Source organism: Curtobacterium sp. LFS079 (assembly GCF_047977865.1).
Taxonomy (GTDB): Bacteria; Actinomycetota; Actinomycetes; order Actinomycetales; family Micrococcaceae; genus Arthrobacter.
The window spans coordinates 1-110720 of the sequence record NZ_JBFPFO010000002.1; the positions used below are offsets into that span (position 1 = coordinate 1).

At 67.4% G+C, this 110720-nt stretch carries 112 protein-coding genes and 1 pseudogene (1 of these 113 running past the window's edge); 29 read left to right on the forward strand and 84 right to left on the reverse strand.

Annotated elements, in window-relative coordinates:
* Positions 1 to 520 precede the first annotated feature (520 nt).
* From ACNQPB_RS03315 to dacB, 15 genes are all read right to left on the reverse strand, one after another.
* Entirely contained in the window at positions 521 to 1960 is a 1440-nt protein-coding gene (locus ACNQPB_RS03315; protein WP_498749098.1) for a DHA2 family efflux MFS transporter permease subunit, read from the reverse strand.
* A gap of 150 nt (positions 1961 to 2110) precedes the next feature.
* Complete coding sequence (gene panC / locus ACNQPB_RS03320; protein ID WP_498749100.1) at positions 2111 to 3013, reverse strand: pantoate--beta-alanine ligase; 903 nt, start codon at positions 3011 to 3013, stop codon at positions 2111 to 2113.
* A 2-nt stretch (positions 3014 to 3015) separates the two neighbouring features.
* Positions 3016 to 3948: a Rossmann-like and DUF2520 domain-containing protein gene (locus tag ACNQPB_RS03325; protein WP_498749101.1), complete on the reverse strand. Its 933-nt coding sequence runs from the start codon at positions 3946 to 3948 to the stop codon at positions 3016 to 3018.
* Positions 3941 to 5464 carry a PH domain-containing protein gene (locus ACNQPB_RS03330; protein ID WP_498749103.1) on the reverse strand — a complete coding sequence of 508 codons (1524 nt, stop codon included), beginning with the start codon at positions 5462 to 5464 and terminating at the stop codon, positions 3941 to 3943. Before ACNQPB_RS03330 ends, ACNQPB_RS03325 begins: the two co-directional genes overlap by 8 nt.
* A 16-nt stretch (positions 5465 to 5480) precedes the next feature.
* Positions 5481 to 5993, reverse strand: coding sequence for a PH domain-containing protein (locus ACNQPB_RS03335; RefSeq protein ID WP_498749922.1), 513 nt, complete (start codon positions 5991 to 5993; stop codon positions 5481 to 5483).
* Positions 5974 to 6495 (reverse strand): DUF3180 domain-containing protein, encoded by a 522-nt coding sequence (locus ACNQPB_RS03340; RefSeq protein WP_498749105.1) that lies wholly within the window; start codon positions 6493 to 6495, stop codon positions 5974 to 5976. Before ACNQPB_RS03340 ends, ACNQPB_RS03335 begins: the two co-directional genes overlap by 20 nt.
* On the reverse strand, positions 6492 to 7070 hold the full coding sequence (gene folK, locus ACNQPB_RS03345) for a 2-amino-4-hydroxy-6-hydroxymethyldihydropteridine diphosphokinase (protein ID WP_498749107.1): 579 nt from the start codon (positions 7068 to 7070) through the stop codon (positions 6492 to 6494). The genes ACNQPB_RS03340 and folK overlap by 4 nt, the downstream gene beginning before the upstream one ends.
* On the reverse strand, positions 7067 to 7492 hold the full coding sequence (gene folB, locus ACNQPB_RS03350) for a dihydroneopterin aldolase (protein ID WP_498749109.1): 426 nt from the start codon (positions 7490 to 7492) through the stop codon (positions 7067 to 7069). The genes folK and folB overlap by 4 nt, the downstream gene beginning before the upstream one ends.
* A gap of 61 nt (positions 7493 to 7553) precedes the next feature.
* Complete coding sequence (gene folP / locus ACNQPB_RS03355; protein ID WP_498749111.1) at positions 7554 to 8459, reverse strand: dihydropteroate synthase; 906 nt, start codon at positions 8457 to 8459, stop codon at positions 7554 to 7556.
* 6 nt (positions 8460 to 8465) lie between these two features.
* Positions 8466 to 9125: a GTP cyclohydrolase I FolE gene (gene folE / locus ACNQPB_RS03360; protein WP_426301455.1), complete on the reverse strand. Its 660-nt coding sequence runs from the start codon at positions 9123 to 9125 to the stop codon at positions 8466 to 8468.
* 10 nt (positions 9126 to 9135) lie between these two features.
* The gene (ftsH, locus tag ACNQPB_RS03365; RefSeq protein ID WP_498749112.1) at positions 9136 to 11250 is read right to left on the reverse strand and encodes an ATP-dependent zinc metalloprotease FtsH; all 2115 of its coding nucleotides are present in this window, start codon (positions 11248 to 11250) and stop codon (positions 9136 to 9138) included.
* 243 nt (positions 11251 to 11493) lie between these two features.
* Positions 11494 to 12045, reverse strand: a complete 552-nt coding sequence (hpt, locus tag ACNQPB_RS03370; protein WP_498749114.1) for a hypoxanthine phosphoribosyltransferase — start codon at positions 12043 to 12045, stop codon at positions 11494 to 11496.
* A gap of 31 nt (positions 12046 to 12076) precedes the next feature.
* The gene (gene tilS, locus ACNQPB_RS03375) at positions 12077 to 13126 is read right to left on the reverse strand and encodes a tRNA lysidine(34) synthetase TilS (protein WP_498749924.1); all 1050 of its coding nucleotides are present in this window, start codon (positions 13124 to 13126) and stop codon (positions 12077 to 12079) included.
* Positions 13127 to 13200: 74 nt separating this feature from the next.
* On the reverse strand, positions 13201 to 14334 hold the full coding sequence (locus ACNQPB_RS03380; protein WP_498749116.1) for a zinc-dependent metalloprotease: 1134 nt from the start codon (positions 14332 to 14334) through the stop codon (positions 13201 to 13203).
* 57 nt (positions 14335 to 14391) lie between these two features.
* Positions 14392 to 15747 (reverse strand): D-alanyl-D-alanine carboxypeptidase/D-alanyl-D-alanine endopeptidase, encoded by a 1356-nt coding sequence (gene dacB / locus ACNQPB_RS03385; protein WP_498749925.1) that lies wholly within the window; start codon positions 15745 to 15747, stop codon positions 14392 to 14394.
* A gap of 315 nt (positions 15748 to 16062) precedes the next feature.
* Between dacB and ACNQPB_RS03390 the strand changes: the two genes are divergently transcribed.
* The 6 genes from ACNQPB_RS03390 to ACNQPB_RS03415 all read left to right on the forward strand — a co-directional run bounded on the left by ACNQPB_RS03390 (position 16063) and on the right by ACNQPB_RS03415 (position 20279).
* Positions 16063 to 16551, forward strand: coding sequence for an inorganic diphosphatase (locus tag ACNQPB_RS03390; protein ID WP_070348382.1), 489 nt, complete (start codon positions 16063 to 16065; stop codon positions 16549 to 16551).
* A 212-nt stretch (positions 16552 to 16763) separates the two neighbouring features.
* The gene (locus ACNQPB_RS03395; protein ID WP_498749118.1) at positions 16764 to 17750 is read left to right on the forward strand and encodes a WXG100 family type VII secretion target; all 987 of its coding nucleotides are present in this window, start codon (positions 16764 to 16766) and stop codon (positions 17748 to 17750) included.
* On the forward strand, positions 17747 to 18553 hold the full coding sequence (locus tag ACNQPB_RS03400) for a hypothetical protein (RefSeq protein WP_498749120.1): 807 nt from the start codon (positions 17747 to 17749) through the stop codon (positions 18551 to 18553). Before ACNQPB_RS03395 ends, ACNQPB_RS03400 begins: the two co-directional genes overlap by 4 nt.
* Positions 18554 to 18563: 10 nt before the next feature.
* A complete protein-coding gene (locus ACNQPB_RS03405; RefSeq protein WP_498749121.1) occupies positions 18564 to 19034 on the forward strand; it encodes a hypothetical protein in 471 nt (156 codons plus the stop codon).
* Positions 19027 to 19602, forward strand: a complete 576-nt coding sequence (locus ACNQPB_RS03410; RefSeq protein ID WP_498749123.1) for a hypothetical protein — start codon at positions 19027 to 19029, stop codon at positions 19600 to 19602. Before ACNQPB_RS03405 ends, ACNQPB_RS03410 begins: the two co-directional genes overlap by 8 nt.
* A 77-nt stretch (positions 19603 to 19679) precedes the next feature.
* A complete protein-coding gene (locus tag ACNQPB_RS03415) occupies positions 19680 to 20279 on the forward strand; it encodes a hypothetical protein (protein ID WP_498749125.1) in 600 nt (199 codons plus the stop codon).
* A gap of 90 nt (positions 20280 to 20369) precedes the next feature.
* Here ACNQPB_RS03415 and ACNQPB_RS03420 read toward each other — a convergent pair whose 3' ends face one another.
* Together ACNQPB_RS03420 and ACNQPB_RS03425 are read right to left on the reverse strand one after the other, a co-directional pair.
* Positions 20370 to 21065, reverse strand: a complete 696-nt coding sequence (locus tag ACNQPB_RS03420; RefSeq protein WP_498749126.1) for an SDR family oxidoreductase — start codon at positions 21063 to 21065, stop codon at positions 20370 to 20372.
* Positions 21066 to 21120: 55 nt separating this feature from the next.
* Complete coding sequence (locus ACNQPB_RS03425; protein WP_498749128.1) at positions 21121 to 21927, reverse strand: sigma-70 family RNA polymerase sigma factor; 807 nt, start codon at positions 21925 to 21927, stop codon at positions 21121 to 21123.
* A 143-nt stretch (positions 21928 to 22070) separates the two neighbouring features.
* Here ACNQPB_RS03425 and ACNQPB_RS03430 point away from each other — a divergent pair, with 143 nt between their 5' ends.
* Complete coding sequence (locus tag ACNQPB_RS03430) at positions 22071 to 22811, forward strand: GAF and ANTAR domain-containing protein (protein WP_498749130.1); 741 nt, start codon at positions 22071 to 22073, stop codon at positions 22809 to 22811.
* 45 nt (positions 22812 to 22856) lie between these two features.
* Here ACNQPB_RS03430 and ACNQPB_RS03435 read toward each other — a convergent pair whose 3' ends face one another.
* Complete coding sequence (locus ACNQPB_RS03435) at positions 22857 to 23702, reverse strand: HAD family hydrolase (protein WP_498749132.1); 846 nt, start codon at positions 23700 to 23702, stop codon at positions 22857 to 22859.
* 99 nt (positions 23703 to 23801) lie between these two features.
* Positions 23802 to 25082: a serine--tRNA ligase gene (gene serS, locus ACNQPB_RS03440; RefSeq protein ID WP_498749134.1), complete on the reverse strand. Its 1281-nt coding sequence runs from the start codon at positions 25080 to 25082 to the stop codon at positions 23802 to 23804.
* A 108-nt stretch (positions 25083 to 25190) separates the two neighbouring features.
* On the opposite strand from serS, the gene ACNQPB_RS03445 reads away from it, so the two are divergent.
* Positions 25191 to 26240 carry a diacylglycerol/lipid kinase family protein gene (locus ACNQPB_RS03445; protein WP_498749135.1) on the forward strand — a complete coding sequence of 350 codons (1050 nt, stop codon included), beginning with the start codon at positions 25191 to 25193 and terminating at the stop codon, positions 26238 to 26240.
* Positions 26241 to 26296: 56 nt separating this feature from the next.
* Here the strand turns inward: ACNQPB_RS03445 and ACNQPB_RS03450 are convergent, their stop codons facing one another.
* The 3 genes from ACNQPB_RS03450 to ACNQPB_RS03460 all read right to left on the reverse strand — a co-directional run bounded on the left by ACNQPB_RS03450 (position 26297) and on the right by ACNQPB_RS03460 (position 27955).
* Positions 26297 to 26506 (reverse strand): hypothetical protein, encoded by a 210-nt coding sequence (locus ACNQPB_RS03450; RefSeq protein ID WP_498749137.1) that lies wholly within the window; start codon positions 26504 to 26506, stop codon positions 26297 to 26299.
* A 103-nt stretch (positions 26507 to 26609) separates the two neighbouring features.
* On the reverse strand, positions 26610 to 27587 hold the full coding sequence (gene pheA / locus ACNQPB_RS03455) for a prephenate dehydratase (RefSeq protein WP_498749138.1): 978 nt from the start codon (positions 27585 to 27587) through the stop codon (positions 26610 to 26612).
* Positions 27588 to 27628: 41 nt separating this feature from the next.
* Positions 27629 to 27955, reverse strand: coding sequence for a rhodanese-like domain-containing protein (locus tag ACNQPB_RS03460; protein ID WP_498749139.1), 327 nt, complete (start codon positions 27953 to 27955; stop codon positions 27629 to 27631).
* Positions 27956 to 28080: 125 nt separating this feature from the next.
* Here ACNQPB_RS03460 and ACNQPB_RS03465 point away from each other — a divergent pair, with 125 nt between their 5' ends.
* The 3 genes from ACNQPB_RS03465 to ACNQPB_RS03475 all read left to right on the forward strand — a co-directional run bounded on the left by ACNQPB_RS03465 (position 28081) and on the right by ACNQPB_RS03475 (position 31808).
* The gene (locus ACNQPB_RS03465) at positions 28081 to 28836 is read left to right on the forward strand and encodes a Type 1 glutamine amidotransferase-like domain-containing protein (RefSeq protein WP_498749141.1); all 756 of its coding nucleotides are present in this window, start codon (positions 28081 to 28083) and stop codon (positions 28834 to 28836) included.
* Entirely contained in the window at positions 28829 to 30253 is a 1425-nt protein-coding gene (locus tag ACNQPB_RS03470; protein WP_498749142.1) for an amidase, read from the forward strand. The genes ACNQPB_RS03465 and ACNQPB_RS03470 overlap by 8 nt, the downstream gene beginning before the upstream one ends.
* An 85-nt stretch (positions 30254 to 30338) precedes the next feature.
* Positions 30339 to 31808 (forward strand): peptide MFS transporter, encoded by a 1470-nt coding sequence (locus ACNQPB_RS03475; RefSeq protein ID WP_498749144.1) that lies wholly within the window; start codon positions 30339 to 30341, stop codon positions 31806 to 31808.
* A gap of 76 nt (positions 31809 to 31884) precedes the next feature.
* Here the strand turns inward: ACNQPB_RS03475 and ACNQPB_RS03480 are convergent, their stop codons facing one another.
* Positions 31885 to 32547 (reverse strand): DUF4190 domain-containing protein, encoded by a 663-nt coding sequence (locus ACNQPB_RS03480; protein WP_498749145.1) that lies wholly within the window; start codon positions 32545 to 32547, stop codon positions 31885 to 31887.
* Between the two features lie 159 nt (positions 32548 to 32706).
* On the opposite strand from ACNQPB_RS03480, the gene pgm reads away from it, so the two are divergent.
* A complete protein-coding gene (gene pgm / locus ACNQPB_RS03485) occupies positions 32707 to 34359 on the forward strand; it encodes a phosphoglucomutase (alpha-D-glucose-1,6-bisphosphate-dependent) (RefSeq protein ID WP_498749147.1) in 1653 nt (550 codons plus the stop codon).
* Here the strand turns inward: pgm and ACNQPB_RS03490 are convergent.
* Both ACNQPB_RS03490 and ACNQPB_RS03495 read right to left on the reverse strand, forming a co-directional pair.
* Positions 34356 to 34871, reverse strand: coding sequence for a 2'-5' RNA ligase family protein (locus ACNQPB_RS03490; protein ID WP_498749148.1), 516 nt, complete (start codon positions 34869 to 34871; stop codon positions 34356 to 34358). The two genes, pgm and ACNQPB_RS03490, sit on opposite strands and share 4 nt — an antisense overlap.
* 99 nt (positions 34872 to 34970) lie before the next feature.
* Complete coding sequence (locus ACNQPB_RS03495) at positions 34971 to 35576, reverse strand: malonic semialdehyde reductase (protein WP_498749150.1); 606 nt, start codon at positions 35574 to 35576, stop codon at positions 34971 to 34973.
* A 183-nt stretch (positions 35577 to 35759) separates the two neighbouring features.
* On the opposite strand from ACNQPB_RS03495, the gene ACNQPB_RS03500 reads away from it, so the two are divergent.
* On the forward strand, positions 35760 to 37070 hold the full coding sequence (locus ACNQPB_RS03500) for a hypothetical protein (protein ID WP_498749152.1): 1311 nt from the start codon (positions 35760 to 35762) through the stop codon (positions 37068 to 37070).
* Positions 37071 to 37108: 38 nt separating this feature from the next.
* On the opposite strand, the gene ACNQPB_RS03505 is transcribed toward ACNQPB_RS03500, so the two are convergent.
* Positions 37109 to 37699, reverse strand: coding sequence for a helix-turn-helix domain-containing protein (locus ACNQPB_RS03505; protein ID WP_498749154.1), 591 nt, complete (start codon positions 37697 to 37699; stop codon positions 37109 to 37111).
* Between the two features lie 76 nt (positions 37700 to 37775).
* Between ACNQPB_RS03505 and ACNQPB_RS03510 the strand changes: the two genes are divergently transcribed.
* Positions 37776 to 38735, forward strand: coding sequence for an NAD(P)/FAD-dependent oxidoreductase (locus ACNQPB_RS03510; protein WP_498749155.1), 960 nt, complete (start codon positions 37776 to 37778; stop codon positions 38733 to 38735).
* 123 nt (positions 38736 to 38858) lie between these two features.
* Positions 38859 to 40211, forward strand: a complete 1353-nt coding sequence (locus tag ACNQPB_RS03515; RefSeq protein WP_498749156.1) for a uracil-xanthine permease family protein — start codon at positions 38859 to 38861, stop codon at positions 40209 to 40211.
* Positions 40212 to 40217: 6 nt separating this feature from the next.
* On the opposite strand, the gene ACNQPB_RS03520 is transcribed toward ACNQPB_RS03515, so the two are convergent.
* The 20 genes from ACNQPB_RS03520 to ACNQPB_RS03615 all read right to left on the reverse strand — a co-directional run bounded on the left by ACNQPB_RS03520 (position 40218) and on the right by ACNQPB_RS03615 (position 56503).
* Positions 40218 to 40628 carry a hypothetical protein gene (locus tag ACNQPB_RS03520; protein WP_498749158.1) on the reverse strand — a complete coding sequence of 137 codons (411 nt, stop codon included), beginning with the start codon at positions 40626 to 40628 and terminating at the stop codon, positions 40218 to 40220.
* A gap of 9 nt (positions 40629 to 40637) precedes the next feature.
* Positions 40638 to 40793, reverse strand: a complete 156-nt coding sequence (locus ACNQPB_RS03525; protein WP_498749159.1) for a hypothetical protein — start codon at positions 40791 to 40793, stop codon at positions 40638 to 40640.
* A gap of 194 nt (positions 40794 to 40987) precedes the next feature.
* Positions 40988 to 41299, reverse strand: a complete 312-nt coding sequence (locus ACNQPB_RS03530; RefSeq protein WP_498749161.1) for a hypothetical protein — start codon at positions 41297 to 41299, stop codon at positions 40988 to 40990.
* Positions 41300 to 41335: 36 nt separating this feature from the next.
* Positions 41336 to 42265: an SDR family oxidoreductase gene (locus ACNQPB_RS03535; protein ID WP_498749163.1), complete on the reverse strand. Its 930-nt coding sequence runs from the start codon at positions 42263 to 42265 to the stop codon at positions 41336 to 41338.
* 872 nt (positions 42266 to 43137) lie between these two features.
* The gene (locus tag ACNQPB_RS03540) at positions 43138 to 43602 is read right to left on the reverse strand and encodes a GatB/YqeY domain-containing protein (RefSeq protein ID WP_498749165.1); all 465 of its coding nucleotides are present in this window, start codon (positions 43600 to 43602) and stop codon (positions 43138 to 43140) included.
* A 186-nt stretch (positions 43603 to 43788) separates the two neighbouring features.
* Positions 43789 to 44664, reverse strand: coding sequence for an HAD-IIB family hydrolase (locus ACNQPB_RS03545; protein ID WP_498749167.1), 876 nt, complete (start codon positions 44662 to 44664; stop codon positions 43789 to 43791).
* A 9-nt stretch (positions 44665 to 44673) separates the two neighbouring features.
* Positions 44674 to 45510, reverse strand: a complete 837-nt coding sequence (locus ACNQPB_RS03550; protein ID WP_498749169.1) for an amino acid ABC transporter permease — start codon at positions 45508 to 45510, stop codon at positions 44674 to 44676.
* Positions 45507 to 46154: an amino acid ABC transporter permease gene (locus ACNQPB_RS03555; RefSeq protein ID WP_498749171.1), complete on the reverse strand. Its 648-nt coding sequence runs from the start codon at positions 46152 to 46154 to the stop codon at positions 45507 to 45509. Before ACNQPB_RS03555 ends, ACNQPB_RS03550 begins: the two co-directional genes overlap by 4 nt.
* Before the next feature lie 67 nt (positions 46155 to 46221).
* Complete coding sequence (locus ACNQPB_RS03560) at positions 46222 to 47121, reverse strand: glutamate ABC transporter substrate-binding protein (protein ID WP_498749173.1); 900 nt, start codon at positions 47119 to 47121, stop codon at positions 46222 to 46224.
* Between the two features lie 59 nt (positions 47122 to 47180).
* Positions 47181 to 47951, reverse strand: a complete 771-nt coding sequence (locus ACNQPB_RS03565) for an amino acid ABC transporter ATP-binding protein (protein WP_498749175.1) — start codon at positions 47949 to 47951, stop codon at positions 47181 to 47183.
* A 128-nt stretch (positions 47952 to 48079) separates the two neighbouring features.
* Positions 48080 to 49087: a threonine ammonia-lyase gene (locus ACNQPB_RS03570; protein ID WP_498749177.1), complete on the reverse strand. Its 1008-nt coding sequence runs from the start codon at positions 49085 to 49087 to the stop codon at positions 48080 to 48082.
* A complete protein-coding gene (locus tag ACNQPB_RS03575) occupies positions 49077 to 49550 on the reverse strand; it encodes a RidA family protein (RefSeq protein WP_498749179.1) in 474 nt (157 codons plus the stop codon). The genes ACNQPB_RS03570 and ACNQPB_RS03575 overlap by 11 nt, the downstream gene beginning before the upstream one ends.
* Before the next feature lie 130 nt (positions 49551 to 49680).
* Positions 49681 to 50583, reverse strand: a complete 903-nt coding sequence (locus ACNQPB_RS03580; RefSeq protein ID WP_498749181.1) for a LysR family transcriptional regulator — start codon at positions 50581 to 50583, stop codon at positions 49681 to 49683.
* Positions 50584 to 50653: 70 nt separating this feature from the next.
* Positions 50654 to 52192, reverse strand: coding sequence for an amino acid permease (locus ACNQPB_RS03585; RefSeq protein ID WP_498749182.1), 1539 nt, complete (start codon positions 52190 to 52192; stop codon positions 50654 to 50656).
* Between the two features lie 69 nt (positions 52193 to 52261).
* Entirely contained in the window at positions 52262 to 53074 is an 813-nt protein-coding gene (locus tag ACNQPB_RS03590) for an alpha/beta fold hydrolase (RefSeq protein ID WP_498749184.1), read from the reverse strand.
* A 53-nt stretch (positions 53075 to 53127) separates the two neighbouring features.
* On the reverse strand, positions 53128 to 53394 hold the full coding sequence (locus ACNQPB_RS03595; protein WP_498749186.1) for a hypothetical protein: 267 nt from the start codon (positions 53392 to 53394) through the stop codon (positions 53128 to 53130).
* On the reverse strand, positions 53391 to 54545 hold the full coding sequence (locus tag ACNQPB_RS03600) for a pyridoxal phosphate-dependent aminotransferase (RefSeq protein ID WP_498749188.1): 1155 nt from the start codon (positions 54543 to 54545) through the stop codon (positions 53391 to 53393). Before ACNQPB_RS03600 ends, ACNQPB_RS03595 begins: the two co-directional genes overlap by 4 nt.
* Positions 54542 to 55174 carry an RraA family protein gene (locus ACNQPB_RS03605; protein ID WP_498749190.1) on the reverse strand — a complete coding sequence of 211 codons (633 nt, stop codon included), beginning with the start codon at positions 55172 to 55174 and terminating at the stop codon, positions 54542 to 54544. Before ACNQPB_RS03605 ends, ACNQPB_RS03600 begins: the two co-directional genes overlap by 4 nt.
* A gap of 1 nt (position 55175) precedes the next feature.
* Positions 55176 to 55838 (reverse strand): RraA family protein, encoded by a 663-nt coding sequence (locus ACNQPB_RS03610; protein WP_498749192.1) that lies wholly within the window; start codon positions 55836 to 55838, stop codon positions 55176 to 55178.
* The gene (locus ACNQPB_RS03615; protein WP_498749194.1) at positions 55838 to 56503 is read right to left on the reverse strand and encodes an RraA family protein; all 666 of its coding nucleotides are present in this window, start codon (positions 56501 to 56503) and stop codon (positions 55838 to 55840) included. Before ACNQPB_RS03615 ends, ACNQPB_RS03610 begins: the two co-directional genes overlap by 1 nt.
* A gap of 74 nt (positions 56504 to 56577) precedes the next feature.
* Between ACNQPB_RS03615 and ACNQPB_RS03620 the strand changes: the two genes are divergently transcribed.
* On the forward strand, positions 56578 to 57477 hold the full coding sequence (locus tag ACNQPB_RS03620; protein WP_498749196.1) for a LysR family transcriptional regulator: 900 nt from the start codon (positions 56578 to 56580) through the stop codon (positions 57475 to 57477).
* On the opposite strand, the gene ACNQPB_RS03625 is transcribed toward ACNQPB_RS03620, so the two are convergent.
* On the reverse strand, positions 57449 to 58591 hold the full coding sequence (locus ACNQPB_RS03625) for a glycerate kinase (RefSeq protein WP_498749198.1): 1143 nt from the start codon (positions 58589 to 58591) through the stop codon (positions 57449 to 57451). The two genes, ACNQPB_RS03620 and ACNQPB_RS03625, sit on opposite strands and share 29 nt — an antisense overlap.
* Before the next feature lie 100 nt (positions 58592 to 58691).
* Between ACNQPB_RS03625 and ACNQPB_RS03630 the strand changes: the two genes are divergently transcribed.
* Complete coding sequence (locus ACNQPB_RS03630; RefSeq protein WP_498749199.1) at positions 58692 to 58883, forward strand: hypothetical protein; 192 nt, start codon at positions 58692 to 58694, stop codon at positions 58881 to 58883.
* Here ACNQPB_RS03630 and ACNQPB_RS03635 read toward each other — a convergent pair.
* The 5 genes from ACNQPB_RS03635 to hxlB all read right to left on the reverse strand — a co-directional run bounded on the left by ACNQPB_RS03635 (position 58840) and on the right by hxlB (position 64184).
* On the reverse strand, positions 58840 to 61479 hold the full coding sequence (locus tag ACNQPB_RS03635) for an AMP-binding protein (RefSeq protein ID WP_498749200.1): 2640 nt from the start codon (positions 61477 to 61479) through the stop codon (positions 58840 to 58842). The two genes, ACNQPB_RS03630 and ACNQPB_RS03635, sit on opposite strands and share 44 nt — an antisense overlap.
* An 80-nt stretch (positions 61480 to 61559) precedes the next feature.
* Positions 61560 to 62405, reverse strand: a complete 846-nt coding sequence (locus ACNQPB_RS03640) for a glycerophosphodiester phosphodiesterase family protein (RefSeq protein ID WP_498749202.1) — start codon at positions 62403 to 62405, stop codon at positions 61560 to 61562.
* A gap of 19 nt (positions 62406 to 62424) precedes the next feature.
* A complete protein-coding gene (locus ACNQPB_RS03645) occupies positions 62425 to 62673 on the reverse strand; it encodes a hypothetical protein (protein WP_498749204.1) in 249 nt (82 codons plus the stop codon).
* A gap of 227 nt (positions 62674 to 62900) precedes the next feature.
* Positions 62901 to 63524 carry a 3-hexulose-6-phosphate synthase gene (hxlA, locus tag ACNQPB_RS03650; protein ID WP_498749205.1) on the reverse strand — a complete coding sequence of 208 codons (624 nt, stop codon included), beginning with the start codon at positions 63522 to 63524 and terminating at the stop codon, positions 62901 to 62903.
* A gap of 54 nt (positions 63525 to 63578) precedes the next feature.
* A complete protein-coding gene (gene hxlB, locus ACNQPB_RS03655; protein WP_498749206.1) occupies positions 63579 to 64184 on the reverse strand; it encodes a 6-phospho-3-hexuloisomerase in 606 nt (201 codons plus the stop codon).
* Between the two features lie 140 nt (positions 64185 to 64324).
* Between hxlB and ACNQPB_RS03660 the strand changes: the two genes are divergently transcribed.
* From ACNQPB_RS03660 to ACNQPB_RS03675, 4 genes are all read left to right on the forward strand, one after another.
* Positions 64325 to 65599, forward strand: coding sequence for a LuxR C-terminal-related transcriptional regulator (locus ACNQPB_RS03660; protein ID WP_498749208.1), 1275 nt, complete (start codon positions 64325 to 64327; stop codon positions 65597 to 65599).
* Positions 65600 to 65910: 311 nt separating this feature from the next.
* Complete coding sequence (locus ACNQPB_RS03665; protein ID WP_498749210.1) at positions 65911 to 66519, forward strand: ankyrin repeat domain-containing protein; 609 nt, start codon at positions 65911 to 65913, stop codon at positions 66517 to 66519.
* Positions 66520 to 66540: 21 nt separating this feature from the next.
* Positions 66541 to 68088 carry an acyl-CoA synthetase FdrA gene (gene fdrA / locus ACNQPB_RS03670; protein ID WP_498749211.1) on the forward strand — a complete coding sequence of 516 codons (1548 nt, stop codon included), beginning with the start codon at positions 66541 to 66543 and terminating at the stop codon, positions 68086 to 68088.
* Complete coding sequence (locus ACNQPB_RS03675) at positions 68088 to 69512, forward strand: YlbE family protein (RefSeq protein ID WP_498749213.1); 1425 nt, start codon at positions 68088 to 68090, stop codon at positions 69510 to 69512. The genes fdrA and ACNQPB_RS03675 overlap by 1 nt, the downstream gene beginning before the upstream one ends.
* Positions 69513 to 69534: 22 nt before the next feature.
* Here ACNQPB_RS03675 and ACNQPB_RS03680 read toward each other — a convergent pair whose 3' ends face one another.
* The 3 genes from ACNQPB_RS03680 to ACNQPB_RS03690 form a co-directional block, all read right to left on the reverse strand.
* Positions 69535 to 70335 (reverse strand): HAD family hydrolase, encoded by an 801-nt coding sequence (locus ACNQPB_RS03680; RefSeq protein WP_498749215.1) that lies wholly within the window; start codon positions 70333 to 70335, stop codon positions 69535 to 69537.
* 43 nt (positions 70336 to 70378) lie between these two features.
* Complete coding sequence (locus ACNQPB_RS03685) at positions 70379 to 71335, reverse strand: carbohydrate kinase family protein (RefSeq protein WP_498749216.1); 957 nt, start codon at positions 71333 to 71335, stop codon at positions 70379 to 70381.
* Positions 71336 to 71425: 90 nt separating this feature from the next.
* The gene (locus ACNQPB_RS03690) at positions 71426 to 72247 is read right to left on the reverse strand and encodes an alpha/beta hydrolase (protein WP_498749217.1); all 822 of its coding nucleotides are present in this window, start codon (positions 72245 to 72247) and stop codon (positions 71426 to 71428) included.
* Positions 72248 to 72421: 174 nt separating this feature from the next.
* Here ACNQPB_RS03690 and ACNQPB_RS03695 point away from each other — a divergent pair, with 174 nt between their 5' ends.
* Together ACNQPB_RS03695 and ACNQPB_RS03700 are read left to right on the forward strand one after the other, a co-directional pair.
* On the forward strand, positions 72422 to 73528 hold the full coding sequence (locus ACNQPB_RS03695) for a GTP pyrophosphokinase (RefSeq protein WP_498749218.1): 1107 nt from the start codon (positions 72422 to 72424) through the stop codon (positions 73526 to 73528).
* Between the two features lie 25 nt (positions 73529 to 73553).
* Positions 73554 to 75077 carry a SulP family inorganic anion transporter gene (locus ACNQPB_RS03700; RefSeq protein ID WP_498749219.1) on the forward strand — a complete coding sequence of 508 codons (1524 nt, stop codon included), beginning with the start codon at positions 73554 to 73556 and terminating at the stop codon, positions 75075 to 75077.
* Positions 75078 to 75113: 36 nt separating this feature from the next.
* Here ACNQPB_RS03700 and ACNQPB_RS03705 read toward each other — a convergent pair whose 3' ends face one another.
* From ACNQPB_RS03705 to ACNQPB_RS03730, 6 genes are read right to left on the reverse strand one after another with little or no spacing between them, the layout of a single operon-like run.
* Complete coding sequence (locus ACNQPB_RS03705; protein ID WP_498749220.1) at positions 75114 to 75944, reverse strand: ATP-binding cassette domain-containing protein; 831 nt, start codon at positions 75942 to 75944, stop codon at positions 75114 to 75116.
* Entirely contained in the window at positions 75941 to 76792 is an 852-nt protein-coding gene (locus ACNQPB_RS03710) for an ABC transporter ATP-binding protein (RefSeq protein ID WP_498749222.1), read from the reverse strand. The genes ACNQPB_RS03705 and ACNQPB_RS03710 overlap by 4 nt, the downstream gene beginning before the upstream one ends.
* Positions 76789 to 77673, reverse strand: coding sequence for an ABC transporter permease (locus ACNQPB_RS03715; RefSeq protein ID WP_498749224.1), 885 nt, complete (start codon positions 77671 to 77673; stop codon positions 76789 to 76791). Before ACNQPB_RS03715 ends, ACNQPB_RS03710 begins: the two co-directional genes overlap by 4 nt.
* A complete protein-coding gene (locus tag ACNQPB_RS03720) occupies positions 77670 to 78614 on the reverse strand; it encodes an ABC transporter permease (RefSeq protein WP_498749225.1) in 945 nt (314 codons plus the stop codon). Before ACNQPB_RS03720 ends, ACNQPB_RS03715 begins: the two co-directional genes overlap by 4 nt.
* 9 nt (positions 78615 to 78623) lie before the next feature.
* Entirely contained in the window at positions 78624 to 80255 is a 1632-nt protein-coding gene (locus ACNQPB_RS03725) for an ABC transporter substrate-binding protein (RefSeq protein WP_498749227.1), read from the reverse strand.
* 53 nt (positions 80256 to 80308) lie between these two features.
* Complete coding sequence (locus ACNQPB_RS03730; RefSeq protein ID WP_498749229.1) at positions 80309 to 81406, reverse strand: amidohydrolase family protein; 1098 nt, start codon at positions 81404 to 81406, stop codon at positions 80309 to 80311.
* Between the two features lie 136 nt (positions 81407 to 81542).
* Between ACNQPB_RS03730 and ACNQPB_RS03735 the strand changes: the two genes are divergently transcribed.
* Complete coding sequence (locus ACNQPB_RS03735) at positions 81543 to 82229, forward strand: FadR/GntR family transcriptional regulator (protein ID WP_498749230.1); 687 nt, start codon at positions 81543 to 81545, stop codon at positions 82227 to 82229.
* 103 nt (positions 82230 to 82332) lie between these two features.
* On the opposite strand, the gene ACNQPB_RS03740 is transcribed toward ACNQPB_RS03735, so the two are convergent.
* The 12 genes from ACNQPB_RS03740 to ACNQPB_RS03795 form a co-directional block, all read right to left on the reverse strand.
* Positions 82333 to 83811 carry an aldehyde dehydrogenase (NADP(+)) gene (locus ACNQPB_RS03740; protein WP_498749231.1) on the reverse strand — a complete coding sequence of 493 codons (1479 nt, stop codon included), beginning with the start codon at positions 83809 to 83811 and terminating at the stop codon, positions 82333 to 82335.
* 48 nt (positions 83812 to 83859) lie between these two features.
* On the reverse strand, positions 83860 to 85284 hold the full coding sequence (locus tag ACNQPB_RS03745; RefSeq protein WP_498749233.1) for an FAD/NAD(P)-dependent oxidoreductase: 1425 nt from the start codon (positions 85282 to 85284) through the stop codon (positions 83860 to 83862).
* Entirely contained in the window at positions 85281 to 85532 is a 252-nt protein-coding gene (locus ACNQPB_RS03750) for a (2Fe-2S)-binding protein (RefSeq protein WP_498749235.1), read from the reverse strand. The genes ACNQPB_RS03745 and ACNQPB_RS03750 overlap by 4 nt, the downstream gene beginning before the upstream one ends.
* Entirely contained in the window at positions 85529 to 86755 is a 1227-nt protein-coding gene (locus ACNQPB_RS03755) for an NAD(P)/FAD-dependent oxidoreductase (RefSeq protein ID WP_498749236.1), read from the reverse strand. The genes ACNQPB_RS03750 and ACNQPB_RS03755 overlap by 4 nt, the downstream gene beginning before the upstream one ends.
* Complete coding sequence (locus ACNQPB_RS03760) at positions 86752 to 87480, reverse strand: GntR family transcriptional regulator (protein WP_498749237.1); 729 nt, start codon at positions 87478 to 87480, stop codon at positions 86752 to 86754. The genes ACNQPB_RS03755 and ACNQPB_RS03760 overlap by 4 nt, the downstream gene beginning before the upstream one ends.
* Positions 87477 to 88439: an ornithine cyclodeaminase family protein gene (locus ACNQPB_RS03765; RefSeq protein ID WP_498749239.1), complete on the reverse strand. Its 963-nt coding sequence runs from the start codon at positions 88437 to 88439 to the stop codon at positions 87477 to 87479. The genes ACNQPB_RS03760 and ACNQPB_RS03765 overlap by 4 nt, the downstream gene beginning before the upstream one ends.
* The gene (locus tag ACNQPB_RS03770; RefSeq protein ID WP_498749241.1) at positions 88436 to 89437 is read right to left on the reverse strand and encodes a proline racemase family protein; all 1002 of its coding nucleotides are present in this window, start codon (positions 89435 to 89437) and stop codon (positions 88436 to 88438) included. The genes ACNQPB_RS03765 and ACNQPB_RS03770 overlap by 4 nt, the downstream gene beginning before the upstream one ends.
* A gap of 278 nt (positions 89438 to 89715) precedes the next feature.
* Positions 89716 to 90621: a dihydrodipicolinate synthase family protein gene (locus tag ACNQPB_RS03775; RefSeq protein WP_498749242.1), complete on the reverse strand. Its 906-nt coding sequence runs from the start codon at positions 90619 to 90621 to the stop codon at positions 89716 to 89718.
* 145 nt (positions 90622 to 90766) lie between these two features.
* Positions 90767 to 91642: a substrate-binding periplasmic protein gene (locus ACNQPB_RS03780; RefSeq protein ID WP_498749244.1), complete on the reverse strand. Its 876-nt coding sequence runs from the start codon at positions 91640 to 91642 to the stop codon at positions 90767 to 90769.
* Positions 91643 to 91692: 50 nt separating this feature from the next.
* The gene (locus ACNQPB_RS03785; protein ID WP_498749246.1) at positions 91693 to 92346 is read right to left on the reverse strand and encodes an amino acid ABC transporter permease; all 654 of its coding nucleotides are present in this window, start codon (positions 92344 to 92346) and stop codon (positions 91693 to 91695) included.
* A complete protein-coding gene (locus tag ACNQPB_RS03790) occupies positions 92343 to 92987 on the reverse strand; it encodes an amino acid ABC transporter permease (RefSeq protein ID WP_498749248.1) in 645 nt (214 codons plus the stop codon). Before ACNQPB_RS03790 ends, ACNQPB_RS03785 begins: the two co-directional genes overlap by 4 nt.
* A 1-nt stretch (position 92988) precedes the next feature.
* The gene (locus ACNQPB_RS03795) at positions 92989 to 93780 is read right to left on the reverse strand and encodes an amino acid ABC transporter ATP-binding protein (RefSeq protein WP_498749250.1); all 792 of its coding nucleotides are present in this window, start codon (positions 93778 to 93780) and stop codon (positions 92989 to 92991) included.
* 186 nt (positions 93781 to 93966) lie between these two features.
* Here ACNQPB_RS03795 and ACNQPB_RS03800 point away from each other — a divergent pair, with 186 nt between their 5' ends.
* The 3 genes from ACNQPB_RS03800 to ACNQPB_RS03810 all read left to right on the forward strand — a co-directional run bounded on the left by ACNQPB_RS03800 (position 93967) and on the right by ACNQPB_RS03810 (position 97138).
* Entirely contained in the window at positions 93967 to 94992 is a 1026-nt protein-coding gene (locus ACNQPB_RS03800; RefSeq protein ID WP_498749251.1) for a LacI family DNA-binding transcriptional regulator, read from the forward strand.
* 47 nt (positions 94993 to 95039) lie between these two features.
* On the forward strand, positions 95040 to 96038 hold the full coding sequence (locus ACNQPB_RS03805; protein WP_498749253.1) for an aldo/keto reductase family protein: 999 nt from the start codon (positions 95040 to 95042) through the stop codon (positions 96036 to 96038).
* A gap of 116 nt (positions 96039 to 96154) precedes the next feature.
* Positions 96155 to 97138 carry a bile acid:sodium symporter family protein gene (locus ACNQPB_RS03810; RefSeq protein ID WP_498749254.1) on the forward strand — a complete coding sequence of 328 codons (984 nt, stop codon included), beginning with the start codon at positions 96155 to 96157 and terminating at the stop codon, positions 97136 to 97138.
* Positions 97139 to 97256: 118 nt separating this feature from the next.
* Here the strand turns inward: ACNQPB_RS03810 and ACNQPB_RS03815 are convergent, their stop codons facing one another.
* Both ACNQPB_RS03815 and hisC read right to left on the reverse strand, forming a co-directional pair.
* Positions 97257 to 98729, reverse strand: coding sequence for an amino acid permease (locus ACNQPB_RS03815; protein WP_498749256.1), 1473 nt, complete (start codon positions 98727 to 98729; stop codon positions 97257 to 97259).
* Between the two features lie 56 nt (positions 98730 to 98785).
* Positions 98786 to 99895 carry a histidinol-phosphate transaminase gene (gene hisC, locus ACNQPB_RS03820; protein WP_498749258.1) on the reverse strand — a complete coding sequence of 370 codons (1110 nt, stop codon included), beginning with the start codon at positions 99893 to 99895 and terminating at the stop codon, positions 98786 to 98788.
* Between the two features lie 93 nt (positions 99896 to 99988).
* Here hisC and ACNQPB_RS03825 point away from each other — a divergent pair, with 93 nt between their 5' ends.
* Both ACNQPB_RS03825 and ACNQPB_RS03830 read left to right on the forward strand, forming a co-directional pair.
* Positions 99989 to 100492: an Lrp/AsnC family transcriptional regulator gene (locus ACNQPB_RS03825; RefSeq protein ID WP_498749260.1), complete on the forward strand. Its 504-nt coding sequence runs from the start codon at positions 99989 to 99991 to the stop codon at positions 100490 to 100492.
* Positions 100493 to 100613: 121 nt separating this feature from the next.
* Positions 100614 to 102284 carry a thiamine pyrophosphate-binding protein gene (locus tag ACNQPB_RS03830; RefSeq protein WP_498749262.1) on the forward strand — a complete coding sequence of 557 codons (1671 nt, stop codon included), beginning with the start codon at positions 100614 to 100616 and terminating at the stop codon, positions 102282 to 102284.
* Between the two features lie 17 nt (positions 102285 to 102301).
* On the opposite strand, the gene ACNQPB_RS03835 is transcribed toward ACNQPB_RS03830, so the two are convergent.
* The 9 genes and pseudogenes from ACNQPB_RS03835 to ACNQPB_RS03875 form a co-directional block, all read right to left on the reverse strand.
* Positions 102302 to 102745, reverse strand: a complete 444-nt coding sequence (locus ACNQPB_RS03835) for an SRPBCC family protein (RefSeq protein WP_498749264.1) — start codon at positions 102743 to 102745, stop codon at positions 102302 to 102304.
* A gap of 53 nt (positions 102746 to 102798) precedes the next feature.
* The gene (locus ACNQPB_RS03840; protein ID WP_498749266.1) at positions 102799 to 103809 is read right to left on the reverse strand and encodes a LacI family DNA-binding transcriptional regulator; all 1011 of its coding nucleotides are present in this window, start codon (positions 103807 to 103809) and stop codon (positions 102799 to 102801) included.
* Positions 103810 to 104048: 239 nt separating this feature from the next.
* Positions 104049 to 104521, reverse strand: a pseudogene (locus tag ACNQPB_RS03845) (GNAT family N-acetyltransferase).
* A 20-nt stretch (positions 104522 to 104541) separates the two neighbouring features.
* Positions 104542 to 105924, reverse strand: coding sequence for an FAD-dependent oxidoreductase (locus ACNQPB_RS03850; protein WP_498749267.1), 1383 nt, complete (start codon positions 105922 to 105924; stop codon positions 104542 to 104544).
* Between the two features lie 33 nt (positions 105925 to 105957).
* Positions 105958 to 106368, reverse strand: coding sequence for an arsenate reductase ArsC (locus ACNQPB_RS03855; protein ID WP_498749268.1), 411 nt, complete (start codon positions 106366 to 106368; stop codon positions 105958 to 105960).
* Positions 106365 to 107066, reverse strand: a complete 702-nt coding sequence (locus tag ACNQPB_RS03860) for an aquaporin (RefSeq protein WP_498749270.1) — start codon at positions 107064 to 107066, stop codon at positions 106365 to 106367. Before ACNQPB_RS03860 ends, ACNQPB_RS03855 begins: the two co-directional genes overlap by 4 nt.
* Positions 107063 to 107413, reverse strand: a complete 351-nt coding sequence (locus tag ACNQPB_RS03865; RefSeq protein WP_498749272.1) for an ArsR/SmtB family transcription factor — start codon at positions 107411 to 107413, stop codon at positions 107063 to 107065. Before ACNQPB_RS03865 ends, ACNQPB_RS03860 begins: the two co-directional genes overlap by 4 nt.
* Positions 107414 to 107572: 159 nt before the next feature.
* On the reverse strand, positions 107573 to 109333 hold the full coding sequence (locus tag ACNQPB_RS03870) for an acetyl/propionyl/methylcrotonyl-CoA carboxylase subunit alpha (protein ID WP_498749274.1): 1761 nt from the start codon (positions 109331 to 109333) through the stop codon (positions 107573 to 107575).
* Positions 109333 to 110720 carry the 3' portion of a 5-oxoprolinase subunit B/C family protein gene (locus ACNQPB_RS03875; protein WP_498749275.1) on the reverse strand. It continues 241 nt past the right edge of the window, so the window shows 1388 of its 1629 coding nt (coding positions 242-1629); its start codon lies off the right edge, out of view — the gene reads right to left on this strand; its stop codon occupies positions 109333 to 109335. Before ACNQPB_RS03875 ends, ACNQPB_RS03870 begins: the two co-directional genes overlap by 1 nt.

Here is a 110720-nt window from a genome sequence, read left to right on the forward strand (position 1 = left end):
AATCGGTATCAACAAACTTGGCACACTATTGAGTTCTCAAACAACAGACACACCCGGCACCACCCAAACCAAACATTCAGGATCGCTCCGGAGCAACTTTCCAAACTTACCAGACCGGCCTCTCCGCCGCAACTTCCGAAATCCGGAAACCGTGCGGGGCAAAACAGTCAGGACACTCCCGGAACCACCACCGGACGCAGCAAAGCGAACCAGTAAATTGGCTTCCGTTTGAAAGGGAGTCTGTCGCAATTTTTCCGCTTCAGCGGCGGCGACTCAGAAAACATTACACGCCTTGGTGGCACCCCGGCAAATCGCCGCGGCGACCCCTCCGCACACCGCAAATCCGCGGAAACCCGGGGGAAATCTGTTCCTTCAGGGACCGGGCCCGGCCGAAAGCGCTTCTATGAAGCCGATCACATCCGCCGCACATCCCCAGTGCCATCCCAAGATGACGCGAACGGCGCCGCACCACCGGTGGTGATGCGGCGCCGTCGGACACTGACTGGAGCGGCTTCGACGCTTAGTGTCCCGCGGCCCCTTCGGTCTTGCGCATCATCGCCGAAAGCACCACGGCAATCACGGCAATCACGGTAGCGGTGAGGAAGGCGGCCTGCATGCCGGCCACGAATCCGGAGGCCGCGGACACCACCGCGAAGATGGAAATCAGCAGTGCCGTTCCGGCGGCACCGGCAACCTGCTGCAGGGTGCTCATGATCGCGGAGCCGTGCGAGTACAGGTGCGGCGGCAGCGGGTTCAGGCCCGTCGTGAAGGCCGGGGTGAACAGCAGCGCCAGGCCAAAGCTCAGCGCAACGTGCAGGACGACCACCCACCAGACCGGGCTGGACTGGTTGAGGGCACTGAACTGCCACAGGGTGAGCACCATGAGGACCGAGCCCGTGACCGTGAGCGGCAGGGGTCCCACCTTGTCGAAGATCCGGCCGATGACCGGTCCCAGCATGCCCATTGCCAGGCCGCCGGGAAGCAGGGTGAGACCCGTTTCCAACGGCGGCAGGTGCAGCACGTTCTGCAGGTACAGCGGCAGCAGGATGACCCCGCCGAAGAGTGCCATCATGGCAACCACCATGAGCAGGGTGGACACCGTGAACATGCGGAAGTTGAAGGCGCGCAGGTCCAGCAGCGGCGCATCTTGCTTCTGCAGCTTCAGCTGGCGCAGCACGAACACCGCAAGGCAGATCGCGCCGATGGCGAGTGCAGCCAAGGGCACGGCCGTGGCGCCGGCGTTTCCGCCGATCTGGCTCAGGCCGTAGACCACGCCACCGAAGGCCGGCACCGTGAGCAGCACGGAAAGGAAGTCGAGCTTGATGGAGCCCTGCTCGCCGACGTTGCTCAGGTATCGCGCGCCGATGCCCAAGGCGGCCAGGGCCACGGGCAGCACGAAGATGAACATGAACCGCCACGAGAAGTGGTCAAGGATGATCCCCGAAACGGTCGGTCCGAGGGCCGGGGCAACCGAGATCGCGATGGTCACGTTGCCCATCACCGCGCCGCGGCGGGACAGCGGAACCAGGGTCAGGATGGTGGTCATCAGCAGCGGCAGCATGATGGCGGTGCCGCTGGCCTGGACGATCCGGGCGAGCAGCAGCACCAGGAACCCCGGTGCCAGGGCGGCCAGCAGGGTGCCGCCGCTGAACAGACCCATGGCGAGCAGGAAAGCGGCCCGCGTGGTGAGGCGCTGCAGGATGAAGCCGGTGGTCGGAATGACCACAGCCATGGTGAGCATGAAGCCGGTGGACAGCCACTGGACCGTGGGTGCGTCAATCGCGAGGTCGGTCATGAGCCGCTGCAGGGCAACGTTCATGATGGTTTCGTTGAGAATCACCACGAAAGTGGCGACGAGCAGCGTGACGATGACCGTGACGGATTCGCGCGGCATCTTTTCGGTGGTACTTGTAATCTGCACGGGATTACCGTGGGCATCGGACGTGATGTCGGTAGACATGAGGGTCCCTCAGGTTCGGGTGCGGAGTCGGCCGGATATCAACCGTGAAAACTGCAACAGTTTAGGCCGCTGCCGCATTCCCGTCAGCAGGAAACGGCAAAAATTCATATGCACCTGCGGGAATTCAGGCGCACGCAGGAATTCGGGCCCTCAGGAATCCAGCGGAATGTTGTCGATCAGCCGAACTGGCCCAACTCTTGCGGCGATGATTGCCAGGCCTTCCCCGCGGAAGGGGGTGTCCTGGCAGTTTTCGGCGAGCGGCTCCAGCGTGCGCGGGTCCACGACGTCGAAATAGTCCAGTTCCACGAGCGGCTGGGAGCGGACGAGTTCGACGGCGGAAGGCAGGTCCAGCGGTTCGTGCGCGTTGGCGCGCTGCTCAAGCAGGCGCAGCGCACGGGAAAGGACCAAGGCGGCCTCGCGTTCTTCCCCGCTGAGGAAGCGGTTCCGGCTGGACAGGGCAAGGCCGTCTTCGGCACGCACGGTGGGGACGGCGACGATCTCCACCGGGAAGTTCAGGTCGGCCACCATGCGGCGGACGAGGGCGAGCTGCTGGGCGTCCTTCTGGCCGAAATAGGCCCGGTAGGCGGCAGCACCGCCGTCGGCCGCCGGACCGGCCGGAAGGCCGTAATGCAGCAGCTTTGCCACGACGGTGAGCGCGCCGTCGAAGTGCCCGGGGCGCGAGGCACCTTCCCACTTATCGCCCAGCGGGCCCGAGGTCACGCGCACCAGCGGCTGGCCGTCCGGGTAGACCTCCTCAACGGAGGGGGCGAATACCAAATCCACACCTTCGGCGTCGAGAAGCTCCATGTCCGCCTCGAGGGTGCGCGGGTAGCGGTCCAGGTCAACGGCGTCGCCGAACTGCAAGGGGTTCACGAAGATGGAGACTGCAGTGACGTCGTTCGCGGCGACGGCGGTGCGCGCAAGCGTGGCGTGCCCGGAGTGCAGGGCACCCATGGTGGGGACCAAACCAAGCGAGCTGCCGCCCTTTTCCTTGAGGAGCCGGGCGCCCTCGGCGCGCAGTTCCGCCGCGGTGGTGACGAGCTTGATTCCCATGGTCAGTTGCCTTCCGAGGTGGTGCCGGCGTCGTCCGCCCCGGGGGTGCCCGGGCCGTCGAGGGCGGCGTCGATCCCGCTGAACTGCCGTCCGTTGAGCAGTCCGCGTTTCGCGGCGCGCAGTGCTGTTGCACGCGCCATCGCGAGGTATGCGGACAGAATATCGCCGCTGCCGCCGGCGTCGTGTTCGCGCAGGGCCTGGACGTGGCCGGAAACGGTGCCGGCGTCGCCGCGGACCACCGGACCGGTCAGCGCCGATTCGCCGGAGGCGAGGGCGTTTTCGAGGGTCGCCCGCAGCAGCGGGCCGAGCAGGTTTTCCGGCTGCTCGACGCCGATCTCCCGCAGCAGCTGCGATCCCTGCGCCACGAGGGTGGCCATGTGGTTCGAGCTGTGGGCGAGGGCCGCGTGGTAGATGGTGCGGTCCGCCTCGGCGATGACTACGGGCTCTGCGCCCATCTCCATCACCAGGGCCTGGCCGATGGGCAGCATCGCCGCATCCGCCGTGACACCGAAAGTGCAGTCCTGGAGCCGGGCGAGGTCCAGGCTCATGCCGGTGAATGTCATGGCCGGGTGCAGTGCCAGCGGGATCGCCCCGGCCGCGCGGACAGGCTGCAGGATCCCGACGCCGAACCGGCCCGAAGTGTGCGCCACCAGCTGGCCCGGCTGCCAGGCTCCGAGCTTGGCCAGCCCGTCGACGAGGTCGCCTAGCACGTCGTCCGGCACGGCAAGCAGCACCAGCTGGGAGCGTTCCACGATTTCCTGGATTTCCAGGACAGGAACCCCCGGCAACAGGATTTCGGCGCGCTCCCGGCTGGCTTCCGAGACGGCGGAAACCCCGACGACGGCGTGCTCGGCTCCACGCAGCGCGGCACCGAGCACTGCGCCCACCTTGCCGGCACCGATGATTCCGATGCCGAGTCGTCCGGGCCTAGCCATGGCGGGGTTCCTCCTGGGTTGTCGGGGGTGTGTTCGTGGGAGCGTGCAGCGGCTGAGCGGGCGGCTGCAGCGGTGCGGATACCGGCAGGGAACCGGCCCTTGAGAGTTCGGCCAGCCACTGTTCGCTGGTCTGGCGTTTGCGGGCTTCCCTGGCGCGGGCGGCCTGCTGGTCGAACAGTGCAACCGCTTCGCCGACGTCGGCCTGGATCAACCGCGGCACTACGGGACCCACGGTGGTGTGCAGCACCAAGTCCGCCACTCCGAAGCGGCGCGCCACCGGTCCCTGGCTCAGCGCCATGGACTGCGTGCGCTGGTGCGGCACGAGCACAAGCTGCCGCCACCAGCGGCCGGAGCGCAGCAACAGGGCGGTTCCCGTGGCCAGGAAGGCGTTGCGCCGCCAGCCCAGCGGGGCGATCAGCCGGGCGCGGCGCGGGGTGGTGATGAATCCGGCGTCGGAGCCCAGGCCGTTCAAGGCCGCGGTGAACACCCGCTCCGGTTCCGGGGTGCCGGGATCGGGCAGCACCAAGGCGAGGGTCTGCATGACTTCGCCCAGCCGGCCCACGGGCAGCAGTGTGGTGCGGGCGGCGTTCTCGTTGCCGGGATTGCCGCCGTAGCCGGCCACGTTGACCTGGATGCGGTACCAGCCGAGGATCCGCCACAGGGGCGGCTGCGTGATCCGCAGCGCCTGGATCCGGCCCGGCGGAACCGTCTGGGCCTGGGTGTCCAGCAGTCCATAGCGGAGGCGGATGCCGTCCGGGGAGATCGCCGCCGTGAAGTTGAAGCCCTTGTTGAAGGATTTCCAGTACGCCGCGCCGAGGCCAAGGACCGCCGGGATCAGGTACAGGATCACGGCACCGGACTCGGTGAATACGGAGACCACCACCGAGGCGATCGCCCCGAGCACCACGAAGAAACTCTGTTCGCTCAGCAGCAGCGAGCCGACCAGCCGGCCGTGCGGGACGCTGAGGACCACATGTTCGGGTGCCTCCGGCACGGGTGCGGTTTCGCCGCCGTCGGCAACGCCCGCGGCCCGCCCCAGGATGGTGGCGCGCAGCTGCTTCGCCTGCCCGATCGGCAGGTACGCCAGCCGCACGGCCGATTCACCGGCGTCGGCCACCTCGAACTTCAGTTCGGCGAGGCCGAAAATCCGGGCGAGCAGCGGCTGCACGATGTCGATGGCCTGCACGCGGTCCAGCCGGGCCTGGCGCTGCTGCTTGAAGAGGAATCCCGTGTTGACTCGGACGTAGCCTTCGCTGAGCTGATAGCGCGTGAAGTACCAGCTGAGGACGAACCCCGCGACAGTGACCAGCAGCAGCGCGGCGCCGCCTGCCAGGAGCCACAGGATGCGCCCGTTGAGGTCCTCGTCAACCAGTTCGCGGCCCTGCAGCGCACGTTCGAAAATGTCGCGTCCGAAGAAGACGACGACGGCGACCAGCGCCACCCAGCCCCGCACGAACGGCGACGCCGGGTGCACGCGGTGCCAGCCGGCGTCGACGGCGGACTGATCCCGGTTCACGGCCACGGACACCCGCTCACAGACCTGCCAGCCGCGCTTCGCCGCGGGCGGTGAGCTGTTCGCGGAGGCGGGCGCCCTCGGCTGCCGGGAGTCCTGGCAGCAGGGCGTTGGTCCCGGGGGACGCAGTGTGCAGCTTCAGCGTGCACAGGCCCAGGGCCCGCTCAACCGGGCCCACGGCGACGTCCACGTACTGCATGCGTCCATAGGGCACCACCATGGTGCGCTGGTAGAAGATGCCGCGCCGGATGAGGAGGTCGTCGTTGCGTTCGGCATACCCGATGGCACGGACCTGGCGCGGGATCAGCACCAGGCGCCACAGCGCGAGCAGGAACATCGCGGCCGGGACGGCCGCGGCAAGCCACAGGGGCGGCCACAGCCACCAGCCCAGCAGCACGAACACGAGCGGCAGGCTGAGCAGGGCAACGAAAAGCAGGTTGCCGACGGCCCATTCGACCAGGCGCACCGTCACATATTTCGGGGAGACCCGCTGCCATTGGATGCCGGGAGGATCAATCGCGGCGGTATGCATACTCACCTTCGCCCTTGGCGTCCCCGCGCCGCGGTCCTGTGCTTCCGCCGCCGCCTTCCAGGTCCTCCGGGGGGATGCGGCAGAAACGCTCGACCACCAGGCCCACTACCACCATGGCCAGTCCACCGCCGCCCATGATGAGGGCCAGCCAGAGGATCGGCTGCTCGCTGCGGAAGTTCCAGATCCGCAGCTGCTCCACCACGACTCCCGCGTGCCAGCCCAGCAGCACGGCACCGACGTAGGCGCAGGCCTGGGCCAGGATCAGTGTGCGTGCGGCCAGGATCGGGTTCAGCAGCGACTTCTTCTTGCCGTTGCGCCAGCGCAGCACGCGGATGCCCATGACCAGGGTGATCGCGGCGATGACCCCCATGGTGACCAGGGCCGAGGCAGGAAGGACCGGCGTCGCCAGACCGTAGCGGTTGGTGGCGACGACCGTCAGCCACCCCGCTCCCATCAGGACGACGGCGATGATCACCAGGGCGATCGGGCGCATCGCTTTCATGCCGGCTCCGCCCTCGGGACGCTGTTCCCGACGCGGGCGTCCGGCGTGCGGAAGGCTGTGCCGTTGGCGTCGCCGTCGAAACCGTCGAAGGGGCGCAAGCCCGGGAAGTCCTCCGCTTTCACAGCGAGCTCGGCCACGCTTTGGCCGTCCAGCTGCGCACCGGGATCCAGCTGCGCCCACGGGTAAAGCACGAATGCACGCTCCGCCGCGCGGGGATGCGGCAAGGTGAGTTCCTCGTCGTCGCTGCGCAGATCGCCATAGGTGATGATGTCCACGTCGAGGGTCCTGGGTCCCCAGCGGACCTCGCGGACCCGGTGGTGCTTCTGCTCGACGCTGTGGCAGTGTTCAAGCAGTTCGCGCGGGCCAAGGGTCGTCTCGACGGCGATCACCATGTTCAGGAAATCGGGCTGGCCCTCGGGTCCGCCGACGGCCTTGGTCTGGACAATCGGGGAAACGCCGAGCAGGCGGACTTCGGGACGGTCCACCAGGTCCGCGACCGCTGTGGACAAAGTGTCGTTCCGCTCCCCCAGGTTGCTGCCTAGCGCCAGGATGGCTTTGGTGGCGGCATCGCTCATGTGCGCGCTCCGCTGTCGGTGCTTTGGCTGTCGGTGTTGCGGCTGTCCGTGTTCCGGCTCTCGGTGTTCCGGGCGCGGTGCACGCTTACAGTCACGTCGCCGAACGGTACCTCGATGGGCGCCTTCGGCTTGTGGACGGTGACGTCGACGGCGGACACCGGGTACCCGGCCAGGATCCCTTCGGCGATGCGGACCGCGAGGCCCTCGATCAGGTTCAGCGGCTCACCACTGATTTCGGACACGATGTACCCCGCCACCTCGCCGTAATGCGCGGTGTGCTCGATATCGTCCGTTTCTGCCGCCCGGGAAAAATCGGTGTGCAGCACCGCGTCCACCACAAAGGGCTGGCCTTCGCGGCGTTCGAAATCGAACACACCGTGGTGTCCGACGGCGGTGACTCCCGTCAGCGTGATCTTGTCCAAACGCTCCCCTAATTCAGTTCGGATACCTGCAGTTCGGATGCCTTCAGTTCGGATGCGCTGCTCAGTGCCTGACGCGCGCCGCGACCTTGACCGCATCAAGGCTGGGGCCGACGTCGTGCACCCGTACGCCCCAGATACCCCGCGCGGCGCTGATCGCGGTGATGGCCGCCGTGGCGTGGTCCCGCTCTTCGGGGGCGGCTGCCTTGCCGGCGACGGTCAACAGGCTGCCCAGGAAGCGCTTGCGGGAAGCTCCGACGAGGATCGGGTGGCCCAGCGAGTCCAATTTGCCGATGTGCTTGAGGAGCTCCCAGTTCTGGGCCTCGTTCTTGGAGAAGCCCAGGCCCGGGTCCACGATGATCTGCTCCGGTGCGACTCCGGCGGCGTACAGCTTGCCGCGGACGCCCTCCAGTTCCTCGACCACCTCGTCCACCACGCTGCCGTATTCCGCCAGGCTGTCCATGGTCTCGGCGTCGCCGCGGCGGTGGGTGAGGATGTACTTCACGTTGCTGGCAGCGATGAGTTCGGCCATGCCGGGTTCGATGGTCAGGCCGGAGACGTCATTGATGATCATCGCGCCGGCGTCGATGGCCGCTGCGGCGGTGGAGGTGTGCGTGGTGTCTATGCTGACCAGGGCGCCGGCCTTGACCAGGGCCTGGATGACCGGCAGGACCCGGCGCTGTTCCTCCTCCGGGCTGACGGACTCGGCGCCCGGACGCGTGGATTCGCCGCCGACGTCGATGATGTCCGCCCCGGCATAGAACATCCGCAGGCCGTGCGCGATGGCGGTGTCCGGCGTCGGGTGCTTGCCGCCGTCGCTGAATGAATCCGGGGTGACGTTCAGGATCCCCATAACCACGGTGCGGTCGGCCGGCAGGTCCTCGAAGCGGGCCGCCGCACGTGGTTTGCGGAGGATCGGCAGGGGGTTGGTGGCTGGTCCGGTTCCGGGTGCTGCTGCGAGGGAATCCATGGTCTATTACCTTCCGAGTATGAGGCTCATGGCTTCGGCGCGGGTGGCCGGGTCATGAAGCTGGCCGCGCACCGCACTGGTGACGGTCTTCGCGCCGGGTTTCCGGATGCCGCGCATGGACATGCACATGTGTTCGCATTCGATGACGACGATCGCGCCGCGGGGGCTGAGGTGCTCTACGAGGGCCTCGACAATCTGGGTGGTCAGCCGTTCCTGCACCTGCGGGCGGCGGGCAAAGATGTCCACCAGCCGGGCAAGTTTGCTCAGCCCGGTCACCCTGCCGTCATGGGACGGAATGTAACCGACGTGGGCCACCCCGTGGAACGGCACCAGGTGGTGCTCGCAAGTGGAGTAGAAGGGGATGTCCTTGACCAGGACGAGTTCCTCGTGGTCAAGGTCGAAGGTGGTGGACAGGACGTCCACCGGATCCTGGTGGAGCCCGGCAAAGACCTCGGCGTACGCCTTGGCGACGCGCTTGGGCGTATCCGCGAGCCCGCCGCGGTCCGGGTCCTCCCCTATGGCGAGGAGGATCTCGCGCACAGCGGCCTCGATGCGGGGCCGGTCCACCTTGTGGGAGTGCTTGCCGTGGCCGTGGGAGCCGCCGGATTCACCGGCGGACACCACGCCGAAGGCACCACTGAAGTCGTCGTCGTCGATGTGAGTCACAGCAGAAAGCTTAGCCGTGATGTACGACGTCGGTGCCCGCCTCGGGCTCAGTGTGACCCGCGGGACGCTGGGACTCGTGCCCGGGAACCCCGCTGTCATACGGCCGTTCCGCCGCGGGGTGGGCCAATGCCGGGGGCAGCAGTTGGCCTTCGCCATCCTCGCCTGCGGCTGCCCGCGCCGCCGCCTCGGCGGCGAGCTGGGCACGTTCGCGGGAGGACAGCACGGGAGCGATGTGCTGGACCGGACGGGTCTCCTTCGAGAGCCAGATCGGACGGACAACGGGCTTGCGGACACCGGCGGTGAGGCGTTCGACGTCGTACTGGTTGATGGTTTCGCGTTCCAGCAGTTCGAGGGCGATCTGGTCCAGGATGTCGCGGTTTTCGGTGAGGATCTGGTAGGCCTCGTCGTGCGCTTCATCGAGGAGCCTGCGGACTTCGTCGTCGACGAGTGCGGCCAGCTGGTTCGAGATGATCGGTGCGGAGCCGGAGCCGCCGCGGCCGGTCAGGGGGTCGGAATCGCCGCCGCTGACCTTGATGGTGCCGACCTTCTCGCTCATGCCGAGGTCGGTGACCATCCGGCGCGCGGTGCTGGTGGCCTGTTCGATGTCGTTGGACGCGCCCGTGGTGGGGTCGTGGAAGACGATTTCCTCGGCAACACGGCCCCCCATGGCCCAGGCCATGCGGTCCAGCAGCTCGTTGCGGGTGTAACCCTGCGGGTCCTCGTCCGGCACCACCATGGTGTAGCCGCCGGCGCGGCCGCGCGGCAGGATGGTGACCTTGGTGACCGGCGGGGCGTTGTGCAGGGCCGCCGCCACCAGGGCGTGGCCGCCTTCGTGGTAGGCGGTGAGCTTGCGGTCGTGTTCCTTCTGGACGCGGCTGCGCTTCTGCGGGCCGCCCATGACGCGGTCAATGCCTTCGTCCAGGGCGCGGTCGTCAATGAGCTGCGCGTTGGAACGGGCAGTCAGCAGGGCGGCCTCGTTCAGCACGTTGGCAAGGTCCGCACCGGTGTAGCCGGGGGTCTTCTTGGCGACGGCGTTCAGGTCGACCCCGGGAGCCAGCGGCTTGCCCTTGGAGTGGACCCGCAGGATGTGTTCGCGGCCCAGGCGGTCCGGGGCGTCCACGGAGATCTGCCGGTCGAAGCGGCCCGGACGGAGGAGAGCCGGGTCCAGGATGTCCGGGCGGTTGGTGGCCGCGATCATGATGACGTTGGTCTTGGCGTCGAAGCCGTCCATTTCAACGAGCATCTGGTTCAGGGTCTGTTCGCGCTCGTCGTTGCCGCCGCCGATGCCGGCACCGCGGTGACGGCCGACGGCGTCGATCTCGTCAACGAAGATGATGGCGGGGCTGTTGGCCTTGGCCTGCTCGAAGAGGTCGCGGACGCGGGAGGCGCCCACGCCGACGAACATTTCCACGAAGTCCGAACCGGAGATGGAGAAGAACGGGACGCCGGCCTCGCCGGCGACGGCACGGGCCAGGAGCGTCTTGCCGGTACCGGGAGGACCGAACAGCAGCACGCCCTTGGGAATCTTGGCACCCACTGCCTGGAACTTGGCCGGTTCCGCAAGGAATTCCTTGATTTCCTGCAGTTCCTCTACGGCTTCATCAGCACCGGCCACATCGGCGAAAGTCACCTGCGGCATGTCCTTGCTGATCATCTTGGCCCGGGACTTGCCGAACTGCATGACCTTGGAGCCGCCTCCCTGCATGCGGGAGAGCAGGAACCAGAACAGCACGCCGAGCAGCAGAACGGGAACCAGCAGGGAGAACAGTCCGGAGAACCAGTTGTTCTCGACGGGCTGGTCGGTGAAGCCCTTGCTGGGCTTGGCGTTGGTCACGGCCTTGACGACGTCGGCACCGCGCGGATTCACGTAGAAGAACTGGACGTTCTTGCCCTTGTCCTGTCCGTCGATGACCAGGTTGTCCTTCAACACCAGGTCCACGCGGTTCTCCGCGTCGAAGATCTTGGCCTGCTCCACCTTGCCGCTTTGGGAAAGGAGGTCCAGGCCCCGGTCCGTGTCGATCCGGGTGGACCCGCCGGGTGCCAGTGTCGCGAAGGCCACCAGGAGCAAGGCGACCACGACAACAATCCAGATGCCGGGGCCTTTGAAGAAATTCTTAGCTTTCATCTGTACCGGGGCCAGGCCCCGTCCCTCCTGGTAGTGCTGTAGGCGCAGCTTTTCTATGCGCGTGCGGTGCTGCGACAGTTCTAGGTTTACACCGTTCCGAGTAATTCACGCATAGCTGCCGGCAAAAGTTCCCTCTCGGCGTAGACGGCCGGCATGCCCGGATTCCCAAGTTTCCGGGAAAGGGAAAGGCGGCCTCCCGCAGGAAGCCGCCTTCGCACCGGCCGGATGCCCGGCGTCGTGGTCTTATTCGTAGACGTGCGGGGCCAGGGTGCCAACGAACTCCAGATTGCGGTACTTCTCCGCGTAGTCGAGGCCGTAGCCGACCACGAATTCGTTGGGGAGGTCGTAGCCGACATACTTCACGTCCAGCTCGACCTTGGCCGCGTCCGGCTTGCGGAATGCCGTGCAGATTTCGACCGAGGCGGTGCCGCGGGACTCAAGGTTGGTCTTGAGCCAGGAGAGGGTCAGCCCGGAATCGATGATGTCCTCGACAATCAGGACGTCCTTGCCCATGAGGTCGGTGTCGAGGTCCTTGAGGATGCGCACAACGCCCGAGGACTGGGTGCCGGAGCCGTAGGACGAGACGGCCATCCAGTCCATGCTGACGTGGCTGTGCAGGGCGCGGGCGAGGTCCGCCATGACCATGACGGCACCCTTCAGGACGCCCACGATCAGGAGTTCGCGGCCCGCGTAGTCCTTGTCGATCTGCGCTGCGAGTTCGGCGATCCGCTGCTGGATCTGCTCTTTGGTGTAGAGAACGTGTTTGAGGTCTGCCTGGACGTCGTTTGAATCCACCAATGGCTCCTGTGTTGATGCGGGTCTGCGGCTAGTGTTGGGGCGGTTTGTGATGCCGGAATACAAGCTTCCCACAGGCATCCCCCTCGCGGGGAACGTCAGGCTGCCCGGACTGCTGCGCCCGTGCCAGTTTTTCCTCCGCCAGGCCGGCGAGCGAAAGCCGGTACACGCTGACGTTGCCGGGCAGCTGGACCGGACCTGCCGAACCCTGCCTCCGTAGCAGCGCCTCGGCAGCCTGAAGGCGGCCGTACCCGGGTTGCTGGCCCCCGACGTCGGCCGCTGCCTTGGCGATCACCCGGAACCTGAGCGCCGCCGGCAGTTCCCTGACCGCGGCTTCCGGGAGCCAGACGCCGTCGTCCGCGCGGTGCACGAGCCCGGCGTAGTGTTCTGCGGCGAGGTCCTCGAGGAAATCAGCATCCTGCTGCAGGATCGCCGCGGTGCGGGCGAGGGATTCGGCAACGCCGGGCCCGAGCTTTTCCTCCAGCACCGGCATCACTTCCGCCCGGGTCCGCGAGCGCGCGAAGGCTGGGTCCGTGTTGTGCGGGTCGTGCCAGGGAACCAGCCCTTCGACCGCACAGATTTCAAGGGTCTCTTCGCGGCGCAGGCCCAGGAAGGGGCGAAGGAGCCTGCCGCGCACGGGCCTCATCCCGGCCAGGGAGCGGGTGCCGGAACCGCGGGCCAGACCCAGGAGCACCTGTTCGGCCTGGTCGTCGAGGGTATGGCCGAGCAGGATGGCGCCGCAGCCGAGTTCTTCTGCGGCAGCTTCGAGGGCCGAGTGCCGGGCATCGCGTGCGGCTGCCTCGGGCCCGAACCCGGTGGCGGCCACCTTCACCGCACGCAACTGGACCGGCGACAGTCCCAGCTCCTCCAGGACAGCGACGGTTTCGGCGGCAACCCCGGCCGAACCCGCCTGCAGCTGATGGTCCACGACGACGGCCGCGACGGACACCGGGTGCCCGTCCACGTTGCCGCGCCGGGCGAAGTACGCCGCCACCGAGGCCAGAGCCAGGGAATCGGGGCCGCCGCTGCAGGCAACGAGCACCCGCTCCGGGTAACCGGCCGCCGCCAGCGCGTCCCGCAGGTGGTTGCGCGCCTTGCCGACGATCGGCGCGAGCCTGCCGGGCCGCCGTCGGCCGCTTGGTGTCCTGTCTGCAGTCACAGACCCATCCGCTCAAGCCACAGCTTGGCGTCGTGGATTTCCTCTTCTGTGGGAAGGTGTTCGGCGGATTCCCAGACCCGGTTGAGTCCCTCCATCCCCGCTACGGCCACCACAGCACGGACGAACTTGGCGCCGTCGCTGTACTGGCGCATCTTGGCGTCCAGGCCCAACAGGTTCCGGATGAACTTCTCGATCACGCCCCGGTCCTTGCCGCGGGCGTTGAAGCGCTGCCGGATGGTCTTCACGGACGGAACCAGTGAGGAGTCCACGGCATCCATCACCACATTGGCGTGGCCTTCCAGCAGGCTCATGACTGCCGTGAGGTGGGAAAGGGACGCCTTCTCCTCGGGGTTCTGCAGCAGGTCGAGGATGGCTCCGCGGCGAGGGACGTCCCCGGGACCGGAACGGTCGCGCAGGGAACGGGCTGCGGCGCTTGCGCGCTCCATCAGCGAATCGACGTTGCCCAGCAGGTTGCTGCTCAGCTTTTCGATTTCCTCGAGCATGTGGTGGCGCAGCCAGGGCGCGGCGGCGAACTGCACCCGGTGCGTCTGTTCGTGCAGGCAGACCCACAGCCGGAAGTCGTCGGGGTCGACGTTGAGTTCGCGCTCCACGGAGACGATATTCGGCGCAACAAGGAGCAGGCGGCCGCCCGGCGGCGTCTTGGACTCCGGGGCGAGCGCGGCGAAAGGATCGTACTGGCCCAGGACCTTGCTGGACAGGAAGGCAAGGACGGCGCCGAGCTGGCTTCCGGTAATCGCGCCGCTGGTGGCCGCCGCGGCGGGGCTCAGGGTGACGCCGCGGTGGGAGTCGAGCATCTGCTGCAGGGCGGGCTGGAGCATCACGGCGAAGCTCTGTGTATTTGCCTTGGACCAGGAGGCGCGGTCCACCACCAGGACGTGGGAGTCGCGAAGGTCCCGCGCGGCTTCGAGCCCGGTGATCTCGTGGACATACGGCACCGAGATTTCCGCGCTGCGGCGCAGGCTGTTGACTGCGAGGCCGATCTCCGAGCGGCTCATGACCGGGCCGGACGGAGCGAGCCGTGCCGCCGTTGACGCGGCGAGCTCCCAGTTGATCAGTGATGGCGCTGTATTTGATGGATTGGCTTGCTGCTGGGACTCCATGCTTCCCATCAGAACACAGTCCCCTGACAGCCGTCCCTTAAGTTCGCTGCACGCGGAGGGACGGTTTCAGCGGCAGCCGCAGGATGCCAGCGCGGATGCAGCCCGGTCGAGCGCGACCTTGTTGCCCGCGGCACCGGGGGTGAGCCCGTTCCCGATGAAGGAGAACACCAGGAGCCTGCCGTCAGCGTCCACCACGTAGCCGCTCAGGGCGATGACTGAGTTCAGCGTGCCCGTCTTTGCCCGCACCAGTCCGGCCCCGCCGGCGGTGCTCGCGTCGACATAGCGGTCATCCAGGGTTCCGGTCAGGCCGGCCACCGGGAATCCCGCGAGCGCAGCCCGGAGCCGGGTATCCGGACCCGAGGTGATCGCCCGGACCACCTCGGCGAACTGCCGCGTAGTCACCTGGTTCGCCAGCGACAGCCCGGACACGTCGGAGAGCCGCATCGAGGCGGTGTCGATCCCCAGCTGGCCGAGCTGCGCCCGCACGGCTGCGGTGGCGCCGTCGTTGGATGCCGGTCCGCCGGAAGCATGCGAGGCCATGCGGCCCAGCACCTCGGCGAGGTAGTTGTCCGAAGTCTCCAGCATGAGGTCCACCTGCTGGCGGACGGTGGCGGATTCGACGGCGGCCAGCACCTCGGCGTCGGCCGGCGCCTTGGCCCGTACGACGGCTGGCTTGACCGTGATGCCCGCAGGGGCGCCGGCTGCTTTGAGCTTGGCGGTGAAAAGTTGCGCGGCGTCAAGCGCGGCGTCCTTCGGCCGGGGTCCGCCGACGGCACCCGGAGCGTCCCGGCCGCCGTTCATTGCCAGCGGGAACAAGGGGGCGGTTTCACCGGCGTCGACGTCTTCGGGGCTCCAGGCGGGGTTGAGCGCCTGACCCGTGAACAGGGAGTCGTCCAGTTGCACGGACAGCGGTCCCTTGAAGCCCTGCTTCGCCAGTGCCGTGGCGGTATCCGCGGCAAGGGTTTCCAGTCCAGCCCGGCCCATGACCTCATCGGGCGCGGACGGGCCTGCGGCCAGCAGCACGTCCCCGCCGCCGCGCAGGACCACCGTGGAGGGCTTCGCGCCCGCCAGCACCTGGGTGCTGAAACGGGTCTCGGGGCCGACGGACCGCAGGGCCGCGACGGCGGTGAGCAGCTTCATGTTGGACGCGGGCACCCGGTTCTTGCCGCCGTCGCGCTCGTAAAGGACGTTCCCGCTCAGCGCATCCTGAACCACGGCGGTGAAGTTGCCACCGCCGTCGGGCTTCAGGGCGGCGTCCAGCTGCCCGGCGAGTTTGGCAGGCAAGGGAAGGGGCGCGGCAGGGTCGAGCGGTTGGACGCCCCCGGAGGTGGAGAGCTGTTCCGGCGTGCGCTGCCAGGACGGAAGCGGTGGCGCGGGTGCCGCCTGTGGCGCGATGAACGCGGGCGCGAGGTTGAGTGTCATCGGAACGGCGAGCGCGGCAAGCGCAACCGCGAGTGCCAGCCACTGCAATCCGCGGATGGAGCGGCGCCAGCGCGGTTTTTTGGGCAGCTTGCTCGGCGGCTTGTCCGGGCCCGGTGTGGCCGGATTCGCCTGGTCATTCCCCCGGGCTTCCGGCAGGGCAGCCTGATTGTGGCCCTTCATGTGGCTTGTGGTCCTTAACGTCCTGGATGTCCCCCGGTTCAAGAAACGTGGACCTCTCGCTATATCCTCAATAGTAGTCGGCTGCACCGGCTGTTCTTTCGCCGTGCCCACGCCAATACCGTCAAGGAGCATTCCATGAAGCATGACGTCACCATCGAGATCCCGAAGGGATCGCGCGTCAAGTACGAAGTTGACCACGAGACCGGCCGCGTCCGCCTGGACCGCATCCTGTTCACGTCCATGCAGTACCCCACCCACTACGGTTTCTTCGAGAACACGCTTGGCGAGGACGGCGACCCGCTGGACGCCCTGGTGCTCCTGCAGGACTTCGACCTGCACCCCGGCGTGATCGTCGAGGCCCGCCCGATCGGCGTCTTCAACATGACCGACGACGGCGGCGGAGACGCCAAGGTCCTCTGCGTTCCCGCGGACCCGCGCTTCGACCACATCCAGGAAGTCTCGGACGTCAGCGAATTCCTCATCAAGGAAATCGAGCACTTCTTCACCCGCTACAAGGACCTCGAGCCGGGCAAGTGGGTCAAGGCCGAAGGCTGGGCCGACCGCGCAGCCGCCGAGGCCGAGCTGGAAGCCTCCATCAAGCGCTTCGAGGCTGAGGGCCACTGACGCTTTGACGTGCAGGTCCGTTGACTTGCAGGTCCATTGACTTGCACGACGGCGGCAGGCCGGGTTCCATGTGAACCTGGACTGCCGCCGTCGCTGTTTAAGCCGTGCGGTAAGGGCGCTCTCCCTATGGGGAGGGATCCCCATCGACGCGCCGACGGGTCGGTCCATAGGCTGGGCGGAACTGACAAAAACCACGGAGAAGGGGGATCCGGATGGCGGGATTCTATGGAGCCGATGTCGCGCAGCTGCGGTCACTGGCCAAGGATTTTCAACGGGCGTCCCAGACGCTCCAATCGCAGGGCCAGAACCTGACCCGGCTCGTCAACGAGAATTCGTCGTGGAAGGGCAGCGACGCCCAACAGTTCAAGCAGGAGTGGAACGGCTCCCACCGGCAAAGCCTCATGGCAGTGGCCCGAATGCTGGAGAAGGGCTCGAAGGACCTCAAGGCCAACGCGGACCAGCAGGAAAAGACAAGCGAAGGAAGCACCGGGAGCATCTCCGGCAGCGGCGGGCCGGGCGGTTCAGGAGGGTCGGACGGAAGCCCGGGAAGCACCCTGTTGGACTGGGGCAAGAACCTCCTTGGATTTGGCCTGAAGATCAAAGACGGCATTGATGTCATCAAGGACTGGAAGCAGTACCTTTCCACCAAGAAGATCCTCGACTTCACCGGCAGCCTGCGAAACCTTAAGGCCTTCAGCTGGGCAGACGACTTCGTGAACTTCACCAAGGCGGAAGGGCTCCTTGCCAAATTCGGCAAGGCGGGAGACCTTTTCGGCAAATGGGGGCGTTTCGCCGGCCCCGCCCTGGCGCCTTTTGCAGTCTTCACGGGCGTCCACGACATGTTCAATCCCGGCCACGATGGCTGGCGCGGCGTGGGCGACAGGGTCGCCGGTGGCCTAAGCGTGGTCGGCGGCGTTGGCAGCCTTGCCATGGCCGCGGGCCTGCTCACCAATCCAGTGGGTATCGGTATCGTGGTTGGGGCCGGCCTGATCGCCGGCGGCTGGGCCCTTGGCAACATGATCGCAGACAGCGAATGGGGCAAGGCCACCGGCCGTTGGATCAGCGACCGTGCCGGCGACGTCTGGAACGGCACCAAGGAGATTGCCAGCGGCGTGAAGGATGCTGTCAGCGACACCGTGGACGGTGCCAGGAAGTTCCTGTCCAATCCCGTCAAGAGTCTCGGAGGACTGCTCGGATGAGCACAGAAGCCCAAACCCCCACACCGGAGATCACCTTCACGAAGGACGATACCGACGCCGCCTTGGCTCTCCTTGCCAAGGTGGACAGCCCGGACTACACCCTGCCGACCCTGACGGACGAGGAAATCGTTGCCATTGACGGCATCAACCACCCGCAGGCAGTGGCCCTCCCCTGGTTGAACTCACACCCTCGCGAGCAGCTTGAACTGATCTGCAATGTTGCCCTGCGGACCTTGCTCACCAAGGGTTTCGTGTACCCCGTGACCTTGGAAGGCGAGAGCGAACCCACGCGGATCGGCGCCATCGAGGCCATCCGGGGCATCATGGCGCTGCGCCGGCTCAGCCAGCGGGTTGTGATCGCGGAACTGACCAAGGGCGGGAACGAGAAAGTCTGGCTCTACAGCTACTTGCACGACGGCGTGGCCCTCCAGGAAATCGTCGACAGCGCCGGCAGCCACAGTTTCAGCCTCTGCCGGCAGGAAGATGTGGCCGGCGTCGTCATGGAGTTGGCCAATGCCGCGGGAATCGAATCCGCTGACGGCCCGGCGGAAACCTTGAATGCCGAGCAGTTCGAGGCCAAAGCTGCCCGTGAGCTCGCCGACGTCCGTGGCGTCACCATCATCACCGCCATCGGCGCAGGCAAGGACGACGCTGACCACTACACCATCTACACCTCACCCGACGCCCTGCACGGGCTGGAAGCCACGAACGTGGACGGCGAGACCAGGCTGCTGGTTGCCCAAACCAGCCAAGCCACGGCCCTGGCCAAGGTAACAGCCGTCGTTGATGGACCCGGTGCCTGATCCCATGCCCGTGACTGAAACCCCCAGGCGGGAAACTGCGACTCTCCGAAACGGCACCACGGTAGTGCTGGCCGGCACCGGCAAGGTGCTGGGCGCCTTCGGCGTGGATATCGCCGTGATCGGCGGCGCGGCAACCTTGGCCTACTTCATCAGCAGCCGCACCAGCTATTCGGAGTGGCAGCCCATTCTGGCGGCCTTGGCAACCTGGTTCTTCGGTTCGGCCGCCTACGGTTTCCTGTTCTTCACCGGGCGCACCCTGGGCTGCCTGGCGGCCGGAAGCGCGTTCGTGCGGAATTCCGACGGCGGATGGCCCGGTCCGTTCCGCATGGCTTGGGTGTCCTTCCAGCACTACGTCCTCATCATCGTCATGTTGTTCGGGATCATTGCCTCGGGCGGCGCGGGAACGTCCGGGACTTCCAAGCGCGAACGGATCTACCACCGCCACATTGACCTGACTGCTACCCAAGCGCTCCGTGGCTGAGCGGGCTGGCGAAACGCCAACCGGCCACCGGCACGTCGACGCCGTGAGCGGCAGGCCGGTGCGTCAATTCACAGCCGGTGGCGGCTACTACGTCGAGGTAAGCGGAGCGCGGCATTTCTGGGGCCGGGTGCTCGACGGCGGCGTGTACCTTGGGGCGTTTGGCGCGCTGGCGCTGCTTGTGTTCGCGATCCGCGGAGCCATGCGGAACAGCCTGGCGCTGATGGATCTGGGCTACAACGACGCCTTCCTTTACTCACTGTTGGGCGTGCTGTGGTTCCTCGGCTTGTACGGCTACGGCATGATCTGGGGATCCATCGGGACTTGGGGCGACCGTGCTGCCGGAATGCGTTCGCTAAAGACCGTCGATGGAAGCCAGGCCGGCCCTTGGCGGGGTGGCTGGCGGGCCATCGCCTGGTCCTTCTTCCCCGTCTTTGCTGTCCTGGCAATCGCGTCAGCACTGAGCGGCGGCGGTGATTCCTTCGATTCGAGCTACAGGGCGGTGGATCTCCGCTCCGGAATCGCTCGAGGCATACCGCCGCGCCTGGAAGCCGACGCACGCCGAAGCTGAACATGGTTTGGCGGCTGCAAGTACCTGTGTTTCATCGCGTTTGCCGCGTAGATACCTGCCGGTAGGCTGTGATCCACATGTTCACGCTGACCATCAACCAACGCGACAGCCGCAAGGACGGCGACCTCGTGCCCCAGCTCCTGAAGGACCTGCGGCACATTCCCGCGCGGCTGGACTTCGATCGCTCCGTGGAGGACGAAGTCCAGGGAATCGTGGACTGCCCGCACCAAGCGGTGGAGACGGCGTTAATCGCCCTCCGCGGCGGACACTGGTACGTGGGGATCGGCGTCGGACCAGTGAACGAGCCGCTGCCCAACCAGATAAAGGACGCCTCCGGGCATGGCCTGGTCTACGCGCGGCGCGCTGTCGACCGGCTACGCAGCGGCAAGGACAGGGTGACCGTGGCGGTCGAGGGCCCCGTGGCCGCCTTGGCGGCCGAATCCGAGGCCGTGCTGCGCCTGCTGGGACACATCGTGCAGCACCGCACGGCCGCCGAGTGGCGGGTGCTGGATCTCCTGACTCCGGGCGTCCGGGGCCAGCAGAAAGCCGTGTCCGAAGAGCTCGGCATCACTACGCAGGCAGTCAGCAAGGCGTTGGCCCGCGCCCAATGGAACGAGGAACACGCGGCCCGGCCGGCTGCTGCGAGGCTGCTGTCGCTGATCCTTGAGGTGCGCTGATCCTTGAGTAAGGTCTGACACCAGCCACAGCGGCGCCCTCGCCCCCAATGTGCGGGGGCGTCGCCGTGGCTGACGTGGTTCCGGGCGTGCCTACGGCCACGAGCCTTCTTCTGCGGGACAGATAACCAGTTCACGCACCTCGCTGCCGATCGGCTGGGACAGCGCGAACACCACTGCGTGTGCCACGTTTTCGGGATCGTTGAGATTGGCCTCGCCCGGCGGCTTGTATTGGTCATCGCGGTCGTCAAAGACGTGGGCCTTCATGCCGCCCGGGATGACGGTGGTGACGCCGATGATTCCCCCGGTTTCCGCGGCCAGTGCGCGGCTGAAACCGATCACGCCGAATTTTGATGCGCAGTACGCCGTGGCTTCCGGCAAGGCACGTAGACCAAGCGTGGACGCGATGGTGATGGCACGGCCACGGGATTCCTTGAGGTACGGCAGCGCGGCGCGCACTACGGAAACAGTGCCCAGGAGGTTTACGCCAATGACCTGTTCCCATTCGTCAGCGGGGACGTCCTCGAGTTTGCCTCTGGTGTCGATGCCGGCCGCGGTCACCACACCGTCGATGCCGCCGAGGCTTTCGGCTGCTTCGTTGACCGCTCGTTCCACGGCATCCCGGTTGGAGACGTCCACCTGCAACGACTTCACGCCGGACACCTTGCTGACATCGCGGTCGAAAACGAAGGGTGTCCCGCCGGCGTCGAGGATGACCTCGACGATCGCGGCTCCGAGGCCGGAGCCGCCCCCGGTTACGATGACGCGGCCGGGTAGTTGCTTCTTCACAGTGTTCCTTTCTACGTTCCGGTCGTACCCGCAACGTTCCCCACTTCGCATCGCGCTAAACATCGCGACGGCGGGAAGGTTTCGTGCCCCTGGGCTGAAGCACCCGGGCCTGAACCGCGGGCCGGTCGTGGAGGTGGGCATCGTCGTCGAGCAGTTGGGCTTGGAGGGCAAGCAGAATCCTGGCGAGCTTCCGGGAGACCTGCACCTGGGACGTCCCCAACGTCCCGGCGATAGCGGACTGGGTTTCTTCCCCGTAGTAACGCCTGTACAGCAGACGGCGGTCCTCGGCCGGGAGGCTCCGGATCGCAGTGCGCAGGGCAAGGACATCCTCAAGGCGGTCACTGGGACCGCCGGCGCCGGACAACAAACCTTGGAGGCCAATCCGGTCTTCTGCCGCCGGGGCGTCCAGCGAGTCGGGCCGCTTGCTGGTGCCGGCCAGCAAGGCTTCGCGCACCTGGCAAGGATCCAGGCGCAGGTCAGCCGCCACTTCCTCCGGCGATGGGGAGCGCTGCAAGGACTGCGTCATCTCTTCAGCCCGGGCCAGCACTTGGCGCCGCATGTCCTGGACGGGACGCGGTGGCCGCACCACCCAGGAGTGGTCCCGGAGGTACTTCTTCACCTCGCCCACCATCGTTGGAACGGCATATGCCGGGAAGCTGACGCCTTTGGATTCGTCATAGCCGCGCGCCGCCTTGATCAAACCCATGTATGCGACCTGGCGTATATCTTCGAGGTCATGGGCGCTGGCTGAATACCTGGAGGCGATGGACTTCGCAAGACTCAGGTGGGCCAACACCAAACCATCCCGGAAGCTCTGCCTGATGGTACTTTCGGGGTAAGACAATGACTGGGCTTGCGGCACTTGGGTTCACCCTTAGGCATATGCGTAAGAAGGGCGAGCCGGTTGCAAGACTCCCTAAAAGAAAAGCATACTTATCAACGGCTTTCAACTGTTGTCCAAGCCTAGTCTCGAAGAGTAACCCCCACGCGGGATCGGAGATCCACATGGAAGACCAGCAAGCAAGCGATGCGCAGCTTGTCGCCGCGGACATCCAGGATCTGCTTCTCGATACCCCCGACGTCGAGGCCTTCCTTACTGAGCTGGCGCGCCACTCGGCAGCCATGCTCAGTTCCCCCGGTGCCCGGGTCTTCTGCGGGGTCACCCTGCTTCGCCATCGCTCTGCCACCACCGTGGCCAGCAGTGACGACCGCGCACGGCTGCTCGATGAACTGCAATATCAGTTCGCAGAAGGTCCCTGCCTCACCGCTGCCCGGACGGGAATGCAGATCCACATCCCCGATCTCGAAAGGGACGATACCTGGCCCGATTACACTGAAGTAGCCGCCGCGAACGGCATCCGCTCGGTGTTGGCCCTGCCGTTCCAACTTCCTGACGACACCGCAAAGGCCGGCCTGAACCTCTACTCCGAAACCGTGCATGGCTTCGACCAGGCAGCGGTGCAACGGGCAAGCGACTACGTGCAACAGGCGTCCAAGGGACTGCACCTGGCCGTCCTCCTTGCGCAGCACAGCCAAACGACGGCAAATCTTCGGGCCGCGATGACGTCCAGGACGGTCATCGATGTCGCGGCCGGCATCATCATCGCCCAGAATCGCTGCAGCCAGGCTGAAGCCATGGAAATCATCAAGAAGGCTTCAAGCAACCGGAACGTCAAGCTGCGGGACGTGGCCCAGGCCATCGTTGACGCGGCTGGCGGCGGCCCCATCGCCACGCATTTCACGTAGCCCGGTTCGGGCCGCTTTAGCGGGTCCGGCGGAGCCGGGCGGCACTTACAAAAGGCTGCGCAGGACCTTGGCGGCGCCGTCGTCGTACACCGACGCGGTGACCTCATCCGCGGCGGCGATCACTTCCTCCGGTGCCTGGCCCATGGCCACGCCGCGGCCGGCCCATTCGAGCATCTCGATGTCGTTGCGCCCGTCACCGACAGCCAGCGTATGGCTGCGGTGGGTGCCGAGCCGCCGGCGCAGCTGCTCCAGGGCGCTGGCCTTGGTGACCCCGGCGGCCGCAATGTCCAGCCAGGCGGTCCAGCCCACGGAGTAAGTGACGCCGGCGAGCCCGATCTGCCGGATGGCGGTGGAGAACTCTTCGGGGGTGTTCTCGCTGCTGAAGACGACGACGCGCACCGCCGTCGCATCCAGCATGGTCTGGAAGTCCACCCCGACGGCTTCGACGCCGAAGCTGGCGTCCTGGAAGCGTTCGGTCGAGAGGAAGTTTCCTTCCTCGTCCTCCAGGGCGTACTTGGCGGAGGGAAGCCGGTCACGCAGGGCCTTGAGGGCGGGCGCGGGGTCGAAAGTGGCTTTGTGGATGATCTCGTAGCCCGCGTCCAGGGCCGGGTCCAGGCGCAGGGTCACGCCGCCGTTGCAGCACACCGCGTAGCCGCGTTCCAGCCCGATCTGTTCGATCACGGGCAGGGTGGCGTTCAGGGAACGGCCGGTGGCGATGAGGACGTCGTGGCCTTGCGCGACCACGCCCCGTGCGGCCTCGCGGACGCCGGGCGACATGTGGCCGTCGTGGTCCACCAGGGTGCCGTCAACGTCCAGGGCGATCATGAGCTTGTGGTTTGCATTCCGCTGGTCATCGATGCCAGCGACTGGAGAATCAGTCAATGTAGTCATGGTCCTTAGTGTTGCAGAGCCCCCTGACAGCCACTAGGACCGGCACCACAGCAGCGGGTGAATTCGCCGTGAAGACTTGGGGGCTGCTGGCCCCCGGCCTTACAGAACCGGGAGGACTTCCAGTCCGCCCAGGTACTTCTGCAGGGCCTTGGGGACGTTGACGGAGCCGTCCGGATTCTGGTGGTGCTCCAGGATGGCGACGATCCAGCGGGTGGTGGCCAGGGTGCCGTTCAAGGTTGCGACCGAGCGGGTGCCCTTGGGGGTGCCGTCCTCGCCGAAGGCCCGTTCACGCACGTTCAGGCGGCGCGCCTGGAAGGTGGTGCAGTTGGAGGTCGAGGTGAGCTCGCGGTAGGCCTGCTGCGTCGGAACCCAGGCTTCGCAGTCGAACTTGCGGGCCGCGGACATGCCGAGGTCGCCGGCGGCGGTGTCGATCACGCGGTAGGGCAGCTCGCACTTGGCCAGCATTTCCTCCTCCCAGGCGAGGAGGCGCTCGTGCTCCGCCTCGGCCTCTTCCACCGTGGTGTAGATGAACATCTCCACCTTGTTGAACTGGTGGACGCGGATGATGCCGCGGGTGTCCTTGCCGTGCGAACCGGCCTCGCGGCGGTAGCAGGAGCTCTGGCCGGCGTAGCGGATCGGGCCGCCGGAGAGGTCCAGGATCTCGTCCGCGTGGTAGCCGGCCAGGGCCACCTCGGAGGTGCCCACAAGGTAAAGGTCGTCTTCGGCGAGACGGTAGATCTCGGCGTCGTGCTTTACATCGAAACCGGTGCCCTGCATAGTCTCCGGACGCACCAGCGTGGGGGTGATCATCGGGACGAAGCCGGCCTCGATCGCCTGGTCCATGGCCATCTGCAGCAGGGCCATCTCGAGGCGGGCACCCACGCCGCGCAGGAAGTAGAAGCGCGCACCGGAAACCTTAGCGCCGCGTTCCATGTCGATCGCGCCGATGAGTTCGCCGATTTCCAGGTGGTCCTTCGGCTCGAAGTCCGGGAATTCGCGGGGGGTGCCGACGGTCTTGACCACCACGAAATCGTCCTCGCCGCCTTCGGGCACGCCGTCGATGATGAGGTTGGGGATGATGCGCAGGAGTTCGTCGTGCTTGGCCTGGGCGGCGTCGGCATCGGCCGAGGCAGCCTTCACGGCGTTGGCGAGTTCCTTGACCTCGGCCAGCAGGGCCTGCTTTTCCTCACCCTTGGCCTGGGCGACCTTCTTGCCGAAGGCGTTCTGCTCGGCGCGCAGCGTCTCGAAATGGATCAGCGCGGCGCGGCGTTCGGCGTCGGCGGCGACGATCGCATCCACCAGGGACTCGTCCGCTCCGCGGGCGTGCTGGCTGGCACGGAACTTGTCCGGGTTTTCGCTGAGGTCTTTTACGTCGATCACCTGACAAGGGTATCGAATAGCGGGCACCCCCCGCGGTCATTGCGCTGTGCTGGTCGAATTGCCCGGACGGTCCGGGAGAGCTGCGCGCCGGGATAATCTTGGAGGATCATGGGCGACTGGATCCTTTACGCGGTTCTCGCTGGGGGCATGCTGGTTTTCCTGGTCTCCAGCTGGTGGGGTGTGCGCCGGCTCAAGGCCAGGCACAGCAGGAGCGCGGTCCGCGGCGAATCACACCGGCCGATGCCCGGCGCACAGCGGGTGGCCGTGGTGCTCAACCCGGTGAAAGGCCATTCGGAGGATGCCCGCCGGGAGATCCTGGATGCCTGCCAGCTGGCCGGTTGGGACGAGCCCGTTTTCTACGAAACCACCGCGGACGACCCCGGCCATGCACAGGCGCGCGCGGCGCTGGACTACGGCGCCGACGTCGTCCTGGTGGGCGGCGGCGACGGCACCGTGCGGGTGGTGGCCGAGGCCCTCGCGGGAACCGCCACCCCGATGGGACTGGTTCCGCTGGGGACAGGCAACCTGCTGGCGCGCAACATCGACCTGGACGTCAGCGACCTCCGCGGCAGCATCCACACAGCGTTGTTCGGCCATCAGCGCTACATCGACACCGCCCGGATGGGCATCACCAACAGCCGCACCGGCGAATCCTCCGAACACGTTTTCCTTGTCATCGCGGGCATGGGCCTGGACGCCGAGGTGGTAGGCGACACCAACGCGGGCCTGAAAAAGGCCGTGGGCTGGCTCGCATATACCGAGGCCGGGGTGCGGCACCTGCCAGGCCGGCGGAAGCGCGTCAGCATCTCCCTTGACGGCGAACCCGAACAGTCCCGGAAAATCCGCAGCGTGTTGTTCGCCAATTGCGGCCTGATCCCGGGCGGCATCGACTTCATCCCCGGGGCCATGATCGACGACGGCATGCTGGACGTGGTGGTCATGAGCCCGCGCAGCGCGATCGGCTGGCTTGCCATGTACGCAAAAGTGCTTTTCAAGCACAACAGGAACCTGCCGGTGATGAATTTCTACCGTTCAGGCAAGGTGGTGATCCGCAGCTCGGAGCCGATGGCCACACAGCTTGACGGCGACCCCGCCGGCGTGGCGACGGAGGTCACCGTCAGGGTGGAAGCGCGGTCATTGCTGGTGCGCGTCCGCTAGCGCGTGGGTCCCTTCCCAACACTCGCAAGCTCGCGTCGGGGCCCTCGGGACGACGCTTAGCTTGCGTCCTTCCGGGCCTTCGCCTCGGCCGCGGCTTTTGCCGCCGCGCGGGCCTCCGACTGCTCGCGGATCATTGCCTGCTCTTCTTCAAAGCGAAGGCGGTCAGCCCGGTCGGCGTCGTCCCCGTCCCAGTCCTGGTTCTCCGTGGTCGGCTTCGGGTTGACGATCATTCCCTGGCCACCGGCGTCGCTGCTTTTGTCTGTCATGGCCCGCTCCCTCCGTTTGGGGCATGGTCCATCCGTTATGGATCAGGCAAGCATACGCACTGTTCTTACCCGGCGGTAGGGGGCCGCCTGGTCAGATGTCCGGTCAAATGACCGGCGTCGCCTCCGCGCCGGGAACGACGCCGGGCGCACCCGCCAGAATGCCGTTCACCCAGGCGTGGGCGGCAGCAAAGGCCGCGTCCGAAGTGTGCGGAACAACGGACGTCTTCTCCTGGTCGGCCCTGGCATAGGAGCCCAGGAAACGGGTTGCCGGGCTGATCCGGTGCAGCCCGGCCAGGGCGTCTGCCACACGCGCGTCTTCGGCGTGGCCGTCGGCGTCGATGCTGAAGAAGTAGTGCCCCAGGTACTGGCCGGTGGGCCGGGATTCGATGCGGCTCAGGTTCACGCCCCTGGACGCGAACTGGTCCAGGATCTCCATCAGGGCACCGGGACGATCCTCGGGCAGGGGAACAACCACGGAGGTCTTGTCAGCGCCGGTGCGCGGGGTGAGCGGACCCGGGCGGCTCACGAGCACGAAGCGGGTCACCGCACCGGGGTTGTCTCCGATGTTGTCGGCCAGGATGTTCAGGCCGGGACGTTCGGCGGCCACGAGCGGCGCGCAGATGGCAGCGTCGTAGTGCGGTTCGCCTTCGAGGAGGCCGATGGCGGCAGCGGCCGTCGAGGAGCCCGGAACATATTCCGCGTTTGGGATGTTTTCCTCGATCCAGAGGCGGCATTGGGCCCAGGCATGTCCGTGGGTGGAGATCCGCCGGATGTCCTCGATCCGTACGCCGGGGCGGGCCACCAGCACGAAGGTGATGGGAACCAAGGCCTCGCGGACGATCCGCAGCTCAGAGCCGGTGGCAATGGCATCGAGCGTCGCCGTGACGCCGCCCTCCACCGAATTCTCAATCGGCACCATGGCGGCATCCGCCTCGCCCTGGCGCACCCGCTCCAAGGCTGTGTTCACGCTTGAGCACGGCACCCTGCTGGCCTCGGCAGCACCGGGAACCTGCAGCAGGGCGGCTTCGGTGAACGTGCCCTCCGGGCCCAGGAAGGTGTAGCGCAGCTCGGATGCCGACATCGAATATTCCTTAGTGGTTATGTGTTGGGTGCGGCGGGGCGTCAGAGGACCACGGGCTTCAGGCCGTTGTCCGACACCATGGGCCGGCCGGCTTCGAACCACATGTCCATGCCGCCGGCAACATTCGTGGCAGCGTAACCCTGCCTCACCAGCCACTGGGCGGCCCGCATGGAACGGCCCCCGGTGCGGCAGATGATGAACAGGTCGTCGTCGGCGTCGAGCTCCTCCAGGCGCTCCGGCAGCTGGTCGAGCGGGATGTGCAATGCACCTTCCACGTGGCCGGCCGCCCACTCGTATTCTTCCCGCACGTCCACGATGCTTGCGCCCTCCGGGACTTCGCTTGCCGGGATTGTTTCGAAATCGCTCATCGGTCCTTACACTCCTCTTCGACTCCTTCCAGCTTAAGGCCCGGGACCCCGGCCCGCTTCCGGCTCCCGTTCACCGGCGCTAGGGTGGGCGGGAAAGGCAACGGAACACACCTAGGAGACCTGTCATGCCCGCCGGAGAACCCACCATCCTGGCCACCTCCGGCGGCTACAAGCCTGGCCGGCGCACCCGGCTGGAGTTCGACCGCCTGGTGCATTACGCCGTCGAGCTCTCCGGCGTAAACGGCCGGACGCCGCGGATCGCGCACCTGGGCACGGCGTCCGGCGACCAGCGCTGGTTCGCCGCAGAGATGGACCAGGCTGCCCGGACCGCGGGCTTCGACCTGAGCCACCTGAACCTTTTCACGATGCCCAACCAGGAGGACCCGGAGGCGTTCCTGCTGGAACAGGACGTGGTGTGGGTGCACGGCGGTTCGGTGGTGAACCTGCTGGCGGTTTGGCGGGCGCACGGCCTGGATGCGGTGATCCGGCGGGTGTGGGAGGCCGGGGTGGTCCTGGCCGGCGTCTCGGCCGGGTCCATCTGCTGGTTCCAGGGCGGCACAACCGATTCCTTCGGCCCCGAGCTGCGGCCCGTCGCCAACGGCCTGGCCCTGCTTCCCTACGCGAACGGGGTTCACTTCGACTCCGAGCCCGCCCGCCGCCCCATGGTCCACCGGCTGGTGGCCGAAGGCCTGCTCGGCGAAACGCACTGCACGGACGACGGCGTCGGGCTGGTGTACCGGGGAACCGAACTGGTGGAAGTGGTCGCCGAAGTCCGGGACCGGGCGGCGTACCGGGTCACCGCCGCGGAGGATGCCTTGGGGGACGGTTCCAACGGGGACAGGACCATCGAGGAACGTCTGGAGCCCCGCTTCCTTGGCTGAATTGCACGACCTCAGCGCCGTGGCTCTGCGGGACGGCCTCGCCGCAGGGGACCTTTCCGCCCGCGAGGTGGCCGGGCATTTCCTGTCGAGGATCGCCGCCCGCAACCACCTGCTGGGCGCTTTCGTCACCGTCACGGTGGAGCAGGCACTGCTCGACGCCGGCACCGCGGACACGCTGCACGCCCGGCTCCGGCGGGAGGGCCGCCTTCCCGGGGAACTGCTGCCCCTCCATGGCTTGCCTCTCGCCTTCAAGGACCTGACGGATGTGGCCGGCGTGGTGACCACGCATGGCAGCGCCGCGCTGGACCACAAGCCGGCGCCGGCCGACGGCGCCCTGGCCATGGTGCTCAAGGGCGCCGGTGCGATTTCGCTGGGCAAGACGCAGGTTCCCGAGTTCGGGCTGACGGCCTACAGCGAGAACCGGATCGCACCGCCGTCGCGCAATCCGCACGCCTTGAGCCGGAGTTCCGGCGGGTCGTCCGGCGGCAGTGCTGCCGCGGTGGCGGCCGGGTTCTTGCCGTTCGCTCCGGGAAGCGACGGCGGCGGTTCCATCCGCATTCCCGCCGCGGCCTGCGGAATCCTGGGCCTGAAACCGGGACGCGGCCTGGTGCCGGCCGGGGAAAGCCCGGGGGATGCGGCGCGCCTGGTGGTGGCCGGGCCTCTGGCCCGGAACGCGGAGGACGCGGCCCTGATGCTTGACGCGCTGGTTCCTCCAGGCGCGCCGCCCGACGGCGGCTATCTCGCCGGAGTCCACCGCGAACCGCCGCGGCTGCGGATCGGGCTCAGCATGGACAGCCCGTGGAGCGGCATCTTTCCGTTCGAAACCAGCACGGTGGCCCTCGCCGGGCTGGACCGCGGCATCGCGCTCCTCGAAGCCGCCGGCCACGCCGTCTTCGAAACCGATGTCCGCTACGACAACCGCTACCCGGACGCGTTCACCGCGGCCTGGACGGCCGGCGTCGGAAGCGCACGGATCCTGCCCCAGCGCGAGGCCCTCCTGACGCCCCTCACCCGGACGTTCCGGAAACGGGCGCAGCAGCGCAGCGCCCGGAAGGTTGCCGAGGCCGTGGCCTTCTTGCGCAGCTTCAGCCAGGACACGGTCACTCAGTACGGGCAGTGGGACGTCATCCTCACGCCGTCGTTGTCCCAAACGGCGCGGCCGGTGGGCTGGTTCAACGGCACAGGCGGCCGCTGGGACGGGGATCCCGACGACGACTACCGCCGCCAGTGCCAATTCGCGCCGTGGTCCTCCATGGTGAATGTGTGCGGGCTGCCCGCGATCAGCGTCCCCACCGGCCTCCCAGGCGAGCTGCCGACCGGCGTCCAGCTGATCGGCAAGGCGGGCTCGGAACTGCTGCTCCTGCAGCTCGCGGCACAGCTGGAGGAAGTTCGGGGAACGCCGGTCCTGCCCGTCTGAGCGGGACCTTTGGCCAGTCCCGTCTGCCCCGTCCCGGGTGTCCACGATGTGACATTGACTACCATTTGGTGTCAGCATGGTGTAAATGAGCACTCCCTTAGATACGGTGTCCCCGGCCAAAACCCCGGCGGACACCTCTTTTTTTGGCCACCCAAAGATGTTGGCCAGCCTGTTTTCCGTGGAGATGTGGGAGCGATTCTCCTTCTACGGAATGCAGGGAATCCTCCTCTACTACATGTACTTCACCGCCGAGCAGGGCGGCCTGGCCATCGACCAAACGCTGGCTGCCGGCCTGGTGGGCGCCTACGGCGGCGGCGTGTACCTTTCCACGATCCTGGGCGCCTGGCTGGCTGACCGGATCTTCGGCTCCGAGCGCGTCCTTTTCGGCTCCGCCCTTCTGATCATGGCCGGCCATGTGGCCCTGGCCCTGCTGCCTGGCATCCCCGGTCTGATCGCCGGCCTCGTGCTGGTGGCGGTCGGCTCCGGCGGCCTGAAGGCGAACGCCACCGCGCTGGTGGGCACGCTGTACGAGGAAAAGGACGACCGCCGCGACGCTGGCTTCTCGATCTTCTACATGGGCGTCAACATCGGCGGCCTCGTGGGCCCGCTGGTGACCGGCTGGCTGCAGGAGAGCAACGGCTTCCACTGGGGCTTCGGCGCCGCCGCGATCGGCATGGCGATCGGCCTGGGCATCTACGCGATCAACCGCAGCAAGCTGCCGCAGGAAGCGCACCACGTGCCGAACCCGCTGCCCGCCACCGGGCGCAACCGCTACGGGCTGATCTTCCTGGGCATCGCCGTCGTCATCGCCCTGCTGCTGGCTACGGGAACCGTCAACGCGCAGAACCTGGCCCGCTCCATGGCGTACGCCGCGATCGGTGCCTCGGTGATCTACTTCGTGCTGATTTTCCGCAGCCCCAAGGTCTCGGCCGTGGAACGCAGCCGCGTGGCGGCCTTCATCCCGCTCTACATTGCCTCCGCGGCGTTCTGGGCCCTGTTCCAGCAGCAGTTTACGTTCATCGCCGTGTACTCCGAGGAGAAGCTGGACCGCAGCCTGTTCGGCTGGGAGATGCCGGCCGCATGGGTGCAGTCCATCAACCCGGTGTTCATCATCATCTTCGCCGGCGTCATGGCCGCGCTCTGGACCAAGCTGGGCCACAAGCAGCCGAGCTCGCCCATGAAGTTCGCCGCCGGCCTGCTGGTGATGGGGCTGGCCTTCCTGGCCTTTATCCCGCTGGCCCGGGAAGGCAAGACCCCATTGCTGGCGCTGGTGGGCATCCTGTTCCTCTTCACCCTGGCGGAGCTGTTCCTCTCCCCCATCGGGCTGTCGGTAAGCACCAAGCTCGCCCCGCAGGCCTTCCACACCCAGATGGTGGCGCTGTTCTTCCTGTCCGTTTCCCTCGGCACCACCCTCGCGGGCATCCTCGCAGGCCTTTACAACCCGAAGGACGAACTGCCGTACTTCGTCGGCGTAGGCGGTGCGGCGGTGGTCCTGGCCGTGGCCCTTGCCGCGGGCACCCCGGCCATCAAGAAGCTGATGGCCGGCGTGCGCTGACAAAGCCCTTAACCGCGACGGCGGCAGGCACCTTGGCGGGATTTCCCGCCGAAGTGCCTGCCGCCGTCGTCGTCTGTCAGTAGTTGTAGCGGTACTGCGATGCGGCCGTGAGGAGGACGACCAGGGAGATCAGCCACAACAGGCCGAACAGGATGCCGATGTATCCGGTGATGAGGCCGGTCAGGGCGAAGCCGCGGCCGGCGGGTTCCTTCTTCAGGCCGAGGTGGCCCAGGATCACGGCCGCGATCGAGGGCAGCCCAAGGATGCCGCCCGACACCAGGCCGACGATGCCGCAGATCATGGCGGCAATGCTCAGACCCTTGGGTTCGGCGGGCACGCCGTAGTACGCGGGCTGGCCGTAGGGGTTGGCGGGCTGGCCATACTGCGCCTGGCTCTGTGCCTGGCCGTAAGGCTGCTGGCCGTAAGGGCTGGCGGGCTGGCCATAGGGTTGCTGGCCATAGGGCTGGGGCTGCTGGCCGTAGGCCGGGGGCGCGGCGTAGGGCTGCTGGCCGTAAGGCTGGGCCGGCGGCTGCCCGTACTGCTCCGAATCCGGCTGGCCCGGGACGGGCTGTTCCGGGACGGGCGGCTCCTGCTGACCGTAGACCGGCGGCGCGGCGTACGGCTCCGAACCGTACTGTTCGGGGCCGGGCTGGCCCGGCGGAATGAACGACGGCGGCTCGTACCCTTGCGGAGTGTCGTTCTTCGGCGTCTCGTCCGGTTTGGCTGGCTGCTCACTCATGAGTTCCCCCTTGAAAGTACTGTTCTGCACAGCCTACCGCCGCCAGGCAGGTAAACGGACGGTGAATCCTTTTGCGTTTGTGGTGACTCCTGCCGTCATAGGGGCTGATTCGCGGTCACATCTATTCAGCGGTGTGAAACGGTCTGGCATGCTGGGGCAATGGCTAGCCGTGCGGGCACAGTTGCCCTCCCCCAGGACCTTGTAGACCTCACCGCCCTCCTTGACGCGTACTACGACGTCAAGCCGGATCTGGGCGATCCTTCACAACGCGTGGCATTCGGCACCTCCGGCCACCGTGGCTCAAGCTTGAAGGCGTCATTCAATGAGGGCCACATCCTGGCCATCACGCAGGCAATCGTTGAATACCGTTCAGGGCAGGGCATCACCGGCCCCCTTTTCCTCGCCAAGGACACCCACGGCCTGAGTGAACCCGCGCAGAACTCCGCTCTCGAAGTCCTCGCCGCGAACGGCGTCAACGTGCTGATCGATGCCCGCCACGGCTACACGCCCACCCCGGCCCTCAGCCACGCCATCCTCAAGCACAACCGGGAAGCCGCCCCCGGCACCCCGCAGGCCGACGGCATCGTCGTCACTCCCAGCCACAACCCGCCGGCTGACGGCGGCTTCAAGTACAACCCGCCGCACGGCGGCCCGGCCGACACCGACGCCACCGGGTGGATCGCCAACCGCGCCAACGAACTGCTCGAAGACGGCCTCCGCGGCGTCAAGCGGATGCCACTCAACGACGCCCTGAAGGCCGAAACCACAGGCAAGTTCGACTTCCTCAGCAGCTACGTGGACGACCTTCCCTCCGTGCTGGACCTGGACGCCATCCGCCGCGCGGGAGTGCGCATCGGCGCCGACCCGATGGGCGGCGCCTCCGTGGACTACTGGGGCGAAATCGGCGAGCGCCACCAGTTGGACCTCACCGTGGTGAACCCCACCGTGGACCCCCAGTGGGCATTCATGACCCTCGACTGGGACGAGAAGATCCGCATGGACTGCTCCTCGCCGTCGGCCATGGCCTCCCTGATCCAGAAGGTCGCCTCCGGGGACGCCCGCTACGACGTCGCCACCGGGAACGACGCCGACGCCGACCGCCACGGCATCGTCACCCCCGACGGCGGGCTGATGAATCCGAACCACTACCTCGCCGTCGCAATCGACTACCTGTACCGCAACCGCAGCGGCTGGAACCCGGCGTCGGTGGTGGGCAAGACCCTGGTGTCCTCCTCAATCATCGACCGCGTGGCCGGCGGCCTCGGCCGCAAGCTCGTGGAGGTCCCGGTGGGCTTCAAGTGGTTCGTGCCCGGCCTGCTCTCCGGTGAAGGCGCGTTCGGCGGCGAGGAATCTGCCGGCGCATCCTTCAATAAGCTGGACGGCAGCGTGTGGACCACGGACAAGGACGGCATCCTGCTGGCCCTGCTGGCCTCGGAGATCACCGCCGTGACCGGCAAGTCCCCCTCGCAGCTGTACAAGGGCCTCACCGACCAGTTCGGCTCACCCGTCTACGCCCGCATCGACGCTGCCGCCACCCGCGAGCAGAAGGCCAAGCTGGGCAAGCTCTCCGCCGCGGACGTCACTGCAACCACGCTGGCCGGCGAGGAAATCACGGCGAAGCTCACCGAGGCCCCCGGCAACGGCGCCTCCATCGGCGGCCTGAAGGTGGTCACCGAGAACGCCTGGTTCGCCGCACGCCCCTCGGGCACCGAGGACGTCTACAAGATCTACGCCGAGTCCTTCAAGGGCGCCGAGCACCTCAAGCAGGTCCAGGACGAGGCCAAGAAACTGGTGGACGGGGTCATCGCCTAGCTTCCAGGAAGGCGCCACAGCTTCAGGATCCGGCGGATGGTGTGCTTGCCGCCGGGTGCCATGTCCACGAGGGCTACGCGGTCCAGCAGGACGGCGTCGCCCTCGTGCGGCCGCTTGCCGTTGTGGTGCGAGATGTGCGGGCGGTAGCCCTCCAGGGTGTGGTGCGGTGTGGCGACATTCCCGCCCAACCCCGCGACGGCGTCGAACAGTTCCTCATGGAGGCCCTGCAGCAGCGGGTGGTGGTCCACCAGGCTGACCGGAATGGAGCCTTGGCGCCCGAAGCGCTCCTCGGTTCCCACGGTGAGCTCAGCACCCAGCGCACCCGCCACGGGAGCCGCCGCGAGCTCCGCGAGCTGCTGGACGACGTCGGGAACTCCGTCCGCGGACGGATCCGGTTCCACAGTCTCAAGGTCGAACCTCAGCAGGGTGATGTGCAGCGGCCAGTCATCGCGGGGAAAGACAAGCCCCTCGGCCACTTCCTCGGTGAAGACCACCATGATGAGGTTCCGCATAGGGACAGTTTCCCACCGCGCCGGTAAACAACGCTGTTAAACAGGCAGGCCCGGGTGCCGCGCTGCGAGCGCGGCCCCGGGTCTTTGGCTGTGTCGCAGCTAGACGGTGCGGACGACGTCGTCGTAGGCGAACTTCGGCTTGGCGGCGCCGAAGGCGTCCGGGCCGGGCTGGCCGATGTTGACCACCAGGAAGCTCTTCTGGTCGCCGGCCGGGAAGAAGTCGCGGTCGATCGCGGTGAAGTCGGCACCGGTCATCGGGCCGGCGGCGAAGCCGAGGGAGCGGACGGCGAGGATGAAGTAACCGGCCTGCAGGTGGGCATTGTTGTTGCCGGTGGCCGCGGTGACCTCGGCGTCGGCGTCGTACATGGCCTTCGGGGCGTTGTAGCCGGGGAGGAAGTTGTCCCATTGCTCGTGCCAGGCGGTGTCGTAGCTGAGGATGGCGACCAGCGGGGCGGAAGCGGTCTTGGCCTTGTTGCCCTGCATGAGGGAGTCCACGAGCTTGGCGCGGGCCTCGTCGGAGCGGACGTAGGTGACGCGCAGCGGCTGGGAGTTGAAGGCGGTGGGGCCGAACTTGGTCAGTTCGTAGATGGCCTGGGCCTGCTCCTCGGTGACTTCACCGGCAAAGGAGTTGGCGGTGCGGGCTTCGGCAAAAATGGCGTCGACTGCGGCGGCGTCAATCACTGCTTCTTCGTGTGCGATTGTCATTCGCGTACCTTTCGCTGGGCCCGTGGCTTTGGGGATGGCCGGGCGCTGTTGCTTTCCATGGTTGCAACTTCAAGCGTTATCCACAGATTCCCTTAACGCCGCGTGACGTTGGGCACACGGAACGTAGGCTGGTCGCGAATCGCCGCAGCTGGTCCGCTTCGGCGGGATATGGGGGTTGGAAGCATGAAGCGCACGGCACTCTTCCTGGTCTTGGCCGCGGTGCTGGGACTTGGCACCTCATCCTGCGCGGAGGACCCCGGATCCAGCGGGAGGGATTCTTTCCGCGCCTATATCGAGAAGAGCAACGCGCAGTGGATCGACCGTTTGGATATCCATCCGGGCTCCGCGTCGTTCTTTGGCTCCTCCGAAATCCTAGTGATGTTGCGGGCGGATACACCCGAGGACGTCTTTGCAGACTTCCAAAAGCGGATCAAGGATTACGGACCGCCTTTTGGCTCCAGGCTTGAGCTCCAAGGCCTCGCAGCCAACGGCGTTGGGGTCTGCAGCGGCGACCCCGCTGCGCCAGCCAAGACCAAGCTCCGTACACAGCTCCAGGCCACAGGGAAGAGTCTGGCCGGAACCTGGACGTGCAAGTCGGGCGCCGCGGGCGACCACATCTACCGCGGCAGTACAGAGACGTTCCTCGCCGACCGGAAGCTGCTCAACGGCCTGCCCATGTGGTCCGACGGCCCCGCCATACAGCTGAACGCGCAACTGGAGGGCGAGTTGAACGAGCCACGGGGAACGGTCAACGCCATCCTGCAGGACGTCCCGGCGGGGCTTGAATCAGCCCTGTATACGGTTTCCGCCCGCGAAGAAATCGCCGAATGGACGTTCGAGAACCGCGTTCTCACCATCGCCGTGGAACCGAGCACAGCCCAGGCCGCGATCCAGGAGGCGGCCACGGCCGCCGGTGGCGGGCTCACAGTCCAGGTACGGCAGGGCAGCGTGGCCGGCGCAGCACTGGCCCCGGAAGCTGCCGGGCTCCGCGCGGCTTTCCGCGGCCTTCCGGGAGTGAAGTCCGTGCGCATGGGAAGCGGCACCTGGATCACAGTCACCCTGTCAGGCGTCAGCCATGCCGCCTCCGTTGTCAAGCAAGCACAGAAGCAGCCCGAATTCACCGCGAGGTACGTGCTGGAGCTGCGGCTCCCCGTTGCCTGGCAACCGCGAAATCCTTTGAGCTACTCCTGGCTCGACGGGAAGCCCACCCAGCTGCGAGGTTTCGAGGAACTAGCCGGCAACCCCGCAGTCACGGCGCTGGATATCAGTGACTCGGCTGACAAGCGCCTCGAAGCGGACTTCAAAGTGCCGCTGAACAATGCGGCATCCCTTGTGAGGCCACTGGTGGCCATGGGGGCGTGGACTGTGCTGCGGGGCCCGGACGACAGCCAACTCAACTTCCACGCCGCTAAGACATTGACCCAAGAGTCCTTCGAATACGTCAAGAACGTGGACCAGGACCAGTTCATCAAAGCCTGGAACGCCGCGCGTTAACCCCTGCTTCTCGGCGTCTGCTTCTCAGCGTCCGCCTCTCAGCGCTTAGAACCTGACTTCGCCCGGACGTGCATCCGCTCGCCCTGCCCGCCGAAGACGCTCAGGACCTCCACCGGCTGCTCGCCCGCGCTTCCGAACCAGTGAGGCACCCGGGTGTCGAATTCAGCCACTTCCCCGGGACCAAGCACCAGGTCAAGGTCGCCGAGGACGAGCCGCAACTGCCCGGACAACACATACATCCATTCGTAGCCTTCATGGACGCGCGGATCCGGCCCGGCCTTCGAGGCCGGAATGACGATCTTCCAGCTCTGTAGTCCGCCGGGCTGTTTGGTGAGGGGAATGACCGTCCGTCCGTTCACCTGTCGGGGCTTGAGCCTGATCCTGGGGTCACCGACCTCGGGCGCACCCACCAGGTCATCCAATGGCACCCGGTACGCCTGCGCCAGCGGGAGGAGCAGTTCCAGGCCCGGCTTGCGCTGGCCGGTCTCCAGCCGAGACAAGGTGCTTTTCGAGATACCCGTAGTTTCGGCCAGGGCAGTCAGCGTGACGCCGCGCTGGGTCCGGAGCCGTTTCAGCCGTTCGCCCACCTGCTCGAGGGCTGCCGCAATTTCCTTTGGGTCATCATCCACCCGACCATCCAAGCCGGCTTTCCCGGAAACAGCAACGATTGTTGCCGGTTCAGGGATGACACCCCAGCCTTGGTCCATGAGCGAATACGACGTTGTGGTTATTGGTGGCGGCGCGGCCGGATTGTCGGCGGCCTTGGTATTGTCCCGGGCCGGGCGGAGGGTCCTAGTGGTGGATTCCGGCTCTCCGCGGAACGCGCCGGCGGCGCACATGCATGGCTTCCTCTCGCGTGACGGCATGCCGCCGCGGGAGCTGCTGGCTGTCGGCCGGAAGGAAGTGCAGGGTTACGGCGGCGAGGTGCTCGACGGCGTCGTACAGGACCTGGTGCCGGACGGCACCTCAGGCTTCTGGGTGCTGCTGTCCGGTGATGGTTCTGCGGGGGACGGTTCTGCGGACCGGCGGCGGATTTCGGCGCGGCGCGTGCTCGTGGCGACCGGCCTGCGCGACGAGCTTCCGGAGATTGAGGGGCTGGCGGAGCTGTGGGCGAAGGATGTGCTGCATTGCCCCTACTGCCACGGCTACGAGGTTCGTGACCGGCCGCTGGGCGTCCTGGGCAATTCCCCGGATTCAGTCCGCTATGTCCAGCTGATCCGCCAGTGGGCCAAGGACGTGGTGCTCTTTGTTCCCGAGCGGCTCCTGACCGTGCAGCAGCGCACCGAGCTGACGGCCCGCGCGATCGGGGTCGTGGAAGGAACGGTCCAGCGGGTGGTGGTCCAGGACGGACACCTCTCCGGGGTCGAAATGACGGACGGCAGGCTGGTTCCCCGGGGTGCACTGTTTGTGCCGCCGCGCTTCGTACCGAACAACGGCCTGCTCAGAGGCCTGGCCTGCGAAACGGACGACGCCGGATGGGTGGTCACGGACGGCGCGGGGCAAACGAGCGTCCGCGGCGTGTACGTTGCCGGGAACCTGGCGAATCCACGGGCCCAGGTCATCACGGCAGCCAGTGAAGGATCGGTGGCAGCAGCGGCCATCAACGCCGACCTTGTGGAGGAGGACATCAGGGAGGCGGTGCGCAGCTTCAACCTGGGGTACTGAGATCCTTCCGTTGCGGGGCCCGCTCTACGTCCTTTGTCCGCGCCAAAGCACGTAAAGCGGGCCTCACATTTCAGCGGTAAAGTGGCAGCGAACCCCCGTTATCTTCTGAGGAAGGCCCCTGCCATGAGCATGCTCGGCGTCAAATGGAAGCTCCACGGCAACGGCAAGACCATCCGCCCCGGCCACGTGGTGGCCCCCGAGGAGCGGCTGGCCTGGCCGCTGACCATCGGCGTCGGCATGCAGCACGTGGTGGCGATGTTCGGCGCCACCTTCCTGGTGCCCATCATCACCGGCATGCCGCCGGCCACCACCCTGCTGTTCTCCGGTGTCGGGACCTTGCTGTTCCTGGTGATCACCCAGGGCCGGGTGCCCAGCTACCTTGGTTCCAGCTTCGCGTTCATCGCCCCCATCCTGGCGTCCCAGCAGCAGTACGGCGTGGCCGGTGCGCTGGGCGGAGTGGTGCTGGCCGGCGTCGTACTGGCGCTCATCGGCGCGGTGGTGAATAAGTTCGGCGCGGAGTGGATCAACCGGACCATGCCGCCGATCGTCACGGGCGCCATCGTGGCGCTGATCGGCCTGAACCTGGCCCCGGCCGCGAAGACGAACTTCGACAAGGCGCCCATCACAGCGCTGGTGACTTTGGTGACGATCATCCTGGTCAGCGTGCTGTTCCGCGGGATCGTGGGCCGGCTGAGCATCCTGGTGGGTGTGGTGGTCGGTTACGTCACGGCCATGGCGCGCGGCGAGGTGGACTACTCCAAGATGGATGCCGCGGCGTGGATCGGCCTGCCGCACTTCCAGACCCCGGAATTCCATCTGGGCGTAGTGGGCCTGTTCGTGCCGGTGGTGCTGGTGCTCGTAGCCGAAAACGTGGGGCACGTGAAGTCGGTGGCCACCATGACCGGCCGAAACCTCGACGACGTCTCCGGCCGCGCCCTGATTGCCGACGGCGTCGCGACCGTCCTCGCCGGTTTCGGCGGCGGTTCCGGCACCACCACCTATGCCGAAAACATCGGCGTCATGGCCGCCACCAAGGTGTATTCGACGGCGGCCTACTGGGTGGCGGGCGTGTTCGCGATCCTGCTGAGCTTCTCGCCGAAGTTCGGCGAACTGATTGCCACCGTCCCGGCCGGCGTTCTGGGCGGCGCGGCCACCATGCTGTACGGCATGATCGGCATCCTGGGCGTGAAGATCTGGGTGCAGAACAAGGTCAACTTCTCCAACCCCGTCAACCTGACCACGGCCGCCGTCGCCTTGATCATCGGCATCGCCGACTACACCTGGACCATCGGCGAACTGAAGTTCACCGGCATCGCGCTTGGTTCCGCTGCGGCCCTGGTGATCTACCACGGCATGAGGGCCGTCGCCCGGGCGCGGGGCACCGCCGCTGAACCCGAAATGGAAACCGCAGGGCTGCCGCCGGCCGCGAAGTCGGCGATCAACGCGGCGGCGAAGCGGCACCCGAAGAAGCGGTAAGGGCTCCTAGCGGCGAATTCTTTTTTGTCCTCCTTGGATGCCTTGGCCGCCTTGGTCGCCGCTTCGGAAAACGGGGCCATATGAGAAGCCAAGGGCCAAAGCCCAGGCCGCGAAACCGGCTACCAGGCTGGGCCAGCCGAAGCCCCGGTTGCCGTCGGAGGGCGTGGGGAACAGCGGCAGGCCGTGCGGGTAGATCGTCAGTTCATGCGTGTCGGTTCCTCCGACGATCAGCAGAACAGTCAGCAACGCCCACCACGCCCAGCGTTGGGCGCGACGAAGTCCCGTATGGGCAACCCACACCGCAAGCACAAGGCCAGCCACGGACATGCCGGCGCCGCCGACCATGTGTGCCAAGGTGTGCGCCTTCACGAGACCCAGCACTCCATCGTCCGTGTTACTGACAGGAGTGGAGGCCATGAACGCCAGCTACCATGGGTCCTCCCCCGCGAGCAGGAGTGCCGCGACGGCCAGCATCCACGCCGCCGCGTTCAAGCGGCCGATCCGGCGCGCGGCCAACGCTAGGGCCACCACCCCCGCGATGCATGTCGCCGCCCAGACGACACCTACAGTGGCCTGATCCATAACCCCATTGAGGACTCCGAAACGGGGGGTGTCAACGAAGGACCTGCCCCGAGCCGGCGCGCCTCGGCTCACTCTCGGGGCAAAGCGTTGGGTCTTTTGATCCTGCAGATCAGGCGATCAGAGCCGCGCGAAACCCGCCTGATCTGCAGGACGAACCGGAATGATGCGTTACCGCCGCCCTTGAGCCCGGGCCCCTACCCGGCGTCGAACCTTTCGTCTTCATCCTCGTCATCACGCGGTGACTTTTCGGCCGGCAGACTGGTGGCGCCGCCGTCGGGCCCACTCGACGAATCAACGTCCGGGCGCCCGGGCACCTCGGTGTTTCCTTCGTCCATCGGAGCTTCTGCGGAAGGCAGCAGGACCTCCGGCTCCGCGCTGTCTTGCGCCGTCCGGGGTTGCGCCGTCCGGGGTTGCGCGAACTGCGTCCCCGCACCCATCTCCTGCTCCGCGGTGGGCGTTCCGTACCCGCCTGCTTCCTCTTCGGGATTCCTGCGGTCCTGCTCCATGGTGTTCCTCCTCTTTTCGTTGAGAACCGGGTCCACTCAGAGGCCTTTGCCGCCCGTCACGGGTAGCACGGCGCCGGAAATGTACGAGCCCTCGTTGGACGCCAGCAGCACATACGCGGCGGCCAGTTCGGCGGGCTGACCCGCCCGGCCGAGCGGCGTGTCTTGCCCGAACTCGGGCAGGTGGTCGGGCCAGTCGGTGGCCGGGATCAGCGGGGTCCAGATGGGTCCCGGCGCCACCGCATTCACACGGATGCCCTTCGGCCCGAGTTCCTGGGCCAGCGCCTTGGTGAACGCCACCTGCGCGGCCTTGGTCATCGCGTAGTCGAACAGTCCCGGCGAAGGGTTGAAGGCCTGGATGGACGCCGTGGTGATGATCGAGCCACCGGGAGCCATGTGGGGAATCGCCGCCTGCGCGCTCCAGATCAGGCTGTAGAGATTGGTCTTGAAGACCCGGTCGAACTCCTCCGTGGGCGTTGAATCGAGGCTCTCGCGGTTCTTCTGGTACGCCGCGTTGAGGACCAGGACGTCGAGCTTGCCGAATGCATCCACGGTCTTTTCGACGATCTCCGTGCTGAACTGCTCTTCGCGTCCGTCACCCGCGAGCAGCAGGGAGCGCCGGCCGGCTTCCTGGATGAGGGCCGCCGTCGCCGTGGCGTCCACCTCTTCTTCAGGGAGGTAGGAAATCGCGACGTCGGCCCCTTCCCTGGCGAACGCAATCGCCACCGCCCTGCCGATTCCGGAGTCCCCACCGGTGATCAGGGCCGCTTTTCCGTCCAGTCTGCCGTGGCCTTCGTAGCTGCGTTCGCCGTGGTCCGGCACGGGATCGGCCTTTTCGGTGAGGCCTGGCTGTTCCTGTTCCTGCCTGGGGAAGGGCCCCACGGGGTAGCCGCCGCGCGGATCCTGCGGGGGTGACTCCAAGGCGCCTTCGGGCGCCTGCTGCGATGCATACTGCTGTGAGTCGCTCATAGTCCATCTGCTTGTCTACTGGGATGTACGCGTCAAGGGATTTCTGAGACCACGGGAGGCGCCGCCGGGGGTACCGTCCTCTCTTTCGACGCTAACGGCGGGCGCGCGGCGAGTCCATGGTTTCCGGGAAATTAATCAGCAAACTTAGTAAGTTCCCCCTGCGTGGCGAGAGGGTTGGCTTCCAGACCCGGGGGCGACCAAACCGGGCGCAGGCGAGCGAGACGGGCAGGCGGGCCGGGCCGCAAAAATGTCAGACCACTTTGTTTGGATTGAGGGCATGGAGAACACCATGGCCGCGGGGGCTTTGACCCGGACGGCGCGGGGGGAAGGACCCTCTGGAGGTGTTGGCCGGTGTGGTGTCTGCGCTCGAAGGCGTCGGGCGCGGGCTGGGACTCCCGGACCGCTGAACTGGCCCAGCGCGCGGTCGATCAATGTCGCACTTCTCAATCAGCGGTCCAGGTCGGACCGGGACGCCAGGCGGCCAATCCATTCCAGCCATCACACGAGGCAACCAGCCCAAAGCCATACCCGGCATCCCTGGGTGACGGCGAGCATACAAAGTTCACCGGCCACACACCAACAACGTAAGGACCAGCCCCACAGGCTGAAAATACACCGACCAGCCCCCCGACACCCGCCACAAACACAAGACCCACCAGCCACCGAACCACAGCCCAGCCCCGCGAACCCGACCCGCCACCCTTCTGACGCAAGCCACTCGTGCTGAGTGGCTGGCTTTACGCCGCTCAGGTGTTGTCGTGCCACAGCCGGAGCGCCGTCGTCGGCTGCCTCCAGCTGTCAGGAAAGACTGCCGAAGGTGCGACGGCGGCCGCGCGGCCGCCGCCGTCGTCGCCTCCTACCGCCTCGCTTCGCTACGAGAGGCGTTTGCGGACGATCTCACTGACCGCCTTGCCGTCGAAGCGGCCGGCAACCTTCTCGGTGACCGGCTTCATGACATAACCCATGTGCATGAGCGACAACTCCACGCCGTCAGCCCTGAGTGATGCCATGGCCTCGTCGACAATGGCCTCGACTTCAGCCGTGGTCAGGGGCTCGGGCAGGTAGGCCTCGATGACCTCGGCCTCTGCGATCTCCGTGGCGGCCCGCTCGGACTCCCCCGCTTCCTCGTAAATGTGGGCGGTTTCGTGGCGCTTGGCTGCCTCTTTCTGCAACATGGCCGTGATCTGGGCGTCGTCCATGTGGATGGGCGTCTTGCCGGCCTTCTCACGGGTGTCGATCTCGCTCAGGACGTTGCGCACGGCGGACAGGGCGACGCGGTTGCCGTCCTTCATGTGGCTGACGACGTCTGCGTGCAGCCGCTCCTTCAACGTAGACATGGTGCTCCTCGATTCGATACGCCGGCTGGCTGGCTGCCAGCCCGGCCAGCGGTGACAGCGTCCCGGCGGGGCGTCGCATCGTAGGTGCATGGCGGAAGTCAAAGCCATGCTGGTACATCAATTATCTGCCCGGGGAGTGGAAGCGGCGACCGCCTTCGATCCCCTGGCGCTTCACCCGAAAGCGCCTCAGATGAGGCCGAGCTCCTCGAACGCCGCCACGAGGCCCTCTTGCTGCGGCGGTGCGGCCGTGCGGTCCGCCAGCGCCAGCAGCTCGGGCGAGGATCCCTCGATGGCGACCCCGATGCCGGCGAAAGCGACCATCTCAAGGTCGTTCTCGCCGTCGCCCACTGCGATGCTGTTTTCGCGCGAAATGCCCAGGTGCGCGATCGCCGCGGCAACGCCGTCGGCCTTGCTGATGCCGCGCTGATACAGCTCGCCAGCGTGGCGGCCTTCGTCCGCGATGGAATTCTCGACGACGGCGATCCCGTCGCCGATTTCCTCAACCAGCAGCTGCATGGGAACCGGGGAGTCGAACACCGAGACCTTGGAGAACGGCACTTTGGCCAGGTCCGGGACACGCTCCAGTGAGCCGAGGATCGCGGACGATCCTATCTCGCGGCCGTCGGGCGCCCGGCTGAAGTGTTCCTCGATGATGGCGCGCAGGCGTTCCTCCGCCGCCGGTGCCACGTGCAGGGATTCCTGGGCTTCCAGGACGTAGACGGCGTCGTGCGCATCGAGGGTGGCGACCGTGCGGGCGGCGAGATCTGCAGGGAAGCGCCGGTCCACGAGGACCTCTCCCGCGACCTCTACATAGGCGCCGGCGCTGGCCACGAGCCCGTCGAAGCCCGCTCCGCGGATGGCTTCGGGCAGCATCGAGACGGGCCGGCCGGTGCACAGGAATACCCGGTGACCCGCCTTGCGGGCCGCCTGGACCGCCCGCACGTGGCCCGCGGGCACAACGCCGTAGTCCGCGTAGGTGCCGTCCACGTCCAGGAAGACGGCACGGACGGTTCCGGCTTTGGTTCCTGCGGCGGGAGTTCCGGTGTTCAGCTCAGCGCTCATGGTTCCGGATCATACCGGGCGTGGCCTCTTCAGCCCCAAGCGGCCCGAACGCAGGTGCAGCTCCGCCAACTTGGCCAATCCCGACAGGACGAGGCACATGCCCACGTAGAGAACACCTGCCACGATCGCTGAGGGAATGATCGGCGAACCATACTGGGCCTGGGAACCGAAGTACTTCGCCTGGAAAAGGATCTCGTTGTACGTGACGATGAAGCCCAGGGCGGTGTCCTTCAATGCAACGACCATCTGCGAAATGATGACTGGCAGCATCGACCGGATTGCCTGGGGCAGCAGGATGTTAACCATTACCTGCGACTTGCTCAGGCCGACGGCGACACCGGCCTCGCGTTGACCTCGGGGAAGGGCTTCAACACCAGAGCGGAACACCTCTGCCAGAACCGATCCGTTATAGAGGACAAGCGCGATGACGACGGCGGCATAGGGCGGCCAGGATACGCCCAGGAGCGCCGGGAGGCCGTAGTAGAGCATCATCATCATCACGAGCAACGGCACTGCCCGGAAAAGTTCCGTGAACCAGTGGCACGGCGTGGAGATCCATTGACGGTCGGAGAGACGCCCGATTGCAAGGACGAGACCCAGCACAAGGCTTCCCACCCCGGCCACGCCGAATGCGGAAAGCGTGGCGCCGGTGGCCTGCAGGATGGTCTGCTGCACCAAGGGGAAGCTGAAGATCTTCCACTTGGCTTCGCTGAACTGACCGGTGGCCGCCAATTGCCCCACCACAAAGACGAGCACGCCGATGACGATCGCGGTACCGACGACGCCGACCGCCCGGTGCCGGACCCGGGCCTTGGGGCCGGGTGCATCATAGAGAACTGAACTCATCGAAGGACCTTCAACTTCTTCTCGAAGTAGCGTTGGAATTGGGCCAGCGTCAGGACAAGCAGGACGAAGAAGAACGCGATCCAGAGCAAACCCACCATCGCGGGTTCACCGCGTTCGGAAAGGTTGGCCCGGATGGCGCCAGCCTCCATGACGGAAAACCCGGCGGCGATCGTTGTGTTCTTCAGGAGTGCGATAAGCACGCTGAACAGGGGCGGGATAACGGCCCGGAATGCCTGCGGGAGAACCACCAGCCCCAAGGCCTGCCCGAAATCCAGGCCGATGGCCCGGGCTGCCTCCGCCTGGCCGATCGGCACCGTATTGATACCGGAGCGAAGCACTTCGGCGACATAGCTTGCAGAGTAAATGCTGAGCCCGGCCATGGCAGCCACCATGAAGCTCATCTCCGGCAACCCCAGTTTGGGATAACCAAGGGCAAAGAAGAACAGCACCAAGGTCAGCGGCATGTTCCGGACGATGTTGACGTATGTGGTTCCGAATCCTCGGAGCGCGGGGACCGGTGATACCCGCATGGTGCCGACAATGGTGCCGAGTGCCAGGGCGAAGATCGCGGAGAAGAAGAACAGGAAAAGGGTGTTCTTGAAACCCTCGGTGAAGAGGTCAAGATTATCGAGGAGTGTACTCATGAGTGCTGCTTTCGCGGCGGATGGCGGTGGGCGTCAGCCTGCCGGATTTCGCCCACCCCCCTGCCTGTCAGTAGTTATCGACAGCCGGCTGGTCCACTTTCACGCCCGTTGTACCGAGCGTGATGTCGTAGATCTTTTGCCAGGTGCTCTTGCCGTTGCTCAGCACGTTGTTGATGAACTTCCGCAGGGCCGAGTCGCCCTTGGGCAGCCCGATGCCGTACTTCTCGATGGTGAATGGCTGACCCACCACCTGCAGAAGATCAGGCGCCTGCGAGGCATACCCCAGGAGAAGCCCCTGATCGGTTGTGACAGCATCAACGCGACCGTCCTTGAGTGCTTCGACGCACTGGGAGTAGGTCTCGAATTCACTGGTCTTGGCATTCGGGAAATTCGTCTTGACGTACTGGATCGGCGTGGAGCCGGTCACGGAGCACACGTTCTTGCCGCCCAGGTCCTTTTCGCTGCTGATAGCGGTGTTGCCTTTCTTCACCATCAGGCCTTGGCCGGTGATGAAGTAAGGACCGGCGAAGTCGATCTGCTTCTTCCGCTTCTCCGTGATGGAGTAGCTTCCCACGTAGTAATCGATGTCGCCGTTCTCAATTGCGGTCTCCCGGTTGACGGACGGGATCGGCTTGAACTCGATCTTGCTCTTGTCATAGCCAAGGGAGGCCGCAACCCACTTGGCGATTTCGATGTCGAAGCCGCTGTACTCGCCGGTTGCCGCGTCCTTGAATCCGAAGCCCGGCTGGTCTTCCTTGACGCCAATGCGGATCTTGCCGTCGGACTTGATCTTGTCGAAGGTGGGGCTGCCGCTGAGCCTGACATCGCTGGCGACCGAATACGGCACAGTGCTCCCGGAAGGGTCTGCTGCCGTGCTCCCGGCGCCGCCGCAAGCGCTCAACGAAATGGCGAGTATGGCTGAAGCGGCCGTGATGCCGGCCTTGTTTGTGGTGCTGAAGAGTGCCATGACAGCATTCCTTTCCTTTTCAGGGCATTGCTCAATTGGGGGGGTGTGAACGCAAAGGACTAGTGGGTCAGCAGCTTGGAGAGGAAGTCCTTGGCCCTGTTGCTCTGCGGGTTGGTGAAGAATTCCTCGGGCGTGGCATCCTCGACGATCTGGCCGTCCGCCATGAAGATCACGCGGTCTGCCGCCTTGCGGGCGAAGCCCATCTCGTGGGTGACCACGATCATGGTCATGCCTTCCTTGGCGAGCTGGACCATGACGTCCAGGACCTCGTTGATCATTTCGGGGTCCAGCGCCGAGGTGGGTTCGTCGAAGAGCATGACCTTCGGCTTCATGGCCAGGGCGCGGGCGATCGCCACGCGCTGCTGCTGGCCGCCGGAGAGCTGGGCGGGCAGCTTGGGTGCCTGATGCCCGACGCCGACGCGTTCGAGCAGCTTCATGGCCTCCTTCTCGGCCTCTGCCTTGCTGGCGCCCTTGACCTTGATGGGGCCGAGCGTGACGTTTTCCAGGATCGTTTTGTGCGCGAAGAGGTTGAAGGACTGGAAGACCATCCCGACGTCGGCGCGCAGCTTTGCCAACTGCTTGCCTTCCTCGGGGAGGTGCTTTCCGTCGATCGAGACGTCGCCGGCATCAATCGTTTCCAGGCGGTTGATGGCGCGGCACAGGGTGGACTTGCCCGAACCCGACGGTCCGATGACCACCACCACTTCGCCCTTGCGGACCTGGAGGTTGATGTCTTTGAGGACGTGAAGAGGGCCAAAATGCTTGTTGACGTTCCGAATCGAAACCAAGTGTTCCGGAGCGTTCTTGTCGGTATTTCGGTAGATATCCATCTGAGGTTTTCCTGGGGTATCGGACCGTGCGCTGAAGGCCGGCGGGGCATGTGCGGGATTGAGCTGTGGGCAAGGGCCCCAGCTCGGTGGCTTTGGGTTCAAGAGGTGATCGTTTTCCCGGAACGGGACTAGTTTTCGAAGCTTCCTTGAATGGCCCTGGCAAAAGTGGACGGGTCGACATTCCCGCCTGAACAGACAACTGCAACCGTCTTGCCCTGGAAATAGGCGCCCTTGTGAAGTACTGCCGCCAACGAGGCCGCTCCGCCGGGTTCCACCACGATCTTCAGAGTCCGGTAAGCCTCGGCGACGGCGTTCAGGGCCTCGTCGTCGTTGACCGTGAGACCTTGGACGGAGTACTTGCGCAAGACTTCAAGTGGCTTTTCTCCGGCGATCGGACCACTGATTCCATCCATGATGGTGTGGCGCACAGCCGGATTGCTGCACACTTTCCCGATGGCGAGCGAGCGGGCCATCTTGTCGTAGCCGGCAGGTTCCACAATGTACTTCTCAATCCCGGGGAAGGCCTGCTCCATGGCTTCGATGACGCCGGATGCGAGGCCGCCGCCGCTGCAGTTGACCACCACAGCGTCCGGGCGTTCACCCATTCCCTGGAGTTGCTCCGAGAATTCCAGCCCCACCGTGCCGGCGCCACCCATGACCTGGTAGTCATCGAACGGGGAGATGATGGTCATCCCCCGCTGTTCCGCAATCTCCTGGGTGACCTGAACACGGTCCTGTGTTGCGGCGTCATAGAACACGACTTCCGCTCCCCACCAGAGGCAGTTGTCCACCTTGATCTTCGGCGCCGTATTCGGCACCACGATGACGGCAGGACAGCCAACGATCCGGGCTGCGGCAGCTACAGCAGCTGCATGGTTTCCGGCCGAGTAGGCCGCTACACCGGAACGGCGTTCCTCATCGCTCATACCGAGGACCTTGTTGAGGGCGCCCCGGATCTTGAATGATCCGGTCAGCTGAAGGGATTCAGCCTTCACGAAGACCCGGGCACCTGCCGCTTCATCCAGCATCGGCGAGGCCAGCACAGGCGTCCGGACAACACGCCCCGTAATCCGAGCAGCCGCGGACCGGATCTCGCCGATATTGAAGGCGGCTTCCTTTTGCACTTCAGCGGGCATCCCGGACCACCTCGAAAATCGTGGAGATCTCGACAGGGGAACGCCTGGGAAGTGCGTATGCCCCGACCGCCGTCCGAACGTGCCTGCCGTCGTCCCCCAGCGCTTCAAGGAAGACTTCGGACGCTCCGTCCATCACGCGTGCCTGCTGTTCGAAGTCGGGCGTGCACCGGACAAAACCGTTCAGGCTCAGGAGCCGGACACCCGTCAGGTCACCGCCGCAGACTTCGCTCACGACTGATAGAACGTTCACTGCACAGAGGCGCGCGGCCGCCTGTCCTTCTTCCACGGTCAGGTCAGCGCCGACCACACCCTGGTACTGCATTTCTTCGCCAATACGGCAGATCTGTCCGGCAACAAACAGTTGGTTCCCCGACCAGACATAAGGCACATAGGCGCCACCCGGAGTGAGCGGGGTAGAGAGTTGAATGCCGGCTTCGGCCAGGCGTTCCCGGGCTGTAGTCATGAGAATCCTTGCTTCCATTCCCCGGGCCACAATGTGCCCCGGGTCACCTATTTGGTAGTCATCCCATTCCACCGCCAAACTCTCATATTCTGAAGGTCAAAATAGCTATAACACTAAGACTTTGGGCGACCTAATGATCGCGCCCGCCGGCAACTGCACACGCCATGAAATGCGCCACCAACGTTTCGGTGTCGTTGGCACGGCTGACGAGTGAAAGCTCCACCATGTCGGCAGGCTGGGCCAGCTCCCGCCAGGCGATGGCCCAGGGACGGCGTCGGATCGAGGACTCCGGGGCGAGGGTCACTCCGAGGCCGGCCTCCACCATCGCCAGTTGCGAATGGATGCTGTTGGCAACGTGCTTGGGCTCCGGGCTGAAACCCGCCGCCCTGCAGGCCAGGGCGATTTCATCATGGTATTCAGGGGACAGGTGGCGCTGATGCCATACCCAGGAATCATCACGGAAGGCGTCCAGCTCCACGGGGCCTTCTGACGCTGCAAATGGATGATCCAAGGGCATTGCCAAAGCCAGCCGGTCACGGCGAAGCGGGGTCGCTGCCAAGGACCGTGTGCTCGCTGCTTGGCGGATGACCGCCACATCGATTTCCCTGCGCAACAGCGCGTCCCTGGCGTCCTGGGTATTGATCTCACGCACGTGAAGCTCAACCAAGGGGCGCGATTCCTTGAACATTCTTACTATCTGGGGCAACAGGTCGCTGAGGGCTGACGTGACTGCGCCCACCCGAAGGGTTCCCACCATCCCCGCACTCGCGCGATGGGCTGCTTCGGCCGCGCGCACTGAGGTGTCGACAAGCGCCCGGCATTCATCAAGAAACCATCGTCCGGCCTCGGTGAGCTGGACGGCCCGGGTCGACCGCTCAAGGAGATTGGCACCAAGCATCCGCTCAAGCTGACGAATGGCCTGGCTAAGGGGCGGTTGGGACATGCTGAGGCGTTCGGCCGCCCGTCCGAAATGCAGTTCCTCCGCAACCGCGATGAAGTACAGTGCCTGCCTGACTTCGATCATCTCTTTCATCGCGCCTCCGCCTCGTCAAACAACCGTCCCTATGGAGAGAACTTTGCCTGACATCGGCAAGTTCCGCAGGTCAGGGAGTATCCCGGTCGTACTTGGCGAAGGCCGGGCGGTTTGCCAGAACCGGTGCCGCTCCGGTGTAGCCCTCGCGGATCTTGGCGATCTCGCGGATGCGGCGGCGGCACGCGAACCAACCGGCCACCATCAGCACGCAAGCGATTGCGGTGGTCAGCAGGGTCCACGGAGAGTCGATGAGGATCATCGCGAGGACTACGAGCAGGAAGGCCAGCGTGAGGTATCCGGTGAACGGGGCTCCCGGCGTGCGGAAGGACGGCCGCTGCACCCAGCCCCTGGCTGCCCAGCGCTGCAGCTGGATCTGGCACAGAACGATGGTGGCCCAGGAGGCGATGATCCCCACGGATGCCACATTGAGCACGATCTCGAACGCGTCGGACGGCACGAAGTAGTTCAGCGGAATGCCGAGCAGGGAGACCGCCGCCGTGATCGCGATGCCACCATAGGGCACGCCGGCCTTGTTCATCTTCAGCGCATAGCGCGGCGCAGACCCGGCGGCCGCCATGGAACGAAGGATACGGCCCGTGGAGTACAGGCCCGCGTTCAGCGATGACAGGGAAGCCGTCAGGACGATGAGGTTCATGATCACATCCACCCCGTTGATCCCGATGTGCCCGAAGAAGGTCACGAAGGGGCTGACGCCTTTCTGGTACGCCGTGTACGGCAGCAGCAGGGAGAGCAGGATGACCGAACCCACGTAGAACACGGCGATGCGCATGATCACTGAGTTGATCGCCTTGGGCATCACTTTGGCAGGGTTCTCGGTTTCCCCCGCGGTGGTGCCAACGAGTTCGGTGCCCGCGTAGGCGAACACGACGCCCTGCATGAGCAGGATCATCGGCAGGAGGCCGGTGGGGAAGAAGCCGCCGTTTTCGGTGATAAGCGAGAATCCGGTGGGCGAACCTGTGGGAGTGCCGAACAGGACGAAGAAGACGCCCACGGCCAGGAAGGCCAGCAGGGCCGCGACCTTGATGAGAGCGAACCAGAACTCGAGTTCCCCGAAGACGGTCACCGAGATCAGGTTCAGCGCCAACACGAGGGCCAAGGCGATGAGGGCCCAGCCCCATTGCGGCACGGCGGAAATCCACGGCACATACTTGCCGAAGAAGTTCATGTACAGGGCGGCCGCGGTGGTGTCCACGATGGTGGTCATGGCCCAGTTGATCCAGTAGAACCAGCCGGAGACGAAGGCTGCCTTCTCGCCGAAGAACTCACGGGCGTAGGAAACAAAGGAGCCGGAGGACGGGCGGTGCAGCACCAGTTCCCCCATGGAACGCAGTATGAAGAACACGAAGATGCCGCAGACGGCGTAGGCGATCATCAGGGACGGCCCCGCCGCGGCAAGGCGCCCGCCGGCGCCCAGGAACAGGCCGGTGCCGATGGCGCCACCGATGGCGATCATCCTGATCTGGCGGGTCTTCAGGCCCTTGTGGTAGCCGGCGTCTTCCGCATGCAGGACATGGTCGGTGGAATGGGCGTGGCCGCCGTCCTCCAGGTGGTCAGGAACCGCGGACGGCGTGGAATCGGATGGGCGCATGGTTTTCTCTCCGGGGATTCGGGCGCACGACGTTGTGCGCCGGTGGTTGGCACAGCTTGAGGAACAGGCTCAGGAAACGGGCGCGTGGAAGGCGGCGATCCGTTCCCACATCGCCACTGGGTTGGAGTACATCGGCCAATGCGCGCTATACGGAATCTCCGCGAGCTCCACGCCGTGGGCCGCCAGGTGGGGCAGGTAGCTCAGGCTCCGGTTCTGCTCGCCGTACATGAACATGCGGAGGCACGGCAGCCCGAGGAACCGCTCCATGAGCCCGGAGTTGTCCGAAAGGTCCACCATGGACTCGAAGATGCCGCGCACTGCTCCCGCCCTGACCTTGTGGCGCACGCTGGCCGCGTACAGCCGGCTGGAATAGTGCGGCGTGCCGTAGTTCCGGGCCACGAAGTCGGCGAAAAACTCCTCCGGGTCTTCGTTCGGGTGCTGCACGATCTGGCGGCTGAGGAAGCAGTCTTCGGGGGCGACATTCCCCTCGATGTCCACGAAGCTCGCCACGCGTTCCGGGACCCGGTCCGCCAGCATGAGCGCTGTCAGGCCGCCCATCGAATGGCCCACCAGGTGGAACCGGCCGATCCCCTGTGCATCAAGTGCAGCCAAGGCGGTTTCCACCAGGAAGGGGACGGAGACGAGCCCAAGGTCATCGCAGTGCGAATCCCCGCAACCCGGGGCGTCATAGGCGAAGAACGGCCGGCCCTTGAACGCAGGATGCACGGCAAAATCCGCGTAGTCCTCCTTGGTGGATCCGAAACCGTGCAGGAACACGGTCGCGACGCCGTCTCCACCGCGGCTAAGGCAGGAGAGTTTCACCGCCCTCCCGCCGACGGTGAGGCCAAGATCATGCAGCGTGGGCAGGGTATTCGCAGGCACTGGGGGCTGCCTTTCAGTCTGGATGGGTCGGTTGTTGGGGAGGCGGATATCAGTCACGCGCCGCTGGGACGGAATAGCAGTGCCGGCTGCAGGTCACGCGGACTGATCCACACTTCATAGCCTTCGGAGCGGGTGTAGCAGCGCCTGCCCTGCCTGGCGTCGGCGGCCAGCCATAGTGCCGAGGAATCGGGCATCACGTCGTCGACGGTTCCTGCCGACACGACGGCGCCGTCGCGGCGGACCTGGACCGGGCCGCCGATCAGCGCGGCCCAGTCCTCATACGGATGCCAGGTGCGGGCCGCCGTCGGCAGCCGCTTCACGGCATGTCCCGAACGGCCGCCAGCAGCCGGTCCAGTGCCGTCTCCAGGCTCCTGGTGTCCGTGGCGAAGGACAGCCGCACATGGCCCTCGCCCGAGGCACCGAACTCGCTCCCCGAGCGCACCAGCACCCCTGCCTCGGCGAAGAGGGCGACCATGTCATTCGAGCTGAGGGAAGACTCGACGCGCGGGAACGCGTAGAACGCTCCTTGCGGGCGGCGCAGGCTGATGCGGGGTTCCGCGCCCAGTTTCTCCAGGACCAGATCACGCCGCTGCTGGTAGGACCCGCGCAGGCGCTCAAGCTCCTCTTCGCTCGTTCCGAGGGCAGCAAGGGCAGCGTCCTGGACGAAGGTGTTCAGTGGCCCGTTGAGCGTACGGTGGATGAGCGAGACGGGAGCGGCGAGCGCCTCCGGGGCCACGACGTACCCCAGCCGCCAGCCGGTCATGGCGTAGCTCTTCGAGAAGGTCCCGCAGACCAGCACCTGGCCGGGCACCCGTTCGAGGGAGAGTGCCGAGACGAAGGGCACGCCGTCGAAGACGATGGTTCCGTAGGCCTCGTCCGAGAGCAGCACCAGGCCGGGGTTCTCCAGGAGCACCTCCTCGACGGCGAGGAGTTCGGAGGGGCCGTAGAGCGCTCCGGTCGGGTTGCCTGGGTTGCACAGCACCAGCAGGCGTGCATCCGCGGCTTCCCGCCGGAGGGCCTCCAGGTCCAGCGAGCCGTCCTGGCGCGGCGGCAGCCAGACAACCTCGGCCCCGGCCAGGGCGGCCTGGTCGGCGTAGAGGGAATACGTCGGCTCGGGGATGAGCACCTTGTCCCCGGGATTCAGGAGCGCCAGGAACGCGGCACCCAGGGCAGCGCTGCCGCCGTGGGTCAGGACGACCTCGGCCGCCGTGGTGTGACGGCCGGTGCGAGCGGCGACATCCGCGGCGATCGCACCGCGGAGGGCCGGTGCGCCGGTCATCGGGGAATACCGCGTCCGGCCATCCTTGAGTGCCGCAATGGCGGCATCGACGACGGCGGGCGGTGTGCCGCCGTCGGGCTCCCCCATCGCCAGGGAAACGGCCCCCTCAACGGCCGCTCCGAGGGTAGCGGAGCGGCGGCTCGCAAGGGTGATGCGATCGACGGCGACGGCGGGCCGGATGCTTGGGTTCACGCGCCTGCTCCGGAGACCACGCGTCCTGCCGGGTCGAGGCCGTAGATCTCCAGCGTGGAGCGTCCCTCGGCGACTTCACGCAGGATGCGCTTCTCGTCCTCCACACGCTGATCCGCGCGGTCGAGCACCGCGTCGGTGACCCCGGCGGGAATCACGACGACGCCGTCGCCGTCACCGACCACGAGGTCACCGGGCCAGACGGTGCGGCAGCCGACCCGGACCGGGACGCCGAACTCGCCGGCGTAGTCCTTGCCGGTGCCGACCACTGTCACCGAGCGCGAAAAGACAGGGAAGCCCATGGCTTCCTGCTCGGCGGCGTCGCGCACCCCGCCGTCGACGACGAGACCAACGATGCCGCGGTGCTGTGCGGCGGCTGCGAGGATCTCACCCCAATGGCCGTGTTCGGCGCCCTGGAGGTCGACGACGAGCACGCTTCCGGCGGGAGCGGCGAGCACGGCGTTGTGGAGGGCGAGATTGTCGCCGCCGAGCCCGTGCACGGTGAAGGCGGGGCCGGCGACCCGGGCGCCGGCCCAGGCAGGCTTGAGTCCCGGATCGCAGGCAACGGGTAGCTTGGCCGCCTCGAAAAGGGTCGCCCCGGAGTGGCCGCGGGCTGCGTCTGTGGCGGTCATTTCAGGCCTTCTTCCATTGGAGGTCGTGGTAGCCCAGGCGGGCGCGGGCTTCCTTGAGGGTGGCGCCGGCCTTGACGGTTTCGACGATCCGCGCCTCGGTGGCTTCGATGCCCTCGGCAAGCTCGGCGACCTGGGCGGCGAGTGCGGCGGGGACCACGAAGGCGCCGTCGGCATCGGCGCACACGATATCGCCGGGGGCGATGGCGATGCCGTTGATGTTGACCTCGGTGCCGACGGCGGCGAGGCGGACGCGGTCCTTGCCGGTGCGCATGTAGCGGCCCGCGCTGAAGATCGCGTAGTCCTGCTCGAGGGACGCGGCGACGTCGCGGCAGACACCGTTGATGACGGTGCCTGCGATGCCGCGGACAGCGGCCACCTCGGTCATGATTCCGCCCCAGACGGTCACCTCGGTGCGGCCTTGGTTGTCGATGACGATAACGGATCCGGGAGGGACGTCGTCGAGGAAGTCACCCACGCTCCCGCGATCCTCATCGGCAGGGGCGTACCGGACGGTGAAGGCGGGGCCGGTGGCGCGGAAGCCGTAGGTCAGCGGTGCGATGCCGTGCAGGGCGCCTTCGACGCCGAGGGAGTCCATGGCGTCCGAGATGGAGGCCGTCGGGATGGCCGCGAGGCGGGCGACGACGTCGGGGGTTACGGGGGTCATCAGTGTTCCTCAGGGGTTCCGGCCAAGCGGGCATCCCGCATGGCCTCGTGCAGTGGGATGCCGGCGCGGACGTCCGCCGCGATGGCCTTTTCACGCTCGACGACGGCCTGGGCCTTCGCGAGCACTTCTTCGGCATGGGCGCGGGGAACCACGACGACGCCGGTCTCGTCCGCGAACACGACGTCACCGGGGGCCACCATGGCGCTGCCGATCCGGACCGTTTCGCCGATGGAGCGCTGCTGGACACGGGTGCGGGCGGTGGCAGGGATGCGGCCCTTGGCGAAGACCGGGAAGCCGAGTTCGCGGGCTTCGTGGACGTCACGGCACGCGCCGTCGGTCACCACGCCGCGCACACCCTTGAGGGAGGCGCCGAGGCTGAGGATGCCACCCCAGCTCGAGACGTCCGTGCGGCCGCCGTTGGCGACGACGATGATGCTTTCATCGGTGGCCAGGGCAACGGCCTCGGTGCCGAGGTGGGCGCCCGAGGGCCCCGGGATGTAGGGCTCGAGTTCGACGGTGACGGCGTAGCCGGCAATCTTCGGATGCCCCCAGACCGGCAGGAATCCGCCCTGACCGGGAAGAAGGCCCAAGGCGTCGAGGGCGTCCGACACGGCCGCCGAGTCCAGTTCCGCGTAGGAAGCGAGGAGTGAGTTTTCGGTGGTCATGCTTCAAGTACAGCCCCTCCAATTGATACTGTGAAGGTCTGATTCTGTATGGCTGAAAGACGAATGGAGTCTTGATGAGCGTGGAGGTGCGGCAGGCCCGCTATTTCATCGCCGTGGCGGAGGAACTGCATTTCGGCAGGGCCGCGGAACGGCTGAACATGTCCCAGCCGCCGCTCAGCCAGGCGATCCTGCAGCTCGAACGACAGTTGGGCGCCACCCTGCTCAACCGTTCGAGCAGGTCAGTGACGTTGACGGAGACAGGGCGGCTGTTCCTCGAGGAATGCCGGGCCCTGGCCTCGGCCTCCGACCGTGCACAGGAAATCGCCGCACGGACCCAGGCCGGCCTCATGGGCACGCTCCGGATCGGCGCTGTCACCTCCGCCTTCAGCGAGACGCTACCCGCGGCGTTTGAGCGCTTCAGCCGGACACATCCGGACGTGGAAATCCGGGCGATGGAGATCGACAGCCATCACGGCCAGGAGGCGCTCCGGCGTCGCGAACTGGATGTCGCTGTGATCCGCCAGACCGTCACGGGAACCCAGTTGCGGGCGACGCCGTTACGCCGCGACCATTTCGTCGTCGCGCTGCCTCCCCACCATCCTTCAGCGGCGCGGAGCGGAGGGGTCGACCTTGAAGAATTCCGGGACGCGCCGTGGGTCTGGCTCGTCCGGCAGGTCTCCCCGGACTACCACGATGAAATGACGGCGGCATGCAGGCAGGCAGGATTCAGCCCGGAAGTCCGCCACCTGGCCAATTCGATCCACTCGCAGCTTGCCATGGTGGCCTGCGGCCTGGGGGTAACGCTTGCGCCGGAATCTTCCGTGCGGGGCGTGCAGACCGTGGCCTGGCGGGAACTGGCGCAGCGGGTGGACCTGGTGGAGCTCTCCCTGGTCAGCCGCGCGGACCGGGAGGACCCGTTGGTTGACCACTTCATCGAGTGCGCGCTTATGCCCCTTCGAGAAGCTGGCTCGTAGCCCAGGCGAGGTACTTGGCGGCGTTGGCGACGGCGTCCGCGATGTCCGGTTCGCCGTCGCGCTTTTGTGCGATGTCCAGCAGCTGGGCGGCGCCTTCCACGCCGTGCTTGGCGAGGTCTTCGGGCGTGACGGCGATGCGGCCGGCCACCACGAGCACCGGAATCCCCCGGTCGCGTGCGGCATCGGCGAGGCCGATCGGCCCCTTGCCGCTCAGCGACTGGGTGTCCAGCGAACCTTCGCCCGTGATCACCAGGTCGGCCCCGTCCAGCTGGGATTCCAGGCCGGTCAGCGCGGCGACCAACTCGAAGCCGCCTTCCAGCTGCGCTTCCGTGAAAGCCAGGAACGACGCCGGGAAGCCGCCGGCGGCGCCCGCGCCGGGGATGTTGGTGTCCCGGCCCGTCGCTTCCCGCAGCACGGAGGCCCAGTTGCGCAGGCCGGCGTCGAGCAGTTCCACGGCGTCCGCGTCCGCGCCCTTCTGCGGCCCGAAAACGTGGGCGGCGCCGTCGCTGCCGTAGAGCGGGTTGCGGACGTCGACGGCGATCCGGAAGCGGGTCTTCGCCAGGCGCGGATCCAGCGCCGAGACGTCCAGGGTGACGACCTCGGACAGGGATCCGCCGCCGAGCGGGACCACGTTCCCGGAGGCGTCGAGCGGCTTGAGGCCGAGCGCGCGCAGGGCGCCGCTGCCGCCGTCGGTCATTGCCGAGCCGCCCAGGCCGAGGACGATCTCGGTGGCGCCGGCGTCGAGCGCCGCGGCGATGAGCTGCCCGCAACCGTAGCTGTGCGCGCGCAGGGAGTTTTCCGGGGTCGGCTCCATGCTGGCCAGGCCCGACGCCTGGGCGGTTTCGATCACGGCGGTCGCACCGCCGAAGGAGTCTTCGCGGATGGCCCACGCAGCGCCGACCGGCTTGAGGATGGGTCCGGTGACGGCGTTGATGCGTTCCTCGTAGCCGGCGGCGACGGCGGCCTCCAGGGTCCCCTCGCCGCCGTCGGCGATCGGGAAGCGGGTGACGACGGCGTCCGGGTAAACGCGCAGCGCCCCTTCGGCGATGGCCGCGGCCGCCTCAGTCGCGGTCAGGGAGCCTTTGAACTTGTCCGGGGCGATCAGAATGCGCATGCGCCTATCTTGTCATCCGGGACCGACAGTATGAGCTGCGTTACGCCCGTCGCATTCGGGCCACCAGGGGCAAGCGGTCCTCCGGGCGTAAAATCACCCCATGAACAAGCTGATAAGCATCGTGCTGATTGTCGGTTTCCTGTTCGTCGACTTCCTGTTTTTCCATGACATCTTGAAGCCGGGAGAAGTCGTCACGCTTCCGCAGTACTTGACCGGCATCTTGAGCATTCTTGTGATCGCCATGTCCATCAAATCGCTGCTGGAACGCCCGAAGACTGCTCAGCCACAGTAGGGGCCGCCAGGCTCCGCGGCCCGACAGAACGCCGTTTCCCCAGCCACCGCTCCGCCTGGCCCAGGAAGCGCATGGACAGCGCCCAGTACGCCACGCCCGCAGCCAGGGAGGCCAGCAGCGCCAACAACGGGCTGGTCCCGCCGAACAGCGGATACACCAGCCAGTGCGTCAGGTAGATGTACAGCGAGGCGCTGGCCAGCAGCCCCAGGGGCTTGCTCAGGAAAACGGGAACCGGCAGGGTGGGCAGCCAGATCAGCAGCAGAACCCCGGCGATCACGGTGTTCTCCCGGAGCTGGTCGCCGAAGAAATAACCCGGCACGGTCAGCACCACCAACGCGGACACCAGCAGCCGCTGCGGCAGGGTCCGTGACCGCGCCACCACCCAGCCGAAGGCGAACAGCCAGAACGTGGGCATCGGATGCGGAAGGCCGGGATCCACGATGTCGTAACGGGTGATCAGCCCAAGCCCGGCGAGCGCCAGCGGGAAGGCGAACGGGAAGCGACGTTCCAGCCGCCCCACAGCCGGCACGGCCAGCAGGACAGCCAGCCCCACCAGCATGTACACCAGCACTTCGATGAACCAGAAATGCCACTGGGTGGTCACTTCCTCCGGCCCGATCATCGAGTTCAGCAGGAAGATGTTCGCCACCGTGTAACGGTCCGTCAGAACGAACGCGACGGCAATGAAAGCCATCGCCGGGATCACCAGGCGGCCCAGGCTGTGCAGCTGCCGCTTCATCCGCCGAACCCCCGCACCGCCCAGCTGGAAGCGGGCGAAGTTGTACCCGGCCACGGCCATCAGGACGTGCGCCGAGCCCTCCCAGTGGAACAGCCCGATATGCGTGGCCGCGATCAGGATGATGCCCACCGCACGCAGCACGATCCCGCTCTCCAGCGGGGCGAACAAGCGTTTGGCCGTGGCGAACCGTCCCTTTGCCGGGGCGGCTTCCCGTGGCACCAGGTCCCGCACCGGGGTGACGTGCCATTCCGGCGGCAGGTGGCCGAGCGCCTTCTCAAGCCGTATGGACGCAGCCACGTAGGACAGCGAGTCGCCGCCCAGGCTCACGAAGGTGTCCCCGTCCGCGATGTCGTCACGTTCCAGCGCATCGGCGAAGATCGTGCGGGCGTCCTCCGGCCGCTTCGCTGCAGGACGCTCGACGGCGGCCGGGGCGCCGCCGTCGGGCAGGGGGTCTGCAAGTTGCAGCACCGCCGGGTAGTCCGTCTTCCCGGTGGCGAAGCGCGGCAGGGCGGCGACGGCGTACATCTGCAGCGCCGCGCGCGGCAGGCCAAGGCCCTGGGTGACGATCTTTGCGAGCAGACTGGTGTCGTGGTCACCCTCGACTGCGACCACCAGTTTCTCGTCCGAGCCTGCCGCGGCGGCGCTGATGCCGAGTTCGTGCAGCATGGTCTCGACCTGGCCGAGGTCGATCCGCAGGCCCACGATCTTCACGAAGCGGCTGCGCCGGCCGACCACCTGGTAGAGGCCGTTGTCCTGGACGCGGGCGAGGTCCCCGGTGCGCAGTTCGGTGATGGTCCGGCCCAGGGCCAGGTCCTCGGGGCGCTGCGCGTAGCCGAGCATGACGTTTGGGCCGGTGTAGACGAGTTCACCGACAGGCCCCTCAAAAGTGTCCAGGCCGTCGACCGGTTCGATCCGGAAGGAGCCGCCGGGCACCGGAACCCCGATGCTCGAAGGGTTGCTAGCGGCGAGTCCGGGCGGCAGATAGGCCATGCGGGCGGTGGCTTCGGTCTGCCCGTACATGACGAACAGCTCCCAGCCGCGGCGCCGGCCAAGCTCCACATAGTGCCGCACCTTCTCCGGGGCGAGCCGGCCGCCGGCCTGGGTGACGTAGCGCAGGGCGGGCAGCTCCATGGCGCCGAAGCCCACGCGTTCCAGGAGCTCGAAGGTGTAGGGCACGGCCGCGAAGGAGGTCACGTGGTGGCGCCGCATGAGCTCCCAGAAGCAGGGGTCCACCACGGACAAATCGGTCAGCACCAGGGTGGCCCCGCGGAGCAGGTGGCTGTTGATGACCGAGAGCCCGTAGCAGTAGGACATGGGCAGCGTGGTGGCCGCGCGGTCGTCGGCGGTGATGTGCAGGTACCGGGCGATCGACTCCGCATTGGCCTGCACGTTGTCCTGCGACAGCCGCACCAGTTTGGGCGATCCGGTGGAGCCGGAGGTGCTCAGTAGCAGTGCGAGCTCCGGGTGCAGTTCATGGCGGCTACCCGGGCGGCGCTCGTACAGCACGGGACCGCCGTCGGGGTGTCCGGGGTTTCCGTCGGCAGAGTGCATCACGACGTCGGGATCGTAGGCCGCGACCAGCGACTCCAGGGCGGCCGGCTTGTCCGCGGGCACAACCATCAACGGGTGGCCGCCGGCGAGGGCAGCGAGGTAGCCGACCAGGGACGCGACGTCGTTCGCGGCGGCGAGCACCACGAGGCGGCGCGTGGTGCCGAGCCGGGCGGCCACGGCGTCGACGCGGCCGGCCAGCTCCTCATAGCTGATAGCCGTGCTGCCGGTGATGACGGCGGCGCGGTTTCCGAAGCTGGCCAGGCCCGAGACAAACGGGATCCGCGCGAGATCAAGGGGGATGGTCACCCAAGCGATTTTATAGGATAGCCTTAGCTAACTTCATTTGAGTTTCTGCGAGCGTCGGCGTCCCGGTCACGAGCGTCACTTCACCACCACTGGCCACGCTTTTCGAGCACTTCCTTCAGCAGATCGGCCCGGTCCGTGACGATTCCGTCCACGCCCTGCCTCTGACCACCCAGCCCTTGACCGCCCAGCCCTTGACCGCCCAGTCCGTCAGCACCCAGGTCCAGCAGCCGCTCCATTTCCGCGGGATCGTTGACGGTCCACACGTGCACCTGCAACCCGAGGCGCCGCGCCCTGGCCAGGAAGGTCGGAGTCAGCAGCTCCAGCGGGCCGTAACGGACGGGCACCTGGAGGGCGTCGACGTCGTGCATCACCCTGGCGAGCCAGCGCTCCGGAAGGAACGGGCCGGCCAGCGCGAACACGGCCGTGGAGACGATCCCGGCGGATGAGGCCGTGCGGCGGCTGAGGCGGCGCAGCACGGCCCGGCGACGGCGGTCGGAAAAGCTGGTGATGAGCACCCGCTCATGCGCGGCGCAGCGTTCGATCACCGCGGCCAAGGGCGCCACGGTGTGCCTGTCCTTGACGTCGATGTTCAGCCGGGCGTCCGGAAACTCCCGCAGGATGTCTTCGAGCAGCGGGATGGCTTCGCGCCCGCCGATCTTCGCCCGGGACACCTCGTCTGCGGAAAGCCGGTTGATCCGGCCGCGGGAGTCGGTGGCGCGGTCCAGGGTCTCGTCATGGAACAGCAGCACGGTGCCGTCCGAGGTGGCCCGGGCGTCGGTTTCAAGGTGCGTGATGCCGAGCCCGACGGCGGCGCGGAAGGCCGCGGCGGAATTCTCGAGGCCTTCGCGGGAGAATCCGCGGTGGGCCAGCGCGAGCGGACGGCTGGCGCCGTCGGGTCGCAGGAAATAGGGCAGCGGCTGGCTCACCCGGGTAGCGTAGCGCGGCTCAGGCGTCCTGGCGGACGATCTCCACGCCGTCGGCGCAGTGCACCAGCGTGCGGCCGCGGCCGCCGTCGAGGTTCACCCACACGATGCTGTGGTCGCCGGACACGGCGTCCACGAATCCGCGGTTCTCGTAACCCGGCGCGAGCTTCACGCTCACGCGGTCACCCCGGCGCAGCTGCTTCCAGTGTTCGGCCGGCTCGGCGCGGCGGATCGGCGCCTCGTACATGCCATTCGTCTTTCGCTTGGCCATATTGTCCCCCTGAAGTGAGCTCTCAGCTATGAGGCCAGCCTAGGGGCCCCAGTTGAACGGGAATTGGATTCCAGATGTGATTCAGCTAAGAGCTTTCGCCGCTTGGAAATACAGCGGCGGTGCGCACCCAGTCCTGCCGGGACACAGTGTCCTGTCCGCAGTCCCGGCAGGAGCGCACCGCCGCTGTGGCTTATGCCCGTCAGGGCGTCCGCTGAATGCGCAGTCCGCTAGATGATTGCGGCGCGCAGTTCCTTCGCGGCCAGCGCGGGGTCGTCCGCACCGTAGATGCCGCCGCCGACAACAGCGACATCTGCACCGGCGCGCTGCACGGCACCGATGGTGGACAGGTTCACGCCACCGGCCACCGAGAACGGCACGCGGGCTTCCTCGCCGGCGTGCAGCAGCACGTTCAGGTCATAGCCCGGCTTGGCCTGCTCGTCCAAGCCGGCGTGCATCTCGACGAACTTCGCGCCCAGGGCACGGACTTCCTTGGCACGGGTGACCTTGTCTTCGACGCTGATCAGGTCAACGACGACGCCCTTGTTGTGGGCCTTGGCAGCCTTGACCGCACCGGCGATGGTGGAGTCGTCGGCGGTGCCGAGCACGGTGACCAGGTCGGCGCCGGCCTTGAACGCGATGTCGGCTTCGAGTTCGCCGGCGTCCATGGTCTTCAGGTCGGCGAAGACGATCTTGTCCGGGTGGGCTTCCTTGATGGCGGTGACGGCGGCGAGGCCTTCGCTCTTCACCAGCGGGGTGCCCAGTTCGATGATGTCCACGTACTCGGCGACCTTGCCGGCGATCTCGAGGGCAGCCTCGGTGGTAAGGACGTCGATGGCGACTTGCAGCTTCATGGGTTCTCTTTTCATGGTGCGTGGTTTACGGGGTTTTTGAGGTGTGTGCAGCTGCTACTCGAGGTTCGCGTGGCGGAGCCAGAGTTCCTCGGCGGGGGTGGCGTCGTGGTCCCAGAGGGTCTGGAAGACGGCCTCCGAGGCCAGGAAGAGCACCTGCTCGAAGAGGCTGCCCGAGTACTGCGCGGAGAGCTTGGAGCCGTGGTCCGTTTTCTGCGCGGCGGGAATGGTGACGACGACGTCGGCCAGTTCCGCGAGCGGGGACTGCGGGTTCGCGGTGTACACGGCCAGCCGGGCGCCGGCTTTCGCCGCCGTCTGCGCCGCACGCAGCACTCCCGAGGTGGTTCCCGAGCCCGAGGCCAGGAGCAGGACATCGCCCGGTCGGATGGCGGGCGTGGTGGTGTCACCGGCGATGTGGACGTCGAGGCCGAGATGCATCAGTCGCATGGCCGCCATCCGCAGCACCAGGCCGCTGCGGCCGGCCCCGGCCACGAAGACGCGCTGCGCGCCGCGCAGTTCCCCGGCGAGCAGGGAAAGCTGCTCCGGGCGTATTTCGGCCGCCGTCCCGGCGATTTCACTCCCGACCAGGGAGAGGTTGGCCTGGATCCTGCGGGATGCTTCTGCTTCGGAAACGGCGGGGACTGCCTCTGCGGTGAGGGTCATGCTTGCCTCCTGTCCTGCTCTGGATTGCTTCGTGTTTCCATCGTCGCGCACCTGTTCGGGTAGGTAGAACAGCGATGACGGGCAGTGTTGGCTATCCGTTCGGGTAGGCAGCTACATATGCCGGCGGCTAACATGGCGGAATGACTTCGGCGCAGAAGACCCTGCTTGACGCCATCGCGGCGCTTGTCAACGCTCCCCTGATGAGCATCGCGGAGCGGCTGCGGGAGGCCGTGCTGCCCTATGTGGGCAACAGCGCGCTCATCATCTTCACGGAGGACTGCACAGGCAGGCCCCAGAAGAAGGCCGGCGCCGAGTCCATCATCAGCAGCGTCTCCGTGCCCGAGCTGGACCAGCTGCGCACACGCATCCCGGAGCACGGCCCCTGGGAAGGGACGGCTACGATCGCGGGCGGGGAGCACCAGGTGCTGGCACTGCCCTCCGAGACCAAGGCACTGCTCACGCTGACCGGACCGCAGCTTCCGTCCGACGGGGATGAGCGCGCCGAGGCGCTGCGGATGCTGGACTATCTGTGGGGACTGGCGGCCCGCCGCATCCAGGAAAAGGTGGCGGACGCACCGCCGTCGTACTTGCTGGAATCCCGGGCGGCATCCGCCGAACGGCTGCGGGTCACCGCGGAACTGGTGGACCGGCACTCGACCACCTTGGAAACCCTTCTCGCCGCGCTGCGGTCGCAGGGCCTGGACGACGCCGCGGCCCGCCGCAACGTGACCGACCTCGCCGTGAAGGCGCTGGTGGAGCTGCGAACAGTCAGCGACCGCACCACGGACCTGGTGGTGGAACCCGTGGCCACGGCCTTCGAACGGCTCCGCGAGGACCTGCGGCCCCTGATGCACTTCAGCGGCATCGACGTGCAGTTCATCGAGCCTCCCGTCAACGGCCGGGCCCTGCCGGGCGAAGTGGCCCACGCGGCACGGGCGATCGTGCGCGGGCTGGTGCTGGCAATCGTGGAGCAGCCGGAGGTGCGCCGGGTCCGCGCCCAGTGGGACTGCGACGGCGAGAACCTGCTCATCAACGTGCGCGACGACGGCCAGGGCGAGCTCTCCGCCGACTCCCCCAACATCGCCCGGCTCAATGCACGGGTGGCAGCCCTGAACGGCCGGATGAACCTGGAGGTCATGGCGGGTTGGGGCGCCGATGTACAGGTAACTCTGCCGCTGGACCCGCCGTCCGCGCCGGTGGCCGACGCCGGCGGCTGGGGTCTGGCGGAACGCGAGCTGGAAGTCCTGCAGCTCCTGGCTGCCGGGCAGCGCAACCGGGCCATTTCCGCGAAGCTGTTCATCAGCGAGAACACGGTCAAATTCCACCTGCGGAATATCTTCCGCAAGCTCGGCGTGGGCTCACGCACCGAGGCGATCGCCCTGGCGCACAGCCACGGGATGCGCGCACAGTCCTAGCTGCGGAGCCCTGGTTCCGAGGCGTCCCGCAGAAGCGGGCCCCTTACCAGGCCGTTTCTCGCTCACCCCAAAGATGGTATTCCACATTTCCGGAAGCCATGCCTTAGGCGATTGACTTACTCGCGCCTTGTGGGCGGGTCTCACGCGCGGCGGCGCGCATCCTTGCAGGCGGCTCCATTGCGGACCCGCCTTTTCGCCAACTCCCGCGGCAGCACCGGATTCGCCGGGATGTGAGGGCGATCAACCTCATCTGGTATACCATATTGCAAAAGCGCCAAGTCATCCGCCCCGCCACTACAAGGAGAACATCGATGACCGACCCACAGACTGCCAACGAGTCCTATCTCGTCGCCGCAGCCGCCGGAGACTTGGATGGTGTCCGCGCCGCCCTCGCCGAGGGGGCCGACAAGAACGCAACTGACCGCGAGGAAGCCACCGCCATCCTGCGTGCGGCCCGTGGCGGCCACCTCGACGTCGTGCGCGCCCTGATCGCCGAGGGTGTCGACATCGACGCCCAGGACCAGACCTGCTTTAACCCGTTCATCCACGGCTGCATCTTCAACGACTTCGAACTCGTGAAGACCATGGTCGAGGCCGGAGCCGATCTCAAGCGCCTCACCCGCTTCGGCGGAAACGGCCTCACCCCCGCAGCGGAGAAGGGCCACCTCGAGATCGTCCGCTACCTCCTTGAGAACACCAAGATCAACGTGAACCTCACCAACACCCTCGGCTGGACCGCCCTGATCGAGGCAATCATCCTCGGCGACGGCGGACCCGTGCGCCAGGAGACGGTCGAGCTCCTGCTCAAGCACGGCGCAAAGCCGGGCATGACCGATGAATGGGGCGTTCCCCCGGTGGAGCTGGCCCGCAAGCGCGGCTTCGCAGAACTCGTCAGCATCCTCGAGCGCTACCAGGCCTAAGGCCTCAAAGAAAGGAAAACGATGACCAGGCACATCGATATCAGGAAGAACACCTACCTCGACTCAGTCTCGCTCATGTCCATGAGCACCAAGGCGAACAACATCGAGGGAGTCAGCCAGGCGTTCATCGCCATGGCAACGCCGATGAACAAGGAAGTTCTGGCGAACCTCAACATCGTCGACCCGGCAATCGAGGCGGCGAAGCCCAGCGACCTGATGATCATCGTCGACGTCAGCGACGAGCAGCTGGAAAACGCCATCTCCAGCGTGGAAGACATCCTGGCCCGCAAGAACAGCGGTGGCGACGACGCCGCCGCCGTGCGCTACCGCACCCTCGACGGCGCCTTTGAGGAAGTCAAAGACGCCAACCTCGTGATCATCTCCGTCAACGGCGCCTTCGCCGCCCGTGAGGCCCGCAAGGCGCTGAACGCCGGCAAGCACGTGATGATCTTCTCCGACAACGTCTCCGTGGAGGACGAGGTGGAGCTGAAGACCCTGGCCCACGAAAAGGGCCTGCTGGTCATGGGCCCGGACTGCGGCACGGCCATCATCAACGGCACCGGCCTGGCCTTCGCCAACGCCGTGCGCCGCGGCTCCATCGGCATCGTGGGTGCTTCCGGCACCGGAAGCCAGGAAGTCTCCGTGCGCGTGCACGATTTCGGCGGCGGCGTCTCCCAGCTGATCGGCACCGGTGGGCGCGACCTGTCCACCGAGGTGGGCGGCATCTCCATGATCGACGGCATCCGCGCCCTCGACGCCGACCCGGAAACCAAGGTCATCGTCGTGGTCTCCAAGCCCCCGGCAGAAGACGTGGCGGACAAGGTCCTGGCCGTCGCCGGCGCAGCCTCGAAGCCGGTGATCGTGACGTTCCTCGGCTCCACCCGCACCGAGTCCGGCTACGACAACGTCACGCTCGTCTCCGGCACGAAGCCCGCTGCCGCTGCTGCCGTGGTTGCCTCGGGCGTCGACGAGTCCACCCTGGACATGCGCCCGCTCAACCTCCCGCTGATCGACGAGGTCCGCGCCAAGCTCGCCCCGGAACAGAAGTACGTCCGCGGCCTGTTCTGCGGCGGCACCCTGTGCGACGAAGCCATGTTCGCCGCGCTGGCCAAGTACGGGAATGTCTACTCCAACATCCAGAAGGACCCCTCCTACAAGATGGGCGCCACGGACGCGTCCAAGGAGCACACCTTCCTGGACATGGGTGATGACGACTTCACCGACGGCCGGCCGCACCCGATGATCGACCCCTCCCTGCGCCTCCAGCGCCTGGTCCAGGAAGCCAACGATCCCGAGGTGGGCGTCATCGCCATGGACTTCATCGTCGGCTTCGGCTCCCACGAGGACCCGGTCGGCGTGACCATTCCGGCCATCACTGAAGCCAAGGCCAAGGCCGAGGCACGCGGCCAGCACCTTGAAATCCTTGGCTACGTGCTCGGCACCGATCTGGACGCCCCGGCCGTGGCCGGGCAGGTCGCCCAGCTCGAAGCCGCCGGCGTGACCATCGCCTCCTCCTCCACCAACCTCGGGCTCCTGGCCCGCGAATTCGTCGCGAAGGGAAACAACTGATGAGCGTCAACGAACTGTTCGCAAGCGACCTCAAGCCGGTCAACCTCGGCCTGGACATGTTCGCCGACGACCTGCGGGCGCAGGGCGTCCAGCCGGTCCTCATGGACTGGACCCCGCCCGGCGGAGGCGACCCGGAGATCATCTCCGCGCTCAGCCGCCTCGAACGTCCCGAGGTTGCCGAAAAGATCGACGCCGCCAACCAGGAAGCGCTCAGCCGGATCCTGGCAGCGCAGCCGTTCCTGGACGGCTTCGGCCAGGCAATCGACACGGTCCCCGGCATGACCAAGACCACCATCCTGCACTCCGGCCCGCCCATCAGCTGGGAGCGCATGTGCGGTCCCATGAAGGGTGCCGTCACCGGAGCCCTGGTCTTCGAGGGCCTGGCCAAGGACCTTGACGAGGCCGGCGAGCTCGCGGCCTCGGGCGGGATCACCTTCTCCCCGTGCCACGAACACCAGTCCGTCGGTTCCATGGCCGGCGTGACCAGTGCCAGCATGTGGGTCCACAAGGTCACCAACCGCGCGCACGGCAACACCGCCTACACGAACCTTTCCGAGCAGCTTTCCAAGATCCTGCGCTTCGGTGCCAATGACCAGAGCGTCATCGACCGCCTGAACTGGATGCGCGATGTCTTCGGTCCGGTGCTTTCCGAGGCCATGAAGCTCAACACGGACGGCCTCGACCTGCGCCTGCTGCTCTCCCAGGCCCTGCACATGGGCGATGAGGCGCACAACCGCAACGTCGCCGGCACCACCCTGCTGATCCAGGCCCTGACCCCGTACATCGTCGAGACGGACTTCTCCACCAAGGAAAAGCGTGAAGTGTTCGATTTCGTCGCTTCCTCGGACTACTTCTCCGGCCCCACCTGGATGGTCACCGCCAAAGCTGCCATGGACGCCGCCAACGGCATCGAGAACTCCACCGTCGTCACTGCGATGGCGCGCAACGGCGTCGACTTCGGCATCCGTGTCTCCGGAACGGGCGGCCAGTGGTACACCGGCCCGGCCCAGCAGGTGGTCGGCCCGATGTTTGCCGGCTACACCCCGGCTGACTCCGGCCTCGACATGGGCGACTCCGCCATCACCGAGACCTTCGGCGTCGGCGGCTTCGCGATGGCAGCGGCTCCGGCGATCGTCGCCCTCGTGGGCGGCACCGTCCAGGAAGCCATGGGCTACTCCAAGACCATGAACGCCATCACCACCGGCAACAACCCGAACGTCACCATCCCGGCGCTGGACTTCATGGGTGTTCCGAGCGGCATCGACGTCCGCAAGGTCATCGAAACCGGCATCCTGCCGCTGATCAACACCGCGATCGCGCACAAGGATCCGGGCATCGGCATGATCGGCGCCGGCATCGTCCACCCGCCGGTGGAGGCCTTCCAGCAGGCCCTCCTCGAACTTTCCGGGCGGATCGTCCCGTAAGTTCGGCGGCCGGCGGCCCCCGTCACGCGACGAGCAGTGCCTCGATCACCTGGGCGACGCCGTCGTCGTCGAAATGCGGGGCCCGGTAGCCCGCCGCGGTGATCGCCTCGGGGTGGCCGCTGGCCATCGCGTACCCGTGACCGGCCCAGCGCAGCATCTCGATGTCGTTGGGCATGTCCCCGAACGCCACCACGTCCGCCGCCTCGATCCCGAGCGAGGCGGCGTACTCGGCGAGGGTGACCGCCTTGTTGACCCCGGGTGCGGACATCTCCAGCAGCGCGGTGCGAGGTGCCGAGTGCGTGGTCTCCACCAGATGCGCGACGACGGGCTGGACCTGCGCGAGGAACGCGTCCGGGGTGCCGCTGCGGGTCACCGCGAGGAATTTCACGACGGCGTCCTCCGCCGTCAGCGTCTCGTGCAGGGGTGCGGGGGTGAACTCGGCGAGCAGCTCGCCGGTGGGGTTTTCGACGAAACCGGGCTCCAGGTGGAACCCGGAAACGGTCTCGGCGGCGAACAGGGCGTCGGGGCACAGGCCCTTGATGAGGCGGCGGGCCTCCAGCACGGCGGGAAGCCCGATGGCCCGGGCGGAAAGCAGCTTGTCTTCGGCGAGGTCCCACAGCACGGCGCCGTTGGAGCAGATCACCGTGCCGCTGTGGCCCAGCTGTTCCCGGAGCGGATAGAGCCAGCGCGGCGGGCGCCCGGTCACGAAAACCACTTCGACGCCGGCCTCGACGCAGGCTTGGAAGGCGCGGACGGTGCGGCTGCTGATCCGGCCGTCATGGCCGAGGATTGTGCCGTCGATGTCACTTGCTACAAGCCGCATCCTGCAAGTCTACGGGCGGGCGGGCCGGCAGCTGCCGCCGGGCTCACCCTGCTGCGTTGAGGGCGTTCATCTCGGCGCGTGTGGGCGGATTGGCCCCTGCCCTGGATACGGTGATCGCCGCGGCGCTGGAAGCGTGGGCCAGGAGTCCGCGCAGGATCTCGGCCGGCATGGCACGGAGGTCCCCGCGGTTCTGGGCGCCGTCCAGCCCGCGGTCCACGATGCCGGAGAGCAGTGCGGCCATGAAGGAATCGCCGGCTCCGACGGTGTCCGCGACCTTGACTTTGGGCGCCGGGACTTCGGCTTCGCCGGCGGCGGTGACACCCCAGGGACCGGCCGAGCCGCGGGTGACCACCACCATGGCCGGGCCTTCGTTCCCGCCGCGGGAACGGCTTCCGAGGGCGAGCCAGCGGCGTGCTGATTCGCGCACGTCCACACCCGGGTAGAGCCATTCGAGGTCCTCGTCCGAGGCCTTCACGATGTCGGCCAGCGCTACGAAATGCTCGGTCCGCTCGCGCGCGTAATCCTTGTCCGTGATGATGCTGGGCCGGCAGTTGGGATCGAAGCTGATGGTGGCGTTCGGGTGGGCGTGCTCGACGGCGGCCAGCACCTCGGATGCGCCCGGTTCCAGCATGGTGGCGATGGAGCCTGTGTGCAGCAGCGAGGCGCCCTGCAACATGAACGGCAGGCGTTCGGCCAGGCCGGGCAGCTCCCAGCTGAGCTCGAAGGTGTAGCTGGCAGCGCCATCGTCGCCGACCACCGCGGTGGCCACGCTGCTGGGCTTGCCGTCCGGCGGGAACGGAACCATCACCGAGCTCGAGCGCAGGTGTGCTGCGATCGCGTCGCCGTAGGGGTCCTTGCCGAAGCGCCCGATGAACTGCACCGGGTGGTCCAGGCGGGCCAGGCCCACCGCGACATTCAGCGGGCTGCCGCCCACGTGCGCCTCGTCACCCGAGGAACGCCGGACCACGTCCACCAGGGCCTCACCAATCACTGTCAGCATGGGCAACACTCTGCCAGAGCCGCCATGGACGGACCAGAGCCCTTGCTTCTGTTACCGGCTGGTTCTGTTACTGGCTGGTCCTGTTACTGCTTAGCTCAGTAGCCGCTGCACCAGCTCGCGGCACTTCTTGTAGGAGGCCGCCCGCGGATCGATGAGATCGTAGTGGCTGCCGGGAACCTTCAGCAGCTGCGCCGCACCGCCTGCGGCGACCGAGGCGTTGACGTAGCCCTCGGACAGGCTGGGCGGAACGTCCTCGTCGTCCATGGCGTGCACGGCATATACAGGGATGCTGAGCGGCAGGCACTTCATGGGATCGGCGTAAATATGCCGCTTGGGGTATCTGACGGAATCGCCGCCCATGAGGTTGTCCACCGCGCCATTGCTGAGGTTGAGGCGCTCGGCCTCGGCGAGGTTCAGCACCCCGGACTGGCTGACGACGCCGCTGAGCTGCACCGCGGCGTCGTTGCCATTGCGCAACAGCTGCCGGTCGGCGTCGGGGGTTCCGATCTTGTCCAGCTTTCCGCGCCCGGCCGCCCACACGGCGAGGTGTCCGCCGGCCGAATGGCCCAGGGCCACCACCTTGCCCAGGTCCAGCCCGTGCTCGGGCGCCACGTCCTTGAGGTGGTCGATGCCGCTGAGCACGTCCTCGAAGGTGTGCGGCCAGCCGCCACCGTTGCCGGCCCGGCGGTACTCGAGGTTCCAGGCGGCGATGCCGTGCGCGGCGAGGTCCCGGGCAAGCGGTTCGCCCAGCTCTGCGCCGTACTGCGAACGCCAGTAGCCGCCGTGGATCACCACGGCGATGCCATGGCATTTGACCGGCCGGTCCCCGTTGGGGGTATGCGTGGGTTCCGGTAGGAATAGTTCGGCCCACTGGCTGGGGTGCTCGCCGTAGTGGTACTTCTGCCGCTTCACTGCGTGCCTCCTTTGCGGCTTCCCGTCAGAAAAAACCTTGGTCGGGTCCATCAAAAAGCTGTGCTTCAAGAGCCTCCCCTGAGCCTACAGTGCATTTCCCGGCGGCTGCGGGACCCTCAGCCGGGCCGGAGCCTGGCCGGGTGCCATGTCAGTGCCGCCCCGTAAGCTTGGGACATGGCTAGCAATTGGGAGAGGCTGGATCCCCAGCTGCGCGAATCGGTGCAGGCAAACGTCGAGATTTACGAGCGCGTGCGCCCGGCGTTGAAACTCGTCACCAGGGACGTGCTCCTCACGCTTCGGGACATGCTGAAGAACAGTGACTCCGTGCCGCTGTTCGTCACCGGCCGCACCAAGACGGTGGACTCCTTCCGCGAGAAGATCTCCCGCACGGATGAGCCCCTGGAGCCGGGTGGCCCGCGGCCGCTGAAGTTCCCGGATCCGTTCCGCACGCTCAATGACATGGTGGGTATCCGCGTCATCACCAAACTGCCGGCGGAAAACGCCGCCGTGGCCAACCTCATCAAGCGCCAGCGCCAGCTGTTCGACTGCCGCGGGGACCGCGAAAAGGACATCGGCTCCATCGAGTCCGGCACCTACGGCTACTCCAGCCGGCACCTGATCCTGCGCACCATCCAGAACGAGTCCGTGAAGGCCTACCAGCAAATCTTCAACCCGGACCTTCCCGCCAACGGCAGCTACTTCTTCGAGTGCCAGATCCGCACCGTGTTTGCGCACGCTTGGAGCGAGATCGAGCACGACATCCGCTTCAAGGCCGAAGATCCCCGGGCCTGGACCCCGCATTTCGACCGTCAGTTCACCGCCACCGCCGCCATGCTGGAAACCGTGGAAAGCGCGTTCGCAGACCTCAACGAGCGTTACGAGGAGGTCCGCGGCTACTGGGATCCGGAAGGCGGCGGCTCCGCCCCGCTTACGCCCAACCGGGTCCGCGACGTCTGGCGGACCCTCCTGCCGCACGTGGACCGCAAGGTTGACGATGACTGGGGCTGGGCCGCGGAACTCCTCGCGGCGCACGGGATGAACAAGACCGCGGAACTGGCCGGGCTGCTGAGCGCCAACCGCATCACGGAGGTCCGCAAGGCCCTGGACCACCGCTACTCCCCCGGACCGGACCGCCTGCTGGATGACCTCCTGCTGTGGGAGTACGGCACCGGACATATCGAGCTCACCGCCGAGGCGCCCGACGTCGCCCCGCACCCGCGGCGCGACAGCCTCCAGCGGCGGCTCAAACAGATTGAGCGCTACCGCCAGACCCAGCCCTGACCACGTTCGAACCCCCTAGGACCCGTTGACACTGCCCGCCACCGCCTCACCACCCGCTACCCCGGCGCAGCTCCAGTCCCTGCGTTTCACCCTGCGCTCCCCGCGCCGGCTCAAGACCGAAACCCTGGCCGCCCTGGTGGTCGCCCTGGCCCTGATCCCGGAGGCCATCGCATTCTCGGTGATCGCCGGCGTCGATCCCCGGATCGGGCTGTTCGCGTCCTTCACCATGGGCATCGTCACGGCGGTGGTGGGCGGCCGGCCGGCCATGATTTCCGCGGCGACCGGTGCGGTGGCGCTGGTGATCGCCCCTGTGATGAAGGAGCACGGCCTCCACTACCTGATCGCGACTATCATCCTGGCCGGCGTCTTCCAGATCATCCTCGCGGTGCTCGGCGTCGCCCGGCTGATGCGGTTCATTCCGCGCTCGGTGATGATCGGCTTCGTGAACGCCCTGGCGATCCTGGTGTTCATGGCACAGTTGCCGGAGCTGCTCGGGGTGCCGTGGATGGTCTATCCGATCGTGGCGGCCGGCCTGCTGATCGTCTTCGCCCTGCCGAAAATCACGACGGCGGTGCCCGCGCCTTTGGTGGCGATCGTGCTGTTGACGCTGGCCACCGTGCTGGCGGGCATCGACGTGCCGACCGTCAGCGACAAGGGCGAACTGCCGGACAGCCTGCCCGGCTTCTTCTTCCCGCAGGTTCCGTTGACGTGGGACACCTTCGGCATCATCGCTCCGTACGCCTTGTCCATGGCGCTGGTGGGCCTGCTGGAATCCCTCCTGACTGCCAAGCTGGTGGACGACATCACGGACACCCGTTCCAACAAGACCCGGGTGTCCTGGGGCCAGGGCGCGGCGAACATCGTCACCGGCTTCCTGGGCGGACTAGGCGGCTGCGCCGTGATCGGCCAGACCATGATCAACGTCAAGGGCTCCGGGGCGCGCAGCCGCCTGTCCACCTTCCTGGCCGGGACGTTCCTGCTGGTCCTGGTGGTGGTGCTGGGCGATGTGGTGGGCATGATCCCGATGGCAGCCCTGGTGGCCGTGATGATCTTCGTTTCGCTGATCACCTTCGACTGGCATTCGATCCGCCCCGCCACGCTGAAGCGGCTGCCGAAGTCGGAAACCGGCGTCATGCTGGTGACGGTCGCGGTGGTGGTGGCGACGCACAACCTGGCGATCGGCGTCGGCGTCGGGGTCCTGGCGGCTATGGTGCTGTTCGCACGGCGGGTGGCGCATTTCGCCGCCGTGGAACGGACGGAACTGGAGCTCAACGGTGAAACCGTGGCCACCTACACCGTGGACGGCGAGCTCTTCTTCGCCTCCTCCAACGACCTCTACACGCAGTTCGACTATGCCAAGGACGCCGAGGAGCGGATTGCGCGCGTGGTGATCGACCTGCACGCCTCGCACGTCTGGGACGCCTCCACCGTGGCCGTGCTGGACTCAGTCACGGAGAAGTACCGCAACCACGGCCGCGAGGTGGAGTTCATCGGCCTGAACGCGGCCAGCGTGGCCATGCGCGAGCGGCTGGCGGGGAAGCTGGGCTAGCGTCCCCGCCAGCCGCCGTCGTGCGGATGTGGACGATCAGGACGCGAGCCGTTCCCGACGGACCGGCTTCCATCCCTGGCGCGGCACCGCGGCGCGCAGCGAGCGTGTGTAGGGGTGCGTCGGGTTGGCGAGCAGTTCAGCCGTGGCGCCGGCGTCGACCACCCGGCCCTGTTCCATCACGATCATCCGCTCGGACACCTGGTTGACCACCGCCAGGTCATGCGAAATGAACAGGTAGCTCACCTCGCGCTGCGCCCGGATGTCGCTGAGCAGGTTCAGGATCTGCGCCTGGATGGAGACATCGAGGGCGGCCACGGCTTCATCCAGGACGATCACCGCCGGGTCCGCCGCCAGCGCGCGGGCAATGGCCACGCGCTGGCGCTGCCCGCCCGAGAGCTGGTGCGGATGCTTCCCGAAGAACGGGGCTGCCAGGCCCACGCTGTCCAGGATTTCCTGGGCCTTCAGCTTCAGCTCCCGCTTGCCGGGGTTGCCGGGCGCATGTAGTGCCAGGCTCGCCTGGATGGTGTCCCCGATGCTCTGCCGCGGGTTGAGGGAGGAGTAGGGGTCCTGGAAGACGTACTGCACCTCCCGTGCCCAGCGACGGCGGTCGGCCAGGCCGCGGGCCCCCTTGCTCCGCGCTTCGCCGCGGACGCTGAGCTCGCCTGCCGTGACCGTTTCCAGGCCCACGAGCATGCGCGCCACCGTGGTCTTCCCGGAGCCGGATTCCCCCACGATCGCGAGGCATTCGTTCGGGAAGAGCTCGAACGAAACGTCGTCGACGGCGACGATCGGCTCGCTCTTCATGCCCTTCGGAGCCGGGAAGACCTTCTTCAGGTTCCGCGCAACAACCAGTGCTTCGTTGTTCATGCTTCCGCCTTCAGTTGTTCGTGGATTTCGCGGTTGTAGCGCAGCACCGGGAGCCGCTCCAGCCGCTCGTCGATGCTCGGCCGGGCGCCGAGCAGCTCGATTGTGTACGGATGGCCGGGCGATTCATACACGTGGGCGCCCTGTTCCACGATTTCCCCGGCGTACATCACGGCAAGCCGGTCGCAGCACGCCGCCGCCAGCTCAAGGTCATGGGTGATGAACAGCAGGGACAGCCCGCGCGCGCGGCGCTGTTCGTCGAGGATCGCCATCACGTCGGACTGCGCCGTGACGTCCAGCGCGGTGGTGGGTTCATCCGCGAGTATCAGGCGCGGCTCGGCGAGCAGGACGCTCGCGATCATGACACGCTGCAGCATGCCGCCGGAGAGCTCGTGCGGGTACTGGGTGAGGCGACGTTCGGGATACCTCACGCCCACCTCGTCCAGGAGGGCCACCGCCCGGTGCTCCACTTCCTCCCGGGGCAGGCCCCGGTTGCGTACCAGTTCCTCGCTGAGGAAATCGCCCACGGTATGCACCGGGTTCACGTGCGCCCGCGGATCCTGGAAGATCATGCCGATGTCCGTGGACCGGTAGCTGCGCAGCTCGGACGGGCTCATGGACAGCACGGGCGCGCCGTCGAAGGTGATCGACCCGGAAACCTCGAAGGCAGGGTCGAGCACCCGGGTGATGGCGCGGGTGGTCAGGGACTTGCCCGAACCGGACTCGCCGACCAGGCCCAGCGCCTCGCCCTTCGCGATGCTGAAACTGACGCCGTTGAGCAACACCTGGGACTGGTGGCGGGAATGCAGGACGGCGCGGACATCGTTCAGCTCCAGCAATGCTTCGCTCATCGCATGCTCCTCGCGGTGGTGGTCAGGCGGTCACCGATGACGGTCACGCACCAGACGATCAGGATGATCAGGACGCCGGCGGCAATCGCCTCGGCAGGGTGGCCTCGCAGCACGGAATCGAAGCCGCTCTTGACCATGAGGCCAAGGTCGGCGGTGGGCGGCTGCACGCCCAGGCCGAGGAAGGACACGGCCGCGAGGTCGATCACCGCGAAGCCCAGGGAGGAAATCGCCTGCGCGATCACGATCCCTTGAACGTTGGGAAGGATCTGCGTGAAGGTGATGCCGACGCCGGACTGGCCCTGCAGCCAGGCCGCGGACACGTACGGCAGGTTGCGTTCGCGCAGGCCCGCGCCGCGAACCACCCGGGCCACGTAGGGAACGTAGGCGACTGCCAGGCCGGCGACCACCGTGAACAGGCTCGGACCCCAGATGGCCACTGAAATGAGGGCGAAGACGATCCCGGGAACTGCGAACAGGATGTCCAGTACCCAGCTGATCGCGGTGTCCACCCGGCCGCCGCACCAGGACGCCACGAGGGCGAGCACCGTGCCGGCCACGGTCGAGAGCAGGATCACCAGGCCGGGCCCGGCCAGCGTGATCCGGGCACCCCACATCAGGCGGGACAGGATGTCACGGCCCAGGGCGTCGGTACCCAAGGGGTGGTCCGCCGTCGGGCCGCTCAACGCTGCCAGCAGGTCCGGGAAGTCCGGATCATAGGGCGCCAGCAGCGGCGCCAGCGCTGCGGACAGCGCGACGAGCAGCAGGACCGCTGCCGCGGCAGTGCCAACCAGGCCAAGCCGCTCGTAACCCTTCCGCAGGATTCCCGGCTGCCGGGCGGCAACGGCTGTTCCTTTCACGGTCTTCTCCATGCTGATTGTCATTGCCGGCTCCCCAGGGCGATTCGTGGATCGATGACGGTGTACAGGAAGTCGACCACGGCGTTCACCACGACAAACGCCACGACGAGCACCAGGATCACCGCCTGCACCACGGAGAAATCACGCTGCAGGATGGCGCGGACTAGCAGGGAGCCCAGGCCATCCAGGGCGAAGACGTTCTCCACCACCACCGCGCCCGCGATGAGCGTTGCCACCGTGAGCCCCATGACCGTGGTGATGGGAATGAGCGCGTTGCGCAGCACATGCCTGCGGACGATGACGCTCGAGGCAAGGCCACGGACCACGGCGGTCTGGACGTGCTCCCTGGTGCGTTCTTCATTGACGGCGGCCTTGGTGATCCTGGCCAGGTAAGCCGCACTGGCCACCGCGAGCGCAATGGCGGGCAGGATGAGGTGCACCAGGGTGTCGAATCCGCCGGAGCCGACGCCGAACGTCGGGAACCAGCCGAGCCCGACGGCGAAGACGCTGATGAGCGCGACGCCGATGACGAACACCGGGGTGGACAGTCCGATCGCCGCGATCGTGGAAATCACCGTATCCACCCAGCGGCTCTTGAGCGCGGCGAGCATGCCGGAGCTGACGCCGACCACTGCGATCAGGACCGCGGACAGCGAGACCAGCGCCGCGGTGGTGCCGATCCGGCCGGACATCAGCGCGGTGACATCCTGCCGGTAGACGATCGAACGGCCCAGGTTGCCCTGGAAAATGTCCCCCAGCCAGCGGAAGTACCGCACGAAGAACGGGTCATCGAAATGGTACTGGGCGGTGACGGCGGCAACCTGTTCGGGCGTGCCGCCGCGGGGGCCGAGGACGAATGCCAGGGGGCTACCCGGTGCCAGGTACATCATCCCGAAGACGATGAACGAGGTCACCAGGAGAACCAGCAGCAAGCCCCCCAGCCTCCGCAGAAGGAAGGAACCCATGGACACCGGCTATTTCACCCCGCCGATGGTCGCGGCCCACGGGTAGTAGAGGTAGGAGAACGACGCCGTCGCACCGGAGATGCGCTTGTTCTGCACCACGGTGTTGGGCTCGTAGGCCAGCGGGATGCGCGGGTTGGCTTCGGTGACCATCTTCTGCGCCTCGATGAGCAGCTTGGCGCGTTCCTTCACGTCCTTGGCGGAGACCGCCTTGTTCAGGACATCGCTTGCGTCGTTCCAGTTGATGTAGTTGCTGTTACCCCCGGCACGGAAGATCTGGTAGACATCCAGCGGGTCGGCGAAGTTGCCGTAGTAGGTGGTGAAGAAGCCGTCGATTCCCTTGCGGGCCGCGGGGTCGAAGTAGAGGTTGCCGAACTGTTCGACCGGGATCACCTTGGTCTCCACCTTCAGGCCCAGTGCGGCGCCTGCTGCCTGGAACAGGTTGGCGGTCTGTTCGTGAACCGCCGAGCTGCCCTGTACGCCGAGGACGATGCTGCCTTGCTGCGGCCCGGCCTCGGCGAGGAGCTGCTTGGCCTTTTCGATGTTGGGCGCGGTGGAGAATTCGGCGTGGGCCTTGGCGAAGGCGTCCTTCTCGTAGCCCCAATAGTCCGGGCCTACCAGGGTGGGTGCCGGAAGGGCAGCATCCTGGAACACCACCTTGGCCAGGGCGTTGCGGTCGATCGCCAGGGACAGGGCCTCGCGGACCTTCGGGTTGGCGAACGGGCCGGATTGGCTGGTGGCCGCCAGGGTCCAGAAGACGAGGGACTTGCCGTGCGTCAGGGTGACCTTGTCGCTTTGTTCCAGCTGCGAGATGCCGGCCGGGGGCAGGTAGAAGTACTGTCCGTCGATGTCTCCGCTGCGCAGGGCGTTCACGGCGGTCGATTCGTCCGCGATGAAGCTGAAGCTGAGGTTCTTGACGAGGGGAACCAGCTTGCTGTCCCAGTACTTCGGGTTCTTGTTCAGTTCGATGCTCTTGCCGGGTGTCCACTTGGCCAGGGAGAAGGGGCCGGTGCACTGCAGCTTGCCCTCCGGCGTGCCGAAGGCTTTTCCGGAGGCTTCCGCCGCCTTCTTCTGGACGATGGCGCCGGCAGCCATGGCCATGCCCTGCTCGAACAGGACGTCCGGCTTGCTCAGCTTCACCGTCACTTCGTGGTCACCGGTGACCTTGACGGACTTGACGTTCCGGAAGTAGTCGCTGAAGTAGGCCACCGCGTCGCCGGTCTGGCGGCTGAGGGAGAACGCGACGTCGTCGGCCGTCAGGGGGCTGCCGTCCCAGAACGTGACTCCGGCGCGGATCTTGTACACCAGCGTCGTGTCGTCGGGGGAAGCGACGCTTTCGGCGAGGCCGGGCTCGATCTTGAGCTCAGGCGTCAGGCGCATGAGGCTTTCGCAGAGGTTCGCGGTGACCGTGTTCTCGGCGTAGTTGTAGCCGATCATGGGGTCCAGCGAGAGCGGTTCGTACGGCAGGTTCCATGCCACGTGGTCCACGGATTCGGTGCCGCGGGGCGTGGTGGTGGCAAGGTTGGACAGGTCCATGGCGGGCTTGGCGGTGTCGGGCTTGCTGTTCGGCCCGCCGCAGGCCGAGAGTGCCAGGGCGGCGGCCGCGAGGACGGCGGCGCTGGTAACGATCTTTCGGGAAGACAAGACGAGAACTCCTTTGTTGACGTGTTGCTGGGGAAGGTTCAGGACAGTCGCAATCAGGACAGCGGCAGCAATGCCGCCGCGGGTACGGGGTTTGTTTCGATCTGTTGCCCGGAACGGAAAACCCTGAGGGGCGCGGGCCGGTCGGCCACAAGCTGGGCCAGGGATTCCGCCCGGAATTCCAGCCGGGTCAGGGAGTCCGGACCGGACCAATGGGCAAGGTCTTCGATCCCGAGCATGCGCCCGCCCTCGGTGGAGGCGAGCGCATAGCAGCGCTCCAGTTCGGCGTCCGTGACGGCGCCCGTCCGGTAAGCAAGCAGGTGGGCCCTGTCCACCATGCTGCCGGTGCCGAACGGCGTCCAGGCGTCCCGGACGCCGTCGGAGCCGACGGCCAGCTGCACCCCGTGGGAGGCGAGCAGGCCGATGTCCGGAACCGGGTCGGAGCCCAGGGCGCAGGTGGTGATCCAGATCCCTGCATCCGCCACCTGGTCCAGGGTCTTGCGCAGGGTGGGCGCGGAATCGTCGGCCAGGGCGAAGGCGTGGCTGACCGTGACCTTTCCGCGCATTCCGGAGGCAACGGTGCGGGCCGCGATCTCCCGGATCTGTGCCAGCCCGGATTCGCCGCGGTCGTGCAGGTGGATGTCGAGGTCCCGCCCGGCACGCTCCGCGAGGCCGAACACGGCGTCGAGGTGGCCGCCCAGGTCGCCTTCGAGGCCCACCGGGTCGATCCCGCCCACCACGTCCGCACCCGAATCCAGGGCCGCCGCCATCACGTCCAGCGTGCCGGGGTTGCCGAGCAGGCCGAACTGCGGAAAGGCCACGATCTGCACCGTGAGTCCGGGAATCCGCTCGGCGGCGGCCCGCACTCCCTCGACGTTCGCCGTGCCGAGTTCGCTGGAGACATCCACCTGCGCCCGCATGGCGAGCGTTCCGTTGGCCACCGCGGTGCTCAGCAGCCCGTAGGCACGCTCCTCCACGCTGCGGGTGTAGTTGCGCTGGGTGACCAGATCGTTGGCGATGAAGTCCCGGAGCTCATACGAATCCCGGCGCGACAGCCACGGGCCGCCCCAGCTCGACTTGTCCGGATGGATGTGGGCATCGACCAGGGCCGGTGCCGCGAAGGTTGAAGCGTCCGCTTCGGAAAAACCGCTCATGAATGGGTGAACTCCCTTGTTCATCGAAAACCACTGGGTCCCGCATCTTGCGCCGGGGCGCCGCCCGCGAGAACATGGGTCAGATGGTATGACGTCTGATCGTAAGAGGTCAATGGGTTATGGAAATATTGGAACCGTGAAGCCAATCCAGCGAATTTCACTTGTCGACACGATCGTCGAGCGGCTGCAGTCCGAGATCAGCTCCGGAAACTGGCCCGTGGGCACACGGATCCCGGCGGAGAGCGAGCTGACCAAGGTGCTCGGCGTCAGCCGGCCCTCGCTCCGCGAGGCAGTCCGCTCGATCGTGCAGCTTGGCCTGCTCGAAATCCGACAGGGCGACGGCACCTACGTGGTGGCGAGCGATCCGAGCGAAGTGGCGCTGCGCCGCATGCTCAACGAAGCGGACACCCGCGAGGTCCTGGGCGTGCGCCGCGCCCTCGACGGCCTGGCGGCGCGCGACGCAGCCCTGAACCGGACCGACGCCGAAGTGGCGGAACTCGAAAGCCACCTGCAAAAGCGCCGCGAGGCGACCGTCCGCGAGGACCTCGCGGCTTTCGTGGACCACGATGTCGCGTTCCATATCGGCATCGCCACGGCCTCGCACAACCGCCTGCTTGCCGGCATCTACGCCAGTTTCGACACCTCGTTGCGGCTGTCCGTGGGACCCAACTCGTGCATGTCGGACAACACCGATGACGTGCTGGATGAACTGCACTCGAGGCTGATGCGTGCCATCAAGGAGAAGGATGCGGAAGGCGCCGCGGCGGCCGCCCTCGGCCTGCTGGACCGCAGCGAAGCCATGCCGGACACGCCGCGCGAGTAAAGCGCGCCCAAACGAACCGCCCTTAAACGGAGCAGGCCGGCACCGCGTTGTGCGGTGCCGGCCCATCGTTGCCGGTTCCGGAGAAGTGCCGGGTCGTTGCCGCCTAACCTTCGCGGCGGCCGTCCACCAGGCGTGGCACGCCCAGCGGGTTGTCCTCGCGCACTGCTTCGGGCAGCAGGTGCTGCGGGAAGCCTTGGTAGGCCACGGGACGCAGGAAGCGCTCGATCGCAGCGGTGCCCACGGAGGTGCTGCCGGCCGCCGTCGTCGCCGGGTACGGTCCGCCGTGCTGCTGCGCGTAGGTGACCGAGACGCCGGTGGGCCACTGGTTCCAGAGCACGCGCCCGGCCTTGCGGGCCAGGACCTCCACAAGGCCGGCCACCTGGCAGGAGTCGGTGCCGTGGATCGTGGCGGTCAGCTGCCCCTCGAACGTTTCGGCGATCTCCGCGAGCCGGGACTCGTCGTCGTACGCCACCACGACGGCGGTGGGACCGAAGCATTCCGCCTGCAGCGCGCGCGGTTCGGCGAGCATGTCCGCGGCGGTAGTGAGCAGCAAGGTGGGGGCGGGCGGATCGGCCAGCGGCTCCTCGCCCTGCGCCAGGACCTCCAGGCGCGGGTTGGCCTGCAGGGTTTCGAGGACCTCGGCGTAGCCGGACTGGATGCGGCTGTTCAGCAGCGGCGCGGCGGCGGGCAGGGCGGCCTTCCGCAGGGCCTCGACCATTCCGGAGGATGCAGGCACGAACAGTGTGCCGGGCTTGGTGCAGAACTGCCCGGCGCCCATGGTGAAGGAGCCCACGAAGGCCTCGGCGATCTCCATGCCGCGCTCGGCCGCCGCGGCCTCGGTGACGAAGACGGGGTTGTTGCTGCCCAGTTCGCCGAAGAACGGGATCGGTTCCGGGCGGGAACTGGCGATGTCGAACAGGGCGCGGCCGCCGGGGATGGAGCCGGTGAAGGCACCGGCCTTGATGCGCGGATCCTTCAGCGCGGCGGCCCCGGCGGCGGTTCCGGTGATCAGCGCGAAAGTCCCCTCCGGAGCGCCGGCGGCGGCAAGGGCTGAAACCACGACGGCGGCCGTCGCCTTGGACAGCTCCGGGTGGCCGGAGTGCGCCTTGAGGAGCACGGGGTTGCCGGCGGCGAGCGCCGAGGCAGTGTCGCCGCCAGCCACGGAGAAGGCGAAGGGGAAGTTGCTCGCGGCGAAGACCACCACGGGACCCACGGCCACCTTCAGGCGGCGCAACTCGGGCCGGGGTGCGCCCATGGGCCAGTCCGGGTCGGCGTGGTCGATCCGGGCGTCCAGGTAACCGCCGTCGCGCAGCAGTTCACCGAAAATCCGCAGCTGGAAGGTGGTGCGCTTGAGCTCGCCGCGCAGCCGGGCCTCGGCGAGCCGGGTCTCCTGCTGTGCGATCGGAACGAGCTGCTCTGCGGCGGCGTCGAGGGCGTCGGCGACGGCGTCCAGGAGGGCGGCGCGTTCCGCGGGGCCGAGGGCGGCCAGGGGCGCCGCGGCGGCCTGGGCGGCTGCGAGGTTGTTTTCGAGTTCGGTTTCCGTGGTGGCGGCGGTGCCGGCGTTCTGGGTGATCGCGGTCATTGCGGTCTCCTTCCGTTGAGGTCTTGGGGGTCAGTCGTCTGCGTTGTCTCAGGTATCCAGCCCGGCGAGTTCGCCAATGCCCACGGGCGCGGCGAGGGGGCGCTTGGCACTCCCGGCGAGGGATCCGGCGTCGGGCGCTTCACCCGGACCGGCGCCGAGGCAGGCGGCCGCGAAGCCGCAGACCCGGCCCTGGCACCAGCCCATGCCGGCGCGGGTGAAGGATTTGAGGCTGCGGGCATCGCGGGCTCCCAGGGACTCCCGGGCCTCCGTGATTTCCCCGGCAGTGACTTCCTCGCAGCGGCACACGGTGGTGTCCGGGGTGAGCCAGTCCTGCCAGGCCGCGGGCACCGGGTGGGCCAGGTGCATGGCGCGGGCGAAACGGCGGTGCCGGGCGATCGCGGCCGGCTGCTTCACCGGCGTGGAGGCGTCCGGCCGGGCGGCCGAGGCACCGGCGGCAAGTCCTTCGAGGACGGCCAGGGTGGCGCCGCCGACGCCGGTCACCTCGCCGGCGAGGAACAGCCCGGGAACGCTGGACTGCTGGCGCTCGTCCACGACGCCGACGAGCGAACCGTCGGCGTCCAACCGTGTTTCGGCGCCGAGCGACAGCGGGAGTTCCAACTGCGGGGTGAAGCCCCAGCCGAAGCCCACCACGTCCACGTCCGCGTAGACGCGCCCGGTGCCGGGGCGGATCCTGCCGTCGGCGTCGACCCGGGCGGTGCGGACGCCTTCCGCTTTGCCGGTACCAAGGACCTCCGAGACAATGCTGCGGGTGCGGTACGGAATCCGGTGCCGGGCAAAAACGGCCGCGTATTCGGCGCCTTCGAGGGCCTTTTCCGGCACGCCTGAGGCGGCGCGCAGGTGCGGCAGCCAAGCCAACGGCGAGGAGGATTCGAGCACGGCCAGCACCTCCCCGCCCGCCTCGGCGATACCTGCGGCGACGGGCAGCAGGAAGGGCCCGGTGCCGGCGATGACGAAGCGTTTGCCGGGCAGCACGCCGTTGGCTTTGATGAAGGCCTGGATGCCGCCGGCCGCCATGACGCCGGGCAACTCCCAGCCGGGGACGGGCAGCTGGCGGTCATAGCCGCCCGGGCACAGGACCAGCCGGGCGGCGTCGACGGTGGCCGGTTCGGTTGCCGAAGCGGCGAACGCACGCGTGGTCCGCAGGATGAACCCCGTATCGGATCGTTCCGCCATCCAGACCTGCAGCCCGGGCAGGTAGCTGATCCGGCCGGCACGCTGCGCGGCGTCGAAGCGGGCGCGCAGGTCCAGGTAAGTGTTCCAGCCGTGGTGGCCGTGGCCGCCCGGTTCGGGATGAATCGTTTCCGGGGCGTGCCGCCAGAACTGGCCGCCCGGCTGGGCCCCGGCGTCGACGACGGCGACCCTCGCCCCCGCCTCGACGGCCGCCACCGCGGCGGCGAGTCCGGCGGGACCGGCACCGACCACGGCGACGTCGGTGGTGACTGTGTTGCTCATGAGCCCTCCACCTTCATGCCCTCGCAGACCTCCACGAGGCAGGCGCGCTGGTTCGTTTCGCCGTCGACGGTCACGAGGCAGTCAAAGCAGACGCCGATGCCGCAGAACAGTCCGCGCGGCTTGCCGCGCTTGCGGGTGGTGCGCCAGGCGGTGATGCCCTGCGACGCGAGGGCCGCGCCGACGCTCTGGCCGGCTGCCGCCGTCAGGGGGCGGCCGTCGAAGGTGATGGTGACCGGCTGGGGGTTCATGCCGTGGCCTCCTCTCGGTGTTCTGTATGCGCGGGCGTGTGCGAGCCGAAACGCCCGCCGCTGCCGAAACGCGCCGGTGCGAAGGGCGAAAGATCCATGTCCGGAGTGAGGCCGGCGAGCGCCTGGGCCAGGAGCTTCCCGGTTCCGGCGGACAGCCCGATCCCTGCGCCTTCGTGGCCGGCGGCGTGCCAGAGCCCGGGGGCGCGCTCGTCGTGGCCGATCACGGGCAGGTGGTCCGGGCAGTACGGGCGGAAGCCGTGGTAATGCCGGATGGCCTTGACCCGTTCCAGGAAGGGGAAAAGCGAGGTGGCGTTGCGGGCCAGCAGGCCGAGGGCGGCGGTGCTGACCGTGCGGTCGAAGCCGACCCGTTCGCGGGTGGAGCCGATGAGGATGGTGCCGCTGGGCGTACCTTCCACCACCGGCGAAGCCTGCAGCCCGGCGTCGGAACTGCCCACGTTGTCGATGTATTCGGCGGCGTAGACCTTGTGGTGCACCATGGGCGGCAGCGGTTCGGTGACCATCACGAAGCCGCGCCGAGGCAGCACGGGGACGTCGACGCCGGCCATCGCCGCGAGCTCGCCGGCCCAGGTACCAGTGCAGTTGACCACGGCTCCGGCGGGGAAATCGCCGCGCGGGGTACGGACGCCGGTGACCCGGCCGCCGTCGCTCCCCGAAAACCCGGGCCCTGAACGCATGAACCCGGTAACCGGGGTGTCGGCGACGAAGCGGGCACCGGCTTCCGTGGCGAGCCGGACGAAGTGGGCTGCCACGAGCATGGGCTGCACCTGGCAGTCCTCACGGTAGTACGCGCTGCCCAGCGCTTCGGGGGAAATGTGGGGTTCGGCCTCGCGGAGGGCGGCCTGGTCCAGTTCCTCGACGTCCACGCCGAAGCCCTTCTGGACCGCCATCACCCGGTTGAGGGAGGCGAGGCTGCTTTCGCGGGAGGCCACGATGATCCCGCCTTTGGATTCGAACTCCCAGAGTTTCTTGTGTTCGGCGAGGTCGTTGTGCCAGACGCCCAGGGAGTAGCGGGTGAGTTCGAGTTCGGGGCCGAGTTCCTTGTCCGAGACGAGGATGTTGCCTTCGCAGGCGGAGGAGGTGCCGCTGGCCGGGAGGCCCTTGTCCAGGACCGTGACGCTCAGGCCCTGCTGTGCGGCGAAGTAGGCGGTGGCGGCCCCGATGACGCCGGCGCCGATGACCAGGACGTCGCTGGGTTGGCTCATGTTTGGTTCTCCTGGGGTGGTGTTTCGTCGTCGCCGGTGGCCCAGAGCCCGCGGGCATGGCCGATGTGGCGGCGCATGAGCTCGCGGGCGGCAGGTCCGTCCCCGGCGGCGATGAGGTCCAGCAGTTCATGGTGTTCCTGGGCGGAATCGGCCAGCCGGTTGCTGTCGCTGAGGATCTTCAGCCCGTACATGCGGGTGCGGGTTCGCAGGCTGGTGGCAAGGTCCACCAGCTGCCTGTTGCCCGAGTACTCCAGCAGCTCCGCATGGAATTCGCGGTCCGCCGCGAGGTAGGCGGCCAGGTCGCCCTCACGGGCGGCGTCCACGATGTTCTCGGCCAGCTTGTGCAGGCGGCCCATGTCGCGCTCCGGGATGGTCCCGGCGACGTCGGCCATCACCGGGGGCTCCAGCAGCAGGCGGATCTCGGTGATCTCGTCCAGTTCGCGGTCGCTCATGCTGGTGATCCGGAAGCCCTTGTTCTTCACCGTCTCCACCAGGCCTTCACGTGCCAGGTCCATCATGGCCTCGCGCACCGGCGTCGCCGAGACGCCGAACGCCGCACCGAGGGCAGGGGCCGAGTACAGCGTCCCTTCTTCCAGGGTGCCGGCGATGATGGCGGCACGCAGCGACTCGGTGACCGATTCGCGGAGGCTGCGCTGGCGGCCGAGCGGGGCGATGGGAAGCTGGTTGTTGGCTGGCACGGTGAGCACTCCTTGGGCGGGCGTCATTCTCTGGTGCCTCCTTCATACACCACGGCCGCCATCACGAGGTCCTCCCAGGCCATGCCCACTCCGGCGTACAGGCAGGGCCTGCCGGGGGTGCGTTCCAGCTTGCCGGCCGCCAGCTCGCGCAGGTTCAGCGGGTGGATGCTTTCCCACTCCTCCACGCTGCGCGCAGGGATGAGGTCCCCCGCCTCGCGGAGTGCCGAAGCGCGGCCTTCCACCACGACGTCGGAGCGCAGTACCAGCGCCGCGTCCACTTCGCGGGCGTCCAGTCCGTGCTGCCCGACGGCGGCGACCACCGCGCCGGGCGCCACCAGTCCGCCGTCGAACAACGGCGTCGTGGAGGAAGTGGTGCAGAGGATGACGTCCGCGTCCGGTACGTCCGCTGTGCTGCCGGCACGGACCGCGATGCCTTCCTCCGCGAGCGTTCCAATGAGTGCCTGCACCCGTTCCGGACGCTGGCCGACGACGGCGAAGCGTGCCCCGGGCAGCACGGCGTGCGCCGCGCGGAGGTGGTTGAGCGCTTGGATTCCCGCGCCTAAGACCAACACCTGCGGTTCATCCTTGCGTTCCTTTTCAGGGGCCGCGGCGAGGATGTGCTTGACGGCCATGAGGGTGGTGGCCGGGGTGCGGATGGCCGTGAGTTCGGTACCGTCCATGGTGGCCAGCGGTGCGAGGGTGTCCGAATCGATCAGCAGGTAGATGCCCTGGATCTTTTCGAGGCCACGCGCCGGGTTGCCCGGGGCCACAGTGAGAGCCTTCACCCCGCTGTAGCTGCGCGCGCCCTTGTTGAGGCCCTGGGCCGGCATGAGCAGGAACTCCCCGCCCGGCGCCGGGCTGAACAGCCGGGGGTTGTCCGACTCCGGATCCATCCCGTCGGCGAGGGCGCGCTCCAGGGCGGCGACCGCCGTCGGCCACGGGGCAGCGGCACGCACCGCTGCTGCGTCGAAATAGGGCAGGTTCACAGGAGGAAGCCTTCCGGGAAGGGATCCGTGGGATCCAGGAAGTACTGCGCGGTGCCGGTCAGCCAGGCTCGCCCGGTCACGGCGGGGACGACGGCGGGCCGGCCGCCCACTTCCGTCTCCTCGACGAGGCGGCCGATGAAACGGGAACCGATGTAGGACTCGTTCACGAAATCCGTGTCGAGGGCCAGTTCGCCGCGGGCATGCAGCTGGGCCATGCGGGCGCTGGTGCCGGTGCCGCAGGGCGAACGGTCGAACCAGCCCGGGTGGATCGCCATCGCGTGCCGGGAGTGCTCCGCCGTCGAACCCGGGGCCTTGAGGTAGACGTGGTGGCAGCCACGGATGTCCGCCCGCTCCGGATGGACCGGCTCATCCTTGGCGTTGATGGCGTCCATGATGGCCAGGCCGGCCTTGAGCAGATCGTCCTTGCGTTCCCGCTCGAACGGCAGGCCCAGGCTGTCCAGGTCCACCACGGCGTAGAAGTTGCCGCCGAAGGCGAGGTCGTAGTTCACCGTGCCGTAGCCCGGAACATCCACTTCGGCGTCGAGCCGGTCCACGAAGGAGGGAACGTTGCGGATGGTCACGGATTCCGCGTGGCCGTCCTTCACCGCGACCTCGGCGATCACCAGGCCGGCCGGGGTGTCCAGCCGCACCGTGGTGACGGGCTCCACCACCTCCACCATGCCGGTCTCCACCAGGACCGTGGCCACGCCGATGGTGCCGTGGCCGCACATCGGCAGCAGGCCCGAGACCTCGATGAACAGCACGCCGTAATCCGCGTCCGGCCGGGTGGGCGGCTGCAGGATGGCCCCGCTCATGGAAGCGTGGCCTCGCGGCTCGGTCATCAGGAGGGTACGGATCCAGTCGCTGTGTTCCATGAACCACAGGCGGCGCTCCGCCATGGTGGCGCCGGGAATCGTCCCGATGCCGCCGGTGATCACGCGCGTGGGCATGCCCTCGGTGTGGGAGTCCACGGCGTGGAAGATGCGGCTGGTTCTCATGTGCTCTCCTTCTTGTGGTTGGCTTGGGCGGGATTTCGGCCCTCCGGCGTCGCTTCTCCGGCGGCTTCGCCGGATTCCGGCCCTCCGGCGTCGCTTAGACACGAACGATATGCACCGCTTCGGTCGCTGGGCGACCTACACGATGCGATCGTTCGCGATGCGCTCCTTTCCGGAGAACCGGAATCCGTCTTGTGCGTATCTCACCGTTTCCGGAGGACCGCCGGCCCGGCTGTGAGTCTGTCACCATCTCGTCGAGCGCGATGGCACCATCCTTTTGGTTATTTGTAGCCCTTGGCGAGGGCTGCTTCGGTGTCCTTTGTTACTGCGGTGTGGGCTGCTTCGCTCAGGGGGCCTCGTGGCGGGCGGCAGGCTCCTCCTCGCAGGCCCACGATGTCCATGGACAGCTTGATGGCCTGGACGAACTCGGTCTTGCTGTCCCAGCGGAGCAGGGAGTGCAAGTCGGTGTAGATCTCGCGGGCCCGGGCCAGGTCCGCCACGTCGCCGGAGGTGGAGAGGCGGTACAGCTCCAGTGTGGACTCCGGGATGGCGTTCGGGTAGCCGGCCACCCAGCCCACGGCGCCTGCCAGGCCCATTTCGACGACGGTGTCGTCCGTGCCGATGAGCAGGTCAACGCCGGGCGCCAGTTCCTTGATCTCGTAGGCGCGGCGGACGTCGCCGCTGAACTCCTTGACGCCCACGATCAGGCCTTCGCCGTGCAGCCGGGCGATCAGCTGCGGGGTCAGGTCCACCTTGGTGTCGATCGGGTTGTTGTAGGCCACGATCGGCAGGCCGACGGCGGCAACGCGGCGGTAGTGGTCAACCACTTCGTCCTCGCTGGCACGGTAGGAGTTCGGCGGCAGCAGCATCAGAGAAGCGGCACCGGCTTCGGCGGCCTGCTCTGCCCACTTCACGGACTGGAGTCCGCCGTAGGCGCCGACGCCGGCCATGACGGTGAAGCCTTCCGGGCTGGCCTCGACCGCCGTCGAAATGACGCGGCCGCGTTCCTCTTCGCTAAGGGTCTGGTATTCGCCGAGGGAGCCGTTGGGGGCGACGCCGTCGCAGCCGGCGTTGGCCAGGAAGCGGACGTGCTCCGCGTAGGCGTCGAAGTCGACGCTGGAGTCTTCCTTGAACGGAAGTGCCGTGGCAACGTGTACGCCGTGCCAGGGTTTGCGGGTCTCAGTCATGATCGGGTCCTTTCTCAGGGGCACACTCGGCGCCGTTGACGTGCTGCCGTGAAGTTCCTCACAGCTAATTTACCATGTGACATTGCACAGGTGGTATACAAAATGGGTGCCGGACCGAAGCCCGGCACCCGGGATTGGTTGGGCCCTAGCTCGCGGGAACCACGTACTGCTTCTCGGCGACCTTTCCGAGGCCTTCGGAGAGGCCGGCGTCCTTGAGGAGCTTGGCGATGGTGCCGTCTTCGCGCTGGCCCTTGATACCGGCGTCGAGCGCTTCCTTCAGGCTGGTGTTGCCCTTGGTCATCGGGAAGGCGGCCTCCGGAGCCTGGGTGATCGCGCCGACACGCGGGTCCGGCTTCTCGTTCGACAAGGCGACCGTGACTCCGGCGGCGTCCTTGAACTGGAGCACCTGCACTCCGTACGCGTCGACGTCGGCGTCCAGGCGTCCGGCGTCGAAGTCCGCCTTCAGTTCAACGCTGGATGGGTAGGTGACCAGCTTGTCGCCGAGGATCTTGCGGAGGTCTTCCACCCAGAGGTAGCCGTCGATGGTGCCCACCTTCTTCATCTTCTCCAGGTCCGTCACGGTGGTGGCGCCGGTCTTGGAGGCGATGCCCATGCCGTCCAGGTAGGTGGAGGCGGAGAAGTCCACGGCCTTCAGGCGCTTCTCGGTGGCGTCGATGGTGCCCAGGGCGAGGTCGATGTTGCCGCCGGAGATGGACTGCACGGCGTCGGCGTAAGTGGCCTGCTGGTAGACCGGCTCGAGGCATTCGTCCTTGGCGATCTTGTTGGCGATGGCGATGTCGATCCCGGTGGGCTTGCCGCTGTTGTAGCTGCTGAACGGCGGGATGTCGATGACGCCGATGGTCAGCTTGCCGGCCGCGACGGTCTGGATGCCCTGGTGCTTGGGCGTGCAGTTCGAGCTGCTTGCGGTCGAGGAGCCGCCGCAGGCTGTCAGGCCCAGGCCGGCGGCGAGGACGACGGCGGCCAGCGCACCGGTGGTCTTGAGCTTGGTATTGATGGACATTCTTTTCCTCCTGTGAGTGGTGGGGGATGAATCTTGCTCTTGGTTGGGGGTCAGGCGTGCCGGGCCATGCGCTTTTCGAAGTACACGGTGATCCACGTGGCCGGCATGGAGATGGCGGCGTAGCAGATGCCGGCGAGGGCGAAGATCTGCAGGTAGTTGAAATCCTGGGAGCCGATGTTGTACGCGGACTTCATCAGTTCCGGCACGGCGATGGCGTAGGCCAGGGAGGTGCCTTGGAACATCTGGATGGCCACGCCCATCAGGCCCGGAATGGCCGAGCGCATGCCCTGGGGCATGATGACGCGGAAGAAGGTGTGGCGCCACGACAGGCCAAGCGCGGACGAAGCTTCGTGCTGGCCGCGTGCCACCGACTGCAGCCCTGCCCGCATGATCTCCGAGGAGTAGGCCGCGGAGTTCCAGATCAGCGCAAGGCAGGCTGCTGTGATGCTTTCGAAGGCGATGCCGAACTTGGGCAGTCCGTAGTAGAAGAGGTAGAGGATCACCAGGGCGGGGGCGCCGCGGCCGATTTCGACGATGGCCAGGGCCAGGGTGCGCGCGGCCAGGTTCTTCGCGCTGACCATCACGCTGAGCACCAGGCCCAGCGGGTAGCCGGCCAGGATCGAGATGCCCGCGATCATCAGGCTGACGCCGAGCCCGGACATCAACTGGGGCAGGTAGGCCGCCCATTCGCTCAGCCAGTTCATGCGTAGACCGCCTTCCTCATGCGGGCGTCAAGGCTGCGGGACAGGTACGCCACGGGCAGGCTCAGGACGATGTACAGGATGCCGACCAGCACATAAGGGAGGATGCCTTCCACAGTGGGGTGCTGCCGGGCGAAGGACTGGGACTGGAACACCATTTCGGCCACGATGATGGTGGAGGCGATCGAGGAGTCCTTCAGCAGGCCGGTCAGGTAGGTGGCGATGGACGGGGAGACGATGCGGAAGGCCTGCGGGACAACGACGCCGAAAAAGGTGGTGCGGTTGGCCAGGCCCAGGGCGCTGGAGGCCTCGAGCTGCCCGCGCGGCACCGATTCCAGGCCACCGCGGTAGATCTCCGCCAGGTAGGCGATGGACACCACGCCCAGGCCCACGATCGCGGCACCCACCGGATTGAACTTGAAGGTGCCGATCTGGATGCCGAACTTCAGCAGGAACAGCCACACGATGATCGGCACGCCGCGCACCAGGTCCACGAAGAGCCTGCACACCAGGCGCAGCACCACGTTCGGCGAGGACAGGCCCACTGCCAGCGGAACCGCACCGACAATGCCGATCGCGAACGCGGAAAGGGTCAGCACCAGGGTCATCGGCAGCCCCTGCAGGACCGCGGAAAGGGCGTCCATCTCAGCGCTCCAGCACGGCGCGCAGGAAGCGCCGGGTCCGGGCCTCCTGCGGATCGCTCATGATCGCCTTGGGGTCGCCCTGCTCGATGATCCTGCAGTCGGCCATCACCACCAGGGTGTCCGAAACGTCCCGGGCGAACTGCATTTCGTGGGTCACCACGATCATCGTCATCCCGTCCTCGGCCAGCTCCCGCATGACGGCAAGGACCTCGAGCCCCACCTCGGGATCCAGTGCCGAGGTCGGCTCGTCGAACAGCATGATCGAGGGGTCCAGCGCCAGCGCCCGGGCGATCGCGATGCGCTGCTGCTGCCCGCCCGAACACCGGCCCGGGTGCTGGTTCGCCTTGTCCTTCAGGCCCACGCGCTCCAGCAGCTGCAGTGCACGCTCATCGGCCTCCTCCTTGCTGCGGCCCAGGACCTTCTGCTGCGGGAAGCTGATGTTTTTCAGCGCGGACATGTGCGGGAAGAGGTTGAAGGACTGGAACACCATCCCGACCGTGCGGCGCAGCGCCGCGAGGTCCTTGGCGTTGATCACCTTGCCCGGCTCGATCGTGTGGTGGTCCACCTGGATGGTCCCGGAATCCGGGAGCTCCAGCAGGTTGATGCACCGCAGGAACGTGCTCTTGCCGGCCCCAGAGGGGCCGATCAAAGCCGTCACGGTGCCCGGCTCGACGTTCAGCGACACATCATCGATCACCAGATGGTCTCCGTAACGCTTGGAGATGTTGTCGAGCCTGATGCCGGTACGGGGCGCGAGCTTGCCGTTCGCGATTTCTGAAAGGGTCATGGCCATCTTCCATGTGGGGAACAGGTGGGAACATCGATTCTGTGTTCGATGTCACATCATATGTGCAATGGTACATGACACTGTGAGGGCTGGGAAGACCCGATTTTCAGGCCGGGAAAATCCATCCCGGAAGCTGGTCGAATCCTTCGCAAGCGCTTGCGAAACGAATGCCAGCTGACTTACTCTCGGTACATGCCTTCTTCCGTCCAGAGCGTTGCCGAACGCGCAGGTGTCTCGGTTTCCACTGTTTCCCGGGCCCTTCGCGGAGTTCCAGGCATCGCCGAGTCAACTCGCAAGCGCGTGCAGAATGCGGCTGAAGAACTTGGTTACGTCGCCTCCCTGAGCGCGTCGCGGCTCGCGACGGGCCGCACCCGCACGGTGGCCGTCGTCGTGCCTCTTCTCTCGAAATGGTTCTTCGCGGAGGTGATCGCCGCGGCCGGCCGGGTGCTGAGCCGCGCAGGCTACGACGTGCTGCTGACCGAGCTGTCCACGCCCGAACTGCGGAACGCGTTCTTCACAGCGCCGCGCCTGCAGGGGCGCTCCGACGGCGCCCTGGTGCTCGCCCTGCAGCTCACTCCCGAAGAACTCGCGGCCCTCGCAGCCCAGGGCCAGGCGGTGGCGCTCGTCGGTTCAGAACGGGCCGGCGCGTCGTCGGTGCGCGTCGAGGACAGGTCAGGGGGCCGCGCGGCCACCCGCCACCTGATCAACCTCGGCCACGAGCGCATCGCTTTCCTCGGCATCCAGGAGGCGCCCGGATCTACCCTGGGCGGGGTGCCGCCCGCGGAACGCCTGCTCGGCTACCGCGAGGCACTTGCCGAAGCAGGAATCGCCGCCGATCCGTACCTTGAGTTCGGCGTCGGGAACACCGTCGACGCCGGCGCCGCGGCCATGGCGAAGGCCCTGAGCGTGGCGGAACCCCCGACGGCGGTGGTCGCGGCGTCCGACGAGCTCGCCTTCGGGGCGCTAGCCACCCTCCGCGGCACCGGGCTGCAGGTGCCGGCGGATTTCTCGGTGGTCGGCTACGACAACCACGAACTCGCGGGCTCGGTCGGCCTCACCACCATCGACCACGGTGTGGCCGAACAGGGCCGCCTTGCCGCGGAAGCGCTCATCGCCACGCTCGACGGTGCGCCGGCCGCCGTCGAGCGCCTCGAACCGAGCCTCGTTGTGCGGGGCTCCACGGCCCCACCCCGCCGCCTCCGCGCGGCGGGCCGCTAAAGCAATCCCCTATCCGTCCCGCAACACCCTCAGCGAACAGGAACCCCATGGAATACCGCAAACTCGGAAACTCGGGCATGTACGTGAGCGAGATCGCGTACGGCAACTGGACCACCCACGGCGAACAGATCGGCCAGGACGCCGCGACCTCCTGCGTGCGCACCGCCCTGGACCTCGGCATCACCACGTTCGACACTGCGGACGCCTACGCCGGCACCCGCGCGGAAACCGCCCTCGGCGAAGCGCTCGACGGCGTACGGCGCGAAAGCGTCGAAATCTTCACCAAGGTCTACTTCCCCACCGGCGAGGGCAGGAACGACCGCGGCCTGTCCCGCAAGCACATCTTGGAGTCGATCAACGGCTCCCTGGGGCGGCTCCGCACCGACTACGTGGACCTTTACCAAGCCCACCGCTACGACTACGAAACGCCGCTCGAGGAAACGATGCAAGCGTTCGCCGACGTCGTCCGCGCCGGCAAGGCGATCTACATCGGCGTCTCCGAATGGACCCCGGACGAGATCCGCCGCGGCGCCGCCCTCGCGAAGGACCTCGGCATCCAGCTCATCTCCAACCAGCCGCAGTACAACATGCTGTGGCGCGTGATCGAGCCCGAGGTAGTGCCGCTCAGCGAGGAACTGGGCCTCGGGCAGATCGTGTGGTCGCCCATCGCGCAGGGCGTGCTCAGCGGAAAGTATCTGCCCAGCGCGGGTGCGCCCGCCGAGTCCCGCTTCTCGACGGATGACGGCGGCACGAAGACCGAGCACCAGTACATGCAGCCGGCGGTGCTCGAACGCGTCCAGGAACTCAAGCCGCTCGCGGATGAAGCGGGTCTTTCGATGGCCGCGTTCGCCGTCGCCTGGGTCCTGCAGAACAAGAATGTCTCCGCGGCGATCGTCGGCGCTTCCCGGCCCGAACAGCTCAAGGACAACGCCACAGCAGCCGGCGTCGTCCTCGACCCGGCGCTGCTGGAGAAGGTCGACGGCATCCTGGGTGACGTCGTCGAACGCGATTCCGCCAAGGTCGAGTCCTTCCTCAAGCGCCCCTGAGTCCGGCGCCCCTGGCCGGGGCGGCCGTGCCGCCGTCGGGCAATATGTCTGACATATAGGCCCGACGGCGGGTCACGGATTCGCGGGCCCCTCGGCGTGGCTGCCACCATGGAAAGATGCTTGAGGCAACAAACGCGACGTCCGATTCAGCTGTCCGGAACCCGGCCCTCGCCGCGGAGGCGAAGATAGCGCGGGTGGCGGTCACCGTTTTCCCGCTGCTCGTGGTGCTTGCGGGCGCGGCCGGTTTCCTGGCACCTGGCGCGTTCAAGCCGCTCGCGCCGTCCGTGCCTTACCTGCTGGGCGTCATTATGTTCTGCATGGGCCTGACCCTGACGCCGCCGGACTTCGCCTCCGTGGCGCGCCGGCCCTGGGCCGTGGCCTTGGGCATCGTGGCGCACTACGTGATCATGCCCGGAGCGGGCTGGCTGATCGCTGTCGCGCTGCAGTTGCCGCCGGAGCTCGCCGTCGGCCTGATCCTGGTGGGCTGTGCGCCCTCCGGCACCGCATCGAACGTGATGGCCTTCCTCGCCAAGGGCGACGTGGCGCTGTCCGTGGCCGTAGCGTCCATGTCCACGCTGATTGCCCCGCTTGTGACGCCGGCCCTGACGTTGCTGCTGGCCGGCTCCTTCCTGCACATCGACGCCGGCGCCATGGTGCTGGACATCGTCAAGACCGTGCTGCTGCCGGTGGTCGCCGGCCTGCTGGCCCGGCTGTTCCTCAAGAAGCTCGTCGCGAAGGTCCTGCCGACACTTCCGTGGGCGTCCGCCGTCGTGATTTCCGTGATCGTCGCGGTGGTGGTGGCAGGCAGCGCCGGCAAGATCGCGGCCGCCGGCGGCATTGTGTTCCTGGCCGTGGTGCTGCACAACGGCTTCGGCCTGGGCCTGGGCTATCTCGCCGGCAAGGTCGGCCGCCTGGACGGCAAGGCCCGCCGCGCCCTGGCGTTCGAGGTGGGCATGCAGAACTCCGGCCTCGCCGCGACCCTCGCGACCGCGCACTTCACCCCGCTCGCCGCCCTGCCATCGGCCGTGTTCTCCGTGTGGCACAACATCTCGGGCGCCGCGGTGGCTGCCTGGCTGGCGCGGAAACCGCTGAGGGACTAGGCCGCTGGCGTCAAGGCGCGGGGCACACGCTGCCAACGCCAGCCCAGCTCGCAGGTTCCGCTCCAGCTCGCGGCTTGCAAGCTGCTAGCTGGAACGGAACCTGCGAGTGCGGCTGCCGTCAGTCGAGCAGCACGGACTCCTCTGCGCGCTCCGGGCCCGCACTGCGCTCCGAAGGCCCGACGCCGGCCGGCACCTTCGCCGGGCGCTTCATGGAACGGTGGTGGAGCCAGTTGGCCGCCGCCAGCAGCGCGACGAGTGCAAAGGTGCTCAGCAGCTGCGGACGGGAATCCTCGCCGATGAAACCGACGGTGAAGATGGCCGCGAGGATGAGCAGCCCGATGCCCGTGAGCCAGGGGAAGCCCGCCATCCGCAGGGGAAGGACGGTCCCGTCCCGGTCTGCCCGGAGGCGCAGGGCAAGCTGGGCAAGAAGGGCGGAGGCCCACACCAGCAGGGACGTCGAGCCCACGATGTTGAGCAGGACCGGGAGCACCTTGTCCGGGAAAGCGATCTCGAGAACGGCCGTGACGACGCCGAAGGCAACGCTGGCCAGGACGGCCACAACCGGCACCCGGCCCTTGGACACGAAGGCAAGCGAGCGGGGCGCCTCGCCGCGCTCGGCCAGGGAGAACGCCATCCGGGAGGCGCCGTAGAGGTTGGCATTGAGGGCGGAGAGCAGTGCAGCGACGGCCACCAGGGTGATGGCGGTGGCCGCGCCGGGCATGCCGGCGGCGTCCAGGACGGCGGCAAACGGGCTCTTCAGCCCCGCCGAGCCCACGGGAACCACGGCCGCGATGACGAAGATTGAACCGATGTAGAAGACCAGGATGCGCCACAGTACGGTGCGGACGGCCTTGCGCACGCTGCGGGCCGGCTCCTCGGTTTCGGCGGCGGCCACGGACACGATCTCGGTGCCGCCGAACGCGAAGGCCACCACGAAGAGGGCCGTGGCGATTCCGGCGAAGCCGTTGGGAGCGAATCCGGTCCCGGTGAAGTTCGCCAGGCCCGGCGACTGGACACCGGGCAGCCAGCCGAAGAGCAGGGCGGCACCGATCAGCAGGAAGCCGACGATCGCGGCCACCTTGAGCAGCGCGAACCAGAACTCGAATTCGCCGAAGTTCTTCACCCTGGTGAGGTTCACGGCGGTAAGCACCGCGATGAACACGAAGGCCATCAGCCACACCGGCAGGGCGGGGAACACGCTGGCAAGAAGGGCGGCCGCGCCGAGCGCCTCAGCGGCGATCACCACCACGAGCTGCACCCACCAGAGCCACCCCACCGTCGCACCGGCCACGGGTCCGAAGGCCCGGGCGGTATAGACGGAAAAGGCGCCGCTGTCCGGGTTGGCAGCGGCCATCTCGCCGAGCGCCCACATCACGAGGATGATGAGGGTTCCGGCGACGAGGTACGAGAGCAGCACGGCGGGCCCTGCGGCTTGGATGCCGGCGCCCGAGCCTATGAAGAGGCCCGCGCCGATGGCGCTGCCGAGGCCCATCATGGTGAGCTGGCGTGGTTTCAGGGCGGCGCCAAGCGCCGGGCCGGATAGCGCCGGACCCGATGTGGTGCGCGCAGGCGTCATTGTCCGTTGTTCCATGGGGGGAGTCCTCCGGGTTGTGGAACGGATGTTGGGGGTGGAACGGGTATGGGGTTTCAGGCCGGGCGGGCTGCCAGGACAGTCTCAAGGACTTGGAGCACGCGGTCATTGGAGGCGGGGTCGGCGACGGTGATCCGCACGCCGTCGCCCTGGTAGGCGCGGACCATGACGCCCGCCGTATCGAACGCGGCGACTAGCCGCCCGCGGAGTGCGTCATCGGCGCGGATCCACAGGAAGTTGCCTTGGCTCGGCTGCAGTTTCCAGCCCTTGGCTTCCAGCCGTGCGGCCATCCGGGAGCGCTCCTCCCTGACGGTTGCCACCCTCGCCTGCATCTCCCCCGCCGCGTCCAGGGAGGCGACGGCGGCCTTCTGGGCCAGGGCGGTCACCGCGAACGGGATGGCGGTGCGGCGCAGCCCCTCCGCGATCTCCGGCGTGGCCACGGCGTAGCCCACCCGCAGGCCGGCGAGGCCGTAGGCCTTGGAGAAGGTGCGAAGGACGCCGACGTTCGGGTATTCGCGGTAGAGCGCCAGGGAGTCGGGACCGCTGCCGGCCTCGGCGTATTCCACGTAGGCCTCGTCGATCACCACGAGGACGTCGGACGGGACGGAGCGCAGGAAGGCTTCGATGCGTTCGTGGGCGATCGGGACGCCCGTCGGATTGTTGGGTGTGCAGAGCAGGATCACTTTGGTCCGGGAAGTGACGGCCGCGGCCATGGCGTCCAGGTCGTGGCCCTCCTCCTCGTCCAGCGGAATGCGGACCGGGCGGGCCCCCGCCAGCTCTACAAGGATGGGGTAGGCCTCGAAGGACCGCCACGCGAAAACCACTTCGTCCCCGGCGTCGCACAATCCGCTGATGATCTGCTGGAGGACCCCGACGCTGCCGGGCCCCACCGCTACCTCCGCGGCAGTTACGCCGAGGTGGCCGGCGATCCGTTCGCGGAGCTCGACGGCGGCCATGTCCGGGTAGCGGTTCATCCTGCCTGCCGCTTCGGCCACCGCCGCGGCGGCCGCCGGCAGGGGCTCGTAGTGGCTTTCGTTGCTGGCGAGGGCTGCGATGTCCACGCCGGCGCTGCGCCGGCCGGGGACATAGGACGGGAGGCCGGAGACCGCTGCACGCAGGGTGGGGTGGGCGGATTCCGGTGCCGCCAGGATCTGATCACTGGTCATGAGGCTCGATCATGAAAGTGACCCGGAGCACATTGCAAGATACGCTGATGCGATTGGGATTTCTGCTCAACTTCTACTGTCTGTGGTGAAAATATGACCATCCCGAATCCCCGCGCCCTTGATTCCCTGGACGCCAGGATCATCCTCGCCCTCGACAAGGACCCGGAAGCCAGCGCCTTGGCGCTCTCCCGGACACTCGGCGTAGCACGGAACACCGTGCATGCGCGCCTGGCCCGGCTCGAGCGCAGCGGCGCCCTCCGTTCCTTCAGCCGCCGGCTGGACCCGGCCGCGCTGGGCTACGGCCTGATGGCTTTCCTGTCCCTGGCCATCAGCCAGACCCGGGCGGGATCGGTGGAGAACGGACTCGAAGCAATCCCGGAGGTCATTGAAGTCCATGCCACCACCGGGGATGCAGACCTGATGGCCAAGGTGGTGGCCCGGGATACGGCGGACCTCTACCGCATCACCAACCAGATCCTGGAGATCGAGGGGATCCAGCGGACCAGCACGGCCATTTCGGTGCTCGAACTCATGCCGCCCCGCTACGACGGGCTCCTGAACCGGTTGTCGCGGCAGGAATCACGCGCTTCGGGCTAACTCGAGGTGACCCGCGCCACACTTGGGCATATTTTCAGTCACGCCTAACTCATATTGACAAATATCCCAACTAAATCCGGCTCTCTTGCCTATCTGAGGGTCAGGCTCCGAAGATCTCTGCATGACTTCACAGACCGTCTCCGGCCGCGTGGCCGAGGTTCTCAGCGGCTACCTCAGCGACGTTTTCGGCGTCATGGGCAACGGAAACGTCTACTTCCTCGACGCTGCCGAGAAGCAGGGGCTCCGCTTCACCGCCGTGCGCCACGAAGGCGCCGCCATCGCCGCAGCCGACGCCTACTATCGCGCGTCCGGGCGTCTCGCGGCGGGCACCACCACCTACGGGCCCGGCTACACCAACGCCTTGACGGCCCTCGCGGAGGCGGTCCAGGCGCAGATCCCGGTTGTCCTCGTCACCGGGGACGCACCGAGCAGCGGCGCCCGGCCCTGGGACGTCGACCAGGCGGCAATCGCCGCTGGACTCGGGGCGGCGACCTTCACCGTCACCCGCGAGGCCGCGGGCTCCATCACGCAGGAAGCGGTGGAGTATGCGCTGGCCAGCAGGACCGCCGTCGTGATTGCCATCCCGTACGACCTCGCGGCGCTGGAGGCGGCGGAAGAGGAACTTCCGGTTCCGCCGGCGGCAGCGGTGATGGACGACGTCGACGGCGGCCTCGAGCGGGCGGCCCGGCTGCTCGCCGGGGCGAAGCGTCCTCTGATCATCGCCGGTCGCGGCGCGCACCTCGCCGGAGCGGGCCCCGAACTCCGCGGGCTCGCCGACCGCCTCGGCGCGCTGACCGCCGGAACCGCTTTGGCGCTCAATCTCCTGCAGGGCGAGGGCTACCTCGGGGTCGCGGGCGGCTTCGGCACGGACACCGCCGCCGGGCTCATGGGCGAGGCGGACGTGGTGCTCGTGGCCGGGGCGAGCCTGAGCCCGTTCACCATGCGCTTCGGCCACCTGATCGGTCCGGACAGCACAGTCATCCAAATCGACACCGCGCTCGAAGCGACGCATCCCCGTGTGGACATGTTCGTCGCCGCGGACGCGAAGGCCGCGGCGGGCCGGCTCCTCCACCTGCTGGACGGCGCCGTGCCCGCTGAAGCCTGGCGTGCGGAAGCCCTGAAGCGGCTGGCTGAAGGACCGGGCCATGACGCCGGCTCCGTGGACACCCCGGACGGCCGCCTTGATCCCCGTACCCTTGCCACCGCACTGGACGCGATCCTTCCTGAGCGCCGCACGGTGGTCCAGGACGGAGGGCACTTCCTCGGCTGGGCACCCATGTACTGGCGGATCCCGCGGCCCCAGGACCTGGTCATGGTGGGAACCGCCTATCAGACCATCGGGCTGGGCCTCGCCAGCGCCGTCGGGGCCGCCCGGGCCGTAGAGGAGGGCCGTACCCTGGTGCTGGCATCGGGCGACGGCGGCTTCCTGATGGGCCTGTCCGACCTGGAATCGCTCGTGGGCGCGGCGGCAAGTGCCGTCGTCGTGATTTACAACGACGCCGCCTACGGGGCGGAGATCCATCAGTACGGCTCCCGGGGCCTGACCGAAAAGCCCATGCTGATCCCCGAAGTGGACTTCAGCGGCGTCGCCCGCGCGCTCGGCGCGGAGTCCGCGATCATCCGCGAGCTGGCGGACCTCTCCGCGCTCCAGGACTGGATCGACGACGGCGCCAAGGGAACCTTCGTGGCCGACTGCCGCATCACCTCGAGCGTCCGCGCCCCCTGGCTGAGCGAGTGGATGCGGGCGAAGGAGACGGCGAAGGAGACGGCGAAGGAGACGGTGGCGGGTTAGGACGGTTTCCGTCCGCGTTATCCGCGGGCCTCGAGCCGCTCCTTGAGCCGCCGGTGGCTCGCCGGAGCACCCCGCGCCGCGAGCCTGCGTACAGCGGGCAGGAGCGCCTTGCCGAAGCCGTGCCCCTCGAAATCGAGCTCGAACGTCACGCGGGACCTTGCGCCGCCGTCGAGCGGTTCGACGTCGATGCTCGCATGGGCACGGATCGGGCCGGCAACGCCGTGTGCCGCGAACCGATGGGGCGCCTCGTCCTCCGCGATCTCCTGGGTCATTGTGCGCTCGTTGGGGCCGATCCGGCGGGTGGTCGTGAACCGCGACCCCACCTCCCTGCTGCCCTCGCCCTCGAAGTGCACCTCGAGGACGTCAGCCTGCCACTCCGGGAAGTGCAGCGGGTCGCTCGCATACGCAAAAACCTCCGCTGGCGGACGATCGATTTCTATGGTGTTCGTGAGTGCCGACATGGCTCCTCCTCCTACTCCATCGTCCCTCCAAACCGGCTCCTATGGGGAGGCCCTCAGGCCTGCACCGTCGTCCCGCGCAGGTGCAGGGTCCAGGGCGCCGGAACGCGGACGCCTTCGCCCGGGGAACCTGACTCCAAGCGCTCCACCAGCATGTTCACCACCTGGTCGAAGATGGGCTCGGGTCCCACGGTGGTAAGCGCCGGATCCGACTCCTGGCCCTCGGTGGAGTTGCCCACGCCCACGATCTGAACGTCCTCGGGCACCCGAAGGCCCAGGCGGAAGGCGGCCCGGACGGCCTGGAGCGCCTCCATGTCGTCATTGGCGAAGATGGCCGTGGGACGGTCCGGCAGCTGGAGGAGGTCCAGGGCCGCCTGGTAGGCGAGATCCTTGCGATGGTGCGAGGTGCGCACGAGTTCCGGGTCGACGTCGAGCCCCGCCCGCTGCAGCCCGGCCACGTAGCCGCTGTACCGGGACGGGATGGCGCGGCTGCTTTCGTCCGCCCGCCGGATGCAGGCAATACGGCGGTGGCTGCGTGTCAGGAAGTCCATGCCGGCCGCGATTCCGTCCACGGGCTCGGGGGCCAGGACGTCGAAGCCGGCGGGCTGCATGACCTCGGAGATGACCACCTGCGGAACACCGCGGCGTGCCAGTTCCAGCATGGTTTCGTCTTCGGTCACGGATTCCGGGATGAAGCCGAGGATCACGCCGTCAGCCCCGCCGGACAGCATGAACTGCCGCCAGGCATCACCCAGCAGCACCACGGGTTGGTAGCCATGCTGGGGAAGGACGCGGGCGGCCGCGGCGGCCAAGGCACGGTCCCACGGCCATTCGAGGTTGCCGATCGCCACGGCCACCAGTTCGGTCTTGCCGCGGCGCATTCCGCGGGCCGCGCGGTTGGCCACATAACCCAGTTCGCGCACGGCTTCCTGCACGCGCTGTTTGGTGGGTTCGCTGATCCTGGTGGTGCCGCCGAGCCGTCCGGAAAGCACGTAGGAGACCGTGGTGAGCGAAACTCCGGCGCGCTCGGCCACGTCGCGGATGGTCGGCTTGGAACCTTGCCTCACGTCTGTGTCCTGTCTCTGCTGCGGTTTTCGTACTCTACCGGGCGGAGCCTCCTTGATTCGGTCGTGGGCAGACCGGCCTGCCGACGTTCCTTCCCGGTTGCTTCACCCGGCAGGCCCCTGACGCGGCGTGTCGGCGCCAGTTTCGGCCACGCCTCCGGGTGCAACCGGGAAGGAGCGTCGAGGTTGGCGGCCGCGAGGCTTCCTGAACCAAGAACGATCAACCAAGAATCAAGTGCAGGCTAACTCCGGCGCTCGAGCAGCACTGTATCCCGCCACGAACCGGCGTACGGCCCGTAATCCATCAGGCCGATCCGCCGCCGCGTGCCGACGCTGAGGAAGCCGAGGCTGTAATGCAGGCCGAGCGAGGCTGTGTTCTCGGGGAATATCGTGGACTGAATGGTCCACACGCCGCGCGCATGGCAATGGTCGATGAACGCCGCAAGGAGCCGCCGCCCAATCCCCTGACCCCGGGCGGCGTCGCTGATGTAGATGGAGTGTTCCACCACGCCGCGATAGACGGGCCGCGCAGACACCGGCGAGGCCGCCCCCATCCAAGCACCCGCCCTCCGAGTTCGGCAACCAAACGCAGGTCCCGCCGTCGAGTACTGTCGAAGTCCGCCCATGTGGGCGGCGCGGCTTCGAACGTCGCGTTGCCGGTGGCGATCCCCTCAGCCCAGATCACTTCAACACCCGCCCAGTCCGCCGGGACCATGGGCCGGATGACAACGTCGCTCACGACCGTGCCGCTTCGGCGGCGCGGCCGTGCTGCTGACCGGTGGCGAACCCTATGGACACAGGAACCGCACCGGCCGTTCCGCAGCAGGAGTCTTCCGCGGCTTCCGCGTCGTCCGGCAGGCTGGTGGAGCAGACGCCGGTTTCGGGGAGTTCGAGTTCGACGGCGTCCGCAGCGGCGGCATCTCCCGCCAGGGCGGCAGCGATGGAGCGCACCTGCTCGTAGCCGGTTGCCAGGAGGAAGGTGGGGGCGCGGCCGTACGATTTCATGCCCGCCAGGTAGAAATCCTTCTCCGGCTGGGCAAGGATCCGCGCACCGTGCGCAGGGACGGTGCCGCAGCTGTGGAAATCAGGGTCAATCAACGGTCCCAATGCCTTCGGGGCCTCCACGGCGGGGTCGAGGTCCAGGCGCAGTTCCGCAAGTAGGCCAAGGTCCGGCCGGAATCCCGTGGCAGGAATGATCCGCTCGGCCTCGACGCTGCGGCCGTCGACGGCGGTGACCGCCACCGCCGCGCCTTCAGCCGCGGCGTCGTCGCGGGTTTCGATGCGGTCCGTCAGGAAACCGGTCAGCAGGCGGACGGCTCCGGCGTCGACCGCGGCGCGGAGCCGGGCACCGAGCTGGCCGCGGGCGGGCAGTTGGTCGGCGTTCCCGCCACCGTACGCGCGGGCCGGGCTGGCGGACCGGATGGCCCAGGTGATCTCCGTACCGGGGCTGCTGCGCGCGAGCCGGACCAGATCCAGGACCATGTTCGCGGCTGAGTGGCCGGATCCGATGACCAGGGTCCGCTGGCCGGCGAATCCGTCCCCTGACACATCCGGCAACGGGCCGGCGATCAGTCCGGCGGCCCTTCCTTCGGCCTCGCCGGGAGCCGGCAGGCCGGAGCCGCCCAAAGGCGCCGGGGTGGTCCAGGTGCCGGACGCGTCGATCACCGCGCGGGCCAATACTTCTGTCATGCCGCCGTCGGGGGCCTCGATCCGCAGGAGGAACGGTGCCAGTTCGCGGCCGAGGCTGCGGCCCTTGTCCATGCCCTGGCGGCTCACGGCGACAACCCGCGAGTTGGTACGGATCCTGTTCCGGAGTTGGGGCGTGGCGGCCAGCGGTTCGAGGTAGTCCGCGACGATCCCGGTACCGTATGGCAGCGCCGTGGGGCGGGGCGCCTCCCAGCCGGTGGATTGCAGAAGCCGGACGGCGGCGGCATCAAGGTTGTAGCGCCAGGTGGAGAACAGCCGGACGTGGCCCCACTCCCGGATGGCGGTGCCGGCTGCGGGACCGGCTTCGAGGACGAGTGGTTCCAGGCCCCGTTCAAGCAGGTGCGCGGCAGCGGCCAGGCCGATCGGCCCGGCACCGATCACCGCGACAGGCAGGGATTCCAATGCAGCCATGAGCCCTTTGCTTTCTTCGACGGCACCGCGCCGCTACCGGGCGGCCGGGGTGAGGGATTCGATCAGGGCCTCCACGCGGGTCTTGATTTCGTCGCGGATCGGGCGCACGGATTCCACACCCTTGCCTGCCGGGTCCTCGAGGACCCAGTCTTCGTAGCGCTTGCCCGGGAAGTACGGGCACTCGTCGCCGCAGCCCATGGTGATGACAACGTCGGAGTCCTGCACGGCCGCGGTGGTGAGGACCTTGGGGATCCCGGCCGACATGTCGATCCCAACTTCGGCCATGGCCTCGACGGCGGCCGGGTTGACTTTGTCCGCGGGCTGGGATCCGGCGGAGCGGACCTCGATGGCGCCCTGGGACAAGGTGGTGAGGAACGCGGCCGCCATCTGGGAGCGGCCGGCGTTGTGGACGCAGACGAACAGGACGGAGGGTTTGTCGCTCATGAGAGCACCTTTCGGTCGGCCGCCGGCGTTGAGGAGGCAGCGAGGGTCGGGTAGAGGAGGCGGACCAGGAGGAAACCTGCGGTGCCGCCGAGCAGTTGGGCCAGGATGAATCCGGGGGCCGATGCCGGGGCGATCCCGGCGAAAGTATCGGTGATGGTCCGGGCGATGGTGACGGCCGGGTTCGCAAAGCTCGTGGAACTCGTGAACCAGTACCCTGCGGTGATGTAGCCGCCGACGGCGAACGCCACACGGTCCGCCTTTCCGGAGCGGACCGTGCCGAAAACAACCAGCAGCAGCCCGACTGTGGCGATTACCTCACCCAGCCACAGGCCGGCGCCCGTGCGTTCGCGGGCGGAGAACGCCGCGGCAGGAAGGCCGAACATCAGGTTCGCCACCACGGTTCCGGCGAGGCCGCCGGCGAACTGCGCCACGATCAGCGCCACGGTAGTACGGGTGTCCACCATGCCCAAGGCCCGCTCGACGAGGGTAACCACTGGGTTGAAGGACGCTGAGACCGGCTGCAGCGCCACGATCAACGCCACCAGGGCGGCGCCCGTGGCGAGGCTGTTCTGCAAAAGCTGCAGCCCGACGTCGTCCGGGGACAAACGCGACGCCATCACGCCGGAGCCGACAACGGCCATCACCAGGAAAGCGGTGCCGATGAACTCGGCGGCCGCACGGCGTGCCAGTCCGTTCACCCGGCCTGCCCCCCGATCAGGGACGCCAGGTTCCGCAGCACCTCGGCCCGCGCCCGGTAGTACACCCAGACGCCGCGCTTCTCGCGGTCCAGCAGGCCGACCTCGTGGAGGACCTTCAGATGGTGGCTGATTGTCGGCTGGGAGAGGTCGAAGGCATCGTTGAGGTCGCACACGCACGCCTCGCCGCCCTCGTGCGAGGCCACCAAAGACATCAGCCGAAGCCGCACCGGATCGCCCAGCGCTTTCAAGATTGATGCGGCCTGCTCGGCCGTCTCTTCCGAAAGAGGCTCCCGGGAGAGCGGGGAACAACACGCGACCGCCTGCACCGGGGTCAGTTCAAGAGACATAGACACATGTAAATATCTACACCTGTCTATGTCTTGGGCCAAGGGCCGCTGGCGCCGACGAAATCGCGGGAGAGCTGCCGGGTCGCCGTCGCCGGAGCGTTCCCGCGACCCCACAGCGTTCCCGCGACTCGGGCAAGCAAAGCCCGGTAGCCGACGCTCCTACTCGATATGCCCCAGCACCGATCCGACGGAAACCACGCCGCCCGCGGCCGACACCACTGAAGCCAGCGTCCCGTCGCGATGTGCCGGAACCTGGGTTTCCATCTTCATCGCCTCAAGCACCACCAGTGGATCACCCGCCGCAACTTCCGCGCCGGGTTCCACCAGCCACTTCACCACCGTGCCGGCCATGCCGGCCACGAGGGCGCTTTCCGGAACGGAAGCGTCGGACGGAACGGAAGTACCGCCGTCGGGCGCAAAGGAGACTCCCGCAAGGGAACCACCCGAACGCGCCCAGCCGTCCAGCAGATCGGCGGGCAGGCCGACGGCGAGGCGCTTGCCGTCCACGTCCACCGTGATCGTGCGGCGCTCACCGGAAGGGGCTGCCGGGCTGTACTCCGGATCCGTCGGAATGGATCCGGCGAAGTCGGTTTCGATCCAGCGGGTGTGCACACGCAGGGCATCCGGAGAGGTGAAGTCCGGGGCCTCGAGCACGGCCCGGTGGAACGGCAGCACCGTGGCCAAACCCGAAATCTCCATCTCCGCCAAGGCCCGGCGGGCACGGCGGATTGCCTGCTGCCGGTCCGCGCCGGTAACGATCAGCTTGGCCAGCAGGGAGTCGAACTGCGGCGGGACCACCGAGCCGGCGTGGACCCCGGTGTCCAAGCGGATGCCCGGACCGGTCGGCCCAACAAAGGACGCAACCGTCCCCGGGGAGGGCAGGAAGCCGCGGCCCACGTCTTCGGCGTTGAGGCGGAATTCGAAGGAGTGCCCGCGCGGCTCCGGGTCCGAAAGGACGCTCAGGGGAAGCCCCGCGGCGATGCGGAACTGCTCCTGCACCAGGTCGATCCCGGAGGTTTCCTCGGTGATCGGGTGCTCCACCTGCAAGCGCGTGTTGACCTCCAGGAACGCCACCGCGCCGCCGGCCGAGACCAGGAATTCCACGGTTCCGGCGCCGGTGTAGCCTGCCTCGCGGCAGATCGCCTTGGCGGCGGCGTAGATCGACTCCCGCTGCGCGGACGTCAGGAAGGGCGCGGGCGCCTCTTCGACGAGCTTCTGGTGCCGCCGCTGCAGGGAGCAGTCGCGCGTGCCCACGACCACCACGTTTCCGTGGGTATCGGCGATCACCTGTGCCTCGACGTGCCGCGGCCGGTCCAGGTACTGCTCCACGAAGCACTCGCCGCGGCCGAACGCCACCACGGCCTCGCGCACCGCCGAGTCGAAGGCTTCTTCCACCTCGGCCAGCTCACGGACCACCTTCAGGCCGCGGCCGCCGCCGCCGAAGGCCGCCTTGATGGCCACGGGTAGCCCGTGTTCTTCGGCGAAGGCGCGCGCCTCGGCGGCCGACCCCACCGGCCCGTCGCTGCCGGCCACCAGCGGGGCACCGGCCCCGACGGCGATTTCACGGGCGGTGATCTTGTTGCCCAGCTGCCGGATCGCCTCCGGCGAGGGACCGATCCAGGCGAGTCCGGCATCGAGCACTGCCTGCGCGAAGTCCGCGTTCTCGGACAGGAAACCGTAGCCGGGATGCACGGCGTCGGCCCCGGACCGGGCCGCCATCTCCAGCAGCTTCGGAATGTTCAGGTAGGTGTCGGCCGGGCTGTTGCCGCCCAGGCTGTAGGCCTCGCCCGCTGCGCCCACGTGCATGGCATCGGCGTCGATGTCCGCGTACACGGCCACCGAAGCGATTCCGGCATCCTCACAGGCGCGGGCAATCCGGACGGCGATTTCGCCGCGGTTCGCGATCAGGACCTTGCGCATTACTTGCTCACTTCTTTCGTGCCGAAGGCGGGGGAAACGCGGAAACGGATGCTTCCGCCGATGGGGACCTGCGCGGCGCGGTCCAGTTGTTCGTCGGTGACTACCCCGATCACGGGGTAGCCGCCGGTGATCGGGTGGTCGGCCAGGAACAGCACGGGCAGGCCGGCGGGCGGGATCTGGATGGCCCCGGCCATGGTGCCTTCGCTGGGCAGTTCGCCCTCGCGGCTGCGCTTGAGCGGTTCCCCGGACAGGCGCATGCCCACCCGGTTGGACTGCGGCGTGACCTGCCATTCCTGGCTGCACAGGGACTCCAGCTCGGCGGGGTCGAACCAGTCCTCGCGGGGGCCGGGAACGATGTCCAGCACCGTGACGCTGCCAGGCGCCGGGAAGTCCGGCTGCAGTTCGGGGCTCCCGACGGCGGTGGATTCGGTGTCCTGCCCGACGCCGAGCAGTTGCCCGGCGGCCAAGGGTGCCGGTCCGAGGCCCGACAGGGTGTCCGTTGAGCGGCTGCCCAGCACGGCGGGCAGGTCGGCCCCGCCGCGGACTGCGAGGTAGCTGCGGAAGCCGGCCTCCGGGGCGCCGACGGTGAGGGTCTCGCCGTCGAGCAGCGCGAACGGTGCGGCCATCGGAACGGTGCGGGGCTGGGTTACCGGCCCGTCGCGGTCGTCGGGTGCAGCGTCCGACGGCGACGTGATGGTGAGGCTCGACGGCGCACCGGCCACAGCGATCACCTGGTCCCCCACGGCCTGGATGGTCAGCCCGCCGTTGACGGTCTCGACCGCCGCGGCGGTGGACTTGTTGCCCACCAGGCGGTTGGCCCGGCGGATCGAGGCGCGGTCCAGGGCACCGGCGGCAGAAACGCCGAGGCCGCCGTGGCCGCGCCGGCCCAGGTCCTGGATGAGGCTCAGGGCGCCGGGGTTGAGGATGCGGATCCCGGTGGCGGGCTCCGCGACGCCAGGAACGGGAGCCGCCGTCGGGGTGATGACCTCCCGCACGGCCCGGTACTGCACCCGGTCCCCCGGCCGGGCGAGGGCGGGCTGTGCGCGCTCGAGGTCCCACATGCGGGCGCCGGTGCGGCCGATCAGCTGCCACCCGCCCGGGGAACGCCGCGGGTACACAGCCGAGTAGTTCCCGGCCAGGGCCACGGAACCGGCGGGAACCGCGGTGCGCGGGGTAGAACGGCGCGGCACCTCGAGGAGCTGGTTTTCGCCCACCATGTAGGCGAAGCCCGGGGCGAAGCCGGCGAAGGCCACGGTCCAGAGCTGCCCGGTGTGCGCGGCGATCACGCCGTCTACGCCCAGCCCGGTGAGCTCGGCGACTTCGGCGAGGTCGTCGCCGTCGTACAAGGTGTCGATGACCACCAGGGCACTGTGGTTCTCCACCGGCC

Excerpts from the sequence above, each read along its gene's own strand:
- ACNQPB_RS03315 (WP_498749098.1), bottom strand. The coding sequence starts at position 1,960 with ATGTCTACCGACATCACGTCCGATGCCCACGGTAATCCCGTGCAGATT.
- panC (WP_498749100.1), bottom strand. The coding sequence starts at position 3,013 with ATGGGAATCAAGCTCGTCACCACCGCGGCGGAACTGCGCGCCGAGGGC.
- ACNQPB_RS03325 (WP_498749101.1), bottom strand. The coding sequence starts at position 3,948 with ATGGCTAGGCCCGGACGACTCGGCATCGGAATCATCGGTGCCGGCAAG.
- ACNQPB_RS03335 (WP_498749922.1), bottom strand. The coding sequence starts at position 5,993 with ATGCATACCGCCGCGATTGATCCTCCCGGCATCCAATGGCAGCGGGTC.
- ACNQPB_RS03340 (WP_498749105.1), bottom strand. The coding sequence starts at position 6,495 with ATGAAAGCGATGCGCCCGATCGCCCTGGTGATCATCGCCGTCGTCCTG.
- folK (WP_498749107.1), bottom strand. The coding sequence starts at position 7,070 with ATGAGCGATGCCGCCACCAAAGCCATCCTGGCGCTAGGCAGCAACCTG.
- folP (WP_498749111.1), bottom strand. The coding sequence starts at position 8,459 with ATGGATTCCCTCGCAGCAGCACCCGGAACCGGACCAGCCACCAACCCC.
- ftsH (WP_498749112.1), bottom strand. The coding sequence starts at position 11,250 with ATGAAAGCTAAGAATTTCTTCAAAGGCCCCGGCATCTGGATTGTTGTC.
- ACNQPB_RS03380 (WP_498749116.1), bottom strand. The coding sequence starts at position 14,334 with ATGGGAAGCATGGAGTCCCAGCAGCAAGCCAATCCATCAAATACAGCG.
- dacB (WP_498749925.1), bottom strand. The coding sequence starts at position 15,747 with ATGACACTCAACCTCGCGCCCGCGTTCATCGCGCCACAGGCGGCACCC.
- ACNQPB_RS03390 (WP_070348382.1), top strand. The coding sequence starts at position 16,063 with ATGAAGCATGACGTCACCATCGAGATCCCGAAGGGATCGCGCGTCAAG.
- ACNQPB_RS03395 (WP_498749118.1), top strand. The coding sequence starts at position 16,764 with ATGGCGGGATTCTATGGAGCCGATGTCGCGCAGCTGCGGTCACTGGCC.
- ACNQPB_RS03400 (WP_498749120.1), top strand. The coding sequence starts at position 17,747 with ATGAGCACAGAAGCCCAAACCCCCACACCGGAGATCACCTTCACGAAG.
- ACNQPB_RS03415 (WP_498749125.1), top strand. The coding sequence starts at position 19,680 with ATGTTCACGCTGACCATCAACCAACGCGACAGCCGCAAGGACGGCGAC.
- ACNQPB_RS03430 (WP_498749130.1), top strand. The coding sequence starts at position 22,071 with ATGGAAGACCAGCAAGCAAGCGATGCGCAGCTTGTCGCCGCGGACATC.
- ACNQPB_RS03435 (WP_498749132.1), bottom strand. The coding sequence starts at position 23,702 with ATGACTACATTGACTGATTCTCCAGTCGCTGGCATCGATGACCAGCGG.
- ACNQPB_RS03445 (WP_498749135.1), top strand. The coding sequence starts at position 25,191 with ATGGGCGACTGGATCCTTTACGCGGTTCTCGCTGGGGGCATGCTGGTT.
- ACNQPB_RS03450 (WP_498749137.1), bottom strand. The coding sequence starts at position 26,506 with ATGACAGACAAAAGCAGCGACGCCGGTGGCCAGGGAATGATCGTCAAC.
- pheA (WP_498749138.1), bottom strand. The coding sequence starts at position 27,587 with ATGTCGGCATCCGAGCTGCGCTACACCTTCCTGGGCCCGGAGGGCACG.
- ACNQPB_RS03460 (WP_498749139.1), bottom strand. The coding sequence starts at position 27,955 with ATGAGCGATTTCGAAACAATCCCGGCAAGCGAAGTCCCGGAGGGCGCA.
- ACNQPB_RS03465 (WP_498749141.1), top strand. The coding sequence starts at position 28,081 with ATGCCCGCCGGAGAACCCACCATCCTGGCCACCTCCGGCGGCTACAAG.
- ACNQPB_RS03475 (WP_498749144.1), top strand. The coding sequence starts at position 30,339 with ATGAGCACTCCCTTAGATACGGTGTCCCCGGCCAAAACCCCGGCGGAC.
- ACNQPB_RS03480 (WP_498749145.1), bottom strand. The coding sequence starts at position 32,547 with ATGAGTGAGCAGCCAGCCAAACCGGACGAGACGCCGAAGAACGACACT.
- pgm (WP_498749147.1), top strand. The coding sequence starts at position 32,707 with ATGGCTAGCCGTGCGGGCACAGTTGCCCTCCCCCAGGACCTTGTAGAC.
- ACNQPB_RS03490 (WP_498749148.1), bottom strand. The coding sequence starts at position 34,871 with ATGCGGAACCTCATCATGGTGGTCTTCACCGAGGAAGTGGCCGAGGGG.
- ACNQPB_RS03495 (WP_498749150.1), bottom strand. The coding sequence starts at position 35,576 with ATGACAATCGCACACGAAGAAGCAGTGATTGACGCCGCCGCAGTCGAC.
- ACNQPB_RS03500 (WP_498749152.1), top strand. The coding sequence starts at position 35,760 with ATGAAGCGCACGGCACTCTTCCTGGTCTTGGCCGCGGTGCTGGGACTT.
- ACNQPB_RS03510 (WP_498749155.1), top strand. The coding sequence starts at position 37,776 with ATGAGCGAATACGACGTTGTGGTTATTGGTGGCGGCGCGGCCGGATTG.
- ACNQPB_RS03515 (WP_498749156.1), top strand. The coding sequence starts at position 38,859 with ATGAGCATGCTCGGCGTCAAATGGAAGCTCCACGGCAACGGCAAGACC.
- ACNQPB_RS03520 (WP_498749158.1), bottom strand. The coding sequence starts at position 40,628 with ATGGCCTCCACTCCTGTCAGTAACACGGACGATGGAGTGCTGGGTCTC.
- ACNQPB_RS03525 (WP_498749159.1), bottom strand. The coding sequence starts at position 40,793 with ATGGATCAGGCCACTGTAGGTGTCGTCTGGGCGGCGACATGCATCGCG.
- ACNQPB_RS03530 (WP_498749161.1), bottom strand. The coding sequence starts at position 41,299 with ATGGAGCAGGACCGCAGGAATCCCGAAGAGGAAGCAGGCGGGTACGGA.
- ACNQPB_RS03535 (WP_498749163.1), bottom strand. The coding sequence starts at position 42,265 with ATGAGCGACTCACAGCAGTATGCATCGCAGCAGGCGCCCGAAGGCGCC.
- ACNQPB_RS03540 (WP_498749165.1), bottom strand. The coding sequence starts at position 43,602 with ATGTCTACGTTGAAGGAGCGGCTGCACGCAGACGTCGTCAGCCACATG.
- ACNQPB_RS03545 (WP_498749167.1), bottom strand. The coding sequence starts at position 44,664 with ATGAGCGCTGAGCTGAACACCGGAACTCCCGCCGCAGGAACCAAAGCC.
- ACNQPB_RS03550 (WP_498749169.1), bottom strand. The coding sequence starts at position 45,510 with ATGAGTTCAGTTCTCTATGATGCACCCGGCCCCAAGGCCCGGGTCCGG.
- ACNQPB_RS03555 (WP_498749171.1), bottom strand. The coding sequence starts at position 46,154 with ATGAGTACACTCCTCGATAATCTTGACCTCTTCACCGAGGGTTTCAAG.
- ACNQPB_RS03560 (WP_498749173.1), bottom strand. The coding sequence starts at position 47,121 with ATGGCACTCTTCAGCACCACAAACAAGGCCGGCATCACGGCCGCTTCA.
- ACNQPB_RS03565 (WP_498749175.1), bottom strand. The coding sequence starts at position 47,951 with ATGGATATCTACCGAAATACCGACAAGAACGCTCCGGAACACTTGGTT.
- ACNQPB_RS03570 (WP_498749177.1), bottom strand. The coding sequence starts at position 49,087 with ATGCCCGCTGAAGTGCAAAAGGAAGCCGCCTTCAATATCGGCGAGATC.
- ACNQPB_RS03575 (WP_498749179.1), bottom strand. The coding sequence starts at position 49,550 with ATGACTACAGCCCGGGAACGCCTGGCCGAAGCCGGCATTCAACTCTCT.
- ACNQPB_RS03580 (WP_498749181.1), bottom strand. The coding sequence starts at position 50,583 with ATGAAAGAGATGATCGAAGTCAGGCAGGCACTGTACTTCATCGCGGTT.
- ACNQPB_RS03585 (WP_498749182.1), bottom strand. The coding sequence starts at position 52,192 with ATGCGCCCATCCGATTCCACGCCGTCCGCGGTTCCTGACCACCTGGAG.
- ACNQPB_RS03605 (WP_498749190.1), bottom strand. The coding sequence starts at position 55,174 with ATGACCGCCACAGACGCAGCCCGCGGCCACTCCGGGGCGACCCTTTTC.
- ACNQPB_RS03610 (WP_498749192.1), bottom strand. The coding sequence starts at position 55,838 with ATGACCCCCGTAACCCCCGACGTCGTCGCCCGCCTCGCGGCCATCCCG.
- ACNQPB_RS03615 (WP_498749194.1), bottom strand. The coding sequence starts at position 56,503 with ATGACCACCGAAAACTCACTCCTCGCTTCCTACGCGGAACTGGACTCG.
- ACNQPB_RS03620 (WP_498749196.1), top strand. The coding sequence starts at position 56,578 with ATGAGCGTGGAGGTGCGGCAGGCCCGCTATTTCATCGCCGTGGCGGAG.
- ACNQPB_RS03625 (WP_498749198.1), bottom strand. The coding sequence starts at position 58,591 with ATGCGCATTCTGATCGCCCCGGACAAGTTCAAAGGCTCCCTGACCGCG.
- ACNQPB_RS03630 (WP_498749199.1), top strand. The coding sequence starts at position 58,692 with ATGAACAAGCTGATAAGCATCGTGCTGATTGTCGGTTTCCTGTTCGTC.
- ACNQPB_RS03645 (WP_498749204.1), bottom strand. The coding sequence starts at position 62,673 with ATGGCCAAGCGAAAGACGAATGGCATGTACGAGGCGCCGATCCGCCGC.
- hxlA (WP_498749205.1), bottom strand. The coding sequence starts at position 63,524 with ATGAAGCTGCAAGTCGCCATCGACGTCCTTACCACCGAGGCTGCCCTC.
- hxlB (WP_498749206.1), bottom strand. The coding sequence starts at position 64,184 with ATGACCCTCACCGCAGAGGCAGTCCCCGCCGTTTCCGAAGCAGAAGCA.
- ACNQPB_RS03660 (WP_498749208.1), top strand. The coding sequence starts at position 64,325 with ATGACTTCGGCGCAGAAGACCCTGCTTGACGCCATCGCGGCGCTTGTC.
- ACNQPB_RS03665 (WP_498749210.1), top strand. The coding sequence starts at position 65,911 with ATGACCGACCCACAGACTGCCAACGAGTCCTATCTCGTCGCCGCAGCC.
- fdrA (WP_498749211.1), top strand. The coding sequence starts at position 66,541 with ATGACCAGGCACATCGATATCAGGAAGAACACCTACCTCGACTCAGTC.
- ACNQPB_RS03675 (WP_498749213.1), top strand. The coding sequence starts at position 68,088 with ATGAGCGTCAACGAACTGTTCGCAAGCGACCTCAAGCCGGTCAACCTC.
- ACNQPB_RS03680 (WP_498749215.1), bottom strand. The coding sequence starts at position 70,335 with ATGCGGCTTGTAGCAAGTGACATCGACGGCACAATCCTCGGCCATGAC.
- ACNQPB_RS03685 (WP_498749216.1), bottom strand. The coding sequence starts at position 71,335 with ATGCTGACAGTGATTGGTGAGGCCCTGGTGGACGTGGTCCGGCGTTCC.
- ACNQPB_RS03695 (WP_498749218.1), top strand. The coding sequence starts at position 72,422 with ATGGCTAGCAATTGGGAGAGGCTGGATCCCCAGCTGCGCGAATCGGTG.
- ACNQPB_RS03705 (WP_498749220.1), bottom strand. The coding sequence starts at position 75,944 with ATGAACAACGAAGCACTGGTTGTTGCGCGGAACCTGAAGAAGGTCTTC.
- ACNQPB_RS03710 (WP_498749222.1), bottom strand. The coding sequence starts at position 76,792 with ATGAGCGAAGCATTGCTGGAGCTGAACGATGTCCGCGCCGTCCTGCAT.
- ACNQPB_RS03715 (WP_498749224.1), bottom strand. The coding sequence starts at position 77,673 with ATGACAATCAGCATGGAGAAGACCGTGAAAGGAACAGCCGTTGCCGCC.
- ACNQPB_RS03720 (WP_498749225.1), bottom strand. The coding sequence starts at position 78,614 with ATGGGTTCCTTCCTTCTGCGGAGGCTGGGGGGCTTGCTGCTGGTTCTC.
- ACNQPB_RS03730 (WP_498749229.1), bottom strand. The coding sequence starts at position 81,406 with ATGAGCGGTTTTTCCGAAGCGGACGCTTCAACCTTCGCGGCACCGGCC.
- ACNQPB_RS03740 (WP_498749231.1), bottom strand. The coding sequence starts at position 83,811 with ATGACCGCGATCACCCAGAACGCCGGCACCGCCGCCACCACGGAAACC.
- ACNQPB_RS03745 (WP_498749233.1), bottom strand. The coding sequence starts at position 85,284 with ATGAGCAACACAGTCACCACCGACGTCGCCGTGGTCGGTGCCGGTCCC.
- ACNQPB_RS03750 (WP_498749235.1), bottom strand. The coding sequence starts at position 85,532 with ATGAACCCCCAGCCGGTCACCATCACCTTCGACGGCCGCCCCCTGACG.
- ACNQPB_RS03755 (WP_498749236.1), bottom strand. The coding sequence starts at position 86,755 with ATGAGCCAACCCAGCGACGTCCTGGTCATCGGCGCCGGCGTCATCGGG.
- ACNQPB_RS03760 (WP_498749237.1), bottom strand. The coding sequence starts at position 87,480 with ATGACGCCCGCCCAAGGAGTGCTCACCGTGCCAGCCAACAACCAGCTT.
- ACNQPB_RS03770 (WP_498749241.1), bottom strand. The coding sequence starts at position 89,437 with ATGAGAACCAGCCGCATCTTCCACGCCGTGGACTCCCACACCGAGGGC.
- ACNQPB_RS03775 (WP_498749242.1), bottom strand. The coding sequence starts at position 90,621 with ATGACTGAGACCCGCAAACCCTGGCACGGCGTACACGTTGCCACGGCA.
- ACNQPB_RS03780 (WP_498749244.1), bottom strand. The coding sequence starts at position 91,642 with ATGTCCATCAATACCAAGCTCAAGACCACCGGTGCGCTGGCCGCCGTC.
- ACNQPB_RS03785 (WP_498749246.1), bottom strand. The coding sequence starts at position 92,346 with ATGAACTGGCTGAGCGAATGGGCGGCCTACCTGCCCCAGTTGATGTCC.
- ACNQPB_RS03790 (WP_498749248.1), bottom strand. The coding sequence starts at position 92,987 with ATGGACGCCCTTTCCGCGGTCCTGCAGGGGCTGCCGATGACCCTGGTG.
- ACNQPB_RS03795 (WP_498749250.1), bottom strand. The coding sequence starts at position 93,780 with ATGGCCATGACCCTTTCAGAAATCGCGAACGGCAAGCTCGCGCCCCGT.
- ACNQPB_RS03800 (WP_498749251.1), top strand. The coding sequence starts at position 93,967 with ATGCCTTCTTCCGTCCAGAGCGTTGCCGAACGCGCAGGTGTCTCGGTT.
- ACNQPB_RS03805 (WP_498749253.1), top strand. The coding sequence starts at position 95,040 with ATGGAATACCGCAAACTCGGAAACTCGGGCATGTACGTGAGCGAGATC.
- ACNQPB_RS03810 (WP_498749254.1), top strand. The coding sequence starts at position 96,155 with ATGCTTGAGGCAACAAACGCGACGTCCGATTCAGCTGTCCGGAACCCG.
- ACNQPB_RS03815 (WP_498749256.1), bottom strand. The coding sequence starts at position 98,729 with ATGGAACAACGGACAATGACGCCTGCGCGCACCACATCGGGTCCGGCG.
- hisC (WP_498749258.1), bottom strand. The coding sequence starts at position 99,895 with ATGACCAGTGATCAGATCCTGGCGGCACCGGAATCCGCCCACCCCACC.
- ACNQPB_RS03825 (WP_498749260.1), top strand. The coding sequence starts at position 99,989 with ATGACCATCCCGAATCCCCGCGCCCTTGATTCCCTGGACGCCAGGATC.
- ACNQPB_RS03830 (WP_498749262.1), top strand. The coding sequence starts at position 100,614 with ATGACTTCACAGACCGTCTCCGGCCGCGTGGCCGAGGTTCTCAGCGGC.
- ACNQPB_RS03835 (WP_498749264.1), bottom strand. The coding sequence starts at position 102,745 with ATGTCGGCACTCACGAACACCATAGAAATCGATCGTCCGCCAGCGGAG.
- ACNQPB_RS03850 (WP_498749267.1), bottom strand. The coding sequence starts at position 105,924 with ATGGCTGCATTGGAATCCCTGCCTGTCGCGGTGATCGGTGCCGGGCCG.
- ACNQPB_RS03855 (WP_498749268.1), bottom strand. The coding sequence starts at position 106,368 with ATGAGCGACAAACCCTCCGTCCTGTTCGTCTGCGTCCACAACGCCGGC.
- ACNQPB_RS03865 (WP_498749272.1), bottom strand. The coding sequence starts at position 107,413 with ATGTCTCTTGAACTGACCCCGGTGCAGGCGGTCGCGTGTTGTTCCCCG.
- ACNQPB_RS03870 (WP_498749274.1), bottom strand. The coding sequence starts at position 109,333 with ATGCGCAAGGTCCTGATCGCGAACCGCGGCGAAATCGCCGTCCGGATT.